This window comes from Pseudomonas sp. DW-iso17 (assembly GCF_058725345.1).
On the sequence record NZ_JBZXEA010000006.1, the window covers coordinates 57672 to 147016 of the forward strand.

78 protein-coding genes and 1 pseudogene (1 of these 79 only partly in view) are annotated in these 89345 nt (G+C 60.2%); 49 read left to right on the plus strand and 30 right to left on the minus strand.

Features of this window, described 5'->3' with window-relative positions:
- The 5 genes in view from AC4PS6_RS05320 to AC4PS6_RS05340 are tightly spaced (at most 39 nt apart) and all read right to left on the minus strand, a layout consistent with a single transcriptional unit that may run on beyond the window.
- A protein-coding gene (locus AC4PS6_RS05320) for an ABC transporter permease (protein WP_019817130.1) crosses the window boundary here: on the minus strand, positions 1–17 show its 5' end (the start). It extends 745 nt beyond the left edge of the window; 17 of the gene's 762 nt are visible here — the first part of the coding sequence; its start codon is at positions 15–17; its stop codon lies beyond the left edge, outside the window.
- Positions 14–1213 (minus strand): ABC transporter substrate-binding protein, encoded by a 1200-nt coding sequence (locus AC4PS6_RS05325; protein WP_019817131.1) that lies wholly within the window; start codon positions 1211–1213, stop codon positions 14–16. The genes AC4PS6_RS05320 and AC4PS6_RS05325 overlap by 4 nt, the downstream gene beginning before the upstream one ends.
- The gene (locus AC4PS6_RS05330) at positions 1200–2003 is read right to left on the minus strand and encodes an ABC transporter ATP-binding protein (RefSeq protein WP_014718595.1); all 804 of its coding nucleotides are present in this window, start codon (positions 2001–2003) and stop codon (positions 1200–1202) included. The genes AC4PS6_RS05325 and AC4PS6_RS05330 overlap by 14 nt, the downstream gene beginning before the upstream one ends.
- Entirely contained in the window at positions 2000–3061 is a 1062-nt protein-coding gene (locus AC4PS6_RS05335) for an acyl-CoA dehydrogenase family protein (protein WP_014718596.1), read from the minus strand. The genes AC4PS6_RS05330 and AC4PS6_RS05335 overlap by 4 nt, the downstream gene beginning before the upstream one ends.
- Positions 3062–3100: 39 nt before the next feature.
- On the minus strand, positions 3101–3661 hold the full coding sequence (locus tag AC4PS6_RS05340; protein WP_032902407.1) for a carboxymuconolactone decarboxylase family protein: 561 nt from the start codon (positions 3659–3661) through the stop codon (positions 3101–3103).
- Positions 3662–3764: 103 nt separating this feature from the next.
- Here AC4PS6_RS05340 and AC4PS6_RS05345 point away from each other — a divergent pair, with 103 nt between their 5' ends.
- Positions 3765–4670 (plus strand): AraC family transcriptional regulator, encoded by a 906-nt coding sequence (locus tag AC4PS6_RS05345; protein ID WP_103451614.1) that lies wholly within the window; start codon positions 3765–3767, stop codon positions 4668–4670.
- Here the strand turns inward: AC4PS6_RS05345 and AC4PS6_RS05350 are convergent.
- Positions 4667–5578 (minus strand): LysR family transcriptional regulator, encoded by a 912-nt coding sequence (locus AC4PS6_RS05350; RefSeq protein WP_058409930.1) that lies wholly within the window; start codon positions 5576–5578, stop codon positions 4667–4669. The two genes, AC4PS6_RS05345 and AC4PS6_RS05350, sit on opposite strands and share 4 nt — an antisense overlap.
- Before the next feature lie 116 nt (positions 5579–5694).
- On the opposite strand from AC4PS6_RS05350, the gene AC4PS6_RS05355 reads away from it, so the two are divergent.
- The 5 genes from AC4PS6_RS05355 (at position 5695) to AC4PS6_RS05375 (ending at position 11415) form a co-directional block, all read left to right on the plus strand.
- Complete coding sequence (locus AC4PS6_RS05355; RefSeq protein WP_492180746.1) at positions 5695–6690, plus strand: aldo/keto reductase; 996 nt, start codon at positions 5695–5697, stop codon at positions 6688–6690.
- Positions 6691–6823: 133 nt separating this feature from the next.
- On the plus strand, positions 6824–7282 hold the full coding sequence (locus tag AC4PS6_RS05360) for an SRPBCC family protein (RefSeq protein ID WP_038450277.1): 459 nt from the start codon (positions 6824–6826) through the stop codon (positions 7280–7282).
- 93 nt (positions 7283–7375) lie between these two features.
- On the plus strand, positions 7376–7822 hold the full coding sequence (locus AC4PS6_RS05365) for a DUF411 domain-containing protein (RefSeq protein ID WP_014718602.1): 447 nt from the start codon (positions 7376–7378) through the stop codon (positions 7820–7822).
- 3 nt (positions 7823–7825) lie between these two features.
- Positions 7826–8266, plus strand: coding sequence for a YqaA family protein (locus AC4PS6_RS05370; RefSeq protein WP_032902413.1), 441 nt, complete (start codon positions 7826–7828; stop codon positions 8264–8266).
- A gap of 122 nt (positions 8267–8388) precedes the next feature.
- Complete coding sequence (locus AC4PS6_RS05375; protein ID WP_492180747.1) at positions 8389–11415, plus strand: hypothetical protein; 3027 nt, start codon at positions 8389–8391, stop codon at positions 11413–11415.
- Positions 11416–11511: 96 nt separating this feature from the next.
- Here the strand turns inward: AC4PS6_RS05375 and AC4PS6_RS05380 are convergent, their stop codons facing one another.
- The 3 genes from AC4PS6_RS05380 to AC4PS6_RS05390 form a co-directional block, all read right to left on the minus strand.
- Entirely contained in the window at positions 11512–13416 is a 1905-nt protein-coding gene (locus AC4PS6_RS05380; protein WP_336827281.1) for an RCC1 domain-containing protein, read from the minus strand.
- 144 nt (positions 13417–13560) lie between these two features.
- Complete coding sequence (locus AC4PS6_RS05385) at positions 13561–15537, minus strand: hypothetical protein (protein ID WP_032902414.1); 1977 nt, start codon at positions 15535–15537, stop codon at positions 13561–13563.
- Between the two features lie 109 nt (positions 15538–15646).
- Positions 15647–17635 (minus strand): hypothetical protein, encoded by a 1989-nt coding sequence (locus tag AC4PS6_RS05390; RefSeq protein ID WP_032902415.1) that lies wholly within the window; start codon positions 17633–17635, stop codon positions 15647–15649.
- 195 nt (positions 17636–17830) lie between these two features.
- On the opposite strand from AC4PS6_RS05390, the gene AC4PS6_RS05395 reads away from it, so the two are divergent.
- The 16 genes from AC4PS6_RS05395 (at position 17831) to AC4PS6_RS05470 (ending at position 39120) form a co-directional block, all read left to right on the plus strand.
- Complete coding sequence (locus AC4PS6_RS05395; RefSeq protein WP_372242392.1) at positions 17831–18835, plus strand: alpha/beta fold hydrolase; 1005 nt, start codon at positions 17831–17833, stop codon at positions 18833–18835.
- A gap of 25 nt (positions 18836–18860) precedes the next feature.
- Positions 18861–19814: a D-2-hydroxyacid dehydrogenase family protein gene (locus AC4PS6_RS05400; RefSeq protein WP_130175476.1), complete on the plus strand. Its 954-nt coding sequence runs from the start codon at positions 18861–18863 to the stop codon at positions 19812–19814.
- A gap of 49 nt (positions 19815–19863) precedes the next feature.
- Entirely contained in the window at positions 19864–20040 is a 177-nt protein-coding gene (locus AC4PS6_RS05405; RefSeq protein WP_236466368.1) for a hypothetical protein, read from the plus strand.
- Positions 20041–20294: 254 nt separating this feature from the next.
- A complete protein-coding gene (gene glgA / locus AC4PS6_RS05410; protein WP_081036816.1) occupies positions 20295–21851 on the plus strand; it encodes a glycogen synthase GlgA in 1557 nt (518 codons plus the stop codon).
- A gap of 31 nt (positions 21852–21882) precedes the next feature.
- Positions 21883–23628, plus strand: a complete 1746-nt coding sequence (gene treZ / locus AC4PS6_RS05415; RefSeq protein ID WP_336827282.1) for a malto-oligosyltrehalose trehalohydrolase — start codon at positions 21883–21885, stop codon at positions 23626–23628.
- A complete protein-coding gene (gene malQ, locus AC4PS6_RS05420; RefSeq protein ID WP_336827283.1) occupies positions 23625–25709 on the plus strand; it encodes a 4-alpha-glucanotransferase in 2085 nt (694 codons plus the stop codon). The genes treZ and malQ overlap by 4 nt, the downstream gene beginning before the upstream one ends.
- Positions 25706–28456 (plus strand): malto-oligosyltrehalose synthase, encoded by a 2751-nt coding sequence (locus AC4PS6_RS05425; protein WP_336827284.1) that lies wholly within the window; start codon positions 25706–25708, stop codon positions 28454–28456. Before malQ ends, AC4PS6_RS05425 begins: the two co-directional genes overlap by 4 nt.
- Positions 28457–28479: 23 nt before the next feature.
- On the plus strand, positions 28480–28749 hold the full coding sequence (locus tag AC4PS6_RS05430) for a DUF2934 domain-containing protein (protein ID WP_003191595.1): 270 nt from the start codon (positions 28480–28482) through the stop codon (positions 28747–28749).
- Positions 28750–28870: 121 nt separating this feature from the next.
- Positions 28871–31030: a glycogen debranching protein GlgX gene (gene glgX, locus AC4PS6_RS05435; RefSeq protein WP_014718610.1), complete on the plus strand. Its 2160-nt coding sequence runs from the start codon at positions 28871–28873 to the stop codon at positions 31028–31030.
- Position 31031: 1 nt separating this feature from the next.
- On the plus strand, positions 31032–32030 hold the full coding sequence (locus AC4PS6_RS05440) for an acyl-CoA dehydrogenase family protein (protein ID WP_060767727.1): 999 nt from the start codon (positions 31032–31034) through the stop codon (positions 32028–32030).
- On the plus strand, positions 32027–32785 hold the full coding sequence (locus AC4PS6_RS05445; RefSeq protein ID WP_014718612.1) for a PIG-L deacetylase family protein: 759 nt from the start codon (positions 32027–32029) through the stop codon (positions 32783–32785). Before AC4PS6_RS05440 ends, AC4PS6_RS05445 begins: the two co-directional genes overlap by 4 nt.
- Positions 32782–33381 (plus strand): SAM-dependent methyltransferase, encoded by a 600-nt coding sequence (locus AC4PS6_RS05450; RefSeq protein WP_201914902.1) that lies wholly within the window; start codon positions 32782–32784, stop codon positions 33379–33381. Before AC4PS6_RS05445 ends, AC4PS6_RS05450 begins: the two co-directional genes overlap by 4 nt.
- The gene (locus AC4PS6_RS05455) at positions 33378–34037 is read left to right on the plus strand and encodes a glycosyltransferase family 2 protein (protein ID WP_020302308.1); all 660 of its coding nucleotides are present in this window, start codon (positions 33378–33380) and stop codon (positions 34035–34037) included. Before AC4PS6_RS05450 ends, AC4PS6_RS05455 begins: the two co-directional genes overlap by 4 nt.
- 290 nt (positions 34038–34327) lie before the next feature.
- Complete coding sequence (locus AC4PS6_RS05460) at positions 34328–35089, plus strand: PIG-L deacetylase family protein (protein ID WP_336827286.1); 762 nt, start codon at positions 34328–34330, stop codon at positions 35087–35089.
- 212 nt (positions 35090–35301) lie between these two features.
- Positions 35302–37449 carry a TonB-dependent siderophore receptor gene (locus tag AC4PS6_RS05465; RefSeq protein WP_336827287.1) on the plus strand — a complete coding sequence of 716 codons (2148 nt, stop codon included), beginning with the start codon at positions 35302–35304 and terminating at the stop codon, positions 37447–37449.
- Between the two features lie 978 nt (positions 37450–38427).
- On the plus strand, positions 38428–39120 hold the full coding sequence (locus tag AC4PS6_RS05470) for a methyl-accepting chemotaxis protein (RefSeq protein WP_419722484.1): 693 nt from the start codon (positions 38428–38430) through the stop codon (positions 39118–39120).
- A gap of 57 nt (positions 39121–39177) precedes the next feature.
- Here AC4PS6_RS05470 and AC4PS6_RS05475 read toward each other — a convergent pair whose 3' ends face one another.
- Positions 39178–40083, minus strand: a complete 906-nt coding sequence (locus tag AC4PS6_RS05475; RefSeq protein WP_072434640.1) for a LysR family transcriptional regulator — start codon at positions 40081–40083, stop codon at positions 39178–39180.
- Positions 40084–40151: 68 nt separating this feature from the next.
- Positions 40152–40925: an SDR family oxidoreductase gene (locus AC4PS6_RS05480; RefSeq protein ID WP_014718619.1), complete on the minus strand. Its 774-nt coding sequence runs from the start codon at positions 40923–40925 to the stop codon at positions 40152–40154.
- A gap of 133 nt (positions 40926–41058) precedes the next feature.
- On the opposite strand from AC4PS6_RS05480, the pseudogene AC4PS6_RS05485 reads away from it, so the two are divergent.
- Positions 41059–41214: pseudogene (locus AC4PS6_RS05485) on the plus strand (VOC family protein); the annotation flags it as partial.
- A gap of 4 nt (positions 41215–41218) precedes the next feature.
- Here the strand turns inward: AC4PS6_RS05485 and AC4PS6_RS05490 are convergent.
- A complete protein-coding gene (locus AC4PS6_RS05490; protein ID WP_032902435.1) occupies positions 41219–41884 on the minus strand; it encodes a TIGR02466 family protein in 666 nt (221 codons plus the stop codon).
- 218 nt (positions 41885–42102) lie between these two features.
- Between AC4PS6_RS05490 and AC4PS6_RS05495 the strand changes: the two genes are divergently transcribed.
- Positions 42103–42363 (plus strand): DUF6429 family protein, encoded by a 261-nt coding sequence (locus AC4PS6_RS05495; protein ID WP_032902436.1) that lies wholly within the window; start codon positions 42103–42105, stop codon positions 42361–42363.
- 95 nt (positions 42364–42458) lie between these two features.
- On the plus strand, positions 42459–43079 hold the full coding sequence (locus AC4PS6_RS05500) for a LysE family translocator (RefSeq protein ID WP_069868536.1): 621 nt from the start codon (positions 42459–42461) through the stop codon (positions 43077–43079).
- 273 nt (positions 43080–43352) lie between these two features.
- On the opposite strand, the gene AC4PS6_RS05505 is transcribed toward AC4PS6_RS05500, so the two are convergent.
- The 3 genes from AC4PS6_RS05505 to AC4PS6_RS05515 all read right to left on the minus strand — a co-directional run bounded on the left by AC4PS6_RS05505 (position 43353) and on the right by AC4PS6_RS05515 (position 47423).
- A complete protein-coding gene (locus AC4PS6_RS05505; RefSeq protein ID WP_336827289.1) occupies positions 43353–43868 on the minus strand; it encodes a GNAT family N-acetyltransferase in 516 nt (171 codons plus the stop codon).
- A 117-nt stretch (positions 43869–43985) separates the two neighbouring features.
- The gene (locus tag AC4PS6_RS05510; protein WP_198833082.1) at positions 43986–45200 is read right to left on the minus strand and encodes a DUF4432 family protein; all 1215 of its coding nucleotides are present in this window, start codon (positions 45198–45200) and stop codon (positions 43986–43988) included.
- Positions 45201–46529: 1329 nt separating this feature from the next.
- Positions 46530–47423: a LysR family transcriptional regulator gene (locus tag AC4PS6_RS05515; RefSeq protein ID WP_072434645.1), complete on the minus strand. Its 894-nt coding sequence runs from the start codon at positions 47421–47423 to the stop codon at positions 46530–46532.
- A 94-nt stretch (positions 47424–47517) separates the two neighbouring features.
- Between AC4PS6_RS05515 and AC4PS6_RS05520 the strand changes: the two genes are divergently transcribed.
- From AC4PS6_RS05520 to AC4PS6_RS05535, 4 genes are all read left to right on the plus strand, one after another.
- Positions 47518–48702 carry an MFS transporter gene (locus AC4PS6_RS05520; RefSeq protein WP_020302295.1) on the plus strand — a complete coding sequence of 395 codons (1185 nt, stop codon included), beginning with the start codon at positions 47518–47520 and terminating at the stop codon, positions 48700–48702.
- Positions 48703–48760: 58 nt separating this feature from the next.
- Entirely contained in the window at positions 48761–49243 is a 483-nt protein-coding gene (locus AC4PS6_RS05525) for a VOC family protein (protein ID WP_038450311.1), read from the plus strand.
- Between the two features lie 249 nt (positions 49244–49492).
- The gene (locus AC4PS6_RS05530; protein ID WP_336827290.1) at positions 49493–50869 is read left to right on the plus strand and encodes a pyridoxal-phosphate dependent enzyme; all 1377 of its coding nucleotides are present in this window, start codon (positions 49493–49495) and stop codon (positions 50867–50869) included.
- Positions 50866–52032, plus strand: a complete 1167-nt coding sequence (locus tag AC4PS6_RS05535; protein WP_014718631.1) for a cystathionine gamma-synthase — start codon at positions 50866–50868, stop codon at positions 52030–52032. Before AC4PS6_RS05530 ends, AC4PS6_RS05535 begins: the two co-directional genes overlap by 4 nt.
- 122 nt (positions 52033–52154) lie before the next feature.
- On the opposite strand, the gene AC4PS6_RS05540 is transcribed toward AC4PS6_RS05535, so the two are convergent.
- On the minus strand, positions 52155–54353 hold the full coding sequence (locus AC4PS6_RS05540) for an OsmC domain/YcaO domain-containing protein (protein WP_020302291.1): 2199 nt from the start codon (positions 54351–54353) through the stop codon (positions 52155–52157).
- Between the two features lie 145 nt (positions 54354–54498).
- Here AC4PS6_RS05540 and AC4PS6_RS05545 point away from each other — a divergent pair, with 145 nt between their 5' ends.
- A complete protein-coding gene (locus AC4PS6_RS05545) occupies positions 54499–55059 on the plus strand; it encodes a cysteine hydrolase family protein (protein WP_014718633.1) in 561 nt (186 codons plus the stop codon).
- A 62-nt stretch (positions 55060–55121) separates the two neighbouring features.
- On the opposite strand, the gene AC4PS6_RS05550 is transcribed toward AC4PS6_RS05545, so the two are convergent.
- The 3 genes from AC4PS6_RS05550 to AC4PS6_RS05560 are packed head-to-tail and all read right to left on the minus strand — an operon-like array spanning position 55122 to position 56837.
- Positions 55122–55571 carry an NUDIX hydrolase gene (locus AC4PS6_RS05550; RefSeq protein ID WP_014718634.1) on the minus strand — a complete coding sequence of 150 codons (450 nt, stop codon included), beginning with the start codon at positions 55569–55571 and terminating at the stop codon, positions 55122–55124.
- Entirely contained in the window at positions 55564–56361 is a 798-nt protein-coding gene (locus AC4PS6_RS05555) for a nucleotidyltransferase domain-containing protein (RefSeq protein ID WP_336827291.1), read from the minus strand. Before AC4PS6_RS05555 ends, AC4PS6_RS05550 begins: the two co-directional genes overlap by 8 nt.
- Positions 56358–56837: a P-loop nucleotide/nucleoside kinase family protein gene (locus AC4PS6_RS05560; protein WP_014718636.1), complete on the minus strand. Its 480-nt coding sequence runs from the start codon at positions 56835–56837 to the stop codon at positions 56358–56360. The genes AC4PS6_RS05555 and AC4PS6_RS05560 overlap by 4 nt, the downstream gene beginning before the upstream one ends.
- Positions 56838–57552: 715 nt before the next feature.
- Between AC4PS6_RS05560 and AC4PS6_RS05565 the strand changes: the two genes are divergently transcribed.
- Together AC4PS6_RS05565 and AC4PS6_RS05570 are read left to right on the plus strand one after the other, a co-directional pair.
- Complete coding sequence (locus AC4PS6_RS05565; RefSeq protein WP_054921373.1) at positions 57553–57978, plus strand: DUF2231 domain-containing protein; 426 nt, start codon at positions 57553–57555, stop codon at positions 57976–57978.
- On the plus strand, positions 57975–59267 hold the full coding sequence (locus AC4PS6_RS05570; RefSeq protein ID WP_336827292.1) for a PQQ-dependent sugar dehydrogenase: 1293 nt from the start codon (positions 57975–57977) through the stop codon (positions 59265–59267). The genes AC4PS6_RS05565 and AC4PS6_RS05570 overlap by 4 nt, the downstream gene beginning before the upstream one ends.
- A gap of 30 nt (positions 59268–59297) precedes the next feature.
- On the opposite strand, the gene AC4PS6_RS05575 is transcribed toward AC4PS6_RS05570, so the two are convergent.
- Entirely contained in the window at positions 59298–60206 is a 909-nt protein-coding gene (locus tag AC4PS6_RS05575; RefSeq protein WP_336827293.1) for a LysR substrate-binding domain-containing protein, read from the minus strand.
- 92 nt (positions 60207–60298) lie between these two features.
- On the opposite strand from AC4PS6_RS05575, the gene AC4PS6_RS05580 reads away from it, so the two are divergent.
- Both AC4PS6_RS05580 and AC4PS6_RS05585 read left to right on the plus strand, forming a co-directional pair.
- Positions 60299–61282, plus strand: a complete 984-nt coding sequence (locus AC4PS6_RS05580) for an EamA family transporter (protein ID WP_014718640.1) — start codon at positions 60299–60301, stop codon at positions 61280–61282.
- A complete protein-coding gene (locus AC4PS6_RS05585; RefSeq protein ID WP_201914881.1) occupies positions 61279–62124 on the plus strand; it encodes an alpha/beta fold hydrolase in 846 nt (281 codons plus the stop codon). Before AC4PS6_RS05580 ends, AC4PS6_RS05585 begins: the two co-directional genes overlap by 4 nt.
- On the opposite strand, the gene AC4PS6_RS05590 is transcribed toward AC4PS6_RS05585, so the two are convergent.
- Both AC4PS6_RS05590 and AC4PS6_RS05595 read right to left on the minus strand, forming a co-directional pair.
- Positions 62111–63514 carry an MFS transporter gene (locus AC4PS6_RS05590; protein WP_336827294.1) on the minus strand — a complete coding sequence of 468 codons (1404 nt, stop codon included), beginning with the start codon at positions 63512–63514 and terminating at the stop codon, positions 62111–62113. The genes AC4PS6_RS05585 and AC4PS6_RS05590 overlap by 14 nt on opposite strands.
- Before the next feature lie 143 nt (positions 63515–63657).
- Positions 63658–64188, minus strand: coding sequence for a GNAT family N-acetyltransferase (locus AC4PS6_RS05595; protein ID WP_032872378.1), 531 nt, complete (start codon positions 64186–64188; stop codon positions 63658–63660).
- Between the two features lie 578 nt (positions 64189–64766).
- Between AC4PS6_RS05595 and proP the strand changes: the two genes are divergently transcribed.
- On the plus strand, positions 64767–66269 hold the full coding sequence (gene proP, locus AC4PS6_RS05600) for a glycine betaine/L-proline transporter ProP (protein WP_014718644.1): 1503 nt from the start codon (positions 64767–64769) through the stop codon (positions 66267–66269).
- Positions 66270–66322: 53 nt separating this feature from the next.
- On the plus strand, positions 66323–66829 hold the full coding sequence (locus tag AC4PS6_RS05605; RefSeq protein WP_014718645.1) for a GAF domain-containing protein: 507 nt from the start codon (positions 66323–66325) through the stop codon (positions 66827–66829).
- Here the strand turns inward: AC4PS6_RS05605 and AC4PS6_RS05610 are convergent.
- Entirely contained in the window at positions 66804–67727 is a 924-nt protein-coding gene (locus tag AC4PS6_RS05610) for an AraC family transcriptional regulator (protein ID WP_020302595.1), read from the minus strand. The two genes, AC4PS6_RS05605 and AC4PS6_RS05610, sit on opposite strands and share 26 nt — an antisense overlap.
- 163 nt (positions 67728–67890) lie before the next feature.
- Between AC4PS6_RS05610 and AC4PS6_RS05615 the strand changes: the two genes are divergently transcribed.
- Positions 67891–68913 carry an alpha/beta hydrolase gene (locus AC4PS6_RS05615; protein WP_019817171.1) on the plus strand — a complete coding sequence of 341 codons (1023 nt, stop codon included), beginning with the start codon at positions 67891–67893 and terminating at the stop codon, positions 68911–68913.
- Positions 68910–70100 carry an MFS transporter gene (locus AC4PS6_RS05620; RefSeq protein ID WP_032902932.1) on the plus strand — a complete coding sequence of 397 codons (1191 nt, stop codon included), beginning with the start codon at positions 68910–68912 and terminating at the stop codon, positions 70098–70100. Before AC4PS6_RS05615 ends, AC4PS6_RS05620 begins: the two co-directional genes overlap by 4 nt.
- On the opposite strand, the gene AC4PS6_RS05625 is transcribed toward AC4PS6_RS05620, so the two are convergent.
- Positions 70093–70914, minus strand: a complete 822-nt coding sequence (locus AC4PS6_RS05625; RefSeq protein WP_014718649.1) for an AraC family transcriptional regulator — start codon at positions 70912–70914, stop codon at positions 70093–70095. The genes AC4PS6_RS05620 and AC4PS6_RS05625 overlap by 8 nt on opposite strands.
- Positions 70915–71016: 102 nt before the next feature.
- On the opposite strand from AC4PS6_RS05625, the gene AC4PS6_RS05630 reads away from it, so the two are divergent.
- On the plus strand, positions 71017–72228 hold the full coding sequence (locus tag AC4PS6_RS05630; RefSeq protein WP_032872382.1) for an MFS transporter: 1212 nt from the start codon (positions 71017–71019) through the stop codon (positions 72226–72228).
- Between the two features lie 497 nt (positions 72229–72725).
- Here AC4PS6_RS05630 and AC4PS6_RS05635 read toward each other — a convergent pair whose 3' ends face one another.
- Positions 72726–73040, minus strand: coding sequence for a DUF2834 domain-containing protein (locus tag AC4PS6_RS05635; RefSeq protein ID WP_014718650.1), 315 nt, complete (start codon positions 73038–73040; stop codon positions 72726–72728).
- A 191-nt stretch (positions 73041–73231) separates the two neighbouring features.
- Between AC4PS6_RS05635 and AC4PS6_RS05640 the strand changes: the two genes are divergently transcribed.
- On the plus strand, positions 73232–74941 hold the full coding sequence (locus AC4PS6_RS05640) for an amidase (RefSeq protein WP_060767439.1): 1710 nt from the start codon (positions 73232–73234) through the stop codon (positions 74939–74941).
- 161 nt (positions 74942–75102) lie between these two features.
- On the opposite strand, the gene AC4PS6_RS05645 is transcribed toward AC4PS6_RS05640, so the two are convergent.
- On the minus strand, positions 75103–75336 hold the full coding sequence (locus AC4PS6_RS05645) for a DUF6434 domain-containing protein (RefSeq protein WP_336827295.1): 234 nt from the start codon (positions 75334–75336) through the stop codon (positions 75103–75105).
- Between the two features lie 154 nt (positions 75337–75490).
- Between AC4PS6_RS05645 and AC4PS6_RS05650 the strand changes: the two genes are divergently transcribed.
- A complete protein-coding gene (locus tag AC4PS6_RS05650) occupies positions 75491–75922 on the plus strand; it encodes a nuclear transport factor 2 family protein (RefSeq protein ID WP_014718653.1) in 432 nt (143 codons plus the stop codon).
- Between the two features lie 7 nt (positions 75923–75929).
- On the opposite strand, the gene AC4PS6_RS05655 is transcribed toward AC4PS6_RS05650, so the two are convergent.
- Entirely contained in the window at positions 75930–77255 is a 1326-nt protein-coding gene (locus AC4PS6_RS05655; RefSeq protein ID WP_130175711.1) for an aminotransferase-like domain-containing protein, read from the minus strand.
- Between the two features lie 89 nt (positions 77256–77344).
- Between AC4PS6_RS05655 and AC4PS6_RS05660 the strand changes: the two genes are divergently transcribed.
- The 3 genes from AC4PS6_RS05660 to yghX are packed head-to-tail and all read left to right on the plus strand — an operon-like array spanning position 77345 to position 79712.
- Positions 77345–78235 (plus strand): DMT family transporter, encoded by an 891-nt coding sequence (locus AC4PS6_RS05660; protein WP_003190848.1) that lies wholly within the window; start codon positions 77345–77347, stop codon positions 78233–78235.
- A gap of 50 nt (positions 78236–78285) precedes the next feature.
- On the plus strand, positions 78286–78780 hold the full coding sequence (locus tag AC4PS6_RS05665; RefSeq protein ID WP_014718655.1) for a PaaI family thioesterase: 495 nt from the start codon (positions 78286–78288) through the stop codon (positions 78778–78780).
- Positions 78781–78824: 44 nt separating this feature from the next.
- A complete protein-coding gene (gene yghX, locus AC4PS6_RS05670) occupies positions 78825–79712 on the plus strand; it encodes a YghX family hydrolase (protein ID WP_032902927.1) in 888 nt (295 codons plus the stop codon).
- A gap of 153 nt (positions 79713–79865) precedes the next feature.
- Here the strand turns inward: yghX and AC4PS6_RS05675 are convergent, their stop codons facing one another.
- Entirely contained in the window at positions 79866–80738 is an 873-nt protein-coding gene (locus AC4PS6_RS05675) for a LysR family transcriptional regulator (protein ID WP_014718657.1), read from the minus strand.
- A 129-nt stretch (positions 80739–80867) separates the two neighbouring features.
- On the opposite strand from AC4PS6_RS05675, the gene ampC reads away from it, so the two are divergent.
- From ampC to AC4PS6_RS05690, 3 genes are all read left to right on the plus strand, one after another.
- Complete coding sequence (gene ampC / locus AC4PS6_RS05680) at positions 80868–82010, plus strand: class C beta-lactamase (RefSeq protein ID WP_014718658.1); 1143 nt, start codon at positions 80868–80870, stop codon at positions 82008–82010.
- A gap of 113 nt (positions 82011–82123) precedes the next feature.
- Entirely contained in the window at positions 82124–82687 is a 564-nt protein-coding gene (gene pnuC, locus AC4PS6_RS05685) for a nicotinamide riboside transporter PnuC (RefSeq protein WP_014718659.1), read from the plus strand.
- Positions 82684–83208 carry an AAA family ATPase gene (locus AC4PS6_RS05690; protein ID WP_014718660.1) on the plus strand — a complete coding sequence of 175 codons (525 nt, stop codon included), beginning with the start codon at positions 82684–82686 and terminating at the stop codon, positions 83206–83208. Before pnuC ends, AC4PS6_RS05690 begins: the two co-directional genes overlap by 4 nt.
- A 121-nt stretch (positions 83209–83329) precedes the next feature.
- Here AC4PS6_RS05690 and ggt read toward each other — a convergent pair whose 3' ends face one another.
- Entirely contained in the window at positions 83330–85054 is a 1725-nt protein-coding gene (gene ggt / locus AC4PS6_RS05695; RefSeq protein ID WP_492180748.1) for a gamma-glutamyltransferase, read from the minus strand.
- A 261-nt stretch (positions 85055–85315) separates the two neighbouring features.
- Here ggt and AC4PS6_RS05700 point away from each other — a divergent pair, with 261 nt between their 5' ends.
- Both AC4PS6_RS05700 and AC4PS6_RS05705 read left to right on the plus strand, forming a co-directional pair.
- Complete coding sequence (locus AC4PS6_RS05700; protein WP_492180749.1) at positions 85316–87403, plus strand: M10 family metallopeptidase C-terminal domain-containing protein; 2088 nt, start codon at positions 85316–85318, stop codon at positions 87401–87403.
- Positions 87404–87487: 84 nt separating this feature from the next.
- A complete protein-coding gene (locus AC4PS6_RS05705) occupies positions 87488–88633 on the plus strand; it encodes a MalY/PatB family protein (protein WP_032903947.1) in 1146 nt (381 codons plus the stop codon).
- Positions 88634–88690: 57 nt separating this feature from the next.
- Here the strand turns inward: AC4PS6_RS05705 and AC4PS6_RS05710 are convergent, their stop codons facing one another.
- A complete protein-coding gene (locus tag AC4PS6_RS05710; protein ID WP_003173733.1) occupies positions 88691–88906 on the minus strand; it encodes a TOBE domain-containing protein in 216 nt (71 codons plus the stop codon).
- Positions 88907–89345 lie beyond the last annotated feature (439 nt).

Genomic DNA, 89345 nt, shown 5'->3' on the forward strand with positions numbered 1-89345 from the left:
ATTCTGCTGTTGTTCAAACGCCGATCTCCTCGTGCCGCTCATAACCATCCGGCAAACCGAAGGTCTGCATGCCACCCACGGCTTCGATCGCGTTGCGCACGAAGCGGTCGTCCACCAGGTCCTTGGCCACGAAGGCAGGGTCCAGGCCTGCGAGAAACTTCTTGTCGCCTTCGATCAAGGTGTCCTTCAAGCGCCGCACCAGTTCTTCGGTGTAGCTGGGGAACGGGTACGGTTGGAAGTCGATGCGGTGCTCGTCCCAGTTGGCGTGCTGGATCGCGCCGTCGGCCACGTAGGAGGCGCGGTCGCTGGCCGCCGGCGCCAGGACTTTGCTCAAAACCGGCTCGGCATGGGGCGTGTAACGGTTCGGGCCATCCTTGGACAGCAGCTTCACTGCCTCTTCACGGTTGTCGCGGGTCCACACCTGGGCCTTGACGATGGCGTTCACCACCTTCTGCGACCACTCCGGACGGTTGGCCAGGTCGTGCTCGTGCATGAACACCACGCAGCAGGCATGGTTTCGCCACACGTCACCCGTGAAGCGTTGCACGCGACCGACCTTGAGGTTTTCTGCCAAGGCATTGAACGGCTCGGCGACGATGTAGCCGTCGATGCGTTTGCTCGCCAAAGCCGGAGGCATGTCCGAGGGCGGCAACACGATCAGGTTGACCTCATTGGCAGCAATCGAACTGCCGGTGGCGCGGGTGACCGGTGTGAGGCCGTTATCGCGGAACAGTTGCTGCACTACCACGTTATGGATCGAGTACCAGAACGGAATCGCCACCGACTTACCGCCCAGTTGCTTCACGTCGGTAATGCCTGGGGATACGGTCAAGCCCGAACCGCCCACATGGTTCCATGCCACGACTTTGGCCGGGACCTTACTGGCGTAGCGCGCCCATACGGTCATTGGCGACAGCAGGTGTATCACGTTGACCTGGCCGGAGATAAACGCCTCGATCACCTGGGCCCAGCTACGCAACAACACCGGGCGCTCGGCCTTGATGCCTTCGGCTTCGAACAGGCCGTTGTTGTGGGCAACCAGCAGTGGCGTGGCGTCAGTGATGGGCAAGTAGCCGATGCGGACCGGCGCGTCGGGCTCATTGGCGGCGCGCGCCTGCAGGCTGCTCAACAGGGGCAAGGCGCCCGCGGCACTGAGCACGGCAGAGAGCTTGAGAAAGTCACGGCGCGAGTGGGTCAGGTCATCCAGACACATGGGTAAACTCCTGTTGTTCAAGGGGGTTGGGTTGAGGGCGGCTCGCCTGCCGTAAGGTTTTCAAAATCTCGATACGCAGCGCGCCAATGGCCTCGACCTGCTCTTCCCGAGGGTGCGGCAGGTCGATAGCCCACTCGCCCAACGTCCGCGCCGGGCGGTTACCCAGTAGCAGGATGCGGTCCGACAGCAACAGCGCTTCGTCGATGTCGTGGGTGATCAATACGGCCGCCGAGCCTTGCTCACGATTGACCTTGAGCAACAGGTGCTGCATATCGGCGCGAGTCACTTCATCGAGCGCGCCGAAGGGCTCGTCGAGCAGTAACACTTGTGGCTGACGCGCCAGGCAGCGGGCCAGTGCCGTGCGCTGTGCCATGCCACCGGACAATTGCGCCGGGAACTGCTGACGCGCAGGCTCCAGCCCCACCGCTGCAATGGCGTGGTCAACACGACGGCGGCGTTCTTCACCACTCAAGTGCGGTTGGCGAGCGAAATCCAGGCCGAAGGCAACGTTTTTTTCCAGGGTCAGCCAAGGCAACAGGCTCGGGTCTTGAAAAGCCACCACCACGCGCGGATGCGGGCCGCTCAACGGCTCGCCCAATACTTGCACGCGGCCAGCCTGAGGTGCCTGCAAGCCGGCTAGCACGCGCAGCAGGCTGGATTTGCCCACGCCGCTCGGGCCTAGGATCGACACCACTTCACCCGGTTGCAAGTGCAAGTCGAAGCCTTGCAACACCGGCCCGCTGCCATACCCCAGGCAAATGCCCTGGGCCGTCAATACCGCCTGGCTCATAGATTGGCCTGGCGGTGTAGCTCGGTACGCAGTTGCACCAGGCTGGGCGTTACGATCGGTACAAAGGCCGACTCGCGCCAGCGCCGGGCAAAGCCACTGCCGTGGGCGGTCAGGTAGGCCTTGCCACCGCTGGCTTGCAGTTCAAGCTGCACAGCGCTGGCGGCGGTTTCGGCCAGCGCGATACGCAGCTTGAACAGCGGTATCGGCTCGGCGGTAAAGCGCCCGGCCAACAGCCCGCTTTTAAGCTCGCTGACCAGATGATCCAGGGTCACGCGCAGGGCTTCCAACTCGTCGCGCAACACGGTGCGACTGGCGCCCAAATGGTGGGCTACTTCAGCCAGGGAACGCCGCGCCAAACCAATCGACATGCCGCACTGCAAGCCTAGAAACGCCGGGCGTACCGCCGGTAAAAACTTGCGCGCATCCTCGTGCAGCAACCATTCGCGACTCAGCTCCACGCCTTCCAGGCCAAGCGCTGCGGTGTTGCTCGATTGCAGCCCGAGCAGCTCCAGGTCGCGGGAGCGCTGCAACCCGGCCACCGAATCCGGAATCGCCAGGATAAATGGCGCGCCGCCCCCTGCATGCTCGATGGCCGCCGCAGCGACAAAGCCATTCTTGCGCAAGTTGGTCACCCAGTGCAGGCGACCGTTGAGGGTCCAACCGTGGTCGTTGGGCTCGGCGCTGATCTGCAACGACTCGATACCCGACAGAAACTTCATCGCATTCGACAGCCCGGTGGCCCCAGCCAACTTGCCGCTGAGCAGGTCAGGCATCAGTTGCTCGCGCAGACGCTGATTGGGACTCTGCAGCAAGTACTCGATAAACGAGCGCTGGCCCCAGCACACAAACGCCGCCGCCAGGGAATGGCTGGCTACATTGGCGATGGCCTCGACCGCACCCGCCACGTCACCGCCCAGGCCGCCCAACTGGGTGGGTACACCGATTTTCAGAATATTGGCTTCTGCCAGCCGCGGCAGCACTTCCTGTGGATCGCAACTGCCCACGTCCAGGGCCTGCGCTTGAACATCGAGCCAACGGCTCAAGATTGGGTCAAGCATTCATGTTTCTCCTTTTACAGCAGGTGGGCCAACGCCAAATCAGTTGGCCGGTTTTTCCCAACGGTATTGCGCCAGCTCCGGGTTCAGCGGGGTACGGGCAAACACGTTGGCGAAGTTGCACAGGGTTGCCAGGCTGACCCCCAGGATGACTTCCAGCGCGTGGCCGTCGGTGTAGCCGGCGGCGCGGAACGCCTCAAAGCCCGCGTCACTCACATCCCCACGGGTGGCGATCACCTCACGCGTAAAGGCGGCGAGTGTCTCATAGCGTGCGTCAGGCAACTCACCCCGGCGGCGCAAGGCCTCGATCACCTCCTCGGGCAGCTTCGCTTTGTTGCGGGCAACCGCGGTATGGCCAGCGACACAGAAATCACAACCGTGGCTGGTGGCGGCAATCAATTGCACCACTTCACGGTCGGCCAGGCTCAGTTCTGCCTTGGCATTCAAGCCGGAGACGGTGATGTAGGTTTCCAGCGCGGCCGGTGCGTTGGCCAGTACGCCCAGCAGGTTAGGAATAAAACCCGAGGCTTTGAGCGCGTTTTCCAGGAAGGGTTTGGCGGCTTCCGGTGCGGTTTCAGGCGTGAGCAACGGTACACGGGACATGAAGTGGACTCCTGTTGGGTTTCAATGCCCCAGTCTGTTGGTTCTAAAAAAAGCGCTCAATAGGCTAAAGTAGCGATTACTTGCTCTTGAGTCTTTCCATTAGATGAATTCGTCCGATGTACTTGTCGATTGGTTATTAGATAGCCTCGAACTCAACACCAGTTTGTTTCACGTCGGCCGTTATTGCGGTGACTGGCACGCGAGCACCCACGGCCTGGCACAGGCAAGCTTCCATTTGATTGTGCAAGGCGAATGCTGGCTGCATATCGACGGCGATCCAATGCCCCACCACCTGAATAATGGTGACGCGGTGTTTCTGCTGCGTGACTTTGCTTTTCGCCTGTCCGGCCAAGCCACGGCAGCCGGTGCCCAGGAGTGCCCACGCCGTGCGATGCTGCCCCTCGACAGCACGGCCACCGACGGGGTGGGATTAGTCTGCGGTTTCTTTCACTTTCAATCCGGCTTGTCGACACTGATCGTCGACACCCTGCCCAGCTGGATCATCCTGCGCGCCGGCGACCCGTCGCTGACGGCCGCACGCAGCCTGTTCGAGTTGATCCTGCACGAATGCGCACGCACGCCAGCGCCCTCTTCCGCGCTGCTGGAGCGCCTGTGCCACCTGCTGTTCCTGTATGTATTGCGCCAGCAAGTACTCGACAACACCGAGCTTGGCGGCTTGGCGGCGCTGGGCCGGGCACCGGCGTTTGCGCATTTGCTGGAACAATTGATCGCCCGCCCGGCCGAGCCCTGGAGCCTGGAAAGCATGGCGGCCTGTACCGGGTTGTCGCGCTCGGCGTTTTTCAAGCGCTTCAGCGAATTGTGCGGGCAGTCACCCGGGCAAGTACTGCTGATGATCCGCATGCGCCACGCCTGTGGGTTGCTCAAGGCGGACCAGACCGTGGCCGAGGTTTCGCTGGCAGCCGGGTATCAATCGGTGGCGGCGTTTACCCGAGCCTTTCATAAAGTTACCGGGCAACAGCCTGGCGCCTATCGCAGGGCGCAAGCCTAGCCTTGTAAACCGGTGCCGGGCCGGGCGCACAACTGCACCAGCCAATCGACGAACACCCGCACCCGCTGCGACAATTGCCGATGGGGCGGGTACAACGCAGTCAGCGCCATCTTCGGCACGGCCACATCAGGGAGCACCTGCACCAGGGTGCCCTCGGCCAGTTGGCGCAGGGCGTGATAACGAGGTGCCTGGATCAGCCCGTAGCCGGCTTCGCACGCAGCGAAGTAACCCGCGGAGCTGTTCACGGCAACCACTTTCGGCAGGTTGATCGGATGCAACTCGCTGCCCAGCAGAAATTCCAGGCCAAACCGTTTACCGCTGGCACGGGAAACATACTCGACCATTTGGTGACCCGCCAACTGCTCCAGGCAGGTGGGCGTGCCCATGCGTTCAAGGTACGCGGGGCTGGCCAGCGTCAGTTGTTCCATCATTGCCAAGGGCCGCGCCACCAGCGATTCGTCCAAGGCCGGACCGCCCCGCAACACACAATCGACGCCTTCGCGAATCAAATCCACTGGCCGATCATTGAGGCCGATCTCCAACTCGATCTGTGGGTACAACGCGGTGAACGTTGGCAAGGCCGGAATGACAATCAAGCTCCCAATGCCTGAGGGCATATCAATGCTCAAGATGCCCCGAGGGTTCTGGCGCCGCGTGGAGAACACCGCCTCGGTTTCCTCAAGATCGGTCAGCAACTGCACGCAACGTTGATAGTACGCCGCGCCATCCAGGGTCGGGCTGACGTGGCGCGTGGTGCGCTGCAGCAGTTGCACGCCGAGATGGGCCTCCAGTTGCTTGATCAGAATTGTCACGGAGGCGCGTGGCAATTGCAGGCTGTCGGCGGCCTTGGCAAACCCGCCCAACTCGACAATCCGAGTGAACACGCGCATGGCGTTAAAACGATCCAAGAGAATGCTCCTGTGGGAGATTGTTTAGATATTACGAACAGTGATAGCACTTTTAGCGGGTTTATCTGCATTTTTTCAAGGGTAACAATGGGCTCCTCATCACCAGGAGCTTCCCTATGCACACTCGACAACTCGGTAAAAACGGCCCGCATGTATCTGCCATTGGCCTTGGCTGCATGGGCACGACCGACTTCTACACGCCCGGCAGCGATACCACCGAAGCCACCGCAACCTTGCACCGCGCCCTAGAGCTGGGCGTCAATTTTCTAGATACCGCGGACATGTACGGCCCGCACACCAATGAGCAACTGATCGGCAAGGCTATTGCCGGCAAGCGCGACCAGGTGTTCCTGGCCAGTAAATTCGGGATTGTGCGCGACCCTGCCAACCCCATAGTGCGCGGGGTGAATGGCCGGCCCGAGTATATCCGCAACGCCATCGACGGCACCTTGCAACGCCTGGGGGTGGATACGCTGGACCTGTACTACCAGCACCGTATCGACCCCGACGTGGCCATCGAAGAAACCGTGGGTGCCATGGCCGACCTGGTAAAACAGGGCAAGGTGCGCTATCTGGGCCTGAGCGAGGCGTCCGCCGCTACTCTGGAACGGGCGCATAAGGTCCATCCCATCAGCGCCCTGCAAAGTGAATATTCGCTATGGAGCCGCGACCAGCAAGACAATGGCTGCCTCGCGGCCTGCCAGCGCCTGGGCATCGCGTTTGTGCCGTACAGCCCACTGGGCCGAGGCTTTCTCACCGGCGCGTTGAAGAGCCCGGATGATTTCGGCGCCGATGATTACCGACGCTTCAGCCCGCGCTTTCAGGGTGAGAACTTTGCGAAAAACCTGCGGCTGGTAGAACAGGTCAAGACGCTGGCGGCAGACAAAGGTGTGACGGCCGGGCAACTGGCGCTGGCCTGGGTCTTGGCTCAAGGCGATTACATCATCCCGATTCCCGGCACCAAGCGGCGCACCTATCTGCAAGAGAATGTGGAGGCGCTGTCGATTTCTCTCAGCGCGGACGAACTGGCTGCGCTGGATGCGATCTTCCCTGCCGATGCAACCGCAGGCCTGCGTTACCCCAAGGACGTGCTGGCCATGCTGGATATCTAGTGCCTGCTGGGAGCCCTTGTCCGGGCCGTTCTCAGCGGGATTGACGAACGGCCTGCCGACGCCCGTGCAAAGCGCGGGCGTCAGACTATCCTCACAGCTCCTAGTGTAAAAACCGCCACACAGGAGGTGTGTCATGCACGCGACTGAGCATTCGGTCCGCTTGGAGCAGATCAGTCAGGAACGCTTCATCCACACGCCGATCGAGGCGGTTTATGACTATGTGACCCAGCCCGACCGCTGGCACGAGTGGCACCCCACTTCCCTTAGCGCCGACACCGGCAACACCGGCTCATTGCCGATCGGCACGCGCTTTACCGAAATCATCGACCTGCTGGGCATACGCGTCTCCATGAGTTACCGCGTACAAATCGCCCGCCGCCCCAGCGAGTTCAAAACCGTGTTCACCTCCCTGGCGGTTGATGGTTCCATTCATTACTACTTGCGCGCTCATCAGGGCGGCACGCTGTTCAAGCGGGTGCTGACTTATGAAACCGAACTGCAACTGGCGTCTTTGCACGAGCGCATGGTCGCGTTGTCGGCGATTGCGTTGGACCGGCTCAAGCAGCGACTGGAAAACCAGCGCTTCGTATAATTTAGAAACATTACAACGGCGTCACATTGCAAACATACCCGCAAAAGCAGGGAGAATGCCCGGCTTATCGCCGCGCCTTCAGTGAGACCCACGATGAAAACCCCATTGCGACTGGCCCTGCTCAGTGCCTTGTTCACCACTACCTTGGCCCAGGCCGCCGAGTTGATCCCCATCGACGTCCACCGCGACGCCAACTGCGGCTGCTGCAAAAAGTGGATCAGCCACTTGGAGAGCAACGGTTTCAAGGTCAACGACCACGTTGAAGCCAACATGAGCGCGGTGAAGCAGCGCCTGGGCGTCGCGCCACGGCTTGGCTCCTGCCACACCGCGGTCATCGACGGCAAATTCGTCGAAGGCCACGTACCCGCCGAGCAGGTCCTGGCCCTGCGCAAGCGCAACGACCTGCTGGGCCTTGCCGCACCGGGTATGCCCTTAGGCTCACCAGGGATGGAAGTGGACGGACGCAGCGAGGCCTATCAAATCATTGGCCTGACCCGAGACGGTAAAGATGTAGTGGTAGCGGACTACCCGGCTCACTGACCGGTGTTGATGGGTTACCTGGGGCTGTTCGTCGCGGCATTTGGCGCCGCGACGTTATTGCCCCTGCAATCGGAAGCCGTGTTGGTGGGCCTGCTGCTCAGCGGGCATTACAACCTATGGCTGCTGCTGGGCATCGCGACTTTGGGTAACGTGCTGGGCTCGCTGGTCAATTGGCTGCTGGGGCGCTCGGTGGAACGCTTCAAGGAACGGCGCTGGTTCCCGGTCAGCACCAGGCAGCTGGACAAGGCTCGCAGCCATTACGCGCGCTGGGGGCATTGGACGTTGTTGCTCAGCTGGGTGCCGATCATTGGTGACCCGCTGACGTTGGTGGCTGGTGTGATGCGTGAGCCGTTGTGGCGTTTTTTGCTGTTGGTCAGCGTGGCCAAGAGTGCGCGGTATGCCGCGCTGACTGTACTCACCCTGCTCCACCTCTCTGCTCAATAATGACCACTTGTCGCCACTGTCAATCCTGACAGCTAGACATCCGCTGCTGCCCAGCGCCTCATCACTCTTGCCCATGCGCCCGCGATTACTAGGTGCGTCTCTTAGTGCAAGGAGTGTTGACCATGCCGACTGATCTCATTATCCCACCTGATAAAAGCCCTCAATCCCTTCCGACAGGGCAAAGGGTTCATGTTGACTTAGATGAGCCTTATTCAAGGTTTTCTAAAGTGGACATGACTCCTTTTCCTGACGAACCCTATGATTACGGACTAGGTATCCGCCAAGTAGTGCCTCATCTCACCATGCTGTTCGAGCGCTGGGCGACACTCAATCAGTTTGATGAATACCAGCTGTACACGGACAGGGATACGCTTCCGCTCGCCCGTGATTCAGTTATTTCGACCACAGAGGCTCGTTACCCGCTGCATGTACCTGAACACAATGTTCCTAGAGGCGAAGTCTTTATCAAAGGACGTGTCGTGCGTGTAGGCCCTGGCACCCCCAGCGATTCACCCGGGCAATTTATTTACGTCAAGACCACTCGCCCGGGCGGGGTCAGTAAAGACCCAGAACCGGGATTGCCCGGATGGCATGATGGGCTGACCATGGAGGTGGAGGGTTTTGCAGAAGGTGAGCCTATTAAGCCTGCTGATATCACCAATGGATTGTGGTGTGTCATACACCCGTATCTCCATATGCGCAGGAATGATCTTATCGATCTGCAGTGGGACGGTATCGAAGTTAAGCAGCGGTTGACCCAAGCCGACGTCGACGCCGGGGAAGTCAAAGTACATGTTCCGAAGGATATTATTACTCAGGGTAGCCTAAAAGGATCAATTACCATCAGGTACCGAGTGATCGACTTTGTGGAGAATATTTCTGGTGGTGAAAAATATCAGTTTTCCAAGCCGTACCAACTTATCAGTGAACTAGATCCCAACTTACGTAGCGCACCCGAGTTCCTCATAAATGGAACTGCGGCACCACAGGTAGATTTTGATAGAGATCACGCCTCGCAGTTTAGTGTGAAAGCACGCCCCGATGTGATCCCCCCTCCCATTCCGGCCCCCCGTCACCTCGTCACCGTTACCTTGAGGGCGACCCTGGCGGATGGCACGACGAAATCCTTCGTATTAGATAGCGTAGAAGACCAAAACATCGGCGAGACCATCACGTCGGTTCCCGCTGAAATCATCTTTGAAATTGTAGGAGGATCGTTCAACGCATCTTACGAATGGCGTGACAGCGCCGGCAATACACTCGGGCAATCAGCCAGCATCATGATCGTGGTGGTGGGCACGCCGGTAAGGATGCCGCCGCTCACCATCGAACCGATTGAGTTGGGGTTGATTGACCCTGATCATTACTGCGTAGCCCACATCCCCCACGACTACATTCCGTATGCGTTCGATTTATGGGAAACCTTAGTCATAGAGGAAGTCGTTGCCGGCGGTGGTGGCGCTTACTACGAGCAGGGCGAGTTGGCGGGCGAACCGGGTGGCACGCGATTGATCTCCCAAGCGGTACTACAAAGGTTCAGGGGGCGCAGCAATGTCGTTGCTTATTACCTGGTCGACGATGGCAAGGCAAAAAAACCGCCTGGCCTTGGCGTACTCACCGTTCGAAAATCCGTGGAGCTGGGCATCCAGTTCGGTGCACGCAACCCTACAATGCCGGTGGCACGGCTAGAGGGCAGCATTGGCAATAACATCAACCCAGAACATGTGATAGGGCCAACGGTACGGGTGATATTTACTTATACGGGCACCCAAGACAAAGACGTCCTTCACTACACCATACTGGGTTCCAAACCTGACGCCTCGCTCCATGGCACGATCAACATTAATACAGGCACAGAGGGCAAAGAACTGCCATTAGCGGTGCCGCGAGATATCGTTGACCGTAATAACGGCGGTACCCTGACTATCACCTACAGCCTGCTGCGCAAGGCCCCCCCCGAGCAAGTGCTACGCTCCGAGGTACTCAAGCTTACTGTGGGCGCTGGAATCAATTTGGGGCGTCCTGTTATTCGAGGCGCCTCTGTTTTCCCTGACCAACTGAACCCTCTGGCAGCGTTGGGCGGCACCCAGGTGATCATAAGATTCCCAATGCGCGACAACGAGGATATTTTTCTGGATTGGCTGACCGCTGACGGCACCGGCAGCACCACTGTAGCGGTCAAGGGTAACGCGACGACCCAGGAAGTTGAGGCGCCGATACCGGAGCGCATCATCGCCGAGGGAATCCGCGAGGCCAATCATCGAATAAGCGTGCAGTACCGTTTCTTGCGCGACGCAATTCCTTATGAGTCCGAGATCGTACCCCTGGATCTGCTGACGCTCACCGGATTGCCCAATACCTATATCGAAGGTATCGGCGATGTGCCTGAACTCCAGCTCTCTCGGTTGACTGCCGGGGCGCGTACCATAACGCCCACTTGGCATTTTATTCATCCTGTTTGCATCGTCTGGCAAGACTTTTATGGCACCGACACGAATGGCCTTCCATTTCACACAAGCACCTATACCGGTGAACCTTTAGGTGAAGATGGCGCGTTAATCGGCTTGAACCGCCGCGCACCGGTAGAGCAATTACGTTTGCTGATGGACGGCTCGCCCCTCACGATTCAAGGTTGGGTGGCGTTGAGCGGTGTCCCCGACATCACCAGGGCCATACCGCTTCCCACTAAAACCTATACCGTACGAGCGACCTATTTCAGTGATTTGACGAATTTCTTCAATTACGACCGCAATGGCTGGGAAAACATTCTCAACGCAAGAGGTGAGCTTGCGGTGGAAGGGGCTGAAAACATTTGTTGGCGTACCAGCAAAACTGCAGGTGAAACCGTGCAACCAGGTCTACAAAAAACCTACCTTGATCTGAAGGTAAACACGCGCTATGAGGTTAGTTTCTATTGCAAGGTTTCCGGCACGACTTCTATGACTACTGCACGCCTTGAGTTGGGAGCGATGAGCGCGACCAGGTCGGTGGAGCCGAATCGAAACTGGGCAAAGGTCAGCCATGTGTTCACTACACCCGCTGCTCCGCCCGTGCAAAATCTCACTGCCCGCCTTTCACTCTCAGTCGGGACCGCTGCTACGTTTATGGTGGATCAAATTGTCGTTCAGGAAACTTCCCTGGTGACATGAATACATGCGATGAGTAAATGAGAGGGGATGTTGAGAGGCAGTCGCACAGTGGCTGCCTCTTCTTTGGGTGTAAGCCGGTTGAACCCTTCCGGATGACTAATCGTTGCTTTCGGCTGATGGGTCGAAGTATTGGTTATCCACATTGCCACCCCATAACACATAGGTACCATCGGTGCGTCGCGCGGCAAATGAAGGGTCGTTATGAACGGGCCTTGGCGGTGGAGGGTTTCCAACATAAGGGAATCGTTTTATCGAGTACAATTCAACGACATTGCTGCGCACATAATCAGCCAACTCGGGAGGAATTTCACCCGCATCCTCCATCCGTAGAGTGGCGCCCCATACAGACACGGCCCCTTCCGTTCCCCCCTGGGTGGTAATCACCCCATAGGCCCCGTTGGTGCAGTAAACATCCCGTATGAGGCTGGCCATTAACGTTTGCCGCAGCGCAGCACTCATTTCGCCGCCAGACATATGAAGGCCATGCAAAACAATCGCATTGGTCCTGCCGTCATCGTGGCGACTGAGTAAGAAAAAACTGTGATCATTGGCATATAAGCTGAGATGACCATCCACAATAATGGCTCTGGACGACACGTTTTTGTGTTGTCTCTGCGGCTCCTTGTTTGTGCCAGGCCGGGGCGGGTCACCTGGGACTGCATTAGCGCCGTTAAAGGCCGCCTCAAACTGCACTTTTACCTGAGGTGGTATCGGATCGCCCCCGAATCCGATGGCCCCCCACGCCTCGGCCTGACCCGATTGGTTAGCGATCACAAATGCCCAACGGTTGGCCGTGCAAAGAATGATATTGCCACGCAAGGCCAAGTTGGCCGCACCGTCAGACATGTTCCCGCCTTCACCCACTCTCCCCCAACTGACAGCAATGCGACGCCCTCGGGTGATGGCGCAGAAGGCTGTCGTTGCCGCGATCACCGATTCGATCCCGCCGTCATTGAGGATCTGACGCAATTGTTCAACGGGAATGGTGCCGCCGCCCGTCGTATGTCCCCATACAGCAAAATCGCCATCAGCGGTTATGGCACAGAAGGAAATAGCTGTCGCTACAATCCGGGTAATAAACATCGAGTTGAGCTGGTCCCGAACGGCGGGTGGTATCGTGCCGCCTTTGTTCGGATCACCCCACGCATACACACGGCCGTTCTGGGTTCGCACAGCAAAGGCGTCATCTGCCGCGTAAATAGCCAAGGGTGGGTCAAAGAGCAATGCTTGATGAATAGCATTGGGGATCGTGGCAATGGGATTATTTACTGGACCAATTGCGGCAATACGGTTGGCCCCGGCAGCGGGGTTACTATAAATAACAGCGAAGCCACTTCGGGTGCTGTAAACAGAGCGAATGCCCTGCAAGGGTGGCAACGTGGCGGGAACATCGCCCCCCCAACACAACAACTGGTTAGTACTTCCCAGCGGCACCAGCGCCGCGAAACTGCGTTCGGACGAGAACAACCGAACGGCCTTGTTATTTTTCAAAAAACTGATTATTTCGGGTGGAACCGGTAAGCCCCATCCATTTTGCCCTTTTAGATGAACATCGCCGCTGGAGGGGTCAAGCAATGCAAAAACGCCGCCCGTGGAAACAAACAACCTGTCAGTGGGTTCGGGCACGTGAAATGAAAAATTACCGCGCTGTTTTAGATAACATGCTTCGTTTTCTTCATCAGAAATATTTTGAAAATCCGAATTTATTGGATAAAGCGGGGATTTAGCCTCTTCACCCAGCGCGCCGTCAGACGATACGGGAACCACCGAAAACTGTAGAAATTTCCCACCGTCCGCTGCTCTCAACTTTATGTCCAATTGCCCTTCGTCCGTCAGGCGTTCACCATTGATATACCAATAGAATTTAGACAATCCTTCTGGGCTACCCCCATTGCTGTTGTAAAGATAAAAACCATGTACGGTTGCGCCGACAAAAACATCCCCCACCACTTGAACATGAGTGGCCTCCGGGATCACAAGTTTAGCCTTGATTTTTTTCATAGCGTTCTCCAAGCACTTCATAGGGCGTAGTTGGATGTAACAATGAGAGGGTGCTTCGAATGCAAATCTTCGTTACAAAGACCAAGGTCGCTTGCAAATAACCCGCGCAAGCGCGGGTTATAAGGTTCATCCAAGCGGCTGTTTTTACGTATCGTGCTCCCGAGGGTCGTAATGTTGGTTTTTTACATTGCCGCCCCATAACACATAAGTGTCATCGGTGCGTCGCGCAGCAAACGAGGGATCGATGTGCACAGGTCTTGGTGGTGGCGGTGGAGGCGGTGGTGGAGGTGGCGGCCGAGGTGGAGGATCGGGCTGCTTCACATAGGGAAAACGCTTGATGGAATATAGCTCCACTACGTCACTGCGAACATGCTCGGCCAGTTCAGGCGGTATTTCTCCGGCATCCTCCATCGCCAGCGTAGCACCCCAGACTGAAACGGCCCCGACTGTGCCCCCCTGAGTGGTAATCACACCGTACGCCCCGTTGGTGCAGTACACGTCGCGGATCAAACTGGCCATCAATGTTTGCCGAAGTCCCTGGCTCATGACGGCCCCATGGCTAGGGTAGCCGTGCAGCACGATCGCATGAGTTCTTCCATCGTCGTGACGACTCAACAGAAAGAAACTGACATCGTTGGCATACACGCTGATATTGCCTTCCAGCACAATGGCGCGGGACGAAACGTTAGGGTGGTGCCTCGGCTTTTGCCCTTTGATAGGCGAGCGCTCTGGCTCCCCCGGCACGGCGAGAAGGTCCGTGGGCGATACGTTAGGATCCGCGCTGATCCTGAAGGCCTTCTCTATTTCCCGTTTCACGTTGTTGGGCAGTGGAGCACCACCATAAAGCGCTGCGCCCCACGACTCCGCCTGGCCTGAAGCATTGGCCATCAAGAAAGCCCAACGATTGGCCCTGCAAAGAATGATATTCCCACGAACAGCCAAGTCTGCCGCACCGGCCGACATGGTTCCGCCCTGGCCGGCTGCCCCCCAACTGTAGGCCCGACGAGGGTTTCGAGTGATGGCACAAAATGCGTTCTCGGCGGCAATCAGCGATTCAATGCCGCCCTCCTCAATAATTTTACCGTACTGGACAACTGGGATGACGCCACCACCACCGGGGTTCCCCCACGCTACGCAATCACCATTCTTGTCATCGATGGCGCAGAACGACATCGCCGTTGCCACAATCCGGGTGACAAACATTGCGTTGAGTCGTCTCCTGACGTCATCGGGGATGATGCCGCCGTTGTGAGGATGCCCCCAAGCGTAAACCTTACCGCCACTGGTTCGCACGGCAAATGCATCATCTGTCGCATAAATGGCCTCGGGTTGATCCCATACCAGCGCTGATTGAATCTCATCGGGCACAGTGGAAACGGGCCTGCCCACCGGACCGATGGCAGCGATTCGATTACTGGCACCCTGAGGGTTGCTATAAATGATCGCGAATGCACTTCTTGTACTGTAGACCGACCGTACGCCTTGCAGCGGCGGAAGGGTTGGTGGAATGGTGGGCCCCCACATCAACAACTGGTTGGTACCGCCCAATGGAATGAGCGCTGCGAAACTCACCTCTGAAGAAAACAACTTGATTGCCTTGTTGTTTTTCAGAAAGTTCACAATCTCCGGTGGCACCGGCAAACCCCAGCCTGTCTGACCTTCCAGATGAACGTCACCCGTAGTAGGCTCGAGCAGCGCAAACACCCCGCCCGTAGAAACGAACAGCCGATCCGCAGGCTCCGGAACGTGAAAGGAAAAGTTGCCGCGCTGCTTCAGGAAACACCACTCATTTTCATCGTCCGATATATTCTGAAAGCCTGAGATAACTTTATAGGTTTCAGAAAAACGCTCAATACCTCGCGTACCGTCAGACGCAACAGGAATGACCGAAAACTGCAAATACTTACCGCCATCCGCGGCTCTTAGTTTCAAGTCCACCTGGCCTTCTTTTTCAAGTCGTTCGCCGTTGAGATGCCAATAAAACTCAGACAATCCCTCTGGGCTGCCACCGGCGTTACTGTAGATATAAAACCCTCGCACGGTAGCGCTGACATGCACATCACCCAAAATCAGAACCTGGGTTGCTTCCGGCACAGTGTCGGTAGATTCAGTTATTTTCATAATACCCTCCAACTAGGCAGGTTAGGCACGTTGAGAGTCTTAAGGCCTGACCCCGTTTGCGCCTACCATTACAGACTCCAACCAGGAGTCTCTTTCAGTCCTTTTGGATTTACGGTTTTGTGGGATCAATATGTTCATTCGGAATAAGCAATGTGCCTCCCCAATTGACCCATGTGTCATTGCCAAGCCTTGCAGAGAAGGCGCCTTGCCGACCAATATTTGGGTTATAGGGGGGCATCTGTTGGATGGAATAGAGTTCTTTAATCTGCGCTCGCAAATGCGGTTGAAGCAGATCAGGTATCTGCCCTGCTTCCTGCTGAGCATTATTGGCGCCGAACGCGACGACGGCCCCGGTGACCCCTCCCTGATTGGTGATCATTGCGTAGGCACCGTTCGTGCAATACACATCGGTGATTTGACTGGCCATCAACACTTGACGGGTCGCCGAAGGCATCGCCCCGCCATACCCTGCATGGCCCCACGTAATCAAATCAATCGTTACACCACCATTGCCCTTGCTCGACAGGAAAAAACTCGAGTCATTCGAGCTCAACGTGACATCGCCCAACTGAGTCACAAGATGGGTCAGACTGACGCGCTGCTTGCCGATGCTATGGCAGACACAGGCGGTGTCAGACGTGTGCGACCGCTGTGGATTTACATTGGCCACCTGCAATTTTTCGAACACCGCCCGCACACGCTCCTTCGCACCGCTGGCTTCAAGCACTTCGCCCGCATCTACGACTGCGAACGACTCCTCTGAGTCCGCGGTGCCCTCAGCAGTGGGCGTGTTTCCGCCCATGCCATTGACGCCCCAGGCCGCAATACCGCCGCCATCGTTAACAATGCAAAACGCATATGCCGTACTTGCACACATCACGATATAGCCGCGGGCGGCCAGTATCCGGGCCTCTTCGCTCATTACCCCACCATAGGGGCCGCCCCAACTCAACGCGGTTGCGCGTCGCTTGGTAATCACGACAAAAGAGTCACGATTGGCAACCACATGTTGTGCCCCCTCACCATCCAGAATTTTTTCCAAGTCAGCCGCGGAGATTGCGCCACCGCTGTTGGCCGGCCCCCAAGTTACAACGGTGCTAACGGTAGGATCACCAATGCGTACCGCACCGATCGCGCAAAAAGCGCCTGCTGTGGAAACAATTCGGGTGACGTTTATCTGATCCAACTCTTTTCGCTTGTTCTGATCGAAGGTACCTCCCGCTGCTGGGCTCCCCCACGCGTAAACCCGCCCGCTTTCGGTGAGAACCGCGAAGGCCGCCGCAGTACTGTAGATAGCCTTGGGTTGATCAAAGAACAAAAACTTTTGTATATCGTCAGGTACGCCTCCGCCGTTGGCAACGCTTCCGAACGCACCAATCCTGTTTTTACCCGGCGGCGGATTATCATAAATCCAGGCAATTGCCGACTCATTGCAATACACGTATTTAATATTGCTCAAATCCAAATCATGGGGGATAGGCCCGATATTCTGTCCCCACAGGAGCAATTGGTTTGCAGTGCCGACCACCGGCACCAACGCAGCAAAGTCCTTTGCGGTTGAAAACATCCGAGTGGCAGGATTATTGTTCAGGTACTGAGCTATTTCTGCTGGCGGGATACCACCAGAATCGTTGCGTCCCTTCACGAAGATACTTTGCGTGGTACCACTCATCCACGCGAATGCGCCCGAAGTGGAGTTTACGATTCGATCATTGGGTTCGTTTCGATACAAGGAAAAGGCACCGTACTGCTTAATGAAACTACTATTGCTTTCCTCTTCCGAAATATTTTGATAGCCACTGACGATGGTTTTAACTTGCGAATACACTTCATTACCGCTAACCCCTGAAGCGGAGACAGGCGTAACTGCAAATCGGACTTGTTGCCCAATCATACCTTGCGTAATAGTGAGGTCGAGATTTTTCGTAAGAGGCCCCGGGGCTTCGCCCACATACCAGCGGTACAGTGACCGCCCTTCTTCCGCTTCGCCTCCTGTCGCATTGTATTTATAACTTCCGCGTACCGTGCCTCCGGGCATATTTTCGCCAATAATAGTGACATGGGTTGCGATGGGAACCGAAAAAGTAGTTTTGCTCATGATCTTCTCCTCCAACGTTGCTTGACCCCACTAGTTGGCGCGTGTTGACATAACCCGTCTACTGTCAGAAGTAACAGGTAAGTGAACCTTCCGTCCGATTTCGGTGACACACTGCCAAGCGCCGCGCACCGCTGATTAATCAAACGTTAATGCAGCAGACTCACCCTCTTCTTTTTATCTTTGGAGAAGCCCATCGTGAATTTGCACACAGTTTCTCTCACTGGCCTGCTACTCGTTGGCACAGCGCCGGCATTCGCCGAATCCCCCGCCTATGGTCCTGAACTCCAAGGCTTCCAATACCCCCACCCCCTCCAACACTTCGCCTTCCAATCCCAAGGCAAATCCCTGCAAATGGGCTACATGGACGTCCCCGCCACCGGTACTCCAAACGGTCGCAGCGTGGTGCTGATGCACGGCAAGAACTTCTGCGGCGCCACCTGGGAAGGTTCGATCAAGGCGCTGAGTGACGCCGGTTACCGCGTCATCGCCCCAGACCAGATCGGCTTTTGCACCTCCAGCAAGCCCGACCACTACCAGTACAGCTTCCAGCAACTGGCGACCAACACCCATCAACTGCTGGAAAAGCTCGGCATTCAAAAGGCCACCGTGATCGGCCATTCCACCGGCGGCATGCTCGCCACACGCTATGCGCTGATGTACCCCCAGCAAACCGAACAGTTGGGGCTGGTGAACCCCATTGGGCTGGAAGACTGGAAAGCCCTCGGCGTGCCTTACCAGAGCGTCGACCAGTGGTACCAGCGCGAGCTGAAACTGAGCGCCGACGGTGTACGCAACTATGAGCGAAACACCTATTACGTGGGGCGCTGGAAACCTGAATACGAGCGCTGGGTAGACATGCTCGCCGGCTTGAACAAAGGCCCGGGGCATCTTCAGGTTGCCTGGAACTCGGCGTTGATTTACGACATGATCTTCACCCAACCGGTGTACTACGAGTTCAAGGACTTGCAGGTGCCCACCCTGCTGCTGATCGGCACCAGCGACACCACCGCTATCGGCAAAGATGTGGCGCCGGCGGCGGTCAAGGCCAAAATTGGTCATTACGAGGTACTGGGCAAGCAGGTGGCCAAGCTGATTCCCCGCGCCACGTTGGTGGAGTTCCCCGGCCTGGGCCATGCGCCCCAGATGGAAGAGCCGGAACAGTTTCATAAAGCCCTGTTGCAGGGGTTGAACGCCCTCTAATTCAACCTTTTCGAGGCCCGCGTGTATGTCGATACAGATCGCAGTGTTGGATGACTGGCAAAACGTGGCCAGTGACGTGGTGGATTGGTCTACGCTGGGCAGCGTAGGCAAGGTGCATTTTCTCCACGACTACCCCGCCGATACCGCCACTATGATCGAGCGCTTGAAAGGGTTCGAGGTGATTTGCCTGATGCGCGAACGCTCAACCTTTGACAAAGCCCTGCTGCAAGGGCTGCCCAAGCTCAAATTGCTGGTGACCGGCGGCATGCGCAATGCCGCCATCGACCTTCCCGCAGCCAAGGCTCTGGGCATCCAAGTGTGCGGCACCGACAGCTATAAACACGCCGCACCGGAACTGACCTGGGCCTTGATCATGGCCTCTACACGCAACCTGCTCGCCGAAGCCAACTCACTGCGTGCGGGCGGATGGCAGGTCGGTCTGGGCGGCGATCTGCATGGCAAGACCTTGGGCATTCTGGGGCTGGGCAGCATTGGCCAGAAAGTCGCAAAGTTCGCCCAGGTCTTTGGTATGCGGGTGATTGCCTGGAGTGAAAACCTCACACCGGAGCGTGCGGCTGAATCGGGCGTGACCTGGGTCAGCAAGCGCGAGCTGTTTGAGCAGGCGGATATTCTGACCATCCACCTGGTGCTTAGCGAGCGCAGCCGTGGCCTGGTGGATGCGCAAGCCTTGGGCTGGATGAAACCCACCGCGCGGCTGGTGAACACCGCACGCGGGCCGATTGTGGATGAGCAGGCGCTGGTGCAAGCGTTACGCAGCGGTCGTCTGGCCGGGGCGGCGCTGGATGTATATGCCCAGGAACCGCTGCCGGCTGACCATCCGTTTCGCCACTTGCCCAATGTACTGGCGACGCCACACGTGGGGTATGTGAGCGAGCAGAATTACCGGCAGTTCTATCAGCAGATGATCGAAGATATCCAAGCCTGGGCCAAGGGTGTGCCCATTCGCGGGCTCACCTGATGCACCACTTTAGTGCGTTATTTGACCCTGTCTTTTGGTAGGAGCGAGCTTGCTCGCGAAAAACGCCAACGATAACGCGGTCATTCTGGTTTTACTCGGCGGCCTTTGGTTTTTCGCGAGCAAGCTCGCTCCTACAGAGGCAGGGCGGTATATCGATAAAAGTTTTTTGTCCTACAAAATCGGCTTGAAAACCCAGCAGGCGCTGGGATCTGTCCTAGACTCATGACCGATGGGTCCGTTCCAAAACAAAAACCCCGCAAAAAATCTAAACTTTCGAAACCTGCCGCTGGTCAAGTTTTAGGTAAGGGCGAGCACGCGCGCTTCAGGCCGAATGCCCGCTCATCCAATCTTTTTAAGCCGACGTAGCAACTGGCATACGCCTTGCCAGCTTGTATAGCGCTTGTGTGCCTGGCCGCAGGATGCGGTCACTCGGAGCCGATGGCAGCGGGCCATTAGCCAACCAACAGATGGGAGTGCATTATGATCAGTGCCGCAGTAGATACTCAGGGAGAGCGTTTTAGTCAGCCGGCAGGAGGGCCAAAGTCTTTGGCCGACCTGCCCAACACTGTGCGGCCGGTCGTGAGTCAGAATCCGAATCGAAAGAAAGTCTTGTTTGTCACCTCCGAGTTCGCGGACCTGGTGAAAACCGGTGGCCTGGGCGACGTCTCCGCTGCCCTGCCCCGCGCCATGGCCCACCTGCATGATGTGCGAGTACTGATTCCGGGTTACCCGCAAGTGATGGAAAGCGACAACCCGATTCATATCGTCGGTGAACTGGGCGGCCACGCTGCGTTGCCACCGTGCAAGATCGGGCGCATGGACCTCAAGGACGGCCTGGTCATCTACGTGCTGATCTGCCCCGAACTGTATGAGCGTGAAGGCACGCCCTACGGCGCCAACAATGGTCGCGACTGGCCAGACAACCATATCCGCTTCGCCCGTCTGGGCCTGGCCGCCGCCGACATGGCCGCCAACCTCGCGCAAATCCACTGGTGCCCGGACCTGGTGCATGCCCATGACTGGCCTGCGGGCCTGGCTCCGGCGTACATGCACTGGCGTGGGTCGCGCACGCCAACCCTGTTCACCATTCATAACCTGGCCTACCAGGGCGTGGTCAGCCTGGCCTCGACGCCAGAGCTGGGCATTCCGCCCCATGCCCTGCAACAAGAAGGCATGGAGTTCTACGGCAAGATGTCGTTTCTCAAGGCGGGCATGGCGTATTCCAGCCATATCACCACCGTGAGCGCCACCTACGCCCAGGAGATCACCACCCCGGAATTCGGTTGCGGCCTGGATGGATTCCTCGCCAGCAAGACCCAGCAAGGTCTGCTCAGCGGCATTCCCAACGGTATCGACGAAAGCTGGGAGACGTCCACCGACACGCATCTGATCCACAACTTCAATATCGGCGACTGGGAAGGTAAGGCTATCAACGCCGCCCATGTGCGCGAGTTGTTTGGGCTGCAGCCATCCAGTGGCCCGCTGTTCGCTGTGGTCTCGCGCCTGGTCTACCAGAAAGGCCTGGACCTGACCGAAGCCGTCGCCAGTTTCATCGTCGAAAACGGCGGCCAGATTGCGATCATCGGCCGTGGCGAGCCGGAAGAAGAACAGGCCATGCGCGAATTGGCACTGCGCTTCCCGGGCCAGGTGGGGGTACGTATCGGCTTCAACGAGACCGATGCGCGCCGCATGTTCGCCGGCAGCGATTTCCTGCTGATGCCGTCACGCTATGAACCCTGCGGCCTGAGCCAGATGTATGCGCAGCGCTTCGGCTCGTTGCCGGTGGCGCGTAACACCGGCGGGCTGGCGGACACCATTGAGGATGGCGTCACCGGCTTCCTGTTCAATGAATCCACCGTGCAAAGCTACGAAGAGGCGCTGCGCCGCGCCTTCAAGGTGTTCGCCTTCCCCGGTCTGCTCAACGCCATGCGCAGCCGTGCCATGACCCAGCCGTTCAACTGGTGCCAGGCCGTGGAACCCTACGCCGAGCTCTATGAACGACTGGTGGCCAAGGCATTGGGAAAATCGAACAAGTAACGACTGGAACAACTAAGGGAGGTCTTCATAGATGCCGTTACGGACTCTGGAAACCTGGCCCCACGGCGCAATCATGCTGGACGCGCACCGCACGCGCTTTGCGTTATGGGCGCCAGACGCATTTTATGTTAGCGTTGAATTGGAACAGGGTAAAACCATCGTCATGCTTCCCCAGGCCGGTGGTTGGTTCGAAGTCGAAGTCGCGTGCCCTGCCGGCACGCTTTACCGCTTTAATATCGATGGCGAAAATACGGTGCCCGACCCCGCTTCCAGGGCCCAGGCGCTGGATGTGCATGGGTGGAGCCGAGTAGTCGACCCCCTCGCCTATGAATGGCGCCACAGCCAGTGGCAGGGTCGCCCGTGGCACACGGCGGTGATCTACGAACTCCACGTCGGCGCCATGGGCGGCTACGCTGCCGTCGAGAAACACCTGCCCCGCCTGGCTGAACTAGGCGTCACCGCAGTTGAATTGATGCCTTTGGCGCAATTCCCCGGCGAACGCAATTGGGGCTATGACGGCGTGCTGCCCTATGCGCCCCACGCCACCTACGGCACTCCCGAGCAACTCAAGCAACTGATCGACAGTGCCCACGGCCACGGTTTGGCCGTGATCCTCGATGTGGTCTACAACCACTTCGGCCCCGACGGCAATTACCTGGGCCAGTACGCCCAGGGGTTCTTCCAGAAGGACGTGCACACCCCCTGGGGCGCTGGTATTGATTTCGAGCGCCGTGAAGTGCGGGATTTCTTCCTCGATAACGCCCTGATGTGGCTGCTCGAATACCGCTTCGACGGCCTGCGCCTGGATGCCGTGCACGCCATTGACAACCCCGGGTTTCTACAGGAACTGGCACAACGGGTACGCCAGCAGGTGGACGGCGGACGCCACGTGTGGCTGATGCTGGAAAACGAACTGAACCAGGCCAGCCTGTTGCAGCACGATTTCGACGCCCAATGGAATGACGACTTTCATAATGTGCTGCACGTACTGCTCACCGGTGAAACCGACGCTTACTACAGCGATTTTGCCGAGCAGCCCACCGCCAAGCTGGCGCGCTGCCTGGCCGAGGGGTTCATCTACCAGGGCGAAACGACACGCCATGGTCATGCACGGGGCGAACCCAGTGCGGAACTGCCCCCCAGCGCCTTCGTCGCATTCCTGCAGAACCACGACCAGGTTGGCAACCGCGCTCTGGGCGAACGCCTGCACCAGTTGTGTTCGCCCCAGGCCCTGAAAGCCGCGACCGCCCTGCTGCTGCTGTGCCCCATGATCCCGATGCTGTTCATGGGCGACGAAGTAAATGCCGCCGAGCCCTTCCTGTTTTTTACCGACCATCATGGCGAACTGGCCGAGGCGGTGCGTGAGGGGCGGCGCAATGAATTTGCCGACTTCGCGGCGTTTCACGACCCCGAGCAACGCCAGCGCATCCCCGACCCCAACGCGCTGCAAACCTTTTTACAGTCGGTGCCCTCCTTCGTCGAGAACGACCACACCCAGCTCTACCGTCACCTGCTGAGCCTGCGTCACACACACGTAGTGCCGCACTTGCCCGGTACGGTGGCCCTGGGCGCGCAGGTGCTGGCTGACCATGCCGTCACCGCGCGCTGGCGTCTGGGCAACGGCCGTGTGCTGCAGATCGACCTGAACCTGAGTGAACAGCCCCTGGATCATCCGGCACCCCACCCGATTATTTTCCAAACGCCTGCCCAGCAAGGTGCGCACTTACCGCCCTTGAGCGCTCGCGTTTGCTTATCCCCTGTTGGAGACATTCTTTGAGCGAAGCGAACCTGGAAATTCTCGCCAGCCGCGCAGGCCTGGCCGTCGATTGGATCGATGCCAACGGTCGCCCGCAGCATGTAAAGCCTGACGCCCTGCGCGCTGTGCTCAAAGGCCTTGGGCACCCGGCCGACAGCGATGCCGAGATCGACGCCAGCCTGCAGCAACTTGAGCAGGCGCAGCAAGACACCCACCTGCCGCCGTTGATGACCACCGACAGTGGTGCGGGCCTGGACCTGGCGCGTTATTTCGCTCCCGATACCCCGTGTCGCGTCAGCCTGGAAGGCGGCGAAACCCTGGAGCTGCGCCTGGACGGCGAGGCTGTGCTGCCCGGCGTGATCGCCCTGGGCTACCACCAGGTGCATATCGACGGGCAAACCTTCACCCTGGCCGTCGCTCCCAGCCACTGCTACAGCGTGGCCGACGCGGTCGACAGCCAACCCGCTCGCGCCTGGGGCCTCAGCGCCCAACTCTATGCCTTGCGCCGCCTCGGCGATGGCGGTTTTGGCGACACCCTGGCTCTGGAGCACCTGGTGCGTTCCGCCGCCGAGCGCGGCGCCGACGCTGTGGCGATCAGCCCGATGCACGCGATGTTCAGCGCCGACACCGAGCGTTTCAGCCCTTATTCACCCTCCAGCCGCCTGTTTCTCAACAGCCTGTATGCTTCGCCGGCGTGCATCCTCGGTGAACGTGAGGTGCGCAACGCCATCGAAGCTGCCGGGTTGGCTGACGAGTTGCATGCCCTGGAACAGCTCCCGCTGATCGACTGGCCGGCCGCCGCCAAGGCCAAGCAACGCCTGCTGCGCACACTGTATGAAGACTTCCGCCACGGCGCGCATCCCCAGCATGCCGACTTCCAAAGCTTCCGCCAGACCGGCGGCGAAGCCCTGGAAAACCACTGCCGCTTCGAAGCCATACAGGCCCAGCGTGCTGCCGCCGGTGAGGACCTGGACTGGCGCCAATGGCCCGAAGCCTGGCGCACGCCGCAAAGCCCGGCCCTGGCGCAGTTCGCCGAGGAAAACCGCGACGAAATCGGCTATTTCGCCTTCACCCAATGGCTGATCGCCCGTAGCCTTGAGCGCGCGCAACAAGCCGCCCGTGGCAGCGGCATGGGCATCGGCCTGATCGCCGACCTGGCGGTGGGTGCCGATGGCGGCGGTAGCCAGGCCTGGAGCCGTCAAGACGAACTGCTGGCCGACCTGACCGTGGGCGCGCCACCGGACATTCTCAACCGCGCAGGCCAAGGTTGGGGGATCTCTGCCTTTTCCCCAGAGGGCCTCAAGCGCAATGGCTTTCGCGCCTTTATCGAAATGCTGCGGGCCAACTTCGCCCATGCCGGCGGCTTGCGCATCGACCATGTGATGGGCCTGCAACGCCTGTGGGTGATCCCCCTGGGTGCATCACCCCGCGAAGGCGCCTATTTGTATTACCCGGTGGACGACCTGCTGCGTTTGCTCGCCTTGGAATCGCACCACCACCAGGCCATCGTCCTCGGTGAAGACCTGGGCACCGTGCCTGAGGGCCTGCGCGAAAAGCTCAGCGCCCGCTCGATCCTGGGTATGCGTGTGCTGCTGTTCGAACAGAACCATGACGGCCAGTTCAAGCCCATCCTCGATTGGCCCGACAACGCCTTGGCCACCACCAGTACCCACGACTTGCCGACCCTCAATGGCTGGTGGCACAGCCGCGATATCGAATGGAATATCCAGCTGGGCCTGATCGATGCGCCCACCGTGGACCAATGGAGCGAACACCGCCTGCGCGAACGCCAGGCACTGCGCCAAGCCTTGAGCCAGGACCCGCAGAACTTCATCGATGAGATCCGCAACGACACCGACCATATGATCGACGCCAGCGTGCGCTACCTGGGCCATACCCGCGCGCCCCTGGTGTTGTTGCCCCTGGAAGATGCTTTGGGCATCGAGGAGCAAGCCAACCTGCCGGGCACCCTCGACACCCACCCCAATTGGCGCCGCCGCTTGCCCGGCGAAGCCGCCAGCCTGCTCGACAATGACAGCGCCGCGCGTCGCCTCGAACTGCTGGCCGTGGCGCGCAACCAAGCCTATGAGCGTGACCGATGAACGCACTGCCCCTGCGCGCCACCCAGCGCCTGCAATTTCATAAAGGTTTTACCCTCGATGACGCGGTGCCACTGGTGCCGTACTTTGCCCAACTGGGTATCAGCCACCTGTATGCTTCACCACTGTTAAGCGCCCGCGCAGGCTCCATGCACGGCTACGATGTGGTCGACCCGACCCGCGTCAACCCAGAGCTGGGTGGCGAAGCGGCGTTGCGTCGCCTGGTCGCCGCGCTGCGTGAGCACGACATGGGCTTGATCCTCGATATCGTCTCCAACCATATGGCCGTAGGCGGCGCGGATAACCCTTGGTGGCTGGACCTGCTGGAATGGGGCCGCCTGAGTCCCTACAGCGAGTTCTTCGACATCCAGTGGCACTCCCCCGACCCGCTGCTCAAGGGCCAGTTGCTGATGCCCTTCCTCGGCAGCGATTACGGCGAAGCCTTGCAGAACGGCACGCTCCCGCTCAAGTTCGATGCCGCCCAGGGGAGTTTCTATGTCGAGCATTACGAACACCGTTTTCCGATTTGCCCCAGGGACTACGGCCTGATCCTGGGCAACGATGAGTTACTCAAACCGCTGGCCGAACGTTTCGCCGCCCTCGCCTATCAGCACGACGCCTACGCCGAAGCCACCACGCTCAAACAAGCCTTGGCCGAACGCGCCAGCGAGCTGCTACCCGCTATTGAACAACGCCTGGCCGCATTCGACAGTCGCCAGCCCGAGGGCTTCGAGCGCCTGCATCACCTGCTGGAACAACAGACCTATCGCCTGGCCAGTTGGCGCACCGCCGCGGACGACATCAACTGGCGGCGCTTCTTCGACGTCACTGAATTGGGCGGCCTGCGGGTCGAACGCACGGCGGTGTTCGAGGCCACCCATGGCAAGATTTTCGAGCTGATCAGCGCGGGGCTGGTCGACGGGCTGCGCATCGACCATATCGACGGCCTGGCTGACCCGCGTGGCTATTGCCGCAAATTGCGTCGGCGTGTGGACGCGCTGTCACCCGAGCGCCACTTGCCGATCTTCGTCGAAAAGATCCTTGGCGAAGGCGAAACTTTGCGTGAAGACTGGCAGGTGGACGGCACTACCGGCTACGAGTTCATGAACCAGTTGTCCTTGCTGCAACACCATCCCGAAGGTTTTGCACCGCTGGCCGAGATGTGGACGCGTCACAGCGAACGGCCTTCAGCCTTCAGCGAAGAAGCGCGGCTGGCGCGCCAGCAGATCCTCAATGGTTCGTTGGGCGGCGACTTCGAAAGCGTGGCCCAGGCGCTGCTGCAAGTGGCCCGCGATGACGTGATGACCCGCGACCTGACCCTGGGCGCCATCCGCCGGGCCCTGCAGGAACTGATTGTGCATTTCCCGGTGTACCGCACCTACATCAGCGCCAAGGGCCGCAGTGCGGCCGACGACAAGGTGTTCCAGCAGGCCATGGAGGGTGCACGCAGTACCCTCAACGAAGGCGACTGGCCGGTGCTCGACCATCTGGAACAATGGTTGGGTGGTCAGCCCTGGCGCAATCGCCCGGTAGGCCGGGCGCGCAAGATGCTCAAGCATGCCTGCGTGCGCTTCCAGCAACTGACCTCGCCCGCCGCCGCCAAGGCTGTGGAAGACACCGCTTTCTATCGTTCGGCGGTGTTGTTGTCGCGCAACGATGTGGGTTTCAGTACCGAGCAATTCAGTGCGCCGTTGGCAGATTTCCATGCGGCCAATCAACAACGCCTGAAGACCTTCCCCGGCAACCTGCTGGCCACCGCCACCCACGACCACAAACGCGGCGAAGACACCCGTGCGCGCCTGGCGGTACTCAGCGAGTGCGCCCCCTGGTATGCCGAACAGGTCGAGCACTGGCGCCGCCTGGCCGAGCCTTTGCGCGAGAGCGCCGAGAGCCCCTCGGCGGGTGATGAGCTGATTCTCTATCAGGTGCTGCTGGGCAGTTGGCCGCTGGAGCCCAACCCCGATCTGGAGGCGTACCAGCAACGCCTGTGGCAGTGGCAGCAAAAAGCCCTGCGCGAGGCCAAGTTGCAGAGCAGTTGGAGCGCGCCCAACGAGGCTTACGAACAGGCGGTGGAAGCGTTCCTCAAGCGCCTGCTGCTCAGTGAGGCCGGTGCGCCGCTGCGCAGTGCGTTGGACAGCGCTGCGCAGGCCATCGCCCCCGCCGGCGCCCTGAATGGGCTGGCGCAAACCTTGCTTCATCTGACCGTGCCGGGTGTGCCGGATATTTACCAGGGCGATGAGTTCTGGGACTTCAGCCTGGTCGACCCGGACAACCGGCGCCCGGTGGACTTCGCTGCGCGGCAACGTGCATTGCAGGCACCACCGGACATCGGCGAACTGTTGTTCAACTGGCGCGACGGGCGTATCAAACAGGCAGTGATCGCCCAGGTACTGGGCCTGCGTAAAGCCTGCCCCGAGCTGCTGCGCCATGGCAGCTATACACCGCTGGAAGTGCTGGGCCAGCACGCGGAACGGGTGGTTGCGTTCTACCGTGAACATCAGGGCAGGCAGTTGCTGGTGGTGGTGCCGCGCTGGTCTTATCCGCTGCTTGAAAACGGGATGTTTCCCCAGATCAATGCCCAGGTTTGGGGCGATACGCGGGTGAAATTACCGTTCGCCGCCCCTGCACAAAACTGGAAGGGACTTTTTCAAACGGGCGTAGTCACACCCAACAAGGAGCTGTTGATCAGCGCTGCCCTGGGGGATCTCCCGGTCAATGTCTTTATCAATCCTGATAATCAAGAAAGCTGAAAATTTTCTGTGAGGAGTTTGTGATGAGTAAAGAAGACAAACGCATTCGCGAACTGGCGCATCAGATCTGGGAGTCTGAAGGCAAGCCCGATGGCGCCCATGATCGCCACTGGGAGATGGCGCGCAAGCTGGCGGAAGCCGAGGCGCTGACGCCGAGCAAGCCTAAACCGGCCGCCAAGCCGAAAACCGCGCCCAAGGCTGCGGCAAAGCCCAAACCTGCTGCGCCTGCCGCCGCCAAACCTGCGGCGAAGAAACCCGCCGCCCCGAAGAAGCCCAAACCGCCCGCCCCATGATTTCCCGGGCCTGCAGCACGCATTACGCGCTGCAGGCCCTTTTCCGTCCAAGCCATGCGCTGAAGCACCGTCAGTACGGCGGCGTTCGGCCCGAAAAAAGACCCCTTGCAGGAGCAACTCGATGAGCAAACCCGACAACACCACAGCGACGCCGGTTCATGAGCCGTCGCGGATCCGTGAAGGTTTGCCCTTCCCCCTCGGCGCCACCTGGGATGGCCTGGGTGTGAATTTTGCGCTGTTTTCCGCCAACGCCACCAAGGTGGAGCTGTGCCTGTTTGACGATACCGGCGAGGTTGAGCTGGAACGCATCGAACTGCCCGAATACACCGACGAAATCTTTCATGGCTACCTGCCCGATGCTCACCCCGGGCTGATTTACGGTTATCGCGTATACGGCCCCTATGACCCGGCCAATGGTCATCGCTTCAACCACAACAAGCTGTTGATCGACCCCTACGCCAAGCAACTGGTGGGCGAACTCAAATGGTCCGAAGCGCTGTTTGGCTACACCATCGGCCACCCGGACGACGACCTCAGTTTCGATGAACGCGACAGTGCGCCCTTCGTGCCCAAGTGCAAGGTCATCGACCCGGCGCACACCTGGGGCAACGACCAACCGGTACGAGTGCCGTGGGACCGCACGATCATCTACGAAACCCACCTGCGCGGCATCAGCATGCGTCATCCTTCGGTCGGCGAGTCGGTGCGGGGGACCTGCGCCGGTTTGATGGAAGATGACGTGCTCAAGCATATCCGTCAGTTGGGCATTTCCTCGGTCGAGCTGTTGCCCGTGCACGCCTTCGTCAACGACCAGCATCTGCTGGAAAAAGGCATGACCAACTATTGGGGCTATAACAGCATTGCGTTCTTCGCCCCTGACCCGCGCTACCTGGCCAGCGGCAAGATCGCCGAGTTCAAGGAGATGGTCGCGCACCTGCATGAGCAGAAGCTGGAAGTGATTCTGGACGTGGTTTACAACCACACCGCCGAAGGCAACGAGCGCGGCCCGACCCTGTCGATGCGCGGCATCGACAACGCCTCCTACTACCGGCTGATGCCCGACGACAAGCGTTTCTACATCAACGATTCCGGCACCGGCAATACCCTGGATCTGAGCCACCCCTGCGTGCTGCAAATGGTCACCGACTCCCTGCGCTACTGGGCCACCGAGATGCACGTGGACGGCTTCCGCTTCGACCTGGCGACCATCCTCGGTCGCTACCGCGACGGGTTCGATGAGCGCCACAGTTTCCTCGTGGCTTGCCGCCAGGACCCGGTGCTGCGCCAGTTGAAACTCATCGCCGAACCCTGGGACTGCGGCCCCGGTGGCTACCAGGTGGGCAACTTCCCACCAGGCTGGGTGGAATGGAACGACCGCTTCCGCGACACCGTGCGTGCGTTCTGGAAAGGCGACGATGGCCAACTCGCCGATTTCGCCGGGCGCATGACCGCCTCGGGCGAGATGTTCAACCACCGCGGGCGCAGGCCGTACAGCTCGGTGAACTTCATCACCGCCCACGACGGCTTCACCCTGCACGACCTGGTGTCGTACAACGACAAACACAACGAAGCCAACGACGAGAACAACCAGGACGGCAGCAATAACAACCTGTCCTGGAACCACGGTGTCGAAGGCCCTACCGACGACCCGGAGATCAACGCGCTGCGCCTGCGCCAGATGCGCAACTTCTTCGCCACTTTGCTGCTCGCCCAAGGCACGCCAATGATCGTCGCCGGGGACGAGTTCGCTCGCACTCAACACGGCAACAACAATGCCTATTGCCAGGACAGCGAGATCGGCTGGGTCAACTGGGACCTGGACGATGACGGCAAGGCCCTGCTCAAGTTCGTCAAGCGCCTGATCAAGCTGCGCCTGGCGTACCCGATCCTGCGGCGCGGGCGTTTCCTGGTGGGCGACTACAACGAAGACATCGGCGTGAAGGACGTCACCTGGCTCGCGCCGGATGGCAACGAAATGACCACCGAGCAATGGGAAGACAGCCAGGGCCGCTGCCTGGGCATGCTGATGGATGGCCGCGCCCAGGAAACCGGGATTCGTCGTGCCGGGGCCGACGCCACGCTGCTGCTGGTGGTCAACGCCCATCACGACCAGGTCAATTTCCGCCTGCCGCCGGTGCCGGAGGGCGAGTTCTGGACGTGCCTGCTCGACACCAACGACCCGGCTGTGCGTGGCCAGGAACGCTTTGATTTCGAGCATGAGTACGCGGTCACCGCTCGCTCGCTGCTGCTGTTTGAACTGCAGCATGAAGGCGAGGTGTGAAATGGCGTTGCACGGTTTCCTCCAGGGCTACCGGGGCTATGCCGACACGCAAGCCTTGGGTAATGCCCTGAGGGCCCTTCAAGAAGAAGGCCTTGATCAACTGCCGTTGCCGGGCAGCGGCCAGACCCTGTCCCGCTTGAGCCAACTGGCCCAGGTGGCCGGGCATGACTTGCGCCTGTGCAAGTTGTTCGAAGGCCATACCGATGCCCTGGCGATCATTGCCGAACTCGACAGCCCCTTGCCGCCGCTGGGCAGCACCTGGGGCATGTGGGCGGCCGAGCCGCCGACTGCCAAGGTGCGTGTGCGTCGCGACGGCCAGCGGCTGCTCGTCGAGGGGCGCAAGGCCTGGTGTTCCGGTGCGGCGGTGGTCAGCCATGGTTTGCTGACGGCCTGGGACGAAGAGGACCGCCAGCAATTGGTGGCCGTGGCGATGGATCAACCGGGCATCACGGTGACGGTTGAGGGTTGGAAGGCGGTGGGCATGGCGGCGACCGGAAGCGTCGACATCTTGTTCAGCGCCGCCAGGGGAATTGCCGTGGGCGGCCCGGGCGACTATCTGTCCCGTCCGGGCTTCTGGCACGGTGGGATCGGCATTGCCGCGTGCTGGTACGGCGCGGCGCAACGCCTGGGTGAAGTGCTGCGCGCCCAGTGCGCCACACGTGCAGAGCCCCATGCGCTGGCCCACCTCGGCGCGGTCGACAGCGCCCTGAACAGCGCCGCCTGCGTGTTGCGCGCCAGCGCCGCGCAGATCGACCGCGAGCCTCGCGCTGATGCGCGGCAACTGGCGCAACAGACGCGTGCTTGTATCGAGGACACAGTCGAGCAGGTGATCCAGCATGTGGGCCGCGCGGTCGGCGCCGGGCCGTATTGCAAGGATCCGCACTTTGCCCAGTTGATGGCCGATTTACCGGTGTATGTGCGGCAAAGTCATGCCGAACGCGACTTGGCCGCCCTCGGTGAACAGGTCGCCGGCGAGCCCACAGGGAGATGGGCGCTATGAGGCCCAATCCGATTGTTGGCCAGGGCACGCCGTTGAGCCACTGGCAAAACAGCGCACGATTGGCCGAGTTGCCGCACATCAGTGTGGCGCAGTTGGTGCCGCCAGGGCATCGAGCGGTGATCGTCGCCCCGCATCCGGATGACGAGGTGCTGGGCAGTGGTGGCCTGCTGCAAGGGCTGGCTGCGCTGGATCGCCCTATCCAGTTGATCTCCGTCACCGATGGCAGCGCCAGCCACCCGGGCTCCCGGCGCTGGCCGGTGGAGCGTCTGAGTGTGGTGCGTCCGCAGGAATCGGCCCAGGCCTTGCACCGCCTTGGCTTGCCGCTGCACAGTTTGAAATGGCTGCGCGGCGGGTTTGCCGACAGCCATGTGGCCGAGCGCGAAGCCCAGCTTTGCGAGTTTATCCAGCGCCACCTCAAGCCTAACGATGTGGTGTTCGCCACGTGGTGCGAGGATGGGCATTGCGACCATGAGGCCGTGGGCCGCGCCAGCGCCAAGGCAGCCAAGGCCGTCGGCGCAGTGTTGTGTGAACTGCCGGTATGGACCTGGCACTGGGCCACTGCCGAAGACCACAAGGTGCCCTGGCATCGGGCGCGCAAGATCCCGCTGACCGCCGAGCAAGTGGCGCGCAAACGCCATGCGATCCACGCCTTTGCCAGCCAATTGGAGGGCGACCCGCAAATCGGCCTGCCACCGGTGCTGGCGCCCTATGTGGTGGAGCGCTTGCTGCAACCTTTTGAGATGGTATTCGTATGAGTGTGGCAACCCCCTACTTCGACCAGTTGTTTGCCGACAATGACGACCCTTGGGCTTTTCGTCAGCGCTGGTACGAACAACGCAAGCGCGCCCTGACCTTGGCCGTGCTGACGCGGCTGCGCTATGTGTCGATATTCGAGCCGGGTTGTGCCAACGGCGAACTGAGTGCCGAGCTCGCGCCGCGTTGCGACCGCCTGCTGTGTTGCGACACCGCCACCGCTGCGGTGCGTCTGACACAGGCGCGGCTGGAGCATTTTCCTCATGCCCGCGTGGAGCAGCGTCGCCTGCCAGAACAATGGCCCGGCGGGCAATTCGAACTGATCGTATTGAGTGAGCTTTGTTATTACCTTGATGTAGATGATTTTAATCGTCTGATCGATTGCGCCCTCGCCGCCTTGACCGCTGACGGGCAAATTCTGGCCTGTCATTGGCGAGTGCCCATTGACGGTTGCCCGCAAACCGCCGAACAGGTGCACGCCGTGCTCCAACAGCGTCTGGGTGTAGCACCATTGGTCCAGTACCATGACCCGGATTTCCTGCTCAACCTGTGGAGCCTCGATGGCACCTCGGTCGCTCGCCACGAGGGTTTACGATGATCGGTATTCTGATCCCGGCACATAACGAAGAAGCCCTATTGGATGATTGCCTGAGAGCTGCGCGGATCGCCGCCAACCACCCGGGCTTGCTGGGTGAAGCGGTACAGATTCTGGTAGTACTCGACAGTTGCAGCGATGCCAGCGCGGCGATTGCCCAGGCCCACGAGGTGCATTGCCTGCACGTGCAGGCCCGCAACGTCGGGCACGCCCGCGGCGTGGGTGCAGGGTACTTGCTGGAGCAAGGCGCGCGGTGGATTTCCTGCACCGACGCCGACAGCCGTGTCGCCCCTGACTGGTTGGTGGCCCAACTGGCCCAAGGTTGCGACGCGGTGTGCGGCACAGTCACCGTGGACGCCTGGAGCGAAGGCTTCGACCCGGCCGCGCAGATTCGCTATCAGCAGGCCTACCAGGCCCGCGACGGGCATCGGCATATCCACGGTGCCAACCTGGGCGTGAGTGCCCGCGCCTACGTAGAGGCCGGTGGGTTTGAACCGCTGGAATGCCACGAGGATGTACAACTGGTACGTGAATTGGAGCGTTGCGGTGCATCCATTGCCTGGAGCCATGCACCGCAAGTGGTGACCAGTGCGCGACTGGATTGCCGGGCTGAGGGTGGGTTCGGTGATTACTTGAAGAGCTTGATGCGGGCTGGGTAAAAACAAAATCGCAGGCAAGCCAGCTCCCGCAGGGATCCATGCCAGGCGCAGATTCTGTGGGCAACATAGACCCTCTGTGGGAGCTGGCTTGCCTGCGATGACGTCAGCCCAGCAAACATCGCATCAAAGTTGTGCAGATACCCATGCCTGTCTATGCTCCTAACGCCTCGCACAGCATTTCAGTATTGGCATGCCACGCACTCACCTCAGCGGAGCCTGCGGTGAAGACAAGAGCGTCGTTCCGTCAACGGAGCACGACCCGGTATCAACCGACAAGGATGTGACACCCCATGAAGCCTGCCTCCTTAAGCGAAGGCCGTCGCGGCCCCGCGCAAATCTGGAACACTGCGCCGCAGTTGGCGCAAACCCCCATCATCTCCCTGAACACCCTGGTACCGCCCGGCGCTCGCGTCGTGGTAATCGCACCCCATCCTGGCGATGAAGTGCTGGCGTGCGGCGGTTTGCTGCAACTGCTCAGCACCCACGAGCATCCGCTGCAATTGATCTCCATCACCGACGGCAGCGCCAGCCATCCCGGCTCTCAAGTATGGCCGCCCAGCCGTTTGAGCGTGGTGCGCCCCCAGGAAAGCGCCGAGGCCCTGCGTCGACTGGGCATGCCCTTGCACAGCCTGAAATGGATTCGTGGCGGGTTTTGTGACGACGCCCTGGCCGCCCGTGAATCGCCGATGAGCCAATTCATCGCGCGCTACCTGCAACCCGGCGACGTGGTGTTTACGACCTGGCGCAACGACGGCAATGACGACCACGATGCCGTCGGCCGCGCGAGTGCCAGGGCGTGCAGCCTGGTAGGTGCCCAACTGTATGAACTGCCGATCTGGGCTTGGCATTGGCCGGCCCGGGAAAGCGCGGTAATGCCCTGGCAGCGTGCACGCAAGGTCCGCCTGGATACCTGGACCGTCGCGCGCAAGCTGCACGCCGCCCACGCCTACGCCAGCCAATTGGTGGGTGACCCGCAGATCGGCTTACCACCGATGCTCGCGCAGATATTGCTGGAGCGCATGCGCGAACCCTACGAAATCCTGTTCACCTGAACACTACCCTGTAGGAGCGAGCTTGCTCGCGAAAAACCTCAACGATAACGCGGGCTTACTGAATTAACGCGGCGCCTGCGCGTCTTTCACGAGCAATCGCGCTCCTACAAACGTTGGGCTTTTCCCTACAGACTCAATCTGCCAAACTGATGCGAATAATTATCAACAGATTTACTATTCGCCACGGAAGGCACTTGGGGAGCCCTACTTTCATGTTTGTGCAACAACGCGGCGGCAACGTTTTTACACCCAGTCTGATGGCAATCACTATCGCTTTAGCAACCTCCAATGCGGCCATTGCCGCCGACGCACCGGCCACCATCGAGCTGGGCGCTACCGAGGTTTCGGGCCAACAGCTTGGCGCAACCACCGAAGGCAGCGAGTCGTACACCACCGGCTCGATGAAGACCGCGACCAAACTGCCGCTGACCCTGCGCGAAACCCCGCAGGCCGTCACCGTGATCACGCGCCAGCGCATGGATGACCAGGCCATGACCAGCATCAACGACGTGGTCAACGCCACGCCGGGGCTGTTCCTCAATTACTCCAACGGCCCTGGGCGACAAGGCTTTACCGCACGCGGTTTCGATATCGACAACCTCATGTATGACGGTATTCCCAGCGGCTACAACGGTGCGTCGGTAGGCGCCCAGCCGAACCTGGCGATGTTCGACCGCGTCGAAGTGGTACGCGGCGCTACCGGCCTGGTGACCGGCGCAGGCAACCCTTCGGCCGCCATCAACCTGATCCGCAAGCGGCCACTGGATGAGCAGAAAGTCACGCTCACCGGCGCCGTCGGCAGCTGGGACGACTACCGTGGCGAGCTCGACGCCTCCAGCCCACTCAATGACAGTGGCACCTGGCGTGGCCGTGTCGTCACCTCTTACCGCGATGCCAACAGTTTTATCGACAAGGCCGAGCAGGATCATGGCCTTTTCTATGCCGTCACCGAAGCCGACCTGAGCGAAGACACCACCCTGACCCTCGGTTACTCGAACCAGAAGGACAAGACCAACTACTTCTGGGGCGCTTCGATGGTCGGCCTGGATGGACGCCACCTGGGCCTGTCGCGCTCTTACAACCCAGGCACCAACTGGGAAAACAAGGACCAGGAAATCAACACCGTGTTCGCAGAGCTGCGCCAGCGCCTGGCCAACGACTGGAGCCTGCAGGTCAACGCCAACTACGCCGAACAGAACGCCTTGTTCTCCGGCTCCTACCAATCGCGCTGGACCAACGACACCCTGGCCCGCACGGTGTACCAGGCCACCTACGATGAAAACCAGGCCGGGCTCGACGCCTTTGCCAGCGGCCCGTTCGAGGCGTTCGGCCGCACCCATGAACTGGTGGTGGGCGCCAGCAAGCGCATCTACGACATGACCACCCACAACTACAGCCCGTACGACCTCAACTGGCCGATCAATGCGGGCAAACCGAACTTCACCCGCACCAACAACGTTCGCGAAGTCACCACCCAGGACGGTTTCTACCTGACCAGCCGCCTGAGCCTGGCCGACCCGCTGAAGCTGATCCTCGGCGCTCGCCTGGACTGGTACGACTACGACAACCGTGATGCCGCTGGCGACTACAAGGTCACCCGCAACCTCACCCGCTACGCCGGCCTGATCTACGATCTGGACGACCAGCATTCGGTTTATGTGAGTTACAGCGACATCTTCACGCCGCAAAAAGACAAGAGCACAGCCGGCACTCCGCTCAAACCCATCGTCGGTAAAAATTATGAGGTGGGCGTCAAAGGCGAATACTTCGGTGGCACGTTGAATGCCAGCGTAGCGCTGTTCCGTGTCGACCAGGAAAACCGCGCCGTGGCCGTGGTGGTGCCCAACTGCCCGCAGGCGTCCTGTGCCGAGGCCTCGGGCGAAATCCGCAGCCAGGGTATCGACTTCGAACTGCAAGGCGCCTTGACCGAAAACTGGCAGGTCGGCGGCGGCTATACCTATGCGCGCACCCACACCATCAAGGACGACGCCAACCCGCAGAAGGTCAACAAACAGTTCGATACCGACATCCCGGAACATCTGTTCAAAGTGACCACCCGCTATAACTTCCAGGGTCCGCTGGAAAAACTCCGCGTCGGCGGCAATATCTCCTGGCAGAGCCGCATGTACAACGACATCAAGCTAGCGGATGGCAGCAACTACCGGCTCCAGCAAGGCGGCTACGCCGTCACTGACTTGATGGCAGGCTACCGGGTCAATCAGCACCTGGATTTGCAACTCAACGCCAACAACATCTTTGATCGCCACTACTACCAGTCCATCTCCAACTCAGTGACTTATGGCGGCGACTCCTATGGCAGCCCCCGCAACATGATGTTGACTGCCAAGTACAGTTTCTGAGCCTCATGCCCACCTCGGCTGCCCGCTCGGGCAGCCGTTCTTAAAGTCCCGCGCCCGCGTGCCGATAACGCGTGGGTAACCGGCAACAATCCTGAACATCTGCTTCACTCCACAGCGGCGCGCCTGTATGGCACACCGCGTGCTTGCTTGACCTCGACGCCCCCTCTCATGGAGTAAGAGTGAATGCCCGTCCGTTTTCTCGAGCACTATCGCAAGGCCGACCGCATCATGCTGGCATTGATCTGGCTGATGTGCCTGTTCTCCCTCGGCCTGGCGTTCTGGCACGACACCCTCATGCAGGCCGTGATCGTCGGTGGCGGCACCGGCGTGGTGCTCACGGCGCTGTATCGCGTCATTGGCGGCACCCGGGTGATGCGCTGTGCACTGGGCGCCGGCTTGATGGTGATGGCGGCGTTGCACATCAACCAGGCGCACGGGGTGATCGAATCCCACTTCGGTATTTTCGCGCTGTTGGCGGTGCTGACCTTCTACCGTGACTGGCTGCCGATCCTGGTGGCGGCACTGACCATCGCGGTGCATCACGTGGTGTTCCATGCCTTGCAACACCAGGGCTTGCCGGTGTTTGTGATGGAGCATCACGGCGGCTGGACCATGGTGTTCGTTCACGCCTTCTATGTGGTGATGGAGACCGTCGCCCTGCTCTACCTGGCCGTCCATAGCCAGGCCGAAGCGGTGGAGAGCCAGGAAATGCTTGAGAAGATGCTCGCCGTTACCTCGCAGTTCACCGTGGAAACCGCCCAAGGTGAAGGCAAGGCCCACGTATCCCTCGCCAAGCGTTTCGACCACTTCCTGCAGCAACTCACCCACCTGATCGACGGCGTCGCTCGCGACTCCCATGGCCTGGGCCAGCTCGGCCAGGAACTGGCCAGCGCCAGCGGCACCCTGGAAAAAGGCGCACGGCATCAACTGGCGCAGATCGGCGAAATGACCGGTTCGATGCAGCGCATGGAAGACGCCATGGGCCACATTACGGTGCAGGTCGAACAGGCAGTGGAACATGCAGGCCAGGCCAGCCAGCAGATTGTGCGCGGCCAGGAAAGCGTCGGCCGCGCCCAGCATGAAATCAGCCAACTGGCTTCGCGTATCAACGGCACGGAGTCGACCGTGGAATCCCTGGCGGTGCAGGCAGAGCAAATCGGCTCGGTGCTGGAAGTGATCAGCAGCATCGCCAACCAGACCAACCTGCTGGCCCTCAACGCCGCCATCGAGGCCGCCCGCGCCGGCGAGCAAGGCCGTGGTTTTGCCGTGGTGGCCGATGAAGTGCGCAGCCTGGCCCAGCGCACCGCCCTCTCCACCCAGGAAATCAAGAGCATCATCGAGGGCCTGCAACACGGCAGCCGCCAAGCCGTCGAAGCCATGCACGCCAGCCGCGAAGGCGTAGAGCGCTGCGTGGCAGACAGCCAAGAGGCGGTGGACATGCTACGGGCGGTGGGCGAGGACATCGCGCACATCGACCAACTCAACGGCCACATCGTCACCACCACCCGCGAGCAGACCTCGGCAAACCTGGAGATCGTCGAGCGCTTGCAGTCGGTGCAAAGCATCGCCCAGAACACCGCCGGCGACGTCGAGACACTCGCCCGCAGCAGCGAACGCCTGCCACCGATCGCGGTGCGGCTGGATGCGTTGGGGCGCAGGTTTCATCCTTGAACCCAATCCGAAACACGGCGAGTTAAAGAGAATAGGTGGATATACCGCTGGAGTGCATCAAGGTTCCAGATGCGGAGCCATCAAAGCGGCAAACCAATCGATGAACGCGCCAAGGCGACGAGAGCGTTGGCGGCGAGTCGGGTACAGGGCTGAAACGCACATGGGGGCCGGCCGATAGGCCGTCATCACCTCAACCAATTCGCCGCTGTCCAATAAATGCTGAACATCGAACAACGGCACCTGAATCAAGCCAAGCCCTGCACAGCATCCTGCGATGTAGCTTTCGGCATTGTTGACCACCACGCGGCTCGGCATCATGACAGCCTGCGCGGTGCCATCGACGCAATATTCCCACGCCGTTTCCTGACCGCCTGCGCTCGTGCTGTAGCCGATACAGACATGCCGATTTTGCAAATCGCCAGGCTGTGTGGGCACCCCGAATTCCGCCAAGTAGGCGGGGCTCGCGCAATTGACCAGCAACACCTTACCCAAAGGTTTCACCACCAGGCTGCTGTTCTGCGGGGTGCCAAAACGAATGACACAGTCCACGCCTTCCTGTACCAGATCAATGGCGCGATCGGTGGAGCCCAGGCCGAGTTGGAGCCCAGGGTAGCGGCGGAGAAACTCGCCCAACGCAGGCATCACCAGGCGCCGCGCTATGCGGCTGGGCACGTCCACTTCCAGACGGCCCATGACCTGTTCCTGATGGCGGTTAAACAGTTGGTCGATATCATCGATGTCCAGCAAGACCTGGCGCGCCTTCAGCAGTAACTGGGTGCCATCGGCGGTCAGGGAGACCTTGCGGGTTGTCCGGTGCAGCAGTCGAGTGCCGGCATTGGCCTCCAGCTGTTGAATGGCGGCCGACACGCTCGCGCGTGGCAGCCTCATCAGCCGTGCCGCTTGTATAAAACTGCCAAGCTCTGCGACCTGAACGAAGACGCGGTACTGTTCGATTCTATCCATGGACTCTCAATGCTCGGGGGGCACGGATCGATCGGCGCTCACCACGTCTGCGCCAGCGCGTTAACCGTTTACTTGGTGGTGTAGCCGCCATTGATCAAAATTGTCTGGCCCGTCACCCACCACCCGTCACTGACCAGGTTACGGATGAACGGGACCACATCCTCGATATCTGTCAGGCCCGTGCGCGAGAACGGCGACAGCGCAGCAGCCGTCTTGTGGTAACTGACCGCATCCTCACCTTCGGCCGGGTAGAAGAACGGCGTGTCCATGGGACCCGGCCCTACTGCCGTGACCGAAATCCCCCGAACGCCCAGCTCCTTCGCCGCCGCCCGCGTGAATTGCTCTACCGGCGCCTTGCTGCCGGCATACGCCGCGTAGAAGGGGGTGAAAGCGCCCAGCAATGAAGTGACGATAGTGCAGATCTTGCCATTGTCATTGAGGTGGTTGCCGGCTTCCTTGATAAAAAAGAACGCAGTCTTGGAATTGACGGCCATCATCTCGTCGTACTCCGCCTCCGTGATTTCAGCCATTGGCTTTTTCAGCACCTTGCCCACGGTATTGATCGCGATGTCCGGCCTGCCAACTGCCGCGACGGCATCATTGAAGAGTTTTTCCATCGCCCCCGCCGTGGTCAAGTCCGCTTGCAAAGCGACAGCCTTCGCGCCTAGCGCCTCGATTGCGGCAACGGTTGTGTTCGCGTCAGCCTGGCTGGAGGCGCTGTTGTAGTGCACGACCACAGCCTTGGCGCCATGCTTGGCCAGATCGCGGGCGATCAACCCTCCGAGGTTCTTCGCACCACCCGCGATCAGTGCAACCTTGCCGTTGATTGAATGATTAGGCATGACAACATTCCTTTAATTGGGAGAAGTACGCCGCCATTCTAGAGTGACCCCCGACAAAGATAAGCACACCTTGGCTGGATGCAGTGTCCAGAGATATTGCCTAATCACAAAGGCCCTATCGGTGAATGAAAAGTACGCAGATAACTTGGACAGTGTGCAGCAGCGGCTTCAACAGCTGGGTGCGGTGATAACCCGCCAGACGTTTTCGTTTCCCGGTGGCAGCCGGTTCCACTTCACCGATCCGGATGGGTATGAGTTAGCGGTGTGGAGTGTTGCATCGCTGACTTGAGCGTTCAGGCACCAAAATTGAAGGCAATGGAGATTCGCGGCCGTGTGCCTTCAAAGCGGCGTACCGAATGCATCAACCACGACGGAAACATCACGAATGTGCCCGTGGCGGCGGCGCAGGTGCTGCTGAACCCAGCAGTCAGGCAGTCTTCTACTCGCATGCGCAGGGCCGGGTTATAGGTCGAAGCCACCATGCCGCGCGGGTCCAGGAACTCCAGGTCGCCGCCCACCGCCGGGTCATCCTCGCGGCCACCGGCATCGACCCAATAAACACCGGACCAAAACGCCCCAGGGTGGCCGTGAAGTGCATTGCTGTGGCCCGCCTCATTCACGTTGACCCAGGCGTTGACCTTCCACTCGAAGCCGGGCTCGATGAACCCATATTGCTCGCTGTGCACGACGGTCATTTGGGTGGCGAACTGCGTGGCAAACCTCACCAGGGCTTCACAGGCCTCCCCGCCCCACTGCGCAAAATCACCGGCCGACTGCCAACCTCCGGCATTGCTGCGCTGCGTGCCGTAAACGTCGTCTGCCATGCGCTGGGCAATCTGGGCCTTGAGCTCAGTATTCAGCCTTTTCGCGTCGGGAAACTGAATGCTGGCCAATGGGCTTGGAAACAGCCGGCGGATGTTGATGAGCTGCGGGTCCAGTGGGTGTTCAAGGAACTGCATCGACGTTCTACCAAGTTGTGCAAGTCACTGAAAAACCATACCGAATAGACGCAGTGACCGGTGTAAACCTTTGTTAAAAACTTGAGGGTTATTGATAGGTGTCGGCAAGTCGGCTAAAAAAGCTTTTGCAATCGCTCAAGCACGTGACTGCATGCATTCTTGAACCGCAAGGCCCCGAGGCTCGACAGGGTCTGTGTAATCCAAACGGAGTACCCATTATGGAATACGACGAAAAACTGATTGAGGAAGCCGTACTTGCCCTGCTGACCACCTTCAGCTTTGATAACGGCAACTCATGGAAAGGCCACGACTTTCAAATAATGAACCGGCTTCACGAGCAAGGTTTTATCAGTAATCCGGTGAACAAAAACAAGTCCATTTGGCTGACGCAGGAAGGCTTGGAACGGGGCCGGCAAATCGCCGATCGGTTATTTGCCGCAACCCCTGAGGCCAAGCGTTCATCCAATCCGGACACCTGAAGCGCTCGCGGGGCCAGAAGCCCGGCCACGGAGTGTTAAACCGCGCTTCATCTGTTTATCCTCAAGACTTCCCGACCTGCCAACCCGGAGCCGCCATGGACCTCGCCACCCTCGCCCTCTTCCTCCCCGCCTGCTTCGCCCTGAATATGGCCCCCGGCCCCAATAACCTGCTATCCGTGAGCAATGCTACCCGCTATGGCTACCGCACCTCCTGCCTCGCCGGTCTCGGCCGCCTGCTGGCCTTCGCCGGCATGATCGCCCTCGCATCCGCTGGCTTGGCGGTGGTACTGCAAACCTCGGAGTTGTTGTTCTACGGGATCAAGATTCTCGGCGCGGCGTATCTGTTTTACCTGGCGTATCAGCTATGGCGCGCAGACCCGCAGCAGCCGGTGAACACCGCAACGAGGAAGGTGGGCCTGTGGGCCTTGGCGCGGCAGGAGTTTCTGGTGGCGGCGGGCAACCCCAAAGCGATCCTGATCTTCACCGCCTTCCTGCCGCAATTCGTGGTGCCCGGCCAACCCATCACCGCGCAATTTGCCCTGCTGGGTGTGATGTTCCTGGCCCTGGAATGGGTCGCCATCAGTGCCTACGCCTATATGGGCCTGCATATGCGTCGCTGGTTTGCCGAGCCGAAGGGCAAGCGCCTGTTCAATCGCTGCTGCGCAGGTTTGTTGTCAGCGGCCGCGGCGGTATTGTTGACTGCGCGCAGGGCGTAACCGCGGTGGGAGCGCCCCTGGCAGCCGACGCCGATCGAGCTGTGCCCCGCGATCCAAATGTGGGAGCTGGCTTGCCTGCGATGGCGGTGGTTCAGTTGAAAATTCAGTGACTGACACACCGCCTTCGCGGGCAAGCCCGCTCCCACAGGGGATCTGTGCCAGGCACTGATTTTGACGGCAATGCATGACCAATGTGGGAGCGGGCTTGCTCGCGAAGGCGGCCGGGCAGCCGACGACGATCCCACTAATGCCCAAGTTGCGTAGATACCTATGCTATCTCAACCGCAAACCATACCTCACCTCCACCAGCGCCACACCGCCCCTCTCAAGATGGCGCTCAGTCCCTGCCTCCTCGACACACCCCGCCCGGCGATAAAATCGAATAGCCCGTTCATTACCGGCCAAGACCCACAGCGTTAAACGCTCATAGCCTTGCGCCAACTGGTCTTGCAGGCCGGCATTCCACAAGGCCAGCCCGACGCCGGAGTGCCAATGCTCGGCGAGCACGTAGATGGCCATGACCTCACCTGCATTGGCCTGCACGGCGTCTTCGTCACGGCTGGCGCCAACGGATATCCAGCCGACAATCTGCTGGCCCACCTCGGCAACCCATACCGTCGACTCACCCGAGGCAAGCGAGCGAGCCCAATGGGCTTCGCGCCGAGCAAGCGTTACTTGCAATCCGCTCAAGAACTGGGCGGGCATCAGGTCACGGTAGGCGTCTTGCCAACTGCTGATATGCACCTGGGCAATGGCCTTCGCGTCGGCGGGTAATGCTCTGCGAATCACGGATAGGCTCCTGAAATACGGTTATTCCAGTATGCATGCCCATCGATGACAGTTGCAGGGCGCGGGTTCCGGCGTCGATGAAGAACGCCGGGGCCCGCGCGAAGGCTCCAGCCCATGTCACTCCTTGGTCAGATCCACCAAAGGCGTCTGCCGCACCTCAGTCTCCCGCCCACCCTGAATCTCGCTGACCTGCTTCAAGGCCTTTTCAACAGCCGCCTTATCCGCCAACAAGCTGTAGCTGATACGGAACTGCTTATGTTCCTTCGCCCCGATCGTAGGCACCAGGTTCAGTGGCCGCTGATAACGACGGTTATAGGAAAAACTCGTCCCCGGCTCCAACCCCGTGACATAGCCCTGCCCTTGGGTATCAGTGTTCTTCCACAGCGAAAACACCGGCAGTGTCTGCGTATTGAAACCCACCGAAACCCCCAGGCTGCCGGCCTTGTTATGCAGCACGGTCAAGGTATCGCCCTTGGCATCGGCATACGGCACCACGTTGTAAACCGTTTCGTCATAGTCCTTGGTCGGTGCGCGATAGGTTTGCCAGTCGGCCAGTTCGCCCTTGGCCTTGTCATTGAACGGCGACACCTGCTTCACCGGCGCAACGAAACGCGCGCCCTGCTCCAGGAACGGCGTGCTGAAGTTACTGTGATACAGCGCCTGGTATTCCTTCGGATAATCGCCATTGTTGGTGAGCGTGTCGTTGAGGGCGAACACCACACTGCCAGGCTCGGTGACCAGTTCGGTCGCAACAGAGAAATCGACCTTCTTGAACGCCTGCTCTTTCAGCTCGCCGCGCAGGGTGATGGCGTACGGCGGCTTTTCATCGATATGCAGGGTGACTTTATTCGCAGGAATATTCGCGGCCCGACCGTGCAGGGTCAGCAGCTCACCGTTGTCGATACCAGGGTGCCCGACCCATTCGTAGCCGCAGCGAGTAACCAGCTCATTGAAACCCTCCAGCCAACCCAGACCACCACGGCCATTGAGCTCGATGAAGGACGGATTGACCACTTCCTTGACCGGCGAATCCCAGCCCATGCGCACATCGCCGACCGACGCCTGCAACACGTTCATGCCACGTGTCGGCACTACCGAGAGCTTCATCGTGCCGTTATCGATATCGACGATGCTCACGCCCTCCTGCCGACCACCGTGCAGGGTGCGCAGGGTAACGCTGAAGGGCTTATCGGTTTGGATGCCGAGTTGCTGGCTGGTGACCTGCCAGTTCTGGGCGGCTTTGTCGGTGTCTAGCAGCACGTAATCCCAGGCCATGGCGTGGGAGGCGGCAGAGAATGCGCTGAGGGCAACGAGGAGTTTTAGTGGGGTCATGGCGGTGGCCTTTATTGGAGTTGTTTGCGATTTATAAACTCGATGAAACGTTTCAGCAAGCTTAAAACACGCGACAGTGTGGGAAAAGGTCATGAACAAGGTGGAACAGGTAAGGAGGTCAAGGCAATGCGCTTGCGGGCAGGCTGGAACGAAAACGCGAGTGGGCGGTGTATGAGCTTTGGTCCATCCGTGCCAGTTACAACCTTGCGTTGACTCATTGGCTGCAAACGGCCAAAAGCGGTCCATCGTGGCCCCTAAAAAGCCTGCATGATTCGTGCTTGCTCAACGAGGGTATTCAAAGTCCCGTCGCGCTCAAACCACCCGCCGTACAGGGGTCACGAAGTGGCGCTACCTTCGGGAGGAAACTACGCTGAAGAAATACTTTTTTCTTTGTGATGGAGCTGGAAAATGAAAAGGGTTTTTCTGCCACTGTCGTGTTTACAGCGCTCGTCGAATTTTCAAATACAGTGTCTGCTGAAATACCCTCTCATAAGAATGTCCGCACTCGTTGCCCAGGCACAGGCTAGCATTAACCTCTCTGCCCTTGCGCTTTTGGCAGCGAAATGAACGAACACCTACGCGACGACCGAGAACATTGATAAGGCGGCCAAGGAGGGCGTATGCATAATCCATCAACATCGAAGCTTGTACGGGAAATTGCCCGAGATGCTTTTTACCAAAGGTGGATGGTTTGGGTTCCATTATTGTTCACGTCTGTAATAGTTTTTGGAGGATACAGTGGGGACGTTATGGGGGTTCAATGGGTGGCGGAGCTTGCCACGATCGCCGGAGCCACTATTTCGTCGATTAACGTTTGGTCCGAAAAATCGTCATTTCCTCAAGCCACACAATTAATATTTTTACTGGCATGGATGTTTAGCTTTTATTACGCCTTTCTTATCGCGCGATGGAAGCCCTACCAGGAAATGTATGTTGGTTCACTTACCGGGTGGAGGCGTCATCTGAAAGCATTACCAGGAGTGGTGATGATTTGCGTTGGACTATTTTTCTTTACCTTTACGCCTCCGACCGAGCCCAATTGCACGAGGATGTGCATCTATGAGTCAACGTTCATTCAAGTGATCTATTCCACTGGGATATCTATATTTTTGGGGTATGGGTTTGCGCTGACTTACTGGTATCTGGCTAATTTCTCAAGCGCTTATTTCGGTAGGAGAAAAAATGACTAGCCAAAAATTAGTTGTTCAAATTTTAAGACTCATGGAGTTTTCAAGGTCGTTTCGTTTTGGCCGATTGTGGCCCGTGGTGAGGGGCAGCGTTGGGCCGAAATCCGCCGGTCAGCCCCCTCCTCCCCAAAAATCCCGCCCCTCAACCCCCACACCTCTCAACCAAAAAATCCACAAACGCCCTAACCCGCGCCGGCATCGCCCCTCCCCCCACAAACACCGCATGAATCGGTTCCACATCCCCAGGATTAAATTCCTCCAGCAACACCACCAACTCCCCCCGCCTCACCTCCTCCACCACACTAAACGCCCCTATTCTCGCCACCCCCGCCCCCAGCTTCGCCAACTGCGCCAATGCCTCACCACTATTCCCCTCAATCGTCCCCGCCACCTTCAACGAAAACTCCCGCCCCTCCACCCGAAACGGCCAATCCGGCGCCGCCCTACGGAAGTTGAAGCGCAGGCAGTTGTGTTGCAGTAAATCCTGCGGCGTCACGGGGGTGCCATGCCGTGCCAGGTACTCCGGTGAAGCAACGATAACCTGCCCGGTAGAGCCGATAAGGCGAGCGGTCAGGGGGCTGTCGGCGAGGGGGCCGAAGCGGATGGCAACGTCGGCTTGGCCGCCGAGGATGTCCACGACTTCGTCGCCGAGCATCAGGTCGACGACGATGGCGGGATAGCGGGCGCTGAAGGCGGCGATCAGGGGGACGATGGTCATGCGGCCGTGGGCCAGTGCGGCGCTGACGCGCAGGCGTCCGCGTGGGGCGCCCTGGTCGGTGATGGCGTCTTCGACTTCGGCCATGTCGGCGAGGATGCGTCGGGCGCCGCGCAGGTAGGCTTCGCCTTCGGCGGTGAAGGTGATGGCGCGGGTGGTGCGCAGTAGCAGGCGGGTGCCGATGCGCTGTTCGGTGCGGGTGATGATGCGGCTGATGGCCGATGGGGTCAGCCCCAACGCCCTGGCCGCGCCCGACAGGCTGCCGTGCTCGGCGACCATGGTGAACACTTCCATCTCTCCCGAACGCCCGCCGATGTCCATTTGTGCCTCCTGCGCAAAGCTGTAGTTCCCAACCAAGGGCTACTGCTGCAAAAGGCAGGATTGTAGCATTTGACTCACAGATGAGGAGTCACCCATGCGTATCAATCCCCCCCTTGTAGCATTATCCGTTGGTGCCTTTGGCATCGGGGTCACAGAGTTTGCCCCTATGGGCATGTTGCCCGGTATCGCCGCTGATCTTGATGTCTCCATTCCCGCTGCGGGGCTGTTGGTAAGCGCCTACGCCATGGGCGTGTTGATTGGCGCGCCGATCATGACCCTGGCGACGGCCAGGGTGCCCCGCCGTTATCTGCTGATCGGGCTAATGGCGATTTTTACCCTGGGTAATTTGCTGTCGGCGTTGGCCAGCAACTACCAGACGCTGATGATCGCCAGGCTGGTGACGTCGCTCAATCACGGAGCGTTCTTCGGGATTGGCTCAATTGTGGCCGCAAGCCTGGTGGCGCCCGAGAAGCGCGCGGGCGCTGTGGCGGCGATGTTCATGGGGCTGACCCTCGCAACCATTGGCGGCGTGCCTCTGGCGACCTGGTTTGGCGAAAACTTTGGTTGGCGTACCGCGTTCTGGGGCATCAGTGGGCTTGGCGCGGTGGTCATGGCGGCGCTGTGGTGGGCCTTGCCCAATGCGCCGGCGCCCAAAGGCGGCGGGCTGATGGCGGAAATCCGTGTGCTGGGTCGCGGGCCGGTGCTGGCGGCGCTGGCCCTGACCGTGGTGGGCTCGAGTGCGATGTTTACGGTATTCACCTACATCGCGCCGATTCTGCGGGATGTCACCCATGCTTCGACCAACTTCGTCACCGGGATGCTGGTGCTGTTCGGAATCGGGCTCACCCTGGGCAATGTGTGGGGTGGCAAATCTGCGGACCGCTCAGTGGACCGCACTTTGATCATCTCGCTGGTGGTGTTGATTGCCGTGCTGTTGGCCTTTTCGGTGCTTATGCAATGGCCGCTGCCCGCCGCGTTGTCGATCCTGCTGTGGGGCGCTGCCAGCTTTGCCCTGGTGCCGCCGCTGCAGATGCGGGTGATGGAGGCCGCCAAAGACGCGCCTAACCTGGCTTCGGCGATGAACATCGGTGCGTTCAATTTTGGCAATGCGATTGGTGCGGCATTGGGTGGCGCGGTGATCAATGCCGGGCTGGGCTACCCGGCCATTTCCCTGGCAGGCGCACTGATGGCGGGCCTGGGCTTGCTGATGGTATTGGGGCTGAGCTGGCGTTCGCGGCGGGCCGACGCACGCGCTGGCCGGGAGACGGTGCAAGCCTGAGTAGCGTGCAGGTTGTTCGTCTAGACTTCATGCACCTTTCAACCCGAGGAGCCTTGCGATGAACAACAAGAATACGATTTGCCTCTGGTACAACGGCGATGCCCTGGAGGCAGCGACCTTCTACGCGCAGACCTTCCCCAACAGCGAAGTAAAGGCCGTACACCGTGCGCCTGGCGACTACCCATCCGGCAAGCAGGGTGATGAGTTGACTGTGGAATTCACCGTACTGGGTATCCCCTGCGTGGGCCTCAATGGCGGCCCCCTGTTCAAGCACAGTGAGGCGTTTTCCTTTCAGGTGTCTACCGAGGATCAGGAGGAAACCGACCGGTTGTGGCATGCCATCATCGACAACGGTGGGCAGGCGAGCGCTTGCGGTTGGTGCAAGGACAAGTGGGGGCTGTCGTGGCAGATCTCGCCGCGGGTGTTGGTCGAAGCAGTTACCAGTAAAGATCCTGCCGTCGCCAAGCGTGCATTTGAAGCGATGATGACCATGACCAAGATCGACATCGCTGCCATCGAAGCCGCCATTGCCGGGAACTGAACGGTGGGAGCGCTCGAGCCCTAGCGAGGCCGCGATGGCGGTGGGTCAGGCAGCGCAAATGCCAACTGCACCACCGCCATCGCAGGCAAGCCAGCTCCCACATCTGGATTGCGCGCCCTCTCCCATGCGGCAAAAAAAGTCATACAACGGACGCCCGGTTGCGACACGGGCGATACCGGCCTATGTTCCAAGCCATGCTGTTTTTTTGCTGCCCCCCGCCCTACGTCCATCCCGTAACCAGGAGACGACATGCCCACGCCTTCACGCCCTGCCGTACTTGAACTGATCGGCAACACCCCGCTGGTCAAGGTCAGCCGCTTCGATACCGGCCCCTGCACGCTGTTTCTCAAGCTTGAATCGCAAAACCCCGGCGGTTCCATCAAGGACCGCATCGGCCTGGCGATGATCGACGCCGCTGAACGCGACGGTCGCTTGCGCCCGGGCGGTACCATCATTGAAGCCACCGCCGGCAATACCGGCCTGGGCCTGGCGCTGGTGGGCCGGGCCAAGGGTTACCGGGTGGTGTTGGTGGTGCCCGACAAGATGTCCACGGAAAAGGTGCTGCACCTCAAGGCCATGGGCGCCGAGGTGCATATCACCCGTTCCGATGTGGGCAAGGGCCACCCCGAGTATTACCAGGACGTGGCGGCACGTTTGGCCAAAGGTATTCCGGGCTCGTTCTTCGCCGACCAGTTCAATAACCCGGCCAACCCCTTGGCCCACGAGACCAGTACCGCGCCGGAGATTTGGGCGCAGACCCAGCACGATGTGGACGCGATTGTGGTAGGCGTCGGCTCGGCCGGCACCCTCACCGGCCTCACGCGTTTCTTCAAGCGCGTGCAACCCGAACTGGCCATGGTGCTGGCCGACCCGGTCGGTTCGGTAATGGCCGAATACAGCCGCAGCCGCACCCTGGAAACTCCCGGTTCCTGGGCCGTTGAAGGGATAGGCGAAGACTTCATCCCCTCGATCGCCGACCTGTCCAGCGTGCGCCACGCCTACTCCATCAGCGATGCCGACAGCTTCGACCACGCCCGCCAATTGCTCAAGGCCGAAGGCATCCTCGGCGGCTCATCCACCGGCACCCTGCTCGCCGCGGCCTTGCGCTACTGCCGCGAGCAAACCGAGCCCAAGCGCGTGGTCACCTTCGTCTGCGACACCGGTACGCGCTACCTGTCGAAGGTTTACAACGACCAGTGGATGAACGACGCGGGCCTGCTGCAGTACAAACACTACGGCGACCTGCGCGATCTGATCGCGCGCCGCTTCGAAGACGGCCGCGTGATCAGCGTAAGCCCCGACGACACCCTGCTCACCGCCTTCCAGCGCATGCGCCTGGCGGACGTGTCGCAACTGCCGGTGCTGGTCGATGGCCAGGCCCTGGTGGGGGTGATCGACGAGTCCGACATCCTGCTGGGCCTGCACCACGACGCCGCAGATTTTTCCATGACCGTCGCCAGCGCCATGACCAACACCCTGCACACCCTGGCCCCCAACGCCAGCCTGGCCGAACTGCAGGCTGAACTGGATCGCGGCCTGGTCGCCATCATTGCCGACGCCTCAGGCTTTCATGGCCTGATCACCCGCGTCGACCTGCTTAACCACCTACGGAGATCCCTTGCATGAGCCAGCCCGATAAAAGCGCGTTTGCCACCCGTGTGATCCACGCCGGGCAGTCACCCGACCCGACCACGGGCGCGCTGATGCCGCCGATCTACGCCAACTCCACCTACCTGCAAGACAGCCCCGGCGTACACAAGGGGTTTGACTATGGCCGCTCCCACAACCCCACGCGTTTCGCCCTGGAACGCTGCGTGGCCGACCTTGAAGGCGGCAGCCAGGCATTTGCGTTTGCCTCGGGGCTGGCGGCGATCTCCACCGTGCTCGAACTGCTGGATGCTGGCGCGCATATCGTCTCGGGCAATGACCTGTACGGCGGCACTTTCCGGCTGTTCGACAAAGTGCGCCAGCGCAGTGCCGGGCACCGCTTCAGCTATGTCGACCTCAGCGACTTGTCGGCGTTTGAAGCGTCATTGCAGGACGACACGCGCATGGTCTGGGTCGAAACCCCAAGCAACCCGCTGCTGAGCCTGACCGACCTGCGCGCCGTGGCCCGCATCTGCCGTGCCCGCGGGATTATCTGCGTGGCCGACAATACCTTTGCCAGCCCCTGGATCCAGCGCCCGCTGGAGTTGGGCTTCGACATCGTGGTGCACTCCACCACCAAATACCTCAATGGGCATTCTGATGTGATCGGTGGTATCGCTGTTGTCGGTGACAACGCTGAACTGGCCGAACGCCTGGGTTTCCTGCAAAACTCCATCGGCGCCATCGCCGGGCCGTTCGATGCCTTCCTGACCCTGCGCGGGGTAAAAACCCTGGCGCTGCGCATGGAGCGCCATTGCAGCAATGCCCTGGACCTGGCCACCTGGCTGGAGCAACAGCCGCAAGTGTCACGGGTTCACTACCCGGGCTTGCAATCCCACCCACAGCACGACCTGGCCAAGCAGCAAATGCGCGGCTTTGGCGGGATGATTTCAGTGGACTTGAACAGCGACCTGGCCGGCGCGACGCGCTTTCTGGAAAACGTGAAGATCTTCGCCCTGGCCGAGAGCCTGGGGGGCGTGGAAAGCCTGATCGAGCACCCGGCGATCATGACCCATGCCAGCATCCCGGCGGCGACGCGAGCGCAATTGGGGATTGGCGATGGGCTGGTGCGGTTGTCGGTGGGGGTTGAGGATGTGGAGGACTTGCGCGCCGATCTGGCTCAGGCCTTGGCCCACATTTAACCGCCATGATCGTTCCCACGCTCTGCGTGGGAACGCATTCGGTGACGCTCTGCGTCACACTTGGGAACGCAGAGCGTCCCTGGCTGCATTCCCACGCGGAGCGTGGGAACGATCAGTGTGTATCAGGCTTGGGTAATGTTGGCCCGTGCCGCATGCAGCTTCTTGTAGCTATCGATCAAGCGCAAATGCCGGTCCAGGCCTTCCAGCTTCATGCTCGTCGGCGTGAGCCCATAAAAGCGCACACTGCCGTCGACCGAGCCGATCACCGCGTCCATGCGCTCGTTGCCAAACATGCGCCGGAAGTTGGCCTCGTAGTCAGCCAGTTCCAGGTCCTCATCCAGTTCCATCTCCAGCACCGCGTTCATCGCCTGGTAAAACAGGCCGCGCTCAACGGTGTTGTCGTTGTACTGCAGGAACATCTCTACGCATTCCTTGGCCTCTTCATACTGCTTCAGCGCCAGGAATATCAGCAGTTTCAGCTCCAGGATGGTCAACTGGCCCCACGCGGTGTTGTCATCGAACTCAATGCCAATCAGCGTAGTGATATCGGTGTAGTCGTCCAGTTCGCTTTCTATCAGACGCTCGACCAACGCCTGCAGCTCATCCTCGCTGAGGCGGTGCAGGTTGAGGATGTCTTCGCGGAAAAACAGCGCCTTGTTGGTGTTGTCCCAGATCAGGTCATCCACCGGGTAGATTTCCGAGTAGTCCGGCACCAGGATGCGGCAGGCGGTAGCGCCCAAGTGCTCATACACCGCCATGTACGACTCTTTGCCCATACCTTCGAGGATGCCGAACAGCGTGGCGGCTTCCTGGGCGTTGGAGTCTTCGCCCTGGCCGGAGAAGTCCCACTCGACGAATTCATAATCCGACTGGGCACTGAAGAAGCGCCACGACACTACGCCGCTGGAATCGATAAAGTGCTCGACGAAGTTGTTCGGCTCGGTGACCGCCTGGCCTTCGAAGGTCGGCTGCGGCAGATCGTTCAAGCCTTCGAAGCTACGGCCTTGCAGCAGCTCGGTGAGGCTGCGTTCCAGCGCCACTTCCAGGCTGGGGTGCGCGCCGAACGAGGCGAACACGCCGCCGGTGCGCGGGTTCATCAAGGTCACGCACATCACCGGGAATTCACCGCCCAGGGAGGCATCCTTGACCAGCACCGGAAAGCCCTGAGCTTCCAAACCTTCGATGCCCGCCAGGATGCCCGGGTACTTGGCCAGCACTTCGGCGGGGACGTCCGGCAGCGCAAATTCGCCTTCGATGATTTCGCGCTTCACCGCCCGCTCGAAAATCTCCGACAGGCACTGTACCTGGGCTTCGGCCAAGGTGTTACCCGCGCTCATGCCGTTGCTCAGGTAGAGGTTTTCGATCAGGTTGGACGGAAAATACACCACCTCGCCATCGGACTGACGCACGAACGGCAGGGAGACAATGCCACGGGCTTCGTTGCCGGAGTTGGTGTCGAACAGGTGTGAACCGCGCAGCTCGCCCTCGCGGTTGTAGACTTTCAGGCAGTAGGCATCGAGGATTTCACTCGGCAGCTCATCGTTGGGGCCCGGCTGGAACCAACGCTCGTCCGGGTAATGCACGAACGGCGCGTTGGCCAGATCCTCACCCCAGAACTGGTCGTTGTAAAAGAAGTTGCAGTTCAGGCGCTCGATGAACTCACCCAGCGCCGACGCCAACGCGCCCTCTTTTGTCGCGCCTTTGCCGTTGGTAAAGCACATCGGCGAATGGGCGTCGCGGATATGCAGCGACCACACGTTGGGCACGATATTGCGCCACGAGGCAATCTCGATCTTCATGCCCAGGCCCGCGAGAATCGCCGACATGTTGGCGATGGTCTGCTCCAGCGGCAGGTCCTTGCCGGCAATGTAGGTGCCCGCTGCGGACGTGGAGTTGGGCATCAACAACGCCTGGGCATCGGCGTCGAGGTTGTCGACTTCCTCAATCACGAATTCCGGCCCGGCCTGCACCACCTTCTTCACGGTGCAGCGGTCGATGGAACGCAGGATGCCTTGGCGGTCCTTGTCGGAGATGTCTGCGGGCAATTCGACCTGAATCTTGAAAATCTGGTTGTAGCGGTTTTCCGGGTCGACGATGTTGTTCTGCGACAGGCGAATATTCTCGGTGGGAATATTGCGCGTCTGGCAGTACAACTTCACAAAGTACGCCGCACACAACGCCGACGAAGCCAGGAAGTAGTCGAATGGCCCCGGTGCCGAACCGTCGCCCTTGTAGCGGATGGGCTGGTCGGCAATGACCGTGAAGTCATCGAACTTGGCTTCAAGCCGAAGGTTGTCGAGAAAGTTGACCTTAATTTCCATGCGGGCACACCAGAATAACGAGCTAAACAAATTGGCCGCCATTATGAAGCGTTTCGCCGGGAAGTCTCAGGGATTTGCGTATGGGCTGCCGATCGGTGCTAACTTCCAACCAGTTAGATAATGTTCACCTCTGCCAGGACAGGCCATGGAACCGATAGCGACTAACGCCGCATTGTTGATCATCGATATGCAAAAAGGCATGGCCGATCCCACCCTTGGCCGCCGCAACAACCCAGACGCCGAGCTGCGCATACAGCAATTGCTCAATGCCTGGCGCCAGGCGCAACGCCCGATCATTCATGTGCGGCATATCTCCCGCTCTGCCGCTTCAGTGTTCCGGCCAGGCCAGCCCGGCTGTGAGTTCCAGGATGCGCTGCACCCCCTGGCCCAGGAGCATGTGGTTGAAAAAAACGTACCAGATGCGTTCAGCGCCACGGGCCTGGAGCGCTGGCTGCACCTGCGCTCGATCCAGCAGTTGGTAATCGTCGGGGTCATCACCAACAATTCAGTGGAATCCACCGCACGCTCGGGCGGCAACCTGGGGTTCGACGTGATCGTGGCGGCGGATGCGTGTTTTACCTTCGATCAAACCGACTTGTCGGGGCGGCTGTGGGCCGCAGAGGATGTGCATGCACTGTCGCTCAGTAACTTGGCGATGGACTATGCAAGGGTGTTCCAAACGAGTGAAATCCTGGCCAGTCATTAATGAGCAATGCAGACATGCATCAGGGCAAACGCACGATGGCGACCGCTTGCCGGCCTGGACGGTTAAAACACCCCGGCATCCTCCAGCATTTGCGGTAACGCCTGCGGCCATACCGTATCGCTCGTGGCGCGCAACGCTTCTGCCGACCACCAGCGATGATCCGCCATCACTTGGGTCTCCTGTAGCGTCCACTCGGCCCTGGATAACGCCTCGCTGGGCGCATGCACAACGAAGTACCGCTCAACCGCCAGCACCGTTTCGCCGCAGGGCAGCATCAAGGTCACGTCGCGCTCTGCTACACATTCCCCGACGCTGCTCACCGTGATCCCAGTCTCTTCGCGCAACTCACGAATCGCGGCGCTGTGGAAGCTCTCCCCGGCCTCCACGCCACCGCCCGGCGTGGCCCAGTAATCCTGGCCGGCCAGGGCGCCGTCTTTATGCACGAAGCGAAACAGCAACACTTGCTGCGCAGGGTTTATGACCAGTAATCGTGCGGCTTTGCGTTCACGCATCTGATTGATTCCTTTCTATAAAAGCCGAAACCATCCAGCTCAGAAACGTCCGTAGGCGTGTCGTAAATGCCTCGCCCTCGGCGCTCGGGTTGCGTGCCTCAAACAGGAAGTAGGCGATTTGCACGCGCATGGTCGGGTAATGCTGAACAAACAGCCCGACGTAGTCTTCCAGGGTTTGCGGCCAGGTTTGCGCATCTTCCGCTCGCAGGGTGTGGGTGGCGCGGATCAAGGCCCGTGATGCTTCCCGCTGCAGGCCAAGCCGCGTGTGTTCAGGGCTGGCCTGTTCAATGCGCACCAGGTAAGTCGTGAGCGCCTGTTCAAAATCGCCGTTGACCGCCAGGGCGATGGCGCGGGACGGGTGAAACGGTTCGACGTGCAGTGACAGGTCTTCGCCCCAGAGACAGCGGCAATGATGTTTGAGCCAGAAGCCCCAACTGTTTCGGTTTTCGGGCGCCAACACCTGGGCGCAGTGGCCGATGTCGAAGTCGATCTTGGTGACGCTCGGATGCCGTTGCTCCAAGGCGAGTCGGGCTGACTCCAACTGTTCAAGCACGGGCGCATCCGGTGGCTCCACCAGTATCAGGGAAAGGTCAAGATCAGAAATGCCGATCTCACCTTCGCCCCGTGCGATGCTGCCATACAGGTAAATCCCGTGCAGCCCCAGCTCAGGCCGGGACAAGGTAGCGCAGATGTCCGTCAGCAGGGGCTGGAACTGGGGTTGTATAGGCCCATCGACGACGGTGAGGATATAGCCGTCGGCATCGATGCCAGCAGATTTTTGGGTAGTCACGGGCGATGCACCTCAATCACCAACCCTTCCTCTTCACTCGGCACACTGAAATGGCGAGTGATCAGGTCAAACTCGGCATCGGTGGCGGCAAAATCATGCTCACCCCGAGCGTTGCGCGCATGCAGGCGCGCACGACAGGTGGCATCGTCCAGCTCCAGGTAATGCAGGCAGTGCGGCACCTTGGCTGCCTGGGCCAGGCCGAGTAACCATTGACGATTGGCGAGGGTATTGGCCGGAAAATCCAGCACCACATTGACGCCGCACGCCAACAGATTGATCACCAGCGGCTCAAGTACCCCACGAACCTGTTGGGCACAGCGCAGGTAGTCGGCAATGCTCTGGATCTCGCCGGGATAGAGATTGGCCAGCCACTGGTCTTCACTGAGCACAATGGCCCCATGCTCGGCGGCCAGGGTCTTGGCGAGTGTGGACTTGCCGGCGGCGATCTTGCCGCAGAGCAGATGCAGGGTGGGCATAACGCGATTCCTCATGTCGGGCCAGGAAGAATGAGTCATATAGCCGCTGTGGTAAACATATGCAGGCATAGGTATCTATATAACGTTGTGGGCTGTAGCAGCAGACGGTAACCACGATGCGAAGCGAGCCGCTCTTGCTCTGCTTGTGATCTTGATCTCAGGCGCCCCGTTAAACCACGTTGGCCGGAATTCGACAGGGATTTGGGGGGTATGCCGGTTTAGCCGCCACGCGCCATGGATGGCGCGTGGCGGCGGCCCCCCAAATCACTGGCGGATTACGGGCACACCGAGCCCAAGCGAGGTGCCGAGTGGTGGGGCAAGAGCGTTTTGCTTACTTTTGCGCTTTTCAAAAGTGAGCCGCCGTCAGGGCGGAACCCTAGGTGGCCGTTACCTAAATAACGGATATGTACCCGGTCCAACTGTGTTGACTGTTAGGCCGCCTTCGCAGGCAAGCCAGCTCCCACATTTGAATCGCGGCGCGTTAGTTAGATCGACGCCGGCTGTCAGGCCGTCACGGGAGCAAGCTCCCTCGCCACAGGTTCAGCGTCGCACCAAAATTGTGTAGATACCTATGCATATGCAGGGGAACGCCGGATCGAAACACACCTCGACACGCCCTCCCAGTGAACTTTCTTGCAAATGCCATGCTCCTTTCCTATGCGAAGTCAGCGCGCCCTGAGCCCAGGGTGCAGAACGATAAGGAGCCGCCACCAACATGACTACCCTCTCCACTTACCCCGTCGTCAGGCCTGGGCCGTTGCACGGGACTTTGCTTGCCGGCACCGTGCCGTTGTTTCTCGGGGCCTTGCTCAGTGATATCGCCTACGGCCAGACCTACCAGATCCAATGGGCCAATTTTGCCTCCTGGCTGATCGCCGGGGCGCTGGTGTTCTGTGGTTTTGCCCTGCTGTTTGCACTGGTCAACCTGGTGCGCGCCGAACACAAGGGCGGGCGCCCGGTGGCGTACTTCCTGCTGTTGCTGGGCACTTGGGTGCTGGGGCTGGTGAACGCCTTTCAACATGCCAAGGATGCCTACGCCATGATGCCTGCTGGCTTGGTGCTGTCGGCGATCGTCACCGTGCTGGCGATTGTCGCCACCTGGATCGGCTTGACCAACCTGCGCTCAGGAGCTGCCCGATGAAACCACTCAACACACTGACCCTGCTCAGCGCCGCCCTGTTGCTGAGTGCCTGTGGCGGCGAAGGTGACAAGACCCAGGCGCGCGGCCCTGATCCCAAGCTGCCCGAACAACAAAGCAGCCTGTTGCCGAGCATGAAGATTGCCGAGCCCACGCCGTGGGGCGATCAAAAGCCCAAGGTACCCGAAGGCTACAGCGTCACCGCCATCGCCACCGACCTTGCGATCCCGCGCCAGACCCTGGTGCTGCCCAACGGCGATATCCTGGTGGCCGAAGGCCGTGGCGGCAGTGCGGCCAAGCTCAAGCCCAAGGACGTGATCGCCAGTGTGATCAAGGCCCAGGGCAACACCAAGGTCAAGGGCGGCAACCGCATTACGCTGCTGCGTGACGCCGACGGTGACGGCACCTATGAACTCAAGACGGTATTCGCCGACAACCTCAACGCTCCCTACGGGCTGGCATTCGCCGACGGCAAACTGTATGTGGCCAACCAGGACGCACTGGTGCGCTTTGACTACGCCGACGGCCAGACCAAGGCCAGCGCCCCGCCCGTCAAAGTCACCGACCTGCCGGCGCAGATCAACCATCACTGGACCAAGTCATTGGCCGTCAGTGACGACGGGCGTCAGCTGTATGTGGGCATCGGTTCCAACAGCAACATCACCGAACGCGGCATGGAAGTGGAGATCGACCGCGCAATGGTCTGGCAGATCGATGCCGCCACCGGTGCGCATAAGCCCTACGCTACGGGCCTGCGCAATCCGACGGCGCTGACCATCCAACCGGGCTCAGGGCAACTGTGGACCGTGGTCAACGAGCGCGATGAACTCGGCCCCGACCTGGTGCCAGACTACCTGACGTCGGTGCGTGAAGGTGCCTTCTACGGCTGGCCCTACAGCTACTGGGGCCAGAACGTCGACCCCCGCGCACAACCGCAGAACCCGGCCAAGGTGGCTGCCGCGATCAAACCCGATTACAGCCTGGGCTCCCATGTGGCCGCGTTGGGCGTGGATTTTTCCATCCCCGCCATGGGTGAAAAATTCGCTGACGGCGCGTTTGTCGGCGAGCACGGCAGTTGGAACCGTGACAACCCAGTGGGCTACAAGGTGATCTTCGTGCCGTTCAGCAACGGCAAACCGGCGGGCGAGCCCATCGACTTTGCCACCGGCTTTCGCGGCGACGATGGCAAGACCCGTGGGCGTCCATTGGGGGTGACGGTAGACCCGAAAGGCGCGCTGATCATTGCCGACGACCTGGCCAATACGATTTGGCGCGTCACGCGTAACCAATAACCGCAGATGACAGGGGCAGCGACGCCCCTGTCAGCCGTCACTTTGCAATTGTGCGTCAAGCCAGGCCAACAACGCCGTGACCTCCTCCCGACTGCCCGCCCCTTGCTGCCTGTAGACCGAAATAGCCTCGGGCAAAAACACGCTTTCTGCGCAGGGCCGCACCAGCGCCCCACTCTCTATCAGCCGGCTTGCGGTACGACGCCACCCCATGGCGATACCGTGCCCTTCCACGGCGGCTTGCAACATCAGCGGGTAGCTGTCGAAGGTGGCACTGCGCGCATCCCTGGCCAACGTGTGGCCGAACATCTGCAGCCACTCATCCCATTCCATTAAGTGCGGAGGCTCGGAGCTGTGGTGCAGAAATGTGCAGGGCTGTAATTCAGTCAGCGCTAACGGTTGTTCCGGGCAGAGGTAGCCGGGGCTGCACACCGGGAACACCTCGTCGGAGGCGGTAAACATCAGCGTATGGCTGCCACTGGCGCGCCGGGTACTTTGCAGGGCCACATCGAAATGCCCGTCGAACTGGGTGATCGGCCGCGTACAGGTCACCACCTGGATCTCGATCTGCGGGTATTGCTGGTGGAAGGTCGCCAGACGCGGCATCAACCAATAGAACGCCTCGCATAGCTGGCATAGCAGTACCACGCGATTGCGCTGGGGCGATGTTCTCAGGCTGACCGCGCCCTCACTGATGCTCTGCAAGGCCTGGCTGACCACCCGCCCCAGCTCACGCCCTTCTTGCGTCAGGAACACCCCACGGTTGCGCCGACAAAACAGCTTGACCCCCAGGTTGTCTTCCAGCCCGCGAATCTGCCGACTGACAGCCGCCTGAGTAATGTGCAATTCATCGGCCGCCTTGGAGAAACTCTCCAGGCGCGCCGCCGCTTCAAACGGCAACAAACTGGCCAGCGGCGGTAAGGTTTTGCCAAGTGCATTCATAATCTGTGGTTATGCATCCAAGGCTGAAAACTCGTTTGTAGCACACCCGCCGCGCTGGGCACCATGACTCCCTCACTTCATGGAGCAGCCTGATGACCACCGCCCGCGCCTCACTCTTTACCGGTGTGATATTGGCCGTTGTCGCCACCCTGGGCTGGGCGCTGAACTTCATTGCGCCCTACGTCACCGGGGTCTACAGCCTCTACGACTTGATGGCCGTGCGGTTCCTGATGGCCGGTGGGCTGGGCATCGCCGGGATGATGGTGTGCAGGGCGCAATTGAGTGCACTCAGCTGCGGCCAGTGCCTGCTCGCCGCAGCACTGGGCGCACTGGGTTGCCTCGGTTATGGCGTGTGCATTGCTGGCGGTGTGATGTTCGGCGGCCCGGTGCTGACGCCAGCGTTTGTCGGCATGGTCCCGGTGCTACTGGCGTTGATAGGCAACGCCAGTCACAAGACCCTGCAATGGCGCCAGTTGGTGATGCCGTTGTCCTGCCTCACTGTGGGGCTGTTGCTGGCGACAGTCAGCAGCCTCCACCTGCCCGCCTCCGGCACCGGTTCCTGGCTGGCGGGGTTGTGTTTCTCCTTGGGCGCAGTGGCCGTGTGGCTGGGGTTCAGCGTCATCAATCAACAGCAACTGGCACGCCTGCCTGCCCGCGCAACCGACCTGTGGACCGCCTTGATGCTGGTAGGCGCAGGCGGCGCGGCGCTGTGCCTGCTGCCGTGGCTATACACGCTGGGCTTGTTCCGGTTGCCGACCCTTGGCGCGGGCTGGAACCAGGCATGGCCGCTGTATGCCTGGAGCCTGGGCATCGCGGTGATGTCCACGGTGGTCGGCGCCTGGGCCTGGAACGCGGCAACGCGGCGCCTGCCCATGGTACTGAGTGGCCAATTGATTGCCCTGGAATCACTCTTCGCCAGCCTGCTCGGTCTAGGCTTTCACCGGCGCTGGCCGACGCCAATGGAAGCCGTGGGCCTGGCTGCCGTGCTCGTCGGTGTGGTCATGGCGGTTCGTACCCTCCTGGCGCAGGCAAAACCCGCCACAACCCATCAGACCTTCGGGGAGATTCAACCATGACCCATTCAAACGACGCACTGGCACTGCCCCACACCTTTGACTTTCGCAATCAAACTGTGCGCTGGGGCCAGCTGGGTACCCAGGGGCCGGCGCTGGTGATGGTGCATGGCACGCCGTTCTCTTCCCATGTGTGGCGGCGTATCGCGCCCTTGTTTACCCAGCAGTACCGCGTGTTCTATTACGACCTACTTGGCTATGGCCAGTCTGAACAGGCGCCGGGCCAGGACGTGTCTCTGGGCGTGCAAAACCTGTTGCTCGCCGCCCTGCTACACCATTGGGGCCTGGAACGCCCCCATGTGCTCGCCCATGATTTTGGCGGCGCCACGGCCCTGCGCACGCATCTGCTTGATGGCTGCGACTATGCCAGCCTGACCTTGATCGACCCCGTCGCCATGGCGCCCTGGGGTTCGCCGCTGGTGCAGCATGTGCGCCGCCATGAACAGGCCTTCAGCGACGCGCCGGCCTATATCCATGAGGCGATTGTGCGTGCCTATCTACAGGGCGCCGCCTTCACGCCGCTGCCTGCCGAGGTGCTGCACGCCTATGTCACGCCCTGGACAGGCGAGGTAGGCCAGCCCGCCTTCTATCGCCAGATTGCACAGATGGACCAGCGCTATACCGACCAGATTGAAGAGCGGCTCGCCGAGCTGCGTTGCCCGGTGCAACTGCTCTGGGGCGAAGAAGACCAATGGATCAACGTGGCACAGGGCGACGCGCTCGCAGGTAGATTAGGTGCACGCTACCTGCGCGTCCCGCGTGCGGGGCATTTGGTGCAAGAGGACGCGCCCGAGGTCATCGTCGCTGCCTTGATGACCTTTCTAGGCGGCGTTACAGGTCAGTGATTTCCTTGTGGCGCGGCACCAGCGCCTTCATCACGCTCCAGGCCACCAGGTAAGCCAGGGCGCAGATGGCAAACATGATCATGTAGCCGGTATGGATGTCGTTGATGGACTTGTAATAGTCGAATACCCAGCCGCCGATCTTGGTCATGAGCACGCCGCCCAGGCCACCGGCCATGCCGCCAATGCCGACCACCGAGGCCACGGTTTTCTGCGGGAACATATCGGACACGGTGGTGAAAATGTTGCATGACCACGCCTGGTGTGCCGAAGCGCCCACACCGATCAGCAACACCGGCACCCAGAAGCTGAGGTAACCCAACGGCTGCGCCAGCAACACCACCAGCGGGAACAGCGCAATCACCAGCATCGCTTTCATGCGCCCGTCATAGGGGGCATCGCCGCGCGCCATGAAGTAGCTGGGGAACCAGCCGCCGCCAATACTGCCGACCATGGTCATGCTGTACAGCACCGCCAGCGGCATCACGATATCGGCGCCTTTCATGCCGTATTGGGCAGACAGGTAGGTGGGCAGCCAGAACAGGAAAAACCACCACACGCCGTCAGTCATGAACTTGCCGAAGGCAAACGCCCAGGTCTGGCGGTAGGTCAACAGTTTGAACCAAGAGACTTTCTTTCCTGCGGTGCCCGTCGGTGCCGGGGTAAACGGTTGTACGGTCTGGTCGCTGCGGATGTAGGCGAGTTCCTCAGGTGACAGGCGTTTTTGCTGTTCCGGTTTTTCGTAAACGGCGGCCCACACGGCTACCCAGACAAAACCCAGCATGCCGATGACCATAAACGCCGCCTCCCAACCCCACAGGCCGGCAATCAGAGGGACACAGATCGGCGCCAGGATCGCGCCGACGTTGGCGCCGGAATTGAAGATACCGGTGGCCAGGGAGCGTTCTTTCTTGGGGAAATATTCGGCAGTGGCCTTGATCGCGATCGGGAAGTTACCCGCTTCGCCAATCGCCAACACAGCCCTTGAGAGCATGAAACCGGCAATGGACACCGGGATCACCGCCAGGCCAATGGCACCACTGACGGCTGCGATACCCTCGCCCATCGGCACCGCAAACGCATGCATGATCGCGCCGGTGGACCAGATACCAATGGCTACCACATAGGCGGCCTTGGTGCCGATCCTGTCGACGAAGCGCCCGGCAAACAGCATGGAAATGGCGTAGACGAACTGGAACACCGCCGCGATGTTGGCGTAGTCGGTGTTGCTCCAGCCAAACTGCGTCGACAGTTGTGGTGCCAACAGGCTGAGCACCTGGCGGTCGAGGTAATTGACCGTGGTCGCGAAAAACAACATCGCGCAGATCGTCCAGCGATAGCTGCCGACCGCCTGGCCGACACGAAGGGCACTGATGGGCTCGTTCAGATTCATGGCATCACTTTTTATTTTTGTTAGGTAGGACATATGTAACGTCATATGTCGTCGTACAACTACGAGTTTTATAACGAGACGCCCACGCAGTGTCAATCGCAAAGATTGCCGCTTATCGAGGATTTACGCGGAATAGGAAAATGTCAGGCTTGTGCAGTTGTAGGATGACAAACCCTGAGCACCAGGCTGGGCGCTTGGCCGGGTACATCATCCAGCAGGCCAAAACGTTGCATGCCGAGCTTCTCCAATACGCGGATCGACGCAGCATGATCGGGTCGCACTAACCCGAAGACTTCCGGTAGAGATAGCGTGTCAAACGCCAGCGCCAGGGCATCCCGCCCCAGTTCAGTGGCATACCCCTGCCCCCAGGCCTCGACGGCCAGGCGATAGCCAAGGTTGATGCGCTGCTGCGTCAGGTAGTTAAGTGGCGCAATGCCGCCAAACCCGATGATGTGCTCGGGGCTCTCTTTGCAGGCAATCGCCCACCAGCCGTAACCGTGGGACGCCCACTGTTGAATCCAGTGATCCAATAGCCGTTGTGCCGCATTTAGGTTGGGCAGCGGGCCGGCAGGATTGAACAAGTTGGTCTGTGGATCACCGAAGATCGCGAACAATCGCTGAACGTCTGCGGCCCGTGGTTGGCGGTAGGTAAGGCGTGAATGACTGCTTGGCATTTAAATGACTTCCCTGCTTTGCCTGACTAACAATGACAATTCCCCTGTGGGAGCGCTCGAGCTTTAGCGAGGCCGCGATGGCGACAGTCCAGGCAACACAACTGCCAACAGTACCGCCGCCTTCGCAGCCTCGCCGGGGCTCGACAACTTCCACATCGGTTATGCGCCTGGCACAAATCCCCTGTGGGAACGGGCTTGCCCGCGAAAGCGGAGTGCCAGTCACTGAATCTTCGACTGAACCACCGCTTTCGCAGGCAAGCCAGCTCCCACATGGGTCATGTACTACCCACAAAACCTGCGCCTGGCCCAGATCCCCTGTGGGAGCGGGCTTGCTCGCGAAGGCGGTGTGTCAGTCACTGAATCTTTGACTGAACCACCGCTTTCGCAGGCAAGCCAGCTCCCACATTTGATCTGTTTTGCCAATAGCCATGCTTCGGCCTCCAGAACCCGGCATTTTTACCCCCGTGAGAAAAAATACACAAAGCGGTGAATTATTTCGTGTCCACTTGTATCTGAACTGACAGAGCGGTGCCATCGTAGCGATGGCACCTCCCCTGTTCAGCTTTTGAGTGGCCCGCATGAAACTACGTAAAAAACGCGTCAAACCCATCGGATTGAAAGACATCACCATTGTCGACGACAACAAGATGCGCAAGGCGATCACCGCCGCCGCACTTGGCAATGCCATGGAATGGTTCGACTTTGGCGTCTATGGCTTTGTCGCCTATGTGCTGGGCAAGGTGTTCTTCCCTGACGCTTCCCCCAGCGTGCAGATGATCGCAGCGCTGGCCACCTTCTCAGTACCTTTCCTGATTCGCCCGTTGGGCGGCCTGTTCTTCGGCGCACTGGGCGATAAGTACGGGCGGCAAAAAGTCCTGGCCGCCACCATCGTGATCATGTCCTTGAGCACCTTTGCCATCGGCTTGATCCCCGGCTATGCCTCCATTGGCATCTGGGCCCCGATCCTGTTGCTGCTGTGCAAAATGGCCCAGGGTTTCTCGGTGGGCGGCGAGTACACCGGCGCGTCGATTTTCGTGGCTGAATATGCTCCGGACCGCAAGCGCGGTTTCCTTGGCAGTTGGCTGGACTTCGGCTCCATCGCCGGTTTCGTGCTCGGCGCGGGTGTGGTGGTGTTGATCTCCACCGTGCTCGGTGAAGCAGAATTCGAGGCCTGGGGCTGGCGCTTGCCGTTCTTCCTCGCCCTGCCCCTGGGCATCATCGGCCTGTACCTGCGCCACGCACTGGAAGAGACCCCAGCGTTTCAACAGCATGTCGACAAACTCGAACAGGGTGACCGCGAAGGCCTGAGCCACGGCCCTAAAGTCTCGTTCAAGGAAATCGCCACCAAGCACTGGCGCAGCCTGCTGACCTGCATCGGTATCGTCGCGGCCACCAACGTGACCTACTACATGCTACTCACCTACATGCCGAGCTACCTGTCCCACAACCTGCACTATGCCGAAAACAGCGGCGTGCTGATCATCATCGCGATCATGGTCGGCATGTTGTTCGTGCAACCGTTCATTGGTTTTGTCAGCGACAAGATCGGCCGCAAGCCCTTCATCATCGCCGGCAGCATTGGCCTGCTGTTCCTGTCGATCCCGGCCTTCATGCTGATCACCAGTGGCAAGACCGGCCTGATTTTCGGCGGTCTGTTGATTCTGGCGGTGGTGCTGAACTTCTTTATCGGTGTGATGGCGTCGACCTTGCCGGCAATGTTCCCCACCCACCTGCGCTACAGCGCCCTGGCTAGCGCCTTCAACGTCTCGGTACTGATCGCCGGTGTTACGCCGACCGCCGTGGCCTGGCTGGTGGAGAGCACCAACGACCTGTACATGCCCGCCTATTACCTGATGGTGTTTGCGGTGGTTGGCCTGATCACGGGCCTGACCATGAAGGAAACCGCCAACAAGCCCCTGCGTGGCGCGGCCCCGGCGGCTTCCGACATGGAAGAAGCCAAGGAGCTGCTGCAGGAGCATCACGACAATATCGAGCAGAAAATCGAAGACATCGATGCCGAGATTGCCGCGCTGCAAACCAAGCGGGAAAACCTGGTACAGCAACACCCGCGCATCAACTAATAACCTGACTGTGCGTGGTCGCGGCCTGCGACCACGCCATTGGAGCGTTCAGCATGGTTTCAAGCGTCACCGCCGCACACAGGTTACTCAGCGCAGACGAGCGCGCCGCCATTGCCGAAATTGAAGCAACCACCAATATCCTCAAGCTGGTCACTCGTCTGACCGGGATGAGATTCGCCGGCATCGCCAAGTTCACCGACCAGGAATGGGTGGTGTGTTCGGCCTACGACCCGCTACAAATGGGCATCAACGTCGACGACGTACTCGACCTGGAAACCACCCTGTGCAGTGAGTTCTGCATCAACCCACACACCCTGTTCGTCCCCCAGATCAGCCAGAACGGCCGTTTCGCGTCACGCCCGGTGGTCAAGCAATACGCCATCGAAAGCTACGCCGGTGCGCCGATCTTTCTGCCCGATGGCCGCCTGTTCGGGGCGCTGTGTGCGCTGGACTCACGGGCCATGCTGTTCGACGACCCGAACCTGCCGGAAACCCTGAGCCTGTTCGCACGGCTTATCGGCTGCATCTTCTACGCTAATCTGACCCCGGCGGATCACTGACACCCGCCCGGCCCCGCAGTGCTGCCATATCACGCTTGGGCGGCACCCCGAACAGCCGGCTGTACTCACGGCTGAATTGCGACGGGCTCTCATACCCGACTTTGAACGCGGCACTGGAGACATCCTGGTGCTCGTTCAACATCAATCGTCGTGCTTCATTCAGACGCAGCCATTTCTGGTATTGCAGCGGGCTCATCGCGGTCAGTTGCCGGAAGTGATGGTGAAAGGTCGCCGCGCTCATTTGCACCCGCGCTGCCAGCTCTTCCACACGCAGGGCCCCGTCGAAATTCAACTTCAGCCAGTCGATCGCCTTGGCAATTCGATAGCCCTGCCCGTCCACCGAGCAGATCTGGCGCAGTCGGCCGGCCTGGTCGCTTTTCAATAGCCGGTAATGAATCTCGCGCTGGATCAATGGCGCGAGTACCGGGATAGCCTCGGGTTCGTCCAGCAACGCCACCAGGCGCGCGAATGCGGCCAGCATGCCGTCGGTGACCGTGCCGATCCCCACGCCCTTCATGACTGCGCGCTCACGCACCGGCGGCAAGCCACCCTGGGCGATCAGCTCCGCGAGCATGCGCAGGTCCAGCTTGAACGTCAGCCCCAGGCACGGCTGCTCGGGGCTGGCGGCCAGCACCTCGGAATTGGCCGGAATGTCCAGCGACGTCACCAGGAACCGGGACGTGTCGTAGGGGTAGCCCTCGCCGCCGACCCACAACTGCTTCTCGCCCTGGGCCACCAGCACGATGCACGGCTCAACCATGCACACCACCGGCGCAGCGGGTTGCTCACGCCGATAAAAGCCCAGGCCGGGGATCGGCATCGCGTAGTCGCCGGGCGACGGGGTGCGCGAACCAATCGACTGGATCAGCGCGTTCAGGGGGGTGGGAGTGGACGTCATAACAGACCCTTTCAATGCTTCATTGCACTTTACCCGCGCAAGTCACGGGCGTCGTCATCTGGCGCTGAAACTCAGAGGATCAGGCAAGTAATCCACTCAAATGCACTACAGAAGCCCTGCCGTCACCCGGAAAATGTGCGGACACTTCACAAGGAACATCCCTATGAAACGCCTCTTGCTCGCCCTGGGTTTGCTGGTGACTTCTCTTTCTTCATTTGGAGCCGATATGTCTAACGGTGCGGATAACTTTTACAGCAGCGACACAGTGACGGCCGAACCTGTCACCTTCAACAATCAATACGGCATGCAGGTGGCAGGCACGCTGTTTGTGCCCAAACACCTGGCCCCAGGCTCAAAGCACGCAGCCCTGGTCGTCGGCCACCCGATGGGCGCCGTCAAAGAGCAAAGCGCCAACCTCTACGCCACCAAAATGGCTGAACAGGGTTTCGTGACCCTGTCCCTGGACCTGTCGTTCTGGGGCCAAAGCGCCGGTACGCCGCGCAACGCGGTGTTGCCCGACCTCTACGTGGAAGACTTCAGCGCCGCCGTGGACTTTCTCGGCACTCGCCCACAGGTCGACCGGGAACGCATCGGTGCCATCGGCATTTGTGGCAGCGGCAGTTTTGTGATCAGTGCTGCGAAGATCGATCCGCGTCTCAAGGCAATCGCCACCGTCAGCATGTACGACATGGGCGCGGCCAACCGCAATGGCCTCAAGCACGGCATGACCTTGCAACAGCGCCAGCAGATCCTGCGCCAGGCCGCCAACCAGCGCTATGTAGAGTTCCAGGGCGGCGAGACCCTCTACACCGGTGGCACGCCGCACAGCCTTACCGGCGACCCGGTCGGCGACGAGTTCTACGACTTCTACCGCACCCCGCGCGGCGAAGTCACCCCGGCAGGCGCCTCATCGCAGACCACCACCCGCCCGACGCTGACCAGCAACGTCAAGTTCATGAACTTCTACCCCTTCAACGATATCGAGACGATCTCGCCGCGCCCACTGCTGCTGATTACCGGGGCCGACGCGCACTCCCGTGAATTCAGTGAAGACGCCTACCAACGCGCCGCCGAGCCCAAGCAATTGCTGGTCATCCCCAACGCCGGCCATGTAGACCTGTACGACCGCGTCGAACTGATCCCGTTTGACACGCTCACCACCTTCTTCCAGAGCCACTTGCAGTGAGTTCCGTTATCCCTCAACCGCAACGCTGGGGCGCGGTGCTGGCGATGTCGCTCGCGGCGTTTGCCTTGGTCGCCTCCGAGTTCATGCCGGTCAGCCTGCTCACACCGCTGGCCGCTGACTTGCACATCACTGAAGGCCAGGCCGGCCAGGGCATTTCCGTGTCCGGGGTGTTTGCCTTGCTCACCAGCCTGGTGATCGCGGCGGTTGCCGCGAGGATGGATCGCAAGCGCCTGCTGATGGCCCTGACCCTGCTGATGATCGTCTCTGGCAGCGTGGTGGCGTTCGCACCGAATTACGCGGTGTTCATGTTCGGGCGCGCATTGATTGGGGTGGCGATTGGCGGTTTCTGGTCGCTGTCGGCGGCCACGGCAATGCGCCTGGTCGAGCCCGCCCAAGTGCCAAGGGCCTTGGCCATCGTCAACGGTGGCAACGCCCTGGCGACGGTGATCGCGGCGCCGCTGGGCAGCTTTCTTGGCGGCCTGATTGGCTGGCGCGGCGCATTTTTTTGCGTGGTGCCGGTGGCCGTGATTGCGCTGGCCTGGCTGTGGCTGAGCTTGCCTGCGCTCAAGCACAGCGGCGCAGCGAACACCGGCAATGCGCTGCGCCTGCTGAAAAACTCCAAGGTGGCCGTGGGCATGTGCGCCGTCAGCCTGTTCTTCATGGGCCAATTCATGCTGTTCACTTACTTGCGGCCATTCCTGGAAGGCGTGACCCGGGTCGAGGTGTCCACCCTGTCGCTGATGCTGCTGGTGCTCGGCCTGGCCGGCCTGGCGGGTACGGTGTTGATTGAGCATTTGCTCAAGCGTCACCTGTACCCGACGCTGATTGCCATTCCGTTGATCATGGCCGGCATTGCCCTTGCGCTGGTGGGGTTCGGCGGTTCAGCGATTGTCACCACTCTGCTGTTGGGCTGCTGGGGCCTGGTAGCGACAGCTGCACCGGTTGGCTGGTGGACATGGCTGGCGCGCACCGTGCCCGACGACGCTGAGGCCGGCGGGGGGTTGATGGTCGCCATCATCCAGTTGGCGATTGCCGCCGGTGCCACCGTCGGTGGTGTGGCATTCGACTTGAGCGGTTATCAGGCCACCTTCGAGTTGAGCGCCGCCTTGCTGGTAGTCGCCACACTGCTGGCTTACCTGGCATCCCGGCGCCCTGCTCACGCGCGCGTGGCGAGCGACGCTACTTGAAAAAATGACTCGGCGTTTTGCCAAACTGTTTCTTGAACATGCTGGTAAAAGCGCTGGGGCTTTCGTAGCCCAACTCAAACGCCACATCGATGATCTTCTCCCCCACCGCAATGCGCTCCAGCGCCAGCAGCAACCGCGCCTGCTGGCGCCATTGGCCGAAGGTCATGCCGGTTTCCTTACGGAACAGGCGCTGGATGGTGGTCTGGTCCAATCCCAACCGCGCACTCCAGTCGGCGACGGTGGAGGCATCACTCGGTTCATCCTGCAACGCCAGGCAGATCGGGCTCAGGCGCGGGTCCGCAGGCTGCGGCAAAGACAGCGGCAAAGCCGGCAGGATGGCCAGTTCATCAAGAATCAGGTGCATGATCCTCGCGTCCCGTGAGTCCTCGGCATACGGCGGTTTCAAGCTCACCGAGGCCTTGATCAGTTCGCTCAGCAGCGGCGAGACCGTCACCGTCTTGGGCTCGGCCGGCAAGTTGGGGAAGCTGTCCGGGCGCACGAACACGCTGCGCATCTTCAGCGTACCCACGCAGCGCAGTGAGTGAACTTGACCGCAAGGCATCCAGAAGCCACGATTGGGCGGCACCGTCCATTGCCTCAGGGCCGAGTACACCACCATCACACCGCCAATGGCGTACAGCAGTTGGTGCTTGTTGTGGCTGTGTTCGGGGATCACCCAGTTTTCGGGGTAATCAGTGGCCGAGCTGATGACGGCCCAATCGCCCTCATCGATTTCTCGCAGAAATTTATCCAGTGATTTGATCATTTCGCCCTTTTTGCGATGGTTTCTGCCCGAATTGCGCGAGACAGGCATTGGCGCCGAATCTAGCATAAACGCCGAGTCCAGATGGAGTGGCGGTTCACATCACCGCCGCCCGCCTCCACGCCTGTCAGTTGCCTTGTACGGAATGCCCGCATGTCCACAGTCACAGCGTCACCCGCCGCACCTTCGACCAGCTCGCAAGTAAGCCCCTTAGTCATGCGCGTCCTGGGCGCCTGTGCCCTGGCGCACCTGATCAATGACTTGATCCAGGCGGTACTGCCGTCGATCTACCCGATGCTCAAGGCCAACTACGGCCTGAGCTTTACCCAGGTTGGCCTGATCACCCTGACCTTCCAGTTGACCGCCTCCCTGCTGCAACCGTGGATCGGCTACCACACCGACCGCCACCCCAAACCCTGGTTATTACCAGCGGGCATGGTGTGCACCTTGATCGGCATCTTGATGCTGGCATTTGTCGGCAACTTCCCGGCGATATTGCTCGCGGCGGCGCTGGTGGGTGTGGGCTCATCGACCTTCCACCCGGAAACCTCCCGCGTCGCACGCCTGGCTTCCGGTGGGCGCTACGGCCTGGCGCAATCGACCTTCCAGGTCGGCGGCAACACCGGCAGCGCTTTCGGCCCGTTGCTGGCGGCGGCGATCATCATTCCCTACGGCCAAAGCCACATTGCCTGGTTCGGCCTGTTTGCGGTGTTCGCCATCCTGGTGCTGTACGGCTTGAGCCGCTGGTACCGCCACCACCTCAACCTGTTCAAGCTCAAGCAAGGCAGCCAGGCCACCCACGGTTTGTCCAAAGGCCGCGTGACCTTCGCCCTGGTGGTATTGGCTGTGCTGGTGTTTTCCAAATACTGGTACATGACCAGCCTGACCAGTTACTTCACGTTCTACCTGATCGAAAAATTCCAGCTGTCGGTAGCCAGCTCGCAGATGTACCTGTTCCTGTTTCTCGGCGCAGTGGCCGTGGGCACCTTTGCCGGTGGCCCGATCGGCGACAAGATCGGCCGCAAGAAAGTCATCTGGTTCTCGATCCTCGGCGCCGCACCGTTCACCCTGGCCCTGCCCTACGTCGACCTGTTCTGGACCGCCGTACTCAGCGTGGTCATCGGCTTTATCATCGCCTCGGCGTTCTCGGCCATCGTGGTGTTTGCCCAGGAACTGGTGCCGGGCAATGTGGGCATGATCGCCGGGATATTCTTCGGCCTGATGTTCGGCTTCAGCGGGATCGGCGCGGCGCTGCTCGGGATGCTCGCTGATCATCACGGCATCGAATACGTGTACAAGCTGTGCTCGTTCCTGCCGCTGGTGGGCATCCTCACGGTACTGTTGCCGTCGACCAAAGGCGTTTGATCGATCACGTCGCCCCATAGCCGTAGTTATCTACAACTTTGGGGCGACGCGGGACCTGTGGCGAGGGAGCTTGCTCCCGTGACGGCCTGCCAGCCGACGCATATTTATCTGACACCACTAGATCCAAATGTGGGAGCTGACTTGCCTGCGATGGCGGCCTGCTAGCCGAAGCCTATCTACCTGACACCCCCACGATCCAGATGTGGGTGGCTTGCCTGCGATGACCATAGGTATCGACACAACTCCTTAGCGCTCAACGGTAACCACGATGCGAAGCGAGCCGCTCTTGATCTGCTATGGATATGTCCACAATCCAACTGTGTTGACTGCCAGGCCGCCTTCGCGAGCAAGCCCGCTCCCACAGTGGGATCGCGGTGCTTCAGGTATAGAAGCGTCAACTGTCAGGCCGCCATCGCAGGCAAGCCAGCTCACACTTTGGATCGTCGTGTGTCAGTCAGATCAGCGTCGCTGGCAGGTCGTCACGGGAGCAACAAGCCTCACTTCATGGCCCGGCGAGAAAATCCATTAACCACGATATAGAGCAGCGGCCCTACCGACACAAACACTGCCGTCAGTAAAAAATACGGCAGCACTGAGGCCATCGACCGCCCTCGCCCACGCGCATCCCGGTACATCCACACACACGCCAGCACCGCCATCAGATACAGGTCAATCACCACCTGTGCCGTATCGGGTCTGGACATCAGTTCCCATCCAAATGCCAGCAGTGATTGCTCGGCCGTGAGCATGGTCGCCACGGTATAGACGGTGAATCCCAGCAAGGCCGCCAGGGCGATATAAGGTTTTTGCATGGTCTCTTCCTTGAAGTGCAACGTTAATCAACGCGGCCACCTTAGCGACAAGAGACTGCCGCTCGCAATCCTGCTGACGTCTTTCTCGAGATGTCCTGCGCGCCGCCCACACGAAGTATGCCGCGCTGGTTTTGTGAAATATCTGTACGTAGACTGCCGCCATACCCCCACTTGAAGGCGGCGAAAAAAACGTGATGCAAGTTACTGAAGTCTCCATTGCCCAATTGCGCGCTGCGCTTGAAGCCGGCCAGACCACGGCAGTTGAACTGGTGCAGGCGTACCTGGCGCGGATCGATGCCTACGATGGCCCGCAGACGGCCACTGCACTGAACGCCGTGGTGGTACGCAACCCCGATGCGCTCAAAGAAGCCCAGGCGTCTGATGCACGCCGCGCCAAGGGGCAAACCCTGGGGCCACTGGATGGTATCCCCTACACGGCCAAGGACAGTTACCTGGTCAAGGGGTTGACGGCTGCATCCGGCAGCCCGGCGTTTGCCAAGCTGGTGGCCCAGCGCGATGCCTTCACCATTGAGCGTCTGCGTGCCGGTGGCGCTATCTGCCTGGGCAAGACCAACATGCCGCCGATGGCCAATGGCGGTATGCAGCGTGGCGTGTACGGTCGCGCCGAAAGCCCCTACAACGCCGACTACCTCACCGCGCCGTTTGCGTCGGGTTCCTCCAACGGTGCCGGCACCGCCACCGCCGCCAGCTTTGCCGCGTTCGGGCTGGCTGAAGAAACCTGGTCCAGCGGTCGCGGCCCGGCCTCCAACAATGGCCTGTGTGCCTACACGCCTTCACGCGGGGTGATTTCCGTGCGCGGCAACTGGCCGCTGACCCCGACCATGGACGTGGTAGTGCCCTACGCTCGCACCATGGCCGACCTGCTGGAAGTGCTCGACGTCGTGGTGGCCGAAGACCCGGACACACGAGGCGACCTGTGGCGCCTGCAACCCTGGGTGCCAATCCCCAGCGTCACCTCGGTGCGCCCGGTGTCCTACGCGGCGCTGGCAGTCAACAGCGAAAGCCTGGCCGGCAAGCGCTTTGGCGTGCCGCGCATGTACATCAACGCCGACCCGGAGGCTGGCACCAGCGAAAAACCTGGTATCGGCGGCCCGACCGGGCAAAAGATCCACACCCGCGCCACGGTGATTGAACTGTGGCAAGCCGCGCGCCAGGCATTGGAAGCGGCGGGGGCCGAAGTGATCGAAGTGGATTTCCCGCTGGTGTCCAACTGCGAAGGCGACCGCCCCGGCGCACCGACGGTGTTTACCCGTGGCCTGGTCTCTAAAGAGTTCCTCCACGACGAATTGTGGGAACTGTCAGCCTGGGCCTTCGATGACTTCCTGCGCGCCAACGGCGACCCGCACCTGAACCGCCTGGCCGATGTGGACGGGCCGAACATCTTCCCCCACGACCCCGGCACCCTGCCCAACCGTGAAGACGACCTGGCCGCCGGCATGGACGAATACGTGCGCATGGCCCAACGCGGCATCACGCCATGGGACCAGATCAGCACCGTGCCCGATGGCCTGCGCGGCCTGGAGCAAACCCGGCGCCTGGACCTGGAAGACTGGATGGACACCCTGGGGCTTGACGCCGTGCTGTTCCCCACCGTGGCCGACGTAGGACCGGCCGATGCCGATGTGAACGAAGCGTCTGCCGATATCGCCTGGAGCAACGGCGTATGGGTCGCCAACGGCAACCTCGCCATCCGCCACCTGGGCGTACCCACCGTCACCGTGCCGATGGGCGTGATGGCGGACATTGGCATGCCGGTGGGGCTGACCTTCGCCGGGCGTGCCTATGACGATTCGGCGCTGTTGCGCTTTGCCTCGGCGTTCGAAGCCACCGGCAGCAAACGGATGATCCCGCCGCGTACGCCACCGCTGGCGGCTATCTAGCTGGGCTCCTCATTCAAATGCGGGCTTGCTGTGGCGAGCAAGCTTGCTTGCGCTGGGGTGCGTAGCGCCCCAAAAAAGCCGGCTCCAGCTGCGCTGTCGAGCGGGAGCAAGCTCCCTCGCCACAGCAAGCCCGCTCCCACACTTTTTGTTCATATTTCAGTTCAAACACCGTGGTGCGACGACCGAAGAACCTCGTTGCGACGCTGCCGCTCCTCCACCACTTCCCCCAAGGTCTTGGGTGCGCCATTACGAATCCACGCCATGAATGGACGGTTGAACTTGAACGCCGGGCCGCACTGCTCAAGCATAAAGCGGCGCACGTTCTGGGTGTTTTTGTAGCTAGGGGTGACGGGTGTAGCACGGGTGATGACGTCGCTGTGCCAGTCAAAATCCATGATGTACCTCGGCTGCGCGGATGGTGATTAACACTCTAGCGCCTCCTCACCTCAAGCTCCTGCAAATTTCACTTTCCTTCCCCCTTGAGAATATTGCATGGTTGTACGACGACATACCTCGTCGTATTTCCCAACAACAATAAGGAAAACCCCCATGCCCAACTTCAAAGTGCTGATCGGATTTCTGTGCCTGTTCTGCGGCTACGTCGCCGCCGCGCCCGGCGCAGCCGAGAAGGATGTAGCCCAGGCAGTCGATCAATTGACCCAAGCCATGCTGCACCTGGACCTCAAGCAGCTTCATGCACTGACGTCCGACAAGCTCACCTACGGCCACTCCAGCGGCAAGGTGCAGAACAAGGCGCAATTCATTGCCGACCTGGAAACCCATACCAGCGCATTCAAAACCCTGGAGATGCAAAACCAGACCATCACCCTCAATGGCGATACCGCCCTGGTGCGCAACCACTTCCACGCCCTGGCAGTGAACAGCGGTGTGGACACACCAACCGATATCGATAACTTCCAGGTCTGGCAAAAACAGCATGGCAAATGGCTGCTGATTGGTCGCCAGGCTTACAAGTACTGAAGATCGCTCACCACGCCACCACCTTGCGCACCTTCACCAGCGCCTCACGCAACGCCGCCATCGGCACCGAACCCAGGGCCAGGCGCAGTGCGTGGGGCACCTGGGCCGAGACCGCGAACGGTTCGGCGGTTGAAACCGAGATGCCCGCCCGCTGCAAGGTCATGGCGACCTGATCGGCGCGGGCGTCTTCCGCCAACGGTAGCCACAGAAAGTAGGATGACGGGTGGCTGATGGTCTTCACGCCCCTCAGCACCTGTGCTGCCAACGCTTGACGAGCCTGGGCATCCGCACGCTTTTGCGCCTCCAGTTGCGCCACCGTGCCGTCCTCGAGCCAGCCCACCGCAATCGCGCTCATCACCCCCGGCACGTTCCAGGTAGTGGCCATGATCGTGCGTTCCAACCCGCTTACCCACGCCATAGGCGCAGCGATAAAGCCCACACGCAAACCGGTGGCGACACTCTTGGACAACCCGCCGATGTACACCGTGCGCTCCGGTGCAAGAGTTGCCAAAGGTGGCGGTGCTTCTTCGGCGAGAAACGCATAGGCGCCATCCTCAATGATCATCAGGTCGTGCTGCCGGGCGATTGCCACCAAACGCTCGCGCTGCGCCAGGCTCATCACCCAGCCCAGCGGGTTATGCAGGGTCGGCATGCTGTACACCGCTCGCACCGGGCGCTGGCGACACAGGCTGTGCAGGTGGTCCAGGTCCGGGCCGCTGGCGGTGACTGGGATGGCGACCAGTTCCAGGTGCAGGGTTTCGGCCAGTACCTTGAACCCCGAATAGGTCAATGCATCCACCGCCACCACATCCCCAGGCTTGAGCAAGGTCATCATGCTCACCGCCAGGCCATGCTGGGCGCCGCTGACGACAAGCACCTGCTCGGCTTGCACCGCCAACCCTCGGTTCAACAAGTGCCGGGCCACGGCGGCGCGCTCGTGCACACGCCCGGCATGGGGCTGGTAGCGCAGCAGCGCCTCCAGATCGCCAGACAGGGCGAGCTGGCGCAACGCCGTGCGCAACAGCTCGGCCTGGCCCGGCAAGGACGGGTAGTTGAAATTCAGATCGAGCACACCCGCCGTAACCGTCATCTGCCCGCTGCCCTGCCCTGGCGGCAACGCGATTTCACGCACGAAGGTGCCGCGCCCGGTTTCGCCGCTGACCAGGCCCATGGCTTCCAACTCGCTGTACACCCGGCTGGCGGTGACCAGTGCCAGGCCATGCTCGGCGGCCAATTGCCGATGGGTAGGCAAGCGCGTGCCGGGCTGCAATTGGCCGCTGCGGATGGCCTCGGCGAAGGTATCGACCAGCGTCTTGTAGCGAGCACGGGGCATAGGGATGTATCCATGACAATTTTTTGATTGTCTTAATCTTCAATCCTAGGATGCCCAGCATGCAACTGCCATTTTCGGACAGGTCCCCCATGGAACGCACTTCTCCTCTCGGCACTCTGGACAGCAGCACCCAGGGTTGGATCAACGGTTTTATCGGCGTGGTGATTTTCAGCGGCTCGCTGCCAGCCACGCGCCTGGCGGTGATGGAATTCGATCCGGTGTTCCTGACCATGATCCGCGCCACCCTCGCGGCACTATTGGGGTTGTGCCTATTGGGGGTATTCAAGGAAAAACGCCCCACACGCCAGCAATGGGCACCGCTGGTTATCGTCGCGCTTGGCGTGGTGATCGGCTTTCCACTGCTGACGGCCCTGGCCCTGCAGTACGTGACCTCGGCCCACTCCATCGTCTTTATCGGCCTGCTGCCACTGGCTACGGCGGTGTTCGGTGTGCTGCGCGGCGGTGAACGGCCGAGGCCGGTGTTCTGGTTGTTTTCGGTCCTGGGCAGCCTGTTGGTGATGGGATATGCCATTGCTCAAGGCTTGAGCGCCGCACCCGCGGGCGATGTGTTGATGCTGTTGGCCGTGCTGGCATGCGGCCTGGGGTATGCCGAAGGCGCCAAGCTGTCGCGCAACCTGGGCGGCTGGCAGGTGATCTGCTGGGCGCTGGTGGTGTCGCTGCCGGTGGTGGCGCCCTTGAGCCTGTTGTTGGCGCCGTCCACCCTCAGCGGTATCAGCTTGCCGGCATGGCTGAGCCTGGGCTATGTGGCGTTGTTCAGCATGTTGATCGGCTTTGTATTCTGGTACCGCGGCCTGGCCCAAGGCGGGATTGCCGCGGTTGGCCAGTTGCAGTTGCTGCAACCGTTCTTCGGCCTGGCGCTGGCGGCGGGTTTGCTGCATGAACAGGTCAGCCTGGGCATGGTGCTGGTGACGGTGGCGGTGATCGGCTGCGTGGCCGGGGCGAAGAAGTTTGCTCGCTGACCCCTGGCCTGCTAAATAGAAGCGTCGCCAAACAACAACAAGGACTCTGCATGCACAGCGCTTCTCTCCAGGACACCACGGCGCCGGACGGCATCTGTTACGGCTGCGGCAGCAGCAACCCACATGGCCTGCACATCAAGAGCCGCTGGGATGACGATGGCGTGCACGTCATTGCCGAGCACCAACCCGAGGCCAAATACAGCGGCTGGCCGGATCTGGTCTACGGTGGGCTGATCGCCATGCTGGTGGACTGCCATTCCAACTGGACCGCCATGGCCTACCACTACCGCGTCGAACAGCGTGAACCCGGCAGCCTGCCGCGCATCGACTGCGTCACCGGTAATCTGGGGATCAAATTCATCAAACCCACGCCCATGGGGGTGCCCCTGGTCCTGCGGGCTCGGGTCGAAGGCGAAATCGGCCGCAAAAGCCGTGTGGTCTGCGAAGTGTATGCAGGCAGCGTGCTCACCGCCGTCGGCGACTCGGTGTTCGTGCGCGTCGACACCGGGCAACTGGCCGCCGCTGCCCATGGCCGCGAGGTTTGATCCTGGTCTACAGTGACGGCAACCGCTAATCGAGGACTGCACCGATGACTCGTCTGACCGCGAAAGACTTTGCTCCCGAACTGCTGGAACTCTACGACGGCTATGCCCACGGCAAGATCAACCGCCGCGAATTTCTCGACCGCGCCGCGCTGTTCACCCTCGGTGGCCTCACCGCTTCGGCATTGCTCGCGGCCCTGAGCCCCAATTACGCCCTGGCCGAACAGGTGAAATTCACCGACCCGGATATCGTCGCCGACTACATCACCTACCCCTCGCCCAAAGGCAACGGCACCGTGCGCGGCTACTTGGTACGCCCAGCCAAGGCCGCAGGCAAACTGCCAGCCGTGGTGGTGGTGCATGAAAACCGGGGCCTGAACCCTTATATCGAAGACGTCGCCCGACGCCTGGCCAAGGCCGGCTTTATCGCCTTGGCCCCGGACGGCCTGACCTCGGTGGGCGGCTACCCTGGCAATGATGAAAAAGGCGTGGCACTGCAACAGACCGTCGACCCGACCAAACTGATGAACGACTTTTTCGCCGCCATCGAATGGCTGATGCACCACGACAGCAGCACGGGCAAAGTCGGCATCACCGGGTTCTGTTATGGCGGTGGCGTGACCAATGCAGCGGCGGTGGCCTACCCGGAACTGGGCGCGGCAGTGTCTTTCTACGGGCGCCAACCCGACGCCAAGGACGTGCCGCGCATCAAGGCGCCGATCCTGTTGCATTTCGGTGAACTGGATACGCGCATCAATGAAGGCTGGCCGGCGTATGAACAGGCATTGAAGGCCGCGGGGACGAGGTATGAGGCGTTTATCTACAAGGGCGCCAATCACGGCTTCCATAATGATTCGACACCGCGCTATGACGAAGCAGCGGCGAACCTTGCCTGGGAACGCACCCTGGGATGGTTCCGCCAATACCTCGCCTAGCCAAGCGCTGACGGTGGGAGCGGGCTTGCCCGCGAAGGCAGTGTGTCAGTCGCTGCACCTGTGACTGCACAACCGCTTTCGCAGGCAAGCCAGCTGCCACCTTTGATCTTCATTGCTTTGGGCATTGCGTTCGCTAGACTGATCGGCGTCAGCTCAGGCAACACTCGCCTGTAACCACCCTTTGAACGCCACCATCGCGGGTGTCTCAGCCCGCGACTGCAAGCGCGTCAACCAATAGCTGCCGGTGGTGATCCCCATCTCGAACGGCTGGCGGATCACATCGTTCTCCAATTGCCGCGAAAACATACGAGCTGGCGCCAGTGCCACGCCGGCACCTTGCAGCGCGGCCTCCATCATTGCCAGCGAGGAGTCGAACACCACGCTGCGCGGCACCCGGGTATCGCTGGGCAAACCGGCGGCCTGGAACCACAGGTTCCACTCATCGGCACGGTAGGAACGCAGCAAGGTATGCTTCAACACGTCAGCCGGGCTGCGCAGTTGTTCGGCAATCTGCGGCACGCACAACACCGTCAACGGTGCCTCAAGCAAAGGGCACGCATCGGTGCCGTGCCACGCGCCGGCGCCAAAGCGGATGGCATAATCCAGGCCCTCGGCGGCGACATCCACGCGGTTGTTGTGGGTGGACAAGCGCAAGTCGATCAACGGGTAGCGGCTATGAAAATCCGCCAGGCGTGGCAGCAACCAGCCCACCGCAAAGGTACCGACCGCCCCCACCGTCAGGACTTCACGGTAATGGCCGCCTTCAAACTGATCCAAGGTCAGGGCGATACGGTCGAAGGCGTCACGCAGCACGGGCAGCAGGGATTCGCCTTCGCTGGTGAGCATCAAGCCCCGAGGCAGGCGCTTGAACAGCGTGACGTTGAGTTGCGCTTCGAGACTTTTGACCTGATGACTGACTGCCGCTTGGGTCACGCACAGCTCAATGGCCGCACGGGTAAAGCTCAAATGGCGCGCCGACGCTTCGAAGGCGCGCAAGGCATTGAGCGGCAGGTGGGAACGCAGCATGACATGACCCAAATTTTTCTAATGGCTGGTGCGAGATATCATCGTTTGCCCACGTCGGGAAATCCACCTACATTTGCCACGCCTGCGCAGGCCACCATCGCCACTGCCTTATTTACATGGAAGCGAACCATGAAACACACCCTGAAAAAATATGCGGTTTCAGCCCTGTTGCTGGGCGCCGGCAGCTGCATGGCCGCCACCGACATGCGCCAGGTCGTGGACAGCCACGTCACCCCTCTGATGAAACAGCAAGGCATCCCGGGCCTGACGGTCGCGGTCGTCCAGCACGGCAAAGTGCAATACTTTAACTACGGCGTCGCCGCCAAAGACACCCAGGCACCCGTCACTGAAAACACCCTGTTCGAAATCGGCTCAGTGAGCAAAACCTTCAACGCCACCCTCGGCGGGTATGCCCAGGCCATCGGCAAGCTCAAGCTGTCGGACATGACCAGCCAACATCTGCCCGTTTTGGCTGGCAGCGCGTTCGATCGCATCAGCCTGCTGCAACTGGCCACCTATACCGCCGGCGGCCTGACGCTGCAGTTTCCGGATGCCGCCGACAGTGCAACCACCATGATGGATTATTTCCGGCAGTGGAAACCCACTTACGCACCGGGGGAACAACGCCTGTATTCCAACCCCAGCATTGGCCTGTTCGGTTACGTGACCGCAAAAAGCCTGGGCCAGCCGTTCACCGTCGCCATGGAAAAAACCCTGCTGCCCAAGCTGGGCTTGACCAATACCTACACTCGCGTCCCCGCCGACAAGGCCGGCCAGTACGCCCAGGGCTATGACAGCCAGCAGAAGCCGGTACGTGTCAACCCCGGCGCCCTGGACTTCGAAGCCTATGGCCTCAAGAGCAGCAGCCAGGACCTGGCCCGCTACGTGATCGCGAACATGCACCCGCAAACCCTGGAGCAACCGGTGCAGCAGGCCCTTGCCACCACTCACGCCGGCTACTACACCGTCAACGGCATGACCCAGGGCCTGGGCTGGGAACGCTACCCCTACCCCATCGCCCTGCAAGCGTTGCTTGACGGCAACTCCACACCGATGGCGATGGAGCCGCACAAGGTTAACTGGCTCAAACCCGCCCAGCCGCAGCCCGCCAACGTGCTCTACAACAAAACCGGCTCCACCGGCGGCTTTGGCGCTTATGTGGCGTATGTACCCAGCAAGGACATGGGTGTGGTAATCCTCGCCAACAAGAACTACCCGAATGCCGAACGGGTGAAAGTGGCTTATGCGATCTTGAGTGCAATGGATAACTGAAGCCGGTATACCCCGATGGGCGGGGGCTTGCCTTAGTGTCGGTGGTGCACGTTTGAAGATCGCTGGGCTCTAGGTACAATCACCGCCCTCTCCCACTCCCCCAAGGATCCGCCATGTCCGGGCTTGAACTGTTTGCCGCCGCCCTGGGGGTGATCGCCGTTTGGCTAACGGTCAAACAAAACCCCTGGTGCTGGCCCATCGGCCTGGTGATGGTGTTGCTCTACACCTGGGTTTTCTTTGAGGTCAAGCTCTACTCCGACATGCTCCTGCAATTGGTCTATGCGGCCTTGCAGGTCTACGGCTGGTGGCAGTGGACCCGCGCCGGCGAGGTCAAGCAGGGCCGCCAGGTCACTAGCCTGGGCGTGCCGGCGATCATGGCCAGCCTGGCTGTTGGCGCCGTCGGCAGCCTGTTGCTGGGTGCCGCCATGGCCCACTGGACCGACGCCGCCCAGCCCTGGCTGGACGCCGCGCTCACCGGTTTCAGCCTGGTGGCGCAGATGTGGATGGCGCAAAAACGCGTGCAGTGCTGGGCATTATGGATCGTGGTCGATGTGATCTTCGTCGGCCTGTTCCTTTACAAAGGCCTCTACCTCACCGCCGCGCTCTACGCGCTGTTTACCGTGATTGCCGTGCAAGGTTGGCGCGAGTGGCGCGCCGACCCGGCGTTGCGCACATGAAAGTGGTGGTATTGGCGGGCCCCGAATCCAGCGGCAAGAGCTGGCTGGCGGCGCAGTTGCACGCGCACTTCGGCGGGTTGATGGTGGGGGAATATGTGCGGTACTTCATCGATCAGCATCAGCGCGACACCACCCTGGCGGATATCCCGGCCATCGCCGAAGGCCAGTTGGCCTGGGAGGATGCCGCCCGCGCCAAATGCCCCGCGTTGCTGATCCTCGACACCCACCTGCTGACTAACAAACTCTGGAGCCAGACCCTGTTCGGCGATTACCCCGGCTGGCTTGATGACGAACTCCTGGCGCGGCATTACGACCTGCACCTGCTGCTCTCCCCCGAAGACGTGGAATGGAGTGCCGACGGCCAGCGCTGCCAGCCGGAACTGGCGGATCGCCGGGCGTTTTTTCAGGCCAGCCTGGAGTGGATGCAGGAGCATCGACAGCCACGGGTGGTGATTGGTGGAGACTGGGAACAACGGCGCCAGGCGGCATTTGCCGCAGTAACCCAGCTGCTCAAGCCCTGACACACTGCCCCCTGTGGGAGCGGGCTTGCTCGCGAATGCTCTGTATCAGCTAGCACATGCATAGACTGACCCACCGCTTTCGCGGGCAAGCCCGCTCCCACATTTTTTACCGTACCAGGCTTCAGTAGCCCAACGACAACCCCGTATTGCGTCGCGGGTCATTGGCCCCATAGAAGCGGTTGTTACCCACCGGCTTGCCATCCAGAGAAGGCGCACCGACCAGGATCGCGGCTAAATGGTTGGCATCTTGGGGACCTGCAAACTTATGGCCCCAGCTCTCGAGAATCTTCTGGGTATCCGGGCTCACGGCAAACGTCTCAAGGTTGGTGGTCTCAGGCATCCACTGCTGGTGGAAACGCGGCGCGTCCACGGCTTCCTGGATATTCATCTTGTAGTCGATGACATTCAGGATGGTCAGCAAAGTCGCAGTGATGATGCGACTGCCCCCCGGTGTACCGACCACCATCACCGCCTTGCCGTCCTTGGTGACGATGGTCGGGCTCATCGATGACAGCGGCGCCTTGCCCGGTGCGATGGCGTTGGCTTCGCCCTGCACCAGCCCATACATATTCGGTACGCCGACCTTGACGGTGAAGTCGTCCATTTCATCGTTGAGGATCACCCCGGTCTTGCTCGCCATCACCCCGGCGCCAAACCAGTCGTTGAGGGTATAGGTCACCGAGACCGCGTTGCCCCATTGGTCGACGATGGAATAGTGGGTGGTGTTATTGCCTTCATGGGGCGATACACCTGGCTTGATCGCCTGGGAGTCACCGGCCTTCTGCGGTTCGATCGCCGCGCGCAGCTTGGCCGCGTAGTTTTTGTCCAGCAGGTGCTCAATGGGGTTCTTCACGAAGTCCGGGTCGCCGAGATAGCTGTTGCGGTCCACGTAGGCGTGGCGCATCGCTTCGATCTGGTAGTGCAGGCCCTGGGCCGAGTGATAGCCCAGATCGGCCATCGGGTAGCCTTCGAGGATATTCATGATCTGGCAGATCACCACACCGCCCGAGCTGGGTGGCGGCGCCGAGACCACATGGTAGCCACGGTAGTCGCACTCGATGGGGGCCAGTTCGCGGGTTTTGTAGGCGTCGAGGTCAGCCTGGGTGATGATGCCTTTGCCAGCCTGGCTGGAATCCACCACCGCCTTGGCGACCCAGCCTTTATAGAAACCGTCGGTGCCCTTGGCCGAGATTTCCTTGAGGGTCTTGGCCAGGTCCTTCTGCACCAGCTTCTGGCCTACCTGCATCGGCTCGCCGTTATGCAGGAAGATGCCACGCATATCCTGGTCTTTTTCGAACTCACCGGTGGCGGTGTGCAACAGGTCGATATCGCCCTGCTCCAGGTCAAAGCCGTTTTCCGCCAGCTTGATCGCCGGGGCAATCACTTGGGCGCGCTTGAGTGTGCCGTATTTGCTCAGGGCCAGTTCCATGCCGGACACCGTGCCCGGTACGCCGACCGCCAAATGGCCTTTGGCGCTGAGGCCTTCGACCACATTGCCGGCCTTGTCGAGGTACATGTCAGCCGTCGCCGCCAACGGGGCTTTTTCGCGGAAGTCGAGGAAGGTCTTGCGCCCGTCCGCCAGTTGCACGGTCATGAAGCCACCGCCTCCCAGATTGCCCGCCGCCGGGTACACCACCGCCAGCGCATAACCTACCGCCACCGCCGCATCGACCGCGTTGCCGCCGGCCTTGAGCACATCGACACCCACATGGGTTGCCAGGTGCTGGGCCGTGACCACCATGCCATTTTCACCCGCAGCCGGGGCCTGGGAAGCTGCATGCACCCCGTTGATCGTTACTACCAGCGCGGTAGCAATCAAGGTGTGACTCAAGGGTTGGTATTTCATCCATGGCTACTCTGATTATTGAGATGCACCAAAATAGCCCTCGCCTGACTAAATCCCCAGCGCGATGGCGCTTTTGACACAGAACTTGTCGGTCATGGAACACACTCGCCCTATTGGCCGCTATTTCACAGGCATGCAGCTTGAACACGCCAACATACTGCAATACAGAGTCAGTTTTCATCTAGCCATTGAATTAGGTACTTTGCGTCTGCCACCCCTATGTAAACACTCCCACTATTAACATTACATTGAGAAACAATCATGTCAGCGATCCCGCGCGTTCGGCCTAACTTTCTTCGCGACCACTCTGAATATTCAGCGCCCCCCGCGCAACTTCAGTCGACTGCAAACAACTCAGTTGCCTCTTCACTTTCAGATAAAGTCGCAAAAAACCTGACGCGAAATAATTACAAAATCAAAGACAAAAATAACGACGGCAAAATTGACGTTTCCTACAAATTCTTCAACTCGAATGACCCCGACACGAATTGGCTCAAGAATGGGGGGGCCCTCGAGCTCAGCGAGGCCAGAAAAAAAGCCTTCAGAAGTTCAATGCAGGCCTGGGAGGATGTGGTAAAAGTCAAGTTTACCGAGCATGCCAAGAATACGGATGCTTCCTTTGTGCTTCACGCCAACAGCGGTGTAGGGGGCTATGCGGTCTACCCAAATGATCAAGGGAGTCTTCAGAACATAGGCATTGGTACAGGAGATAGCAGATTCCCCTTGAACGCTTCAATGATTCACGAACTGGGCCATGGTTTGGGGCTTCAACATCCGGAAGGTAACTATCCGGAGAATAGCAAAACCCATACTGCCATGAGCTATAACACACCTTGGTACCGTCCGGCGACCAATGGCGTCAGCGTCTCTGACGCCACCTCAACGCCAATGATGCATGATATCGAAGCGATTCAGCGTCTCTACGAACCCAACTATGAAACTCGTAAAGGCGATACAACTTACGGATTCAACTCAAACGCAGAACGCGACTACTACAGTTTAAAGTCTTCCGATGACATGGTAGCTTTTTGTATCTGGGATGGCGGTGGCAATGACACACTGGATTTCTCCGGATATAAACAGAACCAGAGAATTAACCTTAATGCCCAGGCACTCTCGGACGTGGGCGGCCGGCGCGGTAATGTGTCCATTGCCAAAGGCGTCGTTATGGAAAATGCCATTGGCGGCTCAGGAAATGACGTACTGATCGGCAATCAGGCTAACAATCATATAACCGGGGGAGCCGGGGCCGACAACCTCACAGGAGGTGGTGGTGAAGATACATTTGTATACAGCAAAGCCAGCGACACCTCTGCCAGCAAACCGGACACCATCACTGACTTCACCAGCGGCGTCGATAAAATTGACCTAGTTAACGTCCTTAAAGAGGCCGGCATCCGCCAGCCAGACATAGTCAGCAAATTGACCGGCCGTAAAGGTGAACTGGTATTGGCGTACGATGACACTATCAATATGTACACGTTAACGCTGGACGTGAGCGGAGGTACCACGTCTGCGTTTAAGATTTTGAGTAAACATCCCATAAAGTCCGAAGACCTTATTACGTCTGCCGATACAGCGCCAACGCCACAGCCCAAGCCTGACCCTACCCCAGCACCCGAGCCGCAGCCAACCCCGCGCCCGACACCTGAGCCAAAGCCCCAACCATGTCCCAAGCCTGCGCCTCAGCCTGAAAGCAGCCCTACCGATACCGTCTATGGATTCAACTCCAACAGCGGCAAAGCAGGTACGTCTCTTACGTCACCTTGCGATAAGCCGCACTTTACTGTCGCAGACAAAGCAGGCAACGACACGTTTGACTTCTCTGCCTTCTGCCAAAACCAGCGAATTGATCTCACGCCCGGCGCAAGCTCGGATATCGGGGGCCTGAAGGGCAATATCAGTATCGCAACTGACACCGTCATCGAGAATGCAATTGGCGGTAATGGCGCTGACCGTATTACCGGCAATAGCGCTGACAACGTACTGGTGGGTGCCGCCGGGGCCGACAAATTGATGGGCAACGGCGGTTTCAACACGTTCAAGTACCGCGCCGCCGCCGACTCGCTCCGTGATAGCGCCGACCTGCTAGTGGATTTCACTACAGGCAAAGACACAATCGACCTGAGCGAAATGAGCGCAAAAGAAGGTGTCACCCTTAACTATGTCAGCCAGTACAGCGGCCGGGCTGGCGACACTATCCTCGTGCGAAACCCTGCCACTAACAGGTACTTTCTGGGTATTGATCTGACCGGGGATCGCAAGACCGACTTCTTGATCAAAAGCACCCGGCCAATCAGCAGTGAGGATGTGATCGGCCTTAATTTGCCGGTAGGCACCTATCTCTGAAGGCGTGAGCAACATCGTGCATTAAAGCAAATGACGCTAGAATCGGCGCCATTCTTTTACCGCCGCCCTGATACGAGCCTGTCCATGAGCTTTGATTTCGAAACCATCCACCCACGCTTCGATACCGGCAGTACCAAGTGGAGCCGTTACCCGAAAGATGTTCTGCCGATGTGGATCGCTGACATGGACATCGCCGCGCCGCCCGCCATCTTGCAAGCCCTGCACGCGCGGCTCGACCAGCAGATTCTCGGCTACAGCGTGGCCGGCCCGGACGTGCGCGACGCCATCGTCGCTGACCTGTGGGCCAAGTACGCCTGGCGCGTACAGCCCGAAGAACTGCTGTTCCTGCCTGGCGTCGAGCCTGGCTTCAATATGGCCCTGCACGCCTTCGTCCAGCCTGGCCAGGCGGTGGTGCTGCAAACCCCCAACTATCGGCCGATTCGCCTGGCGCCCGGCAACTGGAACCTGCCACGCATCGAGGTGCCGTTCGAGCAAGTCAACGGCGAGTTCCTCACGCCCCTGCCCGCGATGCGCCAAGCCCTAAACGGGGCCGGAGCCCTGTTGCTGAGCAACCCGCACAACCCCATCGGCAAAGTGTTTCCCCGTGGAGAGCTGATGGCAGTGGCCAATGCCTGCCTGGAAACCGGCGCATTGATCATCAGCGACGAAATCCACGCCGAGCTGTGCTTTGACGGCCGCCGCCACATCCCCACCGCCAGCCTCAGCCCAGAGATTGCCCAGCGCACCATCACGCTGATGTCGGCGAGCAAGGCGTATAACGTGGCCGGCCTGAAGACCTGCTTCGCCGTGATCCAGAACGCCGAGGTGCGCGAGCGTTTCAATCAGGCGCGCTGCGGCATGGTCGACAGCGTCAGCCCTCTGGGCCTGGAAGCCACCCGCGCCGCCTACAGCGAATGCACCGACTGGCTCAGCGCGCTGGTGCAGTACCTGCAAGCCAACCGCGACTACCTGCTTGATGCGGTAAAAACCCGCCTGCCCGGCGTGGTGATGCATGCACCACAGGGCACCTTCCTGGCGTGGCTCGATTGCAGCGCTCTTGGCCTGGATGACCCACAGCAGTTTTTCCTTGAGCAGGCCAAGGTCGGCCTGAGCGCGGGGATCGAATTTGGTGATGACAGCCAACAGTTCGTGCGCCTGAACTTCGGTTGCCCACGATTGATGCTGGAGGAAGGCGTCGAACGCATGGAGATCTGCTTGCAAAACCGCTGACTTCGGTCGCAGTTGCACGGGAAGAGAACGCGCCTCTTCCCGGGCTGTTTTGTCCACTCACAACTTGGCGATGGACACTTCCGTCGACTTCACAAAGGCAATCACTTCGCTGCCCACCTTCAATTCCAGGTCACGCACCGAGCGCGTGGTGATCACCGACGTCACAATGCCCGATGCGGTCTGCACGTCGATTTCCGACACCACTTCCCCCAGCAGAATCTCCTTGATCACGCCTTTGAACTGGTTGCGCACGTTGATCGCTTTGATGGTCATGTCGGCTTTCCTTTTGGCTGTTGGGTCAATCCGCACGAATGCGCAGGCCCTCAAAATGCGCTGCCGGATAAAATATTAAAAGGAATAAATACCTATTTATTTATTCGATAATGATATATCGAAAAATTATGTGTCGTGCCCAGCAGCGACCTATGACCGCACATCTTGTGCGTTGACCAACTTTGTTACACCCCATATAGTGTGCCTACAAACAGATCAGACCACTACATAGTGTGCAGCGCCGGTATTTTACCGATCACACTACGCGCAGTATTTCAATGCCTTGTAGCCTGCAAAAACATTTATTTTTCGAGTACCAGGAAGGAGTATTTCCATGCTGAGTTGGGATGAAGTCGACAACGAAGACACCGGTGCAGCGGTGATCAAAGGCGCCAACGCCGGCCACGCCACCGAAGCCAACATGGACCGCCTCGACGGT

Bases quoted from the DNA above. Each gene is read 5' to 3' on its own strand.
- AC4PS6_RS05325 (WP_019817131.1), bottom strand. From the start codon at position 1,213: ATGTGTCTGGATGACCTGACCCACTCGCGCCGTGACTTTCTCAAGCTC.
- AC4PS6_RS05330 (WP_014718595.1), bottom strand. From the start codon at position 2,003: ATGAGCCAGGCGGTATTGACGGCCCAGGGCATTTGCCTGGGGTATGGC.
- AC4PS6_RS05335 (WP_014718596.1), bottom strand. From the start codon at position 3,061: ATGCTTGACCCAATCTTGAGCCGTTGGCTCGATGTTCAAGCGCAGGCC.
- AC4PS6_RS05340 (WP_032902407.1), bottom strand. From the start codon at position 3,661: ATGTCCCGTGTACCGTTGCTCACGCCTGAAACCGCACCGGAAGCCGCC.
- AC4PS6_RS05345 (WP_103451614.1), top strand. From the start codon at position 3,765: ATGAATTCGTCCGATGTACTTGTCGATTGGTTATTAGATAGCCTCGAA.
- AC4PS6_RS05355 (WP_492180746.1), top strand. From the start codon at position 5,695: ATGCACACTCGACAACTCGGTAAAAACGGCCCGCATGTATCTGCCATT.
- AC4PS6_RS05360 (WP_038450277.1), top strand. From the start codon at position 6,824: ATGCACGCGACTGAGCATTCGGTCCGCTTGGAGCAGATCAGTCAGGAA.
- AC4PS6_RS05365 (WP_014718602.1), top strand. From the start codon at position 7,376: ATGAAAACCCCATTGCGACTGGCCCTGCTCAGTGCCTTGTTCACCACT.
- AC4PS6_RS05375 (WP_492180747.1), top strand. From the start codon at position 8,389: ATGCCGACTGATCTCATTATCCCACCTGATAAAAGCCCTCAATCCCTT.
- AC4PS6_RS05380 (WP_336827281.1), bottom strand. From the start codon at position 13,416: ATGAAAAAAATCAAGGCTAAACTTGTGATCCCGGAGGCCACTCATGTT.
- AC4PS6_RS05385 (WP_032902414.1), bottom strand. From the start codon at position 15,537: ATGAAAATAACTGAATCTACCGACACTGTGCCGGAAGCAACCCAGGTT.
- AC4PS6_RS05390 (WP_032902415.1), bottom strand. From the start codon at position 17,635: ATGAGCAAAACTACTTTTTCGGTTCCCATCGCAACCCATGTCACTATT.
- AC4PS6_RS05400 (WP_130175476.1), top strand. From the start codon at position 18,861: ATGTCGATACAGATCGCAGTGTTGGATGACTGGCAAAACGTGGCCAGT.
- glgA (WP_081036816.1), top strand. From the start codon at position 20,295: ATGATCAGTGCCGCAGTAGATACTCAGGGAGAGCGTTTTAGTCAGCCG.
- treZ (WP_336827282.1), top strand. From the start codon at position 21,883: ATGCCGTTACGGACTCTGGAAACCTGGCCCCACGGCGCAATCATGCTG.
- AC4PS6_RS05425 (WP_336827284.1), top strand. From the start codon at position 25,706: ATGAACGCACTGCCCCTGCGCGCCACCCAGCGCCTGCAATTTCATAAA.
- AC4PS6_RS05430 (WP_003191595.1), top strand. From the start codon at position 28,480: ATGAGTAAAGAAGACAAACGCATTCGCGAACTGGCGCATCAGATCTGG.
- glgX (WP_014718610.1), top strand. From the start codon at position 28,871: ATGAGCAAACCCGACAACACCACAGCGACGCCGGTTCATGAGCCGTCG.
- AC4PS6_RS05440 (WP_060767727.1), top strand. From the start codon at position 31,032: ATGGCGTTGCACGGTTTCCTCCAGGGCTACCGGGGCTATGCCGACACG.
- AC4PS6_RS05445 (WP_014718612.1), top strand. From the start codon at position 32,027: ATGAGGCCCAATCCGATTGTTGGCCAGGGCACGCCGTTGAGCCACTGG.
- AC4PS6_RS05450 (WP_201914902.1), top strand. From the start codon at position 32,782: ATGAGTGTGGCAACCCCCTACTTCGACCAGTTGTTTGCCGACAATGAC.
- AC4PS6_RS05455 (WP_020302308.1), top strand. From the start codon at position 33,378: ATGATCGGTATTCTGATCCCGGCACATAACGAAGAAGCCCTATTGGAT.
- AC4PS6_RS05460 (WP_336827286.1), top strand. From the start codon at position 34,328: ATGAAGCCTGCCTCCTTAAGCGAAGGCCGTCGCGGCCCCGCGCAAATC.
- AC4PS6_RS05465 (WP_336827287.1), top strand. From the start codon at position 35,302: ATGTTTGTGCAACAACGCGGCGGCAACGTTTTTACACCCAGTCTGATG.
- AC4PS6_RS05470 (WP_419722484.1), top strand. From the start codon at position 38,428: ATGGGCCACATTACGGTGCAGGTCGAACAGGCAGTGGAACATGCAGGC.
- AC4PS6_RS05475 (WP_072434640.1), bottom strand. From the start codon at position 40,083: ATGGATAGAATCGAACAGTACCGCGTCTTCGTTCAGGTCGCAGAGCTT.
- AC4PS6_RS05480 (WP_014718619.1), bottom strand. From the start codon at position 40,925: ATGCCTAATCATTCAATCAACGGCAAGGTTGCACTGATCGCGGGTGGT.
- AC4PS6_RS05490 (WP_032902435.1), bottom strand. From the start codon at position 41,884: ATGCAGTTCCTTGAACACCCACTGGACCCGCAGCTCATCAACATCCGC.
- AC4PS6_RS05495 (WP_032902436.1), top strand. From the start codon at position 42,103: ATGGAATACGACGAAAAACTGATTGAGGAAGCCGTACTTGCCCTGCTG.
- AC4PS6_RS05500 (WP_069868536.1), top strand. From the start codon at position 42,459: ATGGACCTCGCCACCCTCGCCCTCTTCCTCCCCGCCTGCTTCGCCCTG.
- AC4PS6_RS05510 (WP_198833082.1), bottom strand. From the start codon at position 45,200: ATGACCCCACTAAAACTCCTCGTTGCCCTCAGCGCATTCTCTGCCGCC.
- AC4PS6_RS05515 (WP_072434645.1), bottom strand. From the start codon at position 47,423: ATGGACATCGGCGGGCGTTCGGGAGAGATGGAAGTGTTCACCATGGTC.
- AC4PS6_RS05520 (WP_020302295.1), top strand. From the start codon at position 47,518: ATGCGTATCAATCCCCCCCTTGTAGCATTATCCGTTGGTGCCTTTGGC.
- AC4PS6_RS05525 (WP_038450311.1), top strand. From the start codon at position 48,761: ATGAACAACAAGAATACGATTTGCCTCTGGTACAACGGCGATGCCCTG.
- AC4PS6_RS05530 (WP_336827290.1), top strand. From the start codon at position 49,493: ATGCCCACGCCTTCACGCCCTGCCGTACTTGAACTGATCGGCAACACC.
- AC4PS6_RS05535 (WP_014718631.1), top strand. From the start codon at position 50,866: ATGAGCCAGCCCGATAAAAGCGCGTTTGCCACCCGTGTGATCCACGCC.
- AC4PS6_RS05540 (WP_020302291.1), bottom strand. From the start codon at position 54,353: ATGGAAATTAAGGTCAACTTTCTCGACAACCTTCGGCTTGAAGCCAAG.
- AC4PS6_RS05545 (WP_014718633.1), top strand. From the start codon at position 54,499: ATGGAACCGATAGCGACTAACGCCGCATTGTTGATCATCGATATGCAA.
- AC4PS6_RS05550 (WP_014718634.1), bottom strand. From the start codon at position 55,571: ATGCGTGAACGCAAAGCCGCACGATTACTGGTCATAAACCCTGCGCAG.
- AC4PS6_RS05560 (WP_014718636.1), bottom strand. From the start codon at position 56,837: ATGCCCACCCTGCATCTGCTCTGCGGCAAGATCGCCGCCGGCAAGTCC.
- AC4PS6_RS05565 (WP_054921373.1), top strand. From the start codon at position 57,553: ATGACTACCCTCTCCACTTACCCCGTCGTCAGGCCTGGGCCGTTGCAC.
- AC4PS6_RS05570 (WP_336827292.1), top strand. From the start codon at position 57,975: ATGAAACCACTCAACACACTGACCCTGCTCAGCGCCGCCCTGTTGCTG.
- AC4PS6_RS05575 (WP_336827293.1), bottom strand. From the start codon at position 60,206: ATGAATGCACTTGGCAAAACCTTACCGCCGCTGGCCAGTTTGTTGCCG.
- AC4PS6_RS05580 (WP_014718640.1), top strand. From the start codon at position 60,299: ATGACCACCGCCCGCGCCTCACTCTTTACCGGTGTGATATTGGCCGTT.
- AC4PS6_RS05585 (WP_201914881.1), top strand. From the start codon at position 61,279: ATGACCCATTCAAACGACGCACTGGCACTGCCCCACACCTTTGACTTT.
- AC4PS6_RS05590 (WP_336827294.1), bottom strand. From the start codon at position 63,514: ATGAATCTGAACGAGCCCATCAGTGCCCTTCGTGTCGGCCAGGCGGTC.
- AC4PS6_RS05595 (WP_032872378.1), bottom strand. From the start codon at position 64,188: ATGCCAAGCAGTCATTCACGCCTTACCTACCGCCAACCACGGGCCGCA.
- proP (WP_014718644.1), top strand. From the start codon at position 64,767: ATGAAACTACGTAAAAAACGCGTCAAACCCATCGGATTGAAAGACATC.
- AC4PS6_RS05605 (WP_014718645.1), top strand. From the start codon at position 66,323: ATGGTTTCAAGCGTCACCGCCGCACACAGGTTACTCAGCGCAGACGAG.
- AC4PS6_RS05610 (WP_020302595.1), bottom strand. From the start codon at position 67,727: ATGACGTCCACTCCCACCCCCCTGAACGCGCTGATCCAGTCGATTGGT.
- AC4PS6_RS05615 (WP_019817171.1), top strand. From the start codon at position 67,891: ATGAAACGCCTCTTGCTCGCCCTGGGTTTGCTGGTGACTTCTCTTTCT.
- AC4PS6_RS05625 (WP_014718649.1), bottom strand. From the start codon at position 70,914: ATGCCTGTCTCGCGCAATTCGGGCAGAAACCATCGCAAAAAGGGCGAA.
- AC4PS6_RS05630 (WP_032872382.1), top strand. From the start codon at position 71,017: ATGTCCACAGTCACAGCGTCACCCGCCGCACCTTCGACCAGCTCGCAA.
- AC4PS6_RS05635 (WP_014718650.1), bottom strand. From the start codon at position 73,040: ATGCAAAAACCTTATATCGCCCTGGCGGCCTTGCTGGGATTCACCGTC.
- AC4PS6_RS05645 (WP_336827295.1), bottom strand. From the start codon at position 75,336: ATGGATTTTGACTGGCACAGCGACGTCATCACCCGTGCTACACCCGTC.
- AC4PS6_RS05650 (WP_014718653.1), top strand. From the start codon at position 75,491: ATGCCCAACTTCAAAGTGCTGATCGGATTTCTGTGCCTGTTCTGCGGC.
- AC4PS6_RS05655 (WP_130175711.1), bottom strand. From the start codon at position 77,255: ATGCCCCGTGCTCGCTACAAGACGCTGGTCGATACCTTCGCCGAGGCC.
- AC4PS6_RS05660 (WP_003190848.1), top strand. From the start codon at position 77,345: ATGGAACGCACTTCTCCTCTCGGCACTCTGGACAGCAGCACCCAGGGT.
- AC4PS6_RS05665 (WP_014718655.1), top strand. From the start codon at position 78,286: ATGCACAGCGCTTCTCTCCAGGACACCACGGCGCCGGACGGCATCTGT.
- yghX (WP_032902927.1), top strand. From the start codon at position 78,825: ATGACTCGTCTGACCGCGAAAGACTTTGCTCCCGAACTGCTGGAACTC.
- AC4PS6_RS05675 (WP_014718657.1), bottom strand. From the start codon at position 80,738: ATGCTGCGTTCCCACCTGCCGCTCAATGCCTTGCGCGCCTTCGAAGCG.
- ampC (WP_014718658.1), top strand. From the start codon at position 80,868: ATGAAACACACCCTGAAAAAATATGCGGTTTCAGCCCTGTTGCTGGGC.
- pnuC (WP_014718659.1), top strand. From the start codon at position 82,124: ATGTCCGGGCTTGAACTGTTTGCCGCCGCCCTGGGGGTGATCGCCGTT.
- AC4PS6_RS05690 (WP_014718660.1), top strand. From the start codon at position 82,684: ATGAAAGTGGTGGTATTGGCGGGCCCCGAATCCAGCGGCAAGAGCTGG.
- ggt (WP_492180748.1), bottom strand. From the start codon at position 85,054: ATGAAATACCAACCCTTGAGTCACACCTTGATTGCTACCGCGCTGGTA.
- AC4PS6_RS05700 (WP_492180749.1), top strand. From the start codon at position 85,316: ATGTCAGCGATCCCGCGCGTTCGGCCTAACTTTCTTCGCGACCACTCT.
- AC4PS6_RS05705 (WP_032903947.1), top strand. From the start codon at position 87,488: ATGAGCTTTGATTTCGAAACCATCCACCCACGCTTCGATACCGGCAGT.
- AC4PS6_RS05710 (WP_003173733.1), bottom strand. From the start codon at position 88,906: ATGACCATCAAAGCGATCAACGTGCGCAACCAGTTCAAAGGCGTGATC.